The sequence below is a fragment of the Janthinobacterium sp. DSP2-3-3 genome, from assembly GCF_049897325.1.
Classification (GTDB): Bacteria; Pseudomonadota; Gammaproteobacteria; order Burkholderiales; family Burkholderiaceae_D; genus Janthinobacterium.
This window is the reverse complement of the sequence record NZ_JAFCWA010000003.1, coordinates 115,344-229,690: the sequence shown is the minus strand read 5'-3', so window position 1 is coordinate 229,690 and position 114,347 is coordinate 115,344. Positions and strand designations below refer to the sequence as shown.

At 62.1% G+C, this 114,347-nt stretch carries 102 protein-coding genes, 1 tRNA gene, 1 other RNA gene and 2 pseudogenes (2 of these 106 cut by a window edge); 44 read left to right on the top strand and 62 right to left on the bottom strand.

The annotated features are described in order from the left end of the window. The 6 genes from cysW to ACP7DE_RS07750 form a co-directional block, all read right to left on the bottom strand. Nucleotides 1-556, bottom strand: the 5' portion of a protein-coding gene (gene cysW / locus ACP7DE_RS07775; protein ID WP_426071558.1) for a sulfate ABC transporter permease subunit CysW. Its footprint begins 371 nt before the window's first position; the window shows 556 of its 927 coding nt (coding positions 1-556); its start codon is at nt 554-556; the stop codon falls past the left edge of the window. Next, nucleotides 553-1,362, bottom strand: a complete 810-nt coding sequence (gene cysT / locus ACP7DE_RS07770) for a sulfate ABC transporter permease subunit CysT (RefSeq protein WP_070224513.1) — start codon at nt 1,360-1,362, stop codon at nt 553-555. Before cysT ends, cysW begins: the two co-directional genes overlap by 4 nt. Nucleotides 1,363-1,592: 230 nt before the next feature. After that, nucleotides 1,593-2,231, bottom strand: a complete 639-nt coding sequence (locus tag ACP7DE_RS07765) for a peroxiredoxin (RefSeq protein ID WP_426071557.1) — start codon at nt 2,229-2,231, stop codon at nt 1,593-1,595. 44 nt (nt 2,232-2,275) lie between these two features. Beyond that, a complete protein-coding gene (locus ACP7DE_RS07760; RefSeq protein ID WP_426071556.1) occupies nt 2,276-2,842 on the bottom strand; it encodes an RBBP9/YdeN family alpha/beta hydrolase in 567 nt (188 codons plus the stop codon). Between the two features lie 53 nt (nt 2,843-2,895). Next, nucleotides 2,896-3,900, bottom strand: coding sequence for a sulfate ABC transporter substrate-binding protein (locus ACP7DE_RS07755; RefSeq protein ID WP_426071554.1), 1,005 nt, complete (start codon nt 3,898-3,900; stop codon nt 2,896-2,898). 130 nt (nt 3,901-4,030) lie between these two features. Continuing rightward, a complete protein-coding gene (locus ACP7DE_RS07750) occupies nt 4,031-4,414 on the bottom strand; it encodes a diacylglycerol kinase (protein ID WP_426071553.1) in 384 nt (127 codons plus the stop codon). 153 nt (nt 4,415-4,567) lie between these two features. Here ACP7DE_RS07750 and ACP7DE_RS07745 point away from each other — a divergent pair, with 153 nt between their 5' ends. After that, the gene (locus ACP7DE_RS07745; protein ID WP_099378009.1) at nt 4,568-5,347 is read left to right on the top strand and encodes an IclR family transcriptional regulator; all 780 of its coding nucleotides are present in this window, start codon (nt 4,568-4,570) and stop codon (nt 5,345-5,347) included. Nucleotides 5,348-5,380: 33 nt separating this feature from the next. On the opposite strand, the gene ACP7DE_RS07740 is transcribed toward ACP7DE_RS07745, so the two are convergent. From ACP7DE_RS07740 to ACP7DE_RS07730, 3 genes are all read right to left on the bottom strand, one after another. Then, nucleotides 5,381-6,454 (bottom strand): serine hydrolase, encoded by a 1,074-nt coding sequence (locus ACP7DE_RS07740; RefSeq protein WP_426071552.1) that lies wholly within the window; start codon nt 6,452-6,454, stop codon nt 5,381-5,383. A gap of 176 nt (nt 6,455-6,630) precedes the next feature. Then, on the bottom strand, nt 6,631-7,350 hold the full coding sequence (locus ACP7DE_RS07735; RefSeq protein ID WP_426071551.1) for a nitroreductase: 720 nt from the start codon (nt 7,348-7,350) through the stop codon (nt 6,631-6,633). 68 nt (nt 7,351-7,418) lie between these two features. Then, a complete protein-coding gene (locus ACP7DE_RS07730; RefSeq protein ID WP_426071550.1) occupies nt 7,419-8,345 on the bottom strand; it encodes a DMT family transporter in 927 nt (308 codons plus the stop codon). Nucleotides 8,346-8,695: 350 nt separating this feature from the next. Between ACP7DE_RS07730 and ACP7DE_RS07725 the strand changes: the two genes are divergently transcribed. After that, nucleotides 8,696-9,259, top strand: coding sequence for a phasin family protein (locus ACP7DE_RS07725; RefSeq protein ID WP_426071549.1), 564 nt, complete (start codon nt 8,696-8,698; stop codon nt 9,257-9,259). 116 nt (nt 9,260-9,375) lie between these two features. On the opposite strand, the gene ACP7DE_RS07720 is transcribed toward ACP7DE_RS07725, so the two are convergent. The 8 genes from ACP7DE_RS07720 to ACP7DE_RS07685 all read right to left on the bottom strand — a co-directional run bounded on the left by ACP7DE_RS07720 (nt 9,376) and on the right by ACP7DE_RS07685 (nt 15,595). Beyond that, nucleotides 9,376-10,098 (bottom strand): ABC transporter ATP-binding protein, encoded by a 723-nt coding sequence (locus ACP7DE_RS07720; RefSeq protein ID WP_426071770.1) that lies wholly within the window; start codon nt 10,096-10,098, stop codon nt 9,376-9,378. 11 nt (nt 10,099-10,109) lie between these two features. Continuing rightward, nucleotides 10,110-10,883 carry an ABC transporter ATP-binding protein gene (locus ACP7DE_RS07715; RefSeq protein ID WP_131689619.1) on the bottom strand — a complete coding sequence of 258 codons (774 nt, stop codon included), beginning with the start codon at nt 10,881-10,883 and terminating at the stop codon, nt 10,110-10,112. A 12-nt stretch (nt 10,884-10,895) separates the two neighbouring features. Then, a complete protein-coding gene (locus ACP7DE_RS07710; protein ID WP_426071546.1) occupies nt 10,896-12,113 on the bottom strand; it encodes an ABC transporter permease subunit in 1,218 nt (405 codons plus the stop codon). Nucleotides 12,114-12,135: 22 nt separating this feature from the next. Then, nucleotides 12,136-13,065 (bottom strand): branched-chain amino acid ABC transporter permease, encoded by a 930-nt coding sequence (locus ACP7DE_RS07705; protein ID WP_131689621.1) that lies wholly within the window; start codon nt 13,063-13,065, stop codon nt 12,136-12,138. Nucleotides 13,066-13,365: 300 nt separating this feature from the next. Next, on the bottom strand, nt 13,366-14,313 hold the full coding sequence (gene ispH / locus ACP7DE_RS07700) for a 4-hydroxy-3-methylbut-2-enyl diphosphate reductase (protein WP_426071545.1): 948 nt from the start codon (nt 14,311-14,313) through the stop codon (nt 13,366-13,368). Nucleotides 14,314-14,323: 10 nt separating this feature from the next. After that, complete coding sequence (locus ACP7DE_RS07695; RefSeq protein WP_426071544.1) at nt 14,324-14,779, bottom strand: FKBP-type peptidyl-prolyl cis-trans isomerase; 456 nt, start codon at nt 14,777-14,779, stop codon at nt 14,324-14,326. 127 nt (nt 14,780-14,906) lie between these two features. Further along, nucleotides 14,907-15,176 carry a hypothetical protein gene (locus tag ACP7DE_RS07690; protein WP_426071543.1) on the bottom strand — a complete coding sequence of 90 codons (270 nt, stop codon included), beginning with the start codon at nt 15,174-15,176 and terminating at the stop codon, nt 14,907-14,909. A 17-nt stretch (nt 15,177-15,193) separates the two neighbouring features. Next, the gene (locus tag ACP7DE_RS07685) at nt 15,194-15,595 is read right to left on the bottom strand and encodes a hypothetical protein (protein ID WP_426071542.1); all 402 of its coding nucleotides are present in this window, start codon (nt 15,593-15,595) and stop codon (nt 15,194-15,196) included. Between the two features lie 339 nt (nt 15,596-15,934). On the opposite strand from ACP7DE_RS07685, the gene radC reads away from it, so the two are divergent. From radC to rpmG, 3 genes are all read left to right on the top strand, one after another. After that, nucleotides 15,935-16,609, top strand: coding sequence for a RadC family protein (gene radC / locus ACP7DE_RS07680; protein ID WP_426071769.1), 675 nt, complete (start codon nt 15,935-15,937; stop codon nt 16,607-16,609). Nucleotides 16,610-16,865: 256 nt separating this feature from the next. After that, on the top strand, nt 16,866-17,102 hold the full coding sequence (gene rpmB, locus ACP7DE_RS07675) for a 50S ribosomal protein L28 (protein WP_010400928.1): 237 nt from the start codon (nt 16,866-16,868) through the stop codon (nt 17,100-17,102). Nucleotides 17,103-17,124: 22 nt separating this feature from the next. Continuing rightward, nucleotides 17,125-17,292 carry a 50S ribosomal protein L33 gene (rpmG, locus tag ACP7DE_RS07670; protein ID WP_010400929.1) on the top strand — a complete coding sequence of 56 codons (168 nt, stop codon included), beginning with the start codon at nt 17,125-17,127 and terminating at the stop codon, nt 17,290-17,292. A gap of 139 nt (nt 17,293-17,431) precedes the next feature. Here rpmG and ACP7DE_RS07665 read toward each other — a convergent pair whose 3' ends face one another. The 5 genes from ACP7DE_RS07665 to ACP7DE_RS07645 all read right to left on the bottom strand — a co-directional run bounded on the left by ACP7DE_RS07665 (nt 17,432) and on the right by ACP7DE_RS07645 (nt 22,748). Continuing rightward, nucleotides 17,432-18,601 (bottom strand): DesA family fatty acid desaturase, encoded by a 1,170-nt coding sequence (locus tag ACP7DE_RS07665; RefSeq protein WP_426071541.1) that lies wholly within the window; start codon nt 18,599-18,601, stop codon nt 17,432-17,434. A 172-nt stretch (nt 18,602-18,773) separates the two neighbouring features. Then, entirely contained in the window at nt 18,774-20,132 is a 1,359-nt protein-coding gene (locus tag ACP7DE_RS07660) for a mechanosensitive ion channel family protein (protein WP_426071540.1), read from the bottom strand. A 111-nt stretch (nt 20,133-20,243) separates the two neighbouring features. Then, complete coding sequence (locus tag ACP7DE_RS07655; RefSeq protein WP_426071539.1) at nt 20,244-21,563, bottom strand: RsmB/NOP family class I SAM-dependent RNA methyltransferase; 1,320 nt, start codon at nt 21,561-21,563, stop codon at nt 20,244-20,246. Nucleotides 21,564-21,584: 21 nt separating this feature from the next. After that, nucleotides 21,585-22,193, bottom strand: coding sequence for a phosphoribosylglycinamide formyltransferase (gene purN / locus ACP7DE_RS07650; protein WP_426071538.1), 609 nt, complete (start codon nt 22,191-22,193; stop codon nt 21,585-21,587). Between the two features lie 156 nt (nt 22,194-22,349). Then, entirely contained in the window at nt 22,350-22,748 is a 399-nt protein-coding gene (locus ACP7DE_RS07645; protein ID WP_071075771.1) for a barstar family protein, read from the bottom strand. 400 nt (nt 22,749-23,148) lie between these two features. Here ACP7DE_RS07645 and ACP7DE_RS07640 point away from each other — a divergent pair, with 400 nt between their 5' ends. The 5 genes from ACP7DE_RS07640 (at nt 23,149) to ACP7DE_RS07620 (ending at nt 27,115) form a co-directional block, all read left to right on the top strand. Further along, nucleotides 23,149-23,661: a glycine zipper 2TM domain-containing protein gene (locus tag ACP7DE_RS07640; RefSeq protein WP_034785134.1), complete on the top strand. Its 513-nt coding sequence runs from the start codon at nt 23,149-23,151 to the stop codon at nt 23,659-23,661. Between the two features lie 201 nt (nt 23,662-23,862). Beyond that, nucleotides 23,863-24,651 (top strand): spermidine synthase, encoded by a 789-nt coding sequence (locus ACP7DE_RS07635; RefSeq protein WP_426071537.1) that lies wholly within the window; start codon nt 23,863-23,865, stop codon nt 24,649-24,651. Nucleotides 24,652-24,698: 47 nt separating this feature from the next. After that, nucleotides 24,699-26,456 (top strand): GspE/PulE family protein, encoded by a 1,758-nt coding sequence (locus ACP7DE_RS07630; protein ID WP_426071536.1) that lies wholly within the window; start codon nt 24,699-24,701, stop codon nt 26,454-26,456. Nucleotides 26,457-26,524: 68 nt separating this feature from the next. Further along, nucleotides 26,525-26,600 (top strand) — tRNA-Lys (locus ACP7DE_RS07625). A gap of 104 nt (nt 26,601-26,704) precedes the next feature. Continuing rightward, entirely contained in the window at nt 26,705-27,115 is a 411-nt protein-coding gene (locus ACP7DE_RS07620) for a hypothetical protein (RefSeq protein WP_426071535.1), read from the top strand. A 3-nt stretch (nt 27,116-27,118) separates the two neighbouring features. Here the strand turns inward: ACP7DE_RS07620 and ACP7DE_RS07615 are convergent, their stop codons facing one another. Together ACP7DE_RS07615 and ACP7DE_RS07610 are read right to left on the bottom strand one after the other, a co-directional pair. Next, nucleotides 27,119-27,622, bottom strand: coding sequence for a hypothetical protein (locus ACP7DE_RS07615; RefSeq protein WP_426071534.1), 504 nt, complete (start codon nt 27,620-27,622; stop codon nt 27,119-27,121). Between the two features lie 3 nt (nt 27,623-27,625). Further along, on the bottom strand, nt 27,626-28,672 hold the full coding sequence (locus ACP7DE_RS07610; RefSeq protein ID WP_426071533.1) for a lysozyme inhibitor LprI family protein: 1,047 nt from the start codon (nt 28,670-28,672) through the stop codon (nt 27,626-27,628). Between the two features lie 173 nt (nt 28,673-28,845). On the opposite strand from ACP7DE_RS07610, the gene ACP7DE_RS07605 reads away from it, so the two are divergent. Beyond that, complete coding sequence (locus tag ACP7DE_RS07605; protein ID WP_426071532.1) at nt 28,846-31,014, top strand: prolyl oligopeptidase family serine peptidase; 2,169 nt, start codon at nt 28,846-28,848, stop codon at nt 31,012-31,014. 187 nt (nt 31,015-31,201) lie between these two features. Here ACP7DE_RS07605 and ACP7DE_RS07600 read toward each other — a convergent pair. From ACP7DE_RS07600 to ACP7DE_RS07580, 5 genes and pseudogenes are all read right to left on the bottom strand, one after another. Continuing rightward, a pseudogene (locus tag ACP7DE_RS07600) lies at nt 31,202-31,500 on the bottom strand (MFS transporter); the annotation flags it as partial. 155 nt (nt 31,501-31,655) lie between these two features. After that, nucleotides 31,656-32,387 (bottom strand): BON domain-containing protein, encoded by a 732-nt coding sequence (locus ACP7DE_RS07595; RefSeq protein WP_426071531.1) that lies wholly within the window; start codon nt 32,385-32,387, stop codon nt 31,656-31,658. Nucleotides 32,388-32,491: 104 nt separating this feature from the next. After that, nucleotides 32,492-33,184, bottom strand: coding sequence for a hypothetical protein (locus ACP7DE_RS07590; RefSeq protein ID WP_426071530.1), 693 nt, complete (start codon nt 33,182-33,184; stop codon nt 32,492-32,494). A 147-nt stretch (nt 33,185-33,331) separates the two neighbouring features. Next, nucleotides 33,332-35,074 (bottom strand): dipeptidyl-peptidase 3 family protein, encoded by a 1,743-nt coding sequence (locus tag ACP7DE_RS07585; protein WP_426071529.1) that lies wholly within the window; start codon nt 35,072-35,074, stop codon nt 33,332-33,334. Between the two features lie 109 nt (nt 35,075-35,183). After that, the gene (locus ACP7DE_RS07580; RefSeq protein WP_426071528.1) at nt 35,184-35,783 is read right to left on the bottom strand and encodes a short chain dehydrogenase; all 600 of its coding nucleotides are present in this window, start codon (nt 35,781-35,783) and stop codon (nt 35,184-35,186) included. A gap of 114 nt (nt 35,784-35,897) precedes the next feature. Between ACP7DE_RS07580 and ACP7DE_RS07575 the strand changes: the two genes are divergently transcribed. After that, nucleotides 35,898-36,815, top strand: a complete 918-nt coding sequence (locus ACP7DE_RS07575; RefSeq protein ID WP_426071527.1) for a LysR family transcriptional regulator — start codon at nt 35,898-35,900, stop codon at nt 36,813-36,815. A gap of 25 nt (nt 36,816-36,840) precedes the next feature. On the opposite strand, the gene ACP7DE_RS07570 is transcribed toward ACP7DE_RS07575, so the two are convergent. From ACP7DE_RS07570 to ACP7DE_RS07560, 3 genes are read right to left on the bottom strand one after another with little or no spacing between them, the layout of a single operon-like run. Beyond that, nucleotides 36,841-38,304, bottom strand: coding sequence for an efflux transporter outer membrane subunit (locus ACP7DE_RS07570; protein ID WP_426071526.1), 1,464 nt, complete (start codon nt 38,302-38,304; stop codon nt 36,841-36,843). A gap of 50 nt (nt 38,305-38,354) precedes the next feature. Further along, on the bottom strand, nt 38,355-39,953 hold the full coding sequence (locus ACP7DE_RS07565) for a DHA2 family efflux MFS transporter permease subunit (RefSeq protein ID WP_426071525.1): 1,599 nt from the start codon (nt 39,951-39,953) through the stop codon (nt 38,355-38,357). A gap of 6 nt (nt 39,954-39,959) precedes the next feature. Beyond that, the gene (locus ACP7DE_RS07560) at nt 39,960-41,177 is read right to left on the bottom strand and encodes an HlyD family secretion protein (protein WP_426071524.1); all 1,218 of its coding nucleotides are present in this window, start codon (nt 41,175-41,177) and stop codon (nt 39,960-39,962) included. Nucleotides 41,178-41,321: 144 nt separating this feature from the next. Here ACP7DE_RS07560 and ACP7DE_RS07555 point away from each other — a divergent pair, with 144 nt between their 5' ends. Further along, nucleotides 41,322-42,041: a TetR/AcrR family transcriptional regulator gene (locus ACP7DE_RS07555; RefSeq protein ID WP_426071523.1), complete on the top strand. Its 720-nt coding sequence runs from the start codon at nt 41,322-41,324 to the stop codon at nt 42,039-42,041. A 23-nt stretch (nt 42,042-42,064) separates the two neighbouring features. Here ACP7DE_RS07555 and ACP7DE_RS07550 read toward each other — a convergent pair whose 3' ends face one another. The 4 genes from ACP7DE_RS07550 to aceE all read right to left on the bottom strand — a co-directional run bounded on the left by ACP7DE_RS07550 (nt 42,065) and on the right by aceE (nt 49,738). Continuing rightward, a complete protein-coding gene (locus tag ACP7DE_RS07550) occupies nt 42,065-43,234 on the bottom strand; it encodes a hypothetical protein (protein WP_426071522.1) in 1,170 nt (389 codons plus the stop codon). 256 nt (nt 43,235-43,490) lie between these two features. Next, on the bottom strand, nt 43,491-45,266 hold the full coding sequence (gene lpdA, locus ACP7DE_RS07545; protein ID WP_426071521.1) for a dihydrolipoyl dehydrogenase: 1,776 nt from the start codon (nt 45,264-45,266) through the stop codon (nt 43,491-43,493). Nucleotides 45,267-45,276: 10 nt separating this feature from the next. Continuing rightward, nucleotides 45,277-46,947 carry a dihydrolipoyllysine-residue acetyltransferase gene (aceF, locus tag ACP7DE_RS07540; RefSeq protein ID WP_426071520.1) on the bottom strand — a complete coding sequence of 557 codons (1,671 nt, stop codon included), beginning with the start codon at nt 46,945-46,947 and terminating at the stop codon, nt 45,277-45,279. A gap of 94 nt (nt 46,948-47,041) precedes the next feature. Continuing rightward, a complete protein-coding gene (gene aceE / locus ACP7DE_RS07535) occupies nt 47,042-49,738 on the bottom strand; it encodes a pyruvate dehydrogenase (acetyl-transferring), homodimeric type (protein WP_426071519.1) in 2,697 nt (898 codons plus the stop codon). Nucleotides 49,739-50,210: 472 nt separating this feature from the next. Here aceE and folD point away from each other — a divergent pair, with 472 nt between their 5' ends. From folD to ACP7DE_RS07510, 5 genes are all read left to right on the top strand, one after another. Next, a complete protein-coding gene (gene folD, locus ACP7DE_RS07530; RefSeq protein ID WP_426071518.1) occupies nt 50,211-51,056 on the top strand; it encodes a bifunctional methylenetetrahydrofolate dehydrogenase/methenyltetrahydrofolate cyclohydrolase FolD in 846 nt (281 codons plus the stop codon). Nucleotides 51,057-51,219: 163 nt separating this feature from the next. Then, on the top strand, nt 51,220-53,289 hold the full coding sequence (locus ACP7DE_RS07525) for a M3 family metallopeptidase (protein WP_426071517.1): 2,070 nt from the start codon (nt 51,220-51,222) through the stop codon (nt 53,287-53,289). 8 nt (nt 53,290-53,297) lie between these two features. Further along, nucleotides 53,298-53,735 (top strand): DNA polymerase III subunit chi, encoded by a 438-nt coding sequence (locus tag ACP7DE_RS07520; protein WP_426071516.1) that lies wholly within the window; start codon nt 53,298-53,300, stop codon nt 53,733-53,735. Further along, complete coding sequence (locus ACP7DE_RS07515) at nt 53,732-54,085, top strand: hypothetical protein (protein WP_426071515.1); 354 nt, start codon at nt 53,732-53,734, stop codon at nt 54,083-54,085. The genes ACP7DE_RS07520 and ACP7DE_RS07515 overlap by 4 nt, the downstream gene beginning before the upstream one ends. 368 nt (nt 54,086-54,453) lie before the next feature. Beyond that, nucleotides 54,454-55,596 (top strand): branched-chain amino acid ABC transporter substrate-binding protein, encoded by a 1,143-nt coding sequence (locus ACP7DE_RS07510; protein ID WP_426071514.1) that lies wholly within the window; start codon nt 54,454-54,456, stop codon nt 55,594-55,596. Nucleotides 55,597-55,816: 220 nt separating this feature from the next. On the opposite strand, the gene ACP7DE_RS07505 is transcribed toward ACP7DE_RS07510, so the two are convergent. Both ACP7DE_RS07505 and ilvD read right to left on the bottom strand, forming a co-directional pair. Then, entirely contained in the window at nt 55,817-56,128 is a 312-nt protein-coding gene (locus ACP7DE_RS07505; protein ID WP_099762392.1) for a c-type cytochrome, read from the bottom strand. 223 nt (nt 56,129-56,351) lie between these two features. Next, nucleotides 56,352-58,223, bottom strand: a complete 1,872-nt coding sequence (gene ilvD, locus ACP7DE_RS07500; protein WP_426071513.1) for a dihydroxy-acid dehydratase — start codon at nt 58,221-58,223, stop codon at nt 56,352-56,354. 186 nt (nt 58,224-58,409) lie between these two features. On the opposite strand from ilvD, the gene ACP7DE_RS07495 reads away from it, so the two are divergent. Together ACP7DE_RS07495 and lgt are read left to right on the top strand one after the other, a co-directional pair. Then, complete coding sequence (locus ACP7DE_RS07495; RefSeq protein ID WP_426071512.1) at nt 58,410-59,321, top strand: LysR family transcriptional regulator; 912 nt, start codon at nt 58,410-58,412, stop codon at nt 59,319-59,321. Between the two features lie 79 nt (nt 59,322-59,400). Then, nucleotides 59,401-60,231: a prolipoprotein diacylglyceryl transferase gene (gene lgt, locus ACP7DE_RS07490; protein ID WP_426071511.1), complete on the top strand. Its 831-nt coding sequence runs from the start codon at nt 59,401-59,403 to the stop codon at nt 60,229-60,231. Between the two features lie 9 nt (nt 60,232-60,240). Here lgt and ACP7DE_RS07485 read toward each other — a convergent pair whose 3' ends face one another. The 5 genes from ACP7DE_RS07485 to ACP7DE_RS07465 all read right to left on the bottom strand — a co-directional run bounded on the left by ACP7DE_RS07485 (nt 60,241) and on the right by ACP7DE_RS07465 (nt 62,505). Further along, nucleotides 60,241-60,705, bottom strand: a complete 465-nt coding sequence (locus ACP7DE_RS07485) for an EVE domain-containing protein (protein ID WP_426071510.1) — start codon at nt 60,703-60,705, stop codon at nt 60,241-60,243. 90 nt (nt 60,706-60,795) lie between these two features. Continuing rightward, nucleotides 60,796-60,973: non-coding RNA, 6S RNA (ssrS, locus tag ACP7DE_RS07480), on the bottom strand. A 54-nt stretch (nt 60,974-61,027) separates the two neighbouring features. Beyond that, the gene (locus ACP7DE_RS07475) at nt 61,028-61,339 is read right to left on the bottom strand and encodes a cell division protein ZapA (protein WP_034747344.1); all 312 of its coding nucleotides are present in this window, start codon (nt 61,337-61,339) and stop codon (nt 61,028-61,030) included. After that, nucleotides 61,339-61,602, bottom strand: coding sequence for a DUF904 domain-containing protein (locus ACP7DE_RS07470; protein WP_099378049.1), 264 nt, complete (start codon nt 61,600-61,602; stop codon nt 61,339-61,341). Before ACP7DE_RS07470 ends, ACP7DE_RS07475 begins: the two co-directional genes overlap by 1 nt. A 156-nt stretch (nt 61,603-61,758) precedes the next feature. After that, nucleotides 61,759-62,505: a hypothetical protein gene (locus ACP7DE_RS07465; RefSeq protein ID WP_426071509.1), complete on the bottom strand. Its 747-nt coding sequence runs from the start codon at nt 62,503-62,505 to the stop codon at nt 61,759-61,761. 535 nt (nt 62,506-63,040) lie between these two features. Here ACP7DE_RS07465 and groES point away from each other — a divergent pair. The 3 genes from groES to ACP7DE_RS07450 all read left to right on the top strand — a co-directional run bounded on the left by groES (nt 63,041) and on the right by ACP7DE_RS07450 (nt 65,751). Next, nucleotides 63,041-63,331 carry a co-chaperone GroES gene (gene groES / locus ACP7DE_RS07460; RefSeq protein ID WP_010400979.1) on the top strand — a complete coding sequence of 97 codons (291 nt, stop codon included), beginning with the start codon at nt 63,041-63,043 and terminating at the stop codon, nt 63,329-63,331. Nucleotides 63,332-63,381: 50 nt separating this feature from the next. Continuing rightward, a complete protein-coding gene (gene groL / locus ACP7DE_RS07455) occupies nt 63,382-65,031 on the top strand; it encodes a chaperonin GroEL (RefSeq protein WP_010400981.1) in 1,650 nt (549 codons plus the stop codon). Between the two features lie 207 nt (nt 65,032-65,238). Then, nucleotides 65,239-65,751 (top strand): hypothetical protein, encoded by a 513-nt coding sequence (locus ACP7DE_RS07450; protein ID WP_426071508.1) that lies wholly within the window; start codon nt 65,239-65,241, stop codon nt 65,749-65,751. Nucleotides 65,752-65,757: 6 nt separating this feature from the next. On the opposite strand, the gene ACP7DE_RS07445 is transcribed toward ACP7DE_RS07450, so the two are convergent. Continuing rightward, the gene (locus ACP7DE_RS07445; RefSeq protein WP_426071507.1) at nt 65,758-67,008 is read right to left on the bottom strand and encodes an MFS transporter; all 1,251 of its coding nucleotides are present in this window, start codon (nt 67,006-67,008) and stop codon (nt 65,758-65,760) included. After that, on the bottom strand, nt 67,005-67,559 hold the full coding sequence (locus tag ACP7DE_RS07440; protein ID WP_426071506.1) for a PadR family transcriptional regulator: 555 nt from the start codon (nt 67,557-67,559) through the stop codon (nt 67,005-67,007). Before ACP7DE_RS07440 ends, ACP7DE_RS07445 begins: the two co-directional genes overlap by 4 nt. A 99-nt stretch (nt 67,560-67,658) precedes the next feature. Here ACP7DE_RS07440 and ACP7DE_RS07435 point away from each other — a divergent pair, with 99 nt between their 5' ends. Beyond that, on the top strand, nt 67,659-68,228 hold the full coding sequence (locus ACP7DE_RS07435) for a GNAT family N-acetyltransferase (protein WP_426071505.1): 570 nt from the start codon (nt 67,659-67,661) through the stop codon (nt 68,226-68,228). Nucleotides 68,229-68,309: 81 nt separating this feature from the next. After that, nucleotides 68,310-69,884 carry an oligopeptide:H+ symporter gene (locus tag ACP7DE_RS07430; protein WP_426071504.1) on the top strand — a complete coding sequence of 525 codons (1,575 nt, stop codon included), beginning with the start codon at nt 68,310-68,312 and terminating at the stop codon, nt 69,882-69,884. 68 nt (nt 69,885-69,952) lie between these two features. Here ACP7DE_RS07430 and ACP7DE_RS07425 read toward each other — a convergent pair whose 3' ends face one another. Beyond that, nucleotides 69,953-71,596 carry an alpha-D-glucose phosphate-specific phosphoglucomutase gene (locus ACP7DE_RS07425; RefSeq protein ID WP_426071503.1) on the bottom strand — a complete coding sequence of 548 codons (1,644 nt, stop codon included), beginning with the start codon at nt 71,594-71,596 and terminating at the stop codon, nt 69,953-69,955. 167 nt (nt 71,597-71,763) lie between these two features. On the opposite strand from ACP7DE_RS07425, the gene ACP7DE_RS07420 reads away from it, so the two are divergent. From ACP7DE_RS07420 to ACP7DE_RS07370, 11 genes are all read left to right on the top strand, one after another. Beyond that, entirely contained in the window at nt 71,764-72,249 is a 486-nt protein-coding gene (locus ACP7DE_RS07420) for a sigma-70 family RNA polymerase sigma factor (protein ID WP_426071502.1), read from the top strand. An 8-nt stretch (nt 72,250-72,257) separates the two neighbouring features. Further along, nucleotides 72,258-73,355 carry a FecR family protein gene (locus ACP7DE_RS07415; protein WP_426071501.1) on the top strand — a complete coding sequence of 366 codons (1,098 nt, stop codon included), beginning with the start codon at nt 72,258-72,260 and terminating at the stop codon, nt 73,353-73,355. A 91-nt stretch (nt 73,356-73,446) separates the two neighbouring features. Next, a complete protein-coding gene (locus tag ACP7DE_RS07410; RefSeq protein WP_426071500.1) occupies nt 73,447-75,843 on the top strand; it encodes a TonB-dependent siderophore receptor in 2,397 nt (798 codons plus the stop codon). A 270-nt stretch (nt 75,844-76,113) separates the two neighbouring features. Further along, entirely contained in the window at nt 76,114-78,375 is a 2,262-nt protein-coding gene (locus tag ACP7DE_RS07405) for a TonB-dependent siderophore receptor (protein WP_426071499.1), read from the top strand. 62 nt (nt 78,376-78,437) lie between these two features. Further along, nucleotides 78,438-79,184, top strand: coding sequence for a DUF4198 domain-containing protein (locus ACP7DE_RS07400; protein WP_426071498.1), 747 nt, complete (start codon nt 78,438-78,440; stop codon nt 79,182-79,184). A gap of 2 nt (nt 79,185-79,186) precedes the next feature. Continuing rightward, a complete protein-coding gene (locus ACP7DE_RS07395) occupies nt 79,187-79,543 on the top strand; it encodes a DUF3649 domain-containing protein (protein ID WP_426071497.1) in 357 nt (118 codons plus the stop codon). Continuing rightward, nucleotides 79,540-81,177, top strand: a complete 1,638-nt coding sequence (locus ACP7DE_RS07390; protein ID WP_426071496.1) for a PepSY-associated TM helix domain-containing protein — start codon at nt 79,540-79,542, stop codon at nt 81,175-81,177. The genes ACP7DE_RS07395 and ACP7DE_RS07390 overlap by 4 nt, the downstream gene beginning before the upstream one ends. After that, the gene (locus ACP7DE_RS07385) at nt 81,177-81,530 is read left to right on the top strand and encodes a DUF3325 domain-containing protein (protein WP_426071768.1); all 354 of its coding nucleotides are present in this window, start codon (nt 81,177-81,179) and stop codon (nt 81,528-81,530) included. The genes ACP7DE_RS07390 and ACP7DE_RS07385 overlap by 1 nt, the downstream gene beginning before the upstream one ends. Before the next feature lie 11 nt (nt 81,531-81,541). Beyond that, on the top strand, nt 81,542-82,084 hold the full coding sequence (locus tag ACP7DE_RS07380; RefSeq protein ID WP_426071495.1) for a sigma-70 family RNA polymerase sigma factor: 543 nt from the start codon (nt 81,542-81,544) through the stop codon (nt 82,082-82,084). After that, nucleotides 82,081-83,034 (top strand): FecR domain-containing protein, encoded by a 954-nt coding sequence (locus ACP7DE_RS07375; protein ID WP_426071493.1) that lies wholly within the window; start codon nt 82,081-82,083, stop codon nt 83,032-83,034. The genes ACP7DE_RS07380 and ACP7DE_RS07375 overlap by 4 nt, the downstream gene beginning before the upstream one ends. Nucleotides 83,035-83,176: 142 nt before the next feature. Beyond that, a complete protein-coding gene (locus ACP7DE_RS07370; protein ID WP_426071492.1) occupies nt 83,177-85,627 on the top strand; it encodes a TonB-dependent siderophore receptor in 2,451 nt (816 codons plus the stop codon). On the opposite strand, the gene ACP7DE_RS07365 is transcribed toward ACP7DE_RS07370, so the two are convergent. From ACP7DE_RS07365 to ACP7DE_RS07310, 12 genes and pseudogenes are all read right to left on the bottom strand, one after another. Further along, entirely contained in the window at nt 85,618-87,432 is a 1,815-nt protein-coding gene (locus ACP7DE_RS07365; protein WP_426071491.1) for a putative bifunctional diguanylate cyclase/phosphodiesterase, read from the bottom strand. The genes ACP7DE_RS07370 and ACP7DE_RS07365 overlap by 10 nt on opposite strands. A gap of 168 nt (nt 87,433-87,600) precedes the next feature. Beyond that, nucleotides 87,601-89,214: a methyl-accepting chemotaxis protein gene (locus tag ACP7DE_RS07360; protein WP_426071490.1), complete on the bottom strand. Its 1,614-nt coding sequence runs from the start codon at nt 89,212-89,214 to the stop codon at nt 87,601-87,603. A gap of 226 nt (nt 89,215-89,440) precedes the next feature. Continuing rightward, nucleotides 89,441-90,916 (bottom strand): xylulokinase, encoded by a 1,476-nt coding sequence (xylB, locus tag ACP7DE_RS07355; RefSeq protein ID WP_426071489.1) that lies wholly within the window; start codon nt 90,914-90,916, stop codon nt 89,441-89,443. A gap of 36 nt (nt 90,917-90,952) precedes the next feature. After that, nucleotides 90,953-91,831 (bottom strand): AraC family transcriptional regulator, encoded by an 879-nt coding sequence (locus ACP7DE_RS07350; RefSeq protein WP_426071488.1) that lies wholly within the window; start codon nt 91,829-91,831, stop codon nt 90,953-90,955. Nucleotides 91,832-91,897: 66 nt separating this feature from the next. After that, nucleotides 91,898-92,995: pseudogene (locus ACP7DE_RS07345) on the bottom strand (ABC transporter ATP-binding protein); the annotation flags it as partial. 2 nt (nt 92,996-92,997) lie between these two features. Continuing rightward, the gene (locus ACP7DE_RS07340) at nt 92,998-94,038 is read right to left on the bottom strand and encodes an NAD(P)-dependent alcohol dehydrogenase (protein WP_426071487.1); all 1,041 of its coding nucleotides are present in this window, start codon (nt 94,036-94,038) and stop codon (nt 92,998-93,000) included. Nucleotides 94,039-94,051: 13 nt separating this feature from the next. Beyond that, nucleotides 94,052-94,879: a carbohydrate ABC transporter permease gene (locus ACP7DE_RS07335; RefSeq protein ID WP_426071486.1), complete on the bottom strand. Its 828-nt coding sequence runs from the start codon at nt 94,877-94,879 to the stop codon at nt 94,052-94,054. Beyond that, complete coding sequence (locus ACP7DE_RS07330) at nt 94,867-95,757, bottom strand: carbohydrate ABC transporter permease (protein ID WP_426071485.1); 891 nt, start codon at nt 95,755-95,757, stop codon at nt 94,867-94,869. Before ACP7DE_RS07330 ends, ACP7DE_RS07335 begins: the two co-directional genes overlap by 13 nt. An 82-nt stretch (nt 95,758-95,839) precedes the next feature. Further along, nucleotides 95,840-97,120: an ABC transporter substrate-binding protein gene (locus ACP7DE_RS07325; protein WP_426071484.1), complete on the bottom strand. Its 1,281-nt coding sequence runs from the start codon at nt 97,118-97,120 to the stop codon at nt 95,840-95,842. A 136-nt stretch (nt 97,121-97,256) separates the two neighbouring features. After that, nucleotides 97,257-97,787 carry a GNAT family N-acetyltransferase gene (locus ACP7DE_RS07320; RefSeq protein WP_426071483.1) on the bottom strand — a complete coding sequence of 177 codons (531 nt, stop codon included), beginning with the start codon at nt 97,785-97,787 and terminating at the stop codon, nt 97,257-97,259. A gap of 8 nt (nt 97,788-97,795) precedes the next feature. Continuing rightward, the gene (locus ACP7DE_RS07315) at nt 97,796-98,314 is read right to left on the bottom strand and encodes a GNAT family N-acetyltransferase (RefSeq protein ID WP_426071482.1); all 519 of its coding nucleotides are present in this window, start codon (nt 98,312-98,314) and stop codon (nt 97,796-97,798) included. An 87-nt stretch (nt 98,315-98,401) separates the two neighbouring features. Further along, complete coding sequence (locus ACP7DE_RS07310; RefSeq protein ID WP_426071481.1) at nt 98,402-99,676, bottom strand: amidohydrolase family protein; 1,275 nt, start codon at nt 99,674-99,676, stop codon at nt 98,402-98,404. Nucleotides 99,677-100,057: 381 nt separating this feature from the next. Here ACP7DE_RS07310 and ACP7DE_RS07305 point away from each other — a divergent pair, with 381 nt between their 5' ends. The 5 genes from ACP7DE_RS07305 to ACP7DE_RS07285 all read left to right on the top strand — a co-directional run bounded on the left by ACP7DE_RS07305 (nt 100,058) and on the right by ACP7DE_RS07285 (nt 107,662). Next, nucleotides 100,058-100,969, top strand: coding sequence for a phasin family protein (locus ACP7DE_RS07305; RefSeq protein WP_426071480.1), 912 nt, complete (start codon nt 100,058-100,060; stop codon nt 100,967-100,969). A 166-nt stretch (nt 100,970-101,135) separates the two neighbouring features. Then, complete coding sequence (locus ACP7DE_RS07300) at nt 101,136-102,887, top strand: ATP-binding cassette domain-containing protein (protein WP_426071479.1); 1,752 nt, start codon at nt 101,136-101,138, stop codon at nt 102,885-102,887. Further along, nucleotides 102,877-104,694 (top strand): ABC transporter ATP-binding protein, encoded by a 1,818-nt coding sequence (locus ACP7DE_RS07295; RefSeq protein ID WP_426071478.1) that lies wholly within the window; start codon nt 102,877-102,879, stop codon nt 104,692-104,694. The genes ACP7DE_RS07300 and ACP7DE_RS07295 overlap by 11 nt, the downstream gene beginning before the upstream one ends. Nucleotides 104,695-104,976: 282 nt before the next feature. After that, nucleotides 104,977-105,420 (top strand): methyl-accepting chemotaxis protein, encoded by a 444-nt coding sequence (locus tag ACP7DE_RS07290; RefSeq protein ID WP_426071477.1) that lies wholly within the window; start codon nt 104,977-104,979, stop codon nt 105,418-105,420. A 217-nt stretch (nt 105,421-105,637) separates the two neighbouring features. Beyond that, the gene (locus tag ACP7DE_RS07285) at nt 105,638-107,662 is read left to right on the top strand and encodes a diguanylate cyclase (protein ID WP_426071476.1); all 2,025 of its coding nucleotides are present in this window, start codon (nt 105,638-105,640) and stop codon (nt 107,660-107,662) included. A 57-nt stretch (nt 107,663-107,719) separates the two neighbouring features. Here ACP7DE_RS07285 and ACP7DE_RS07280 read toward each other — a convergent pair whose 3' ends face one another. Both ACP7DE_RS07280 and ACP7DE_RS07275 read right to left on the bottom strand, forming a co-directional pair. After that, nucleotides 107,720-108,049: a hypothetical protein gene (locus ACP7DE_RS07280; protein ID WP_426071475.1), complete on the bottom strand. Its 330-nt coding sequence runs from the start codon at nt 108,047-108,049 to the stop codon at nt 107,720-107,722. A 137-nt stretch (nt 108,050-108,186) separates the two neighbouring features. Further along, nucleotides 108,187-109,473, bottom strand: coding sequence for a cytochrome-c peroxidase (locus ACP7DE_RS07275; protein WP_426071767.1), 1,287 nt, complete (start codon nt 109,471-109,473; stop codon nt 108,187-108,189). A gap of 166 nt (nt 109,474-109,639) precedes the next feature. Between ACP7DE_RS07275 and acpA the strand changes: the two genes are divergently transcribed. Continuing rightward, complete coding sequence (gene acpA, locus ACP7DE_RS07270) at nt 109,640-111,772, top strand: acid phosphatase (protein ID WP_426071474.1); 2,133 nt, start codon at nt 109,640-109,642, stop codon at nt 111,770-111,772. Nucleotides 111,773-111,844: 72 nt separating this feature from the next. Here acpA and ACP7DE_RS07265 read toward each other — a convergent pair whose 3' ends face one another. Further along, nucleotides 111,845-112,606, bottom strand: a complete 762-nt coding sequence (locus ACP7DE_RS07265; protein WP_426071473.1) for a hypothetical protein — start codon at nt 112,604-112,606, stop codon at nt 111,845-111,847. A 235-nt stretch (nt 112,607-112,841) separates the two neighbouring features. Between ACP7DE_RS07265 and ACP7DE_RS07260 the strand changes: the two genes are divergently transcribed. Next, complete coding sequence (locus tag ACP7DE_RS07260) at nt 112,842-113,009, top strand: hypothetical protein (protein ID WP_426071472.1); 168 nt, start codon at nt 112,842-112,844, stop codon at nt 113,007-113,009. Nucleotides 113,010-113,138: 129 nt separating this feature from the next. Here ACP7DE_RS07260 and ACP7DE_RS07255 read toward each other — a convergent pair whose 3' ends face one another. Then, a complete protein-coding gene (locus tag ACP7DE_RS07255; RefSeq protein WP_426071471.1) occupies nt 113,139-113,585 on the bottom strand; it encodes a hypothetical protein in 447 nt (148 codons plus the stop codon). A 290-nt stretch (nt 113,586-113,875) separates the two neighbouring features. Between ACP7DE_RS07255 and ACP7DE_RS07250 the strand changes: the two genes are divergently transcribed. Then, a protein-coding gene (locus tag ACP7DE_RS07250; RefSeq protein ID WP_426071470.1) for a hypothetical protein crosses the window boundary here: on the top strand, nt 113,876-114,347 show its 5' end (the start). 599 nt of this gene lie beyond the right edge of the window; only the first 472 of its 1,071 coding nucleotides appear in the window; its start codon is at nt 113,876-113,878; its stop codon lies beyond the right edge, outside the window.

Genomic DNA, 114,347 nt, shown 5'->3' with positions numbered 1-114,347 from the left:
TCAGCGGGATCAGTTCGCGCGCCACGAAGGGGAAGGTGATGAAGATGGTGGCCAGCACGATGCCGGGCACGGCAAACAAAATCTTGATGTCGTGCGCCTGCAGCCACGGGCCGAACCAGCCCTGGGCGCCAAACATCAGCACGTAGATCAAGCCGGAAATCACGGGCGAGACGGAAAACGGCAAGTCGATCAGGGTCAGCAAAATGCTCTTGCCACGGAATTCGAACTTGGCGATGCACCAGGAAGCGGCCACGCCGAAGACCAGGTTCAACGGCACGGCGATGGCCGCCGTGATCAGGGTCAGCTTGATGGCGGAAATCGCGTCCGGATCGATGATGGCGGCGATATACGCTTCCCAGCCCTTCTTGAACGCTTCGGCAAACACGGCCACCAGGGGCACGATCAGGAAGGTCGTCAGGAACAGCAAGGCGATGCTGATCAATACCGTGCGCACCCACAAGGGTTCCAGCACGACGGGACCGACGTTCGGTTCGAAGCGGCGCGCTTTTGGCAGCGCATCTTCCACATTCGCAACCGCAGAGACATTGGTACTCATGATTTCTTCGCCTTTCCGCGCGTCCATGCTTGCAGCAGGTTAATCGTCAACAACAGCAGGAAAGACACCACCAGCATCACCACGGCGATGGCCGTGGCGCCTGCGTAATCGTATTGCTCCAGCTTGGTAATAATGAACAGTGGCGTGATTTCCGACACCATCGGCATGTTGCCGGCGATGAAGATCACGGAACCGTATTCGCCCGTGGCGCGGGCAAAGGCCAGCGCAAAGCCCGTCAGCAAGGACGGCAAAATCGTGGGGAAGATGACGCGGATAAACGTTTGCAGCGAATTGGCGCCCAGGCTGGCGGCCGCCTCTTCCAGTTCTTTTTCCGCGTCTTCCAGCACCGGTTGCACGGTGCGCACGACGAAAGGCAAGCCGATGAAAGTCAGCGCCACCACCACGCCCAGCGGCGTGAACGCCACCTTGATGCCCAGCACGCCTTCGATGAACTGGCCGAACCAGCCGTTCGACGAATACAGGGCCGTCAGGGTGATGCCAGCGACGGCCGTTGGCAAGGCGAACGGCAAGTCGACCAGCGCATCGATGATGCGCTTGCCAGGAAATTTATAACGCACCAGCACCCAGGCCAGGATGCCGCCAAACACCACGTTCAGCAAGGCGGCGATCAGCGAGGCGCCAAACGTCAGCCGGTACGACGCCATCACGCGCTCGGATGTAACTGCGCTGAAGAAGGCGTCCCAGGTCATGGTGAAGGTTTTCAGGAACACCGACGAGAGCGGAATGAGGACGATCAAGGCCAAGTAAAAGAGCGTGAAGCCCAGTGACAGCTTAAACCCCGGCATGACCCGAAACGGCGCTCCGCGCGCCTTGAGCGGTGCTGCTGATGCTGCAGACATAGAAACCCCTTCTTATTACATTTTTGAGTTACAAGGCGCAATAATCACATGCAATCGTTATAAAAAGAACTAACCATTTCTCATTTGCTTAGATGGATTTTGCATACTTGTCCACCGAATCGTTGGGCGAAAAAAAACGCACCAGCGAGGTGCGTTTTTTGTTGGAGTGGCAATTTTTATTTATTGGGTTGTGGTGTCAGGCGGAGATATGGCTTGGTGGCCGTAAAGCCCTTCGGATACTTCTGCTTGATCACGTCCGGGTCTTGCACGGTCAAGGGAATGATGACGTCGTCGCCATCTTTCCAGTTGCCGGGCGTGGCCACCGTGTAGCCGTCCGTCAGTTGCAGGGCGTCGAGGACGCGCAGGATTTCATTGAAGTTGCGGCCCGTGCTCAGCGGATACGTGAGGATCAGCCGTACTTTCTTGTTCGGGTCAATGATGAAGACGGAGCGCACGGTGGCCGTGACGGATTGCTCCGGGTGGATCATGTCGTACAGCACCGACACTTTCTTGTCGACGTCGGCGATGATGGGGAAGCCCACCACCGTGTTTTGCGTCTCTTCGATATCCTTGATCCAGCTCTTGTGCGACTCGGCCGCGTCCACCGACAGGGCGATGGCCTTCACGTTGCGCTTGTCGAATTCCGGCTTGAGCTTGGCCGTCAGGCCCAGTTCCGTCGTGCACACGGGCGTAAAGTCGGCCGGGTGGGAAAACAGCACCACCCAGGAGTCGCCAGCCCACTCATGGAACTTGAGCGTGCCGATCGAGCTGTCTTGTTCAAAATCAGGGGCGACATCGCCCAGGCGTAAAGTCATCGTGATCTCCTTGTGAAGTTGTGTGGCTATGGATATTCGTCGAATCAGGCTGCCTGACGGTGGCGTTTGTGGCTTTGCGCCAGATCAAACAGTGTTTGCAGTTGCGCCTGGCCATAGACCCAGTCACCAAGGCGCGACTCGGCGTTGATATGGCCCAGCGCACCGCCATCAATATACTTGCAATTCCAGCGCCGTGCCCACTGCGCCGCGTGCTCGGCCGTCATCCACGGGTCCGTCTGACTGGCGATCAATATGCCGGGACACGGCAAGCGCTTTTGCGGCAAGGCTTGCGCCACGCCAAACTTGTCCGGATCGGCCGGCCCCACCAGCAGCACGCCGGCCACGCCGTGCGGGTCGCGGGCCAGGCTGTGCGCCGTCGTCAAACAGCCAAAGCTGTGGGCAACGATCAGGGTCGGGCGCGCATCTTGCCGCCGCACCTGGTCCAGGCGCGCCGACCAGGTGGCCAGGTCAGGTGCGTTCCAGTCGTCCTGCTCGACCCGTTCGAATTGCGGATACAGGCGCTGCCAGCGACTCTGCCAATGCTCGGGACCGCTGTTATGCAAGCCCGGCACGATCAGTACCCGGTAATCGGAAAAGCTGCGCAGCGCCATGATGGATCCCTTTTAGTAGCAGTCTGGCAACCGTTCCCGATTGCCATCCGATATTATTTAGGCTGGTAGATCTGGTCGAAAATGCCGCCGTCGGCAAAGTGTGCCTTTTGCGCCGTCGTCCAGCCACCGGCCACTTGCTCGATGGTGAACAGCTTGACCTTGGCGAACTGCGACGCGTATTTCTTCGCCGCCTTGTCCGTGGCCGGACGGTAGTAATTCTTGGCGATGATATCTTGCGCTTCGTCCGTGTACAGGTAGTTCAGGTAAGCCTCGGCTACCTTGCGCGTACCGTGCTTGTCGGCAAACTTGTCCACAACGGCGACGGGTGGCTCAGCCAGGATGCTGACGGAAGGCGTGATGATGTCGAACTTGGTCGGGCCCAGTTCCTTGACGGCCAAGTAAGCCTCATTTTCCCAGGCGATCAGCACGTCGCCGATGCCACGTTCGACGAAGGTGGTGGTGGCGCCGCGCGCGCCGGAATCGAGCACGGGCACGTTTTTATACAGCTTGCCGAGGAAATCCTTGGCCTTGGCTTCGTTGCCGCCCGGCTGGCGCAAGGCATAGCCCCAGGCTGCCAAATGATTCCAGCGGGCGCCGCCCGAGGTTTTCGGATTCGGCGTGATGACGGAGACGCCCGGCTTGATCAAGTCATTCCAATCCTTGATGCCTTTCGGATTGCCCTTGCGCACGAGAAACACGATGGTCGAGGTGTAAGGCGAGCTGTTGTGCGTCAAGCGTTTTTGCCAGTCGGCGGCCAGCAATTTGTGCTCGGCCAGCGCATCGATGTCGTAGGCCAGGGCCAGGGTCACCACGTCCGCTTCCAGGCCGTCGATGACGGCGCGCGCCTGTTTGCCGGAACCGCCATGCGATTGCTTGATCTTGACGTTGTCACCCGTCTTGCCTTTCCACTCCTTGGCAAATGCCGTGTTCACATCCTGGTACAGCTCACGCGTCGGGTCATACGACACGTTGAGCAGGGTGATATCGGCAGCCTGCGCCGTTTGCAGAATGGCAAACGCGCTGACGGCGGCGGCAATGATGATTTTTTTCGACAGCATCTAAGATCCCCGTGTGGTTGAACTTTCAGAGCCACCAGATTACGGCGCTATGGCCGCAAAGAGAACGAAGCGTTTCGCCGTTTGATATGCGTTTTTCGCATATGGACGGCGAACAACGGGGATTTAGCGGTTAATAAAAGCGGTTGAACAGCACCACGGACCACGTGGCGAAGGCCAGGATGCAAGTCAGCAACACGGCGGCGCTGCCGAAATCCTTGGCGTTTTTCGACAGCGGATGGCGCTCGAGCGAAATACGGTCGACCACGGCTTCCAACGCGGAATTGATCAATTCGACGATCAATACCAGCAGCAGCACGCCGATCAACAGCAGTTTTTCAAAGGCGGAGATGCGCAGCAGCAAGGCGATCAGCGTGCCGACGAAGAACAGGCCCAGTTCCTGGCGAAACGCGTGTTCATGACGCCAGGCCGCCTTCAAGCCGTCGAGCGAGTAGAAAAAGGCGGAAAAAATCCGTTTCAAGCCACTTTTGCTCTTGAATTCATTGACAGGTTGCATAGTTTTCCATGGTTCAAAGTACGTCCAGCCGCCAATTATGAGGGCCAACATGAGAATTGTGACAATTTATTCGCTGAATATCTCGGAACATTTCACTATTTTTTCACATCATGGTATAAAGAAGCATGAATACTGCATTGCACCAAATCCATCATGAAAATTGAACCGGTCGCTGCCCCGAAGACGACGATCCAGGTGATCGAACGCATGGTCGCCCTGCTCGATGCCCTGGCCAAATATTCCGACCCGGTCAGCCTGAAGGAATTGTCCAAGGTATCCGGCTTGCACCCCTCGACGGCGCACCGCATCCTCAACGACATGGTGCTGACGCGCTTTGTCGACCGCATCGAACCGGGTACGTACCGCCTGGGCATGCGCCTGCTGGAACTGGGCAATGTGGTGAAAAGCCGCCTCAGCGTACGCGAAGCGGCGCTGGACTTCATGCGCCAGTTGCACAAGAAAACCCAGCAAACCATCAACCTGTCCGTGCGCCAGGGCGACGAGATCGTCTACATCGACCGCGCCTTTTCCGAGCGCTCGGGCATGCAAGTGGTGCGCGCAATCGGTGGCCGCGGCCCGCTGCACCTGACCTCGACAGGCAAACTGTTCCTCTCCGTCGACGAGCCGAAAGCCATCCGCGCGTATGCCACGCGCACGGGCTTGGCCGGACACAACAAGAATTCCATCACGGATCTGCAAAAGCTCGAACGCGAGCTGAGCCTGGTGCGCGAGCGCGGCTATGCGCGCGACAATGAAGAGCTGGAATTGGGCGTGCGCTGTATGGCCGCCGGCATCCGCGACGATACAGGCAAGCTGATTGCCGGCCTGTCGATTTCCGCGCCGGCCGACCGCCTGCAAGATGAGTGGCTGGTCGACTTGGTCGAGACGGCGAACCAGATTTCCGTCACCTTGGGATTTATACCCCAAGAGTAAAAATACAGGGCAGCAATGCCGCCCGGTACATTCTTAACCGCCAGGCAGGCTCATGTTGGCAGGCTTGAGAGCCTCCAGCCACTTGCGCATGCGCCCCGCATCGGCCGTGCGCGACTGTTTCCCCTTGGAATCGAGGAAGACCATGATCACGGCCCGTCCTTCGATGACGGCCTGCATCATCAAGCAGCGGCCCGCCTCGTTGATGAAGCCCGTCTTTTGCAAGCCGATTTCCCAGCCCGGGTTGGCCACCAGGTGATTCGTATTGCCAAACTGCATGGGCTGGCCGCTGGCTTCGACGATGGCTTTCGGGTCCGTCGAGTACTCGCGCAGCAGCGGATGGCGAAAGGCGGCCATGGCCAGCTTGCCCAGGTCGCGCGCGCTGGCCACATTCATTTTCGACAAACCGCTGGAATCGACGTAATGCGTATCGAGCATGCCCAGCTGGCGCGCCTTGCTGTTCATGGCGTCGACAAACGATGGCAAGCCGCCCGGATAATTGCGGCCCAGCGCCGAGGCGGCGCGGTTTTCCGAGCTCATCAAGGCGATATGCAACATATTCGCGCGCGTCAATTGTGAGCCCACTTTCAGGCGGGAGCTGCTGAACTTGGCGCGGTCGACGTCCTCGTCCATGATCGTCAGCACTTCATCCATGTCCTGGCGCGCTTCGACCACCACCAGACCCGTCATCATCTTGGTGATGGAGGCGATGGGCAAGGCGACATTGGAATTCTTTTCAAACAGCACCTCCGAATTGGCCTGGTCCAGCACCAGCGCCACGCTCGATTTGAGGTCGAGCGGATCGCGCGTGAGGTTCAGGCCAGCCAGGTCGCCCATGGTGGGCATCGGTGCGGCCATGGGCACGGCCACGCTGCTGACTTTCTGATAGATGACTTTGCGTTTGCCGCGCACCATGACGACCCGGCGCACGCTCTTGTCGCGCGGCGCGGCCGTCGCGCCCTTGCGCAACACCACTTTGACTTTCTTGGTATTGTATTTCTTGGAGGCTGAGGATTTGCCGTTCGCTTCCTTGGCGTGCACGGCCGCAGCCGGCGCCAACGCAAACAGCAGGGAAGCCAGGATACCCAGCGCAAGTTTAAACTTAGCCATTCGATAATTCCCCGTGAAGCTGTTGCCTTATTGCAGTGTAGCGAAATGCAGAGTAATCGCAAGCCAATTTAACAGTTAGGACAGTATTTATTGCAGCAACGAAATACAAATCGTTAGCGATCAGAAAACAATCTCATCCTTAACCGGCTGTTTGCCTGTGCAGATCGCTGGCGTGTCTATTTGTCCATGAATTTAACAAAGCCGGCCAGCGGCTCGCGTTCCGTGCTCAAGCGGTTCTCGATCTTATCCGGGTCGGCATAGCCGAGCGCCATGCCGCACACTACCATTTCACTGGCCGGCACGCCCAGTTCCTCGCGGATGATGTCATGGTAATGGATGAAGGCCGCTTGCGGGCAGGTATCGAGTCCCCGCGCTCGCGCCGCCAGCATGATGTTTTGCAAGAACATGCCGTAGTCGAGCCAGGAACCCTGTTCCAGTACCCGCTCGATGGTAAAGATCAGGCCGACGGGCGCATCGAAAAACTGGAAATTGCGTCCATGCTGGGCCGCCATGCCGGCCGTGTCGCCCCGCTCCAGGCCCAGCAGCTGATACAGGTCCAGGCCGATCTTGCGGCGGCGCTCGATGAACGGCGCCGTCCACTGGCGCGGGTAATAGATATACGACGCCATGCGCGCAGGCGCATCGGGCGCTTTCGGCGCGGCATAGGCGTCGAGGATGCGGCGCGACAGGCGCAGGCGCGCCTCGCCCGACAGCACATACACTTTCCACGGCTGCATGTTGGCGCCCGAGGGTGCGCGCGCTGCCACTTCCAGGATGCGCGCGATATCGTCCTGCGCCACCGGCGTGGGCAGGAAGGCGCGGATCGAACGGCGCGACACGATGACGGCGTCCACGGCTTGCTGCGTCGACTGTGTTTCAGATGCTTGCTTGCTCACTGCCCTGCTCTCCCGCTTGTTATCTGCTTGTTCTCTGCTTGTTCTCTGCTTGTTCTCTACCTGATGCGCTATTTCTTGACCACAAACACCACGCCGACCACGGCCACCAGCATGCCGGCGATACCCAGCATATTAAATGCTTCGCCAAACATCAGCCAGGCCATCACGGCCGTCGTGGGCGGCGTCAGGTACAGCAAGCCCGTCACTTTCGTGGCATCGCTGCGGCGGATCAGGGCGAACAGCAGGAAGATGGCGCCGATGGATAACACAAGTACCGACCACAGCAAGGCGCCAATAAAATTCGCCGTCCATTGCACACTGCTGAAATGCCAATCCAGTCCTTCGTAATACAGGGCAAACGGCAACACCACCACGATAGAGGCGGCAAACTGCACTACCGTGCCGGTGCGCAAGTCGAATTGGGGACAGTGGCGTTTTTGATACATGGTGCCGGCCGTCATCGACAGCAAGGCAAACACGCACAGCAGCACGCTTTCCACGGTCAGGCCCACGAGGTTGATCTTGGCATACACGACCAAGGCCACGCCCAGCAAGCCAAAGAATAGGCCCAGCCACTGGCGCGGACGCACGGATTCGCCGATCAGGGGCGCGGCGCACGCCGTCAGCACGGGCTGCATGCCCACGATCAACGCGCTCAAACCGGCTGGCATGCCCAGTTTGATGGCACACCATACGCCAGCCAGATAGCCAGCCTGCATCAGGATGCCGGCCACGGCGATCTGGCGGAACTGTCCCACGGGCCATGGCGCGCGCAACAGCAACACCAGCGGCAGCAGGATCAGCAGCACGCCCAGAAAGCGCAGCAACAGGAAGGTCAGCGGCGGCGCGTACGGCAGGCCGAACTTGGCGACAATAAAACCTGTGCTCCATAACAACACGAAGAAGCCGGGCAAGGCCATCGGCGCCAGCGTCGTCAAGAAAGGGGCTTTGGGGGCTTTACCGCTGGTGCCAGCCGCGGCGGGAAGATTGGACATGGTATCAACTCGGGAAACGGGGTCGGCACCGGGACACGACGCCAGTGCGGGAGCCAAGTCTAGCATGCTGCGCCGCGATCGCCCCTGCCGCCCCTGGAAACAGCAGTTTTCGCGCAAACCATTAACACACAGAAATCAAATATTTCTCTTTAGAAACAATGGCTTTTGATGCAAATCTATTCAATTGTTGCATCGCACAAGAATCGCTTGACTTCGTTTTTTTTCACCGTAGAATAGGGTTTGTTGCGTTGCACAATTCTTGTTCAGCTTGAAAAATTTAGATTCACCTGCTTTCCCAAACGGTACACGCAGCATCAAATTAACCAGATTTCGATTTTTTGGAGATTTATATGTTTTCAATTCCTGAGCAATTTTCGTCCGCTACCAAAGCCAACCTGGAAGCCCAATTCGCCTTGTTCTCGTCGCTGACGGGCAAAGCCTTCGAAGGCATCGAAAAGATCGTCGAACTGAACCTGACCGCTGCCAAGGCGACCCTGGAAGAATCGACTGCCGCCGCCAAGCAATTGCTGTCGGCAAAAGATCCACAAGAATTCTTTTCGCTGAGCGCTGCTCAAGCCCAACCTAGCGCCGAAAAAGCCATCGCTTACGGCCGTCACCTGGCTGCCATCACGTCCGGCACGCAAGCCGAGTTCAGCAAAGCTGCTGAATCGCAAATCGCTGAAACTAACCGCAAAGTGCTGTCCCTGGTGGAAGAAGTCACCAAGAACGCGCCAGCCGGTTCGGAAAACGCCGTCGCCATCCTGAAAAGCGCCATCGGCAATGCCAATGCAGGCTACGAGCAATTCTCGAAAACCAGCAAGCAAGCCGTCGAAGCCATCGAGGCGAACCTGACATCGGCAGTGAACCAGTTCACGCAAGCGGCTGAAAAAGTCGTGCCGCGCACTGCCAAGTAATTCTTGCGCGACCGCTCCGGCGGTCCGTTGTTACCAGCTCCTCCAGGCATCCATCCCGCACTTCTCCGACGGATGCCATTATGCCCCAGCCCAGCTGGGGCATTTTTTATGCGCTATTACTCCCCCAGATACGCTGCCTTCACGCGCGGGTCATCGAGCATGGCGGCCGCGTTGCCGCCCATGGTGACCAGCCCGGAATCCATCACATAGCCGCGGTGCGCCGCTTGCAGGGCCAGGCGGGCATTTTGTTCGACCAGCAAAATCGTGATGCCTTCGGACGAGACCTTGCGGATCACCTCGAAGATTTTCTCGACCATGATGGGCGACAAGCCCATCGATGGCTCATCGAGCAGCAGCAGTTTCGGATGGCTCATCAGCGCGCGCGCCATGGCCAACATCTGCTGCTCGCCGCCCGACAGGGTGCCGGCCATCTGCGCCGCCCGCTCCTTCAGGCGCGGAAACACGTCGAACCATTTCTCGATATCGGCCTCGACACCCACCTTGTCCGTACGCGTGTAAGCGCCCATCATGAGGTTTTCGCGGATCGACATACGGGTAAACACGCCGCGCCCTTCCGGTACCATGGCCAGTCTCCTTTCCACCAAATGAAACGATTTCGTGCCCTTGAGCGATTCGCCCAGGTAGCTGATCGTGCCTTCGACCTTGCAGGCCGGCAACGTGCCCGTGATGGCTTTCAAGGTCGTCGTCTTGCCGGCGCCGTTCGCGCCGATCAGGGCGATCAGCTCGCCCTGGTTGACTTCCAGGTCGATGCCTTTCACCGCCTTGATGCCGCCGTAAGCCACGTGCAGGCCCGCGACCTTGAGTACGTTGTTGTTCAAGCCATTGTTAGTCATGCGTGCGATCCCCCCAGGTAAGCCTCGATGACGGCCGGGTTTTGTTGTATTTCGGCTGGCAATCCTTCGGCGATGCGCTTGCCATATTCGAGCACCGTGATGCGGTCGCACAGTCCCATCATCAGCTTCACGTCATGCTCGATCAACAGCACGGTCTTGCCTTCGGCCTTGATTTTTACCAGCAACTCGCGCAGGGCCAGCTTTTCCGTCGCATTCATGCCGGCCGCCGGCTCATCGAGGGCCAGCAGGGTCGGGTCGGTGGCCAGCGCGCGGGCGATTTCCAGGCGCCGCTGGTCACCATATGATAAAAAGCGCGCCGTCCGGTTGGCGAACTGGGCGATGCCGACGAAATCGAGCAGCTCCATGGCCCGCCGGCGGATGGACGCTTCTTCCTCGCGCGCCGCCTTATGGCGGAAGATGGCGCCGAACACACCCTGGTGCGAGCGCACATGGCGCCCCACCATGACGTTTTCCAGCGCCGTCATGTCGCCAAACAGGCGGATATTCTGGAAGGTACGGGCGATGCCCGCCTTGGCCACCTTGTGCGGCGCCGACGGCGAATACGGTTTGCCGGCCAGCTCGAAGGTGCCCGTGTCGGGCTGGTACAGACCGGTGATGACGTTGAAGAAAGTGGTCTTGCCGGCACCGTTCGGGCCGATCAAGCCGTAGATCTGCCCTTGCCGGATGGTAATGCCCACGTCGGTCAGCGCCTGCAGGCCGCCGAAACGTTTATTCACGCCGGCAATATTGAGAATGATCTGTTCGCTCATGCTATCCCTCCCTTAAGCGGACACGACGCCGGTTGATTTATTCGGCTGGTCCACATCGTGGTCGGGCCGGTCTTCGTGCTTCGGCGATGGCCACAGGCCGGCAGGACGGTTGAGCATGATCAAGACCATGGCCAGGCCGTACAGCAACTGGCGCAGCACTTCCGCTTCGATCACCACGTGACCGAAGAGCGCCTGCTGGGCCGGCTCCACCACGTGGCGCAGCACTTCCGGTATCGAAGCGAGGATCACGCCGCCGAGGATCACGCCGGGGATATGCCCGATGCCGCCCAGCACCACCATGGCCAACACGGCGATCGATTCCGTCAGTGAAAACGATTCGGGCGAAACAAAGCCCTGGAACGAGGCAAACATGGCGCCAGCCACGCCACCGAACGAGGCGCCCATGGAGAAGGCCAGCAATTTCACGTTGCGCGTATTGATGCCCATGGCTTTCGCGGCGATCTCGTCTTCGCGGATGGCCACCCAGGCGCGGCCCAGGCGCGAATGCTGGAGCCGCTTGGTGACGAACACCACGGCGATGCACAGGAAGAGGAACAAAAAGTAATAGGCGTTCACGGACGGCATGGAAAAGCCGCCGACCACGACGGTACTGTTGGTGCCCGCCTCACCCGCCAGGTTGACGCCGAAGATGCGGATCGGGTCGATCAGATTGATGCCTTGCGGCCCATTCGTGAAATTAATCGGGTCGTTCAAATTGTTCATGAAGATACGGATGATCTCGCCAAAGCCCAGGGTCACGATGGCCAGATAGTCACCGCGCAGTTTCAGCGTCGGCGCGCCCAGCAAGGCGCCGAACAGGCCGGCAACAAAGGCGGCCAGCGGCACGATGATCCAGATCGACAGATGGATACCGTTTTCGCGGATTTCCGGCCCCATCAGCTGCACCAGGGTTTCGCCCAGCACGGGATACTGATTCACCACCGATTCGAGCAGGATGGCGAACTGCGGCGACGCCAGCAAGGCCGTCAGGTAGGCGCCCACGGCATAGAAGGCGATGTAGCCGAGGTCGAGCAGGCCGGCAAAGCCGACGACGATGTTCAGGCCCAGGGCCAGCATGATGTACAGCAAGGCCATGTCGATGATGCGCACCCACGAGTTGCCGAACTGCGCGGCAAAAAAAGGGAACACCATCAGCAGCACGGCCAGGCCCAGCATGCCGGCGTAGGCCTTGGCGGGATTCTTTTTTGCGTCGAAATCGAGTAATGCCATGATTTAATCTCCCAGTTTCACGTCAGGCGCGGTCGGCAACGCGTTCGCCCATGATGCCGGACGGGCGCAGGGTCAGCACGATGATCAGCACGACGAAGGCAAAGATATCCTGGTAGTGGCTGCCCAGGAAGCCGCCCGTGATGTCGCCGATATAGCCAGCGCCCAGGCTCTCGATAATGCCCAGCAAGATACCGCCCAGCATGGCGCCATAAATATTGCCGATGCCGCCCAGCACGGCTGCGCAAAAGGCTTTCAAACCGGGGATGGCGCCCATGGAAAACTGGATGGACGCATAATTGGCGCCCCACATCACGCCCGCCACGGCCGCCAGCGCGGCGCCGATGGCAAAGGTGGCGACGATGACCTTGTCAGAATCGACGCCCATGAGACCGGCCACGCGGGGGTTTTCCGCCGTGGCGCGCATGGCGCGGCCCATTTTCGTTTTTTCCACCAGCAACACCAAACCACCCATCGACAGGGCAGCCAGGGCCAGCAGCAGCACTTGCGTTTGCGAAATCACGGCGCCGCCTATGTTGATGGGGTCGGTCGACAGCAATTGGGGAAAGGGCAAGGGATTGCGCGTCCAGATCATCATGGCAAAGGTTTGCAGCAGGATCGAGACGCCGATGGCGGTAATCAGGGGGGCGAGGCGGGGGGCGTTGCGCAGGCGGCGGTAGGCGACCCGCTCGATGATGATGTTGACCAGAATACAGATGGGTATGGCGCCGAGGATGGCGGTGGCCAGTTTCAGGTAGCCGGGCCAGTCCGGCACATAAATGCCCAGCAGCTTGAGGATGCTCAAGCCCACCATGGCACCGATCATGAGCACATCGCCGTGGGCGAAGTTAATCAGGTTCAAGACGCCGTACACCATCGTGTAACCGAGGGCGACTAAGGCGTACATGCTGCCCAGCACCAAGCCGTTAATGATCTGCTGGATGAATGTATCCATGATTGCCCGCCCTATCAAATATGCATTTTTCGGGAACAACTTCCGCCAGAATATGGGTCGCTGATACAAAAACGGCACCGGAGGAAGAATTCCTGCAGTGCCATCCCTGGACCGTTCTCACCAGCATGGTGCACGCACTGAAAACGGGCGTGGCCTTGCTTAGTCATAACGACAACATATTCAAGCTTGAGGCAATCATAACGATCTTTTGCAAAAACTAAGCTTGGAATAAATCGATCATTTCCGAATTAAATTCGGTTTTGAGGTAAATATTTCATCGATACGCAATATCCAACAGACTCAGGCGACGTCGCGCTTGAGGCCATCGAGACCTTTCGGCATCGGAAACGTCACGGCTTCCTGCACGCCATCGAGCGGGCGCACGCTCTTCACGCCGCACTCTTTCAAGCGGTCGATGACGGCTTGCACCAGCACCTCGGGCGCCGAGGCGCCAGCCGTCACACCCACGCGCAGCTTGCCTTCCAGCCAGGCGGGGTCGATCTGCGAGGCATTATCGACCATGTAGGCAGGCGTGCCCATCTTCTCGGCTACTTCGCGCAAGCGGTTCGAATTCGAGCTGTTCGGGCTGCCCACGACGATCACCACTTCCACTTGCGGCGCCATGAATTTCACGGCTTCCTGGCGGTTGGTGGTGGCGTAGCAGATGTCACCTTTTTTCGGTTCAGCGATGTTCGGATATTTCAGCTTCAACGCCTCAATAATGTCGCGAGTGTCGTCAACTGACAACGTTGTTTGCGAAACATAGGCCAGGCTTTCCGGATTGGCAACCTGCAATGCCGCCACATCGTCGAGCGTTTCCACCAGATGCATGCCCCTATCGGCCTGGCCCATCGTGCCTTCCACCTCTGGGTGACCATCGTGGCCGATCATAATGATCTCGCGACCCTCACGGCGCATCTTGCCCACTTCCATGTGTACCTTGGTGACCAGCGGGCAAGTTGCATCAAAAATGTTGAGGCCGCGCGATTCCGCCTCTGCGCGCACGGCTTTCGACACGCCATGCGCGGAAAACACGAGCGTATTGCCAGCAGGCACGTCATCGAGGTCGTCGATGAAGATAGCGCCCTTGTTGCGCAAGTCGGCCACCACATAGGCGTTGTGGACGATTTCATGGCGCACATAGATCGGTGCGCCAAATTGTTGCAAGGCGCGCTCGACAATTTCAATCGCCCGGTCGACGCCAGCGCAGAAACCGCGGGGCTGGGCCAGTAACAGTTCTTTATCCATCGCTATTCCTTCACAGCACCGAAATGAGCTTGACTTCAAAGCGCAGCGGCTGGCCGGCCAGCGGATGATTGAAGTCGAACAGAGCCGAGTCGTCGCGCAATTCGCGCAGCACGCCGGCAAAGCGGCCACCGCCCGGTGCCGCGAAGTCGACCAGGTCACCGATCTTGTAGTCGGCGCCCGGCACCGAGTTCTCGTCCAAGGTCGCGCGCGAAACCGACTGCACCAGCTCGGGATTGCGCTCGCCAAAGCCTTCGCCAGCAGCCAGCCCGAACGTCTGGTGCGTGCCTTCAGGCAAGCCCAGCAGTCGCTGCTCGAGGAATGGCGCCAACTGGCCCTGTCCCAGCATCAAGGTTGCGGGATTGCCGCTGAAGGTCGTGACAATATCAGTACCGTCAACAGTAGCAAGACGATAATGCAAGGTGAGGTAAGCCGCTTCGGTGACGACTGCTGGTTGCTCGTTGGACATAGTAGTTTTCAAGTAACTGGTGCAAAACGATATTGTAAGCCACCCTGAGCCAGCGCGCCCCATGCCATCTCGGCGCGGCCATGCTTTTGTCAAAAAACATGGCCGCGCCCGCATCACCTGCCATCTATCAGACGTTGACGTACGTCAACCCGCCAGACGTGCTGGCGTGATTGCCGAAGCCCGAGCTGTCTTTCAGGTTGCCGTCAAGCTTCCAGCGTCCCACGGCCCGGTTCACGATGCCGTACTGGCCATAGTCATACACTTCCTTGGGCGTCAGCACGCGGTCATACGGGATGACGTCCGACAACTGCCAGGCCGGCGTGCCTTGCTCCAGCGCATCCACAGTGCGGCCGATCACCAAAGGCGTGCCGATGGAGTGCACGAATGGCTTTGCCATCTTGTTTCCCTGGTACATCAAGAAAGCGTCAACGTACAGGCTGATGGAGCCGTCATGCTTGACGGTATAGGTGCAGCGGAACCAGCGGTTGGCGATAGCAAGGTTTTCATCACGCCGAAGCACGGCTTGGGCGGCGACGGGCGGTTGCCGTCGTCACCGCGCAAGGCATTCCAGACCGCCTCGCGTTGATTATTGCGCGCCGGCGCCTGCAACAGGTTCCAGCCCTGCTTTTCCATATCTCCAGCCGTATTCCAGCACCAGAAACTGGCCAACTGCACGCCTGCGCGTCGGATGGCGCTCAGCATGGCGTGCAGATTATCTTGCCGTACAGCATCTTGCAGAGCCAGTTCCTGGCTCCTGGCCACACCGAAGCTGCCGATGTAATACGGTTTGCCCAGGGCCTTGGCAGCACGCTGCATCACTTGCAGATAAGCCAGCGAAGACGAGACGAAGTCCGCTGGCAGATCCGCGCTGCTGTCCAGGCGGCGATGCCGGCGTGGTTGCTGTAACGCTGCGCAAAAGCCTGGGCAAAGGCTCGCATGTAGCGACGTGTTTTCGACTGTGGATTGCTCAGTGCAGCGCGCGCGGCAGCGGCCTGCTCGTCTTTTGTAGCGTCAAAATACCCCGCCAGGACATCTTGGCTTGTGTTTTTTTAATAGGATTCGCCATAAAGAAGAGCTAGCGCAGCATGGCCATGTCGGGAAGACGCCACAATTCTCGGCAGGCGCCGCCATTACCTGAGCGGCAGGGGAGGCATGATGGGCATCAAGGATTGGCCGGCCCGCGAACGGCCACGCGAACGTTTGATCGCGGATGGCGCGCACTCGCTGTCGGATGCGGAATTGCTGGCCGTCTTCCTGCGCACTGGCGTGCGCGGCAAGAGCGCGGTGGAACTGGCGCGCGACACGGTGGAACACTTCGGTTCGCTGCGGGGATTGTTCGGCGCCAGCCTCGAGAGTTTTTCCGCCGTGCATGGCATGGGCAGTGCCAAGTTTGCCCAACTGCAAGCCGTGCTGGAATTGGCGCGGCGCGCCATCATCGAGGACTTGCAGGCGGGCCTGGCCCTCAGTTCGCCGCATGCCGTCAAAGACTATTTGCGCCTGACCCTGGGCAACCTACCGCATGAAGCATTTCACGTGTTGTTTTTGGACGTCAAGAACCGCCTGATCACGACCCAGGAAATGTTTCGCGGCACCCTCACCCACACCAGCGTGTATCCGCGCGAAGTGGTCAAGCAGGCGCTGCTGCACAACGCGGCCAGCGTCATGCTGGCCCACAATCACCCGTCCGGTACGCCCGAACCCAGCGAATCGGATTTATTGTTGACGCGCGCGCTGGTCCAGGCCTTGTCGCTGGTGGACGTACGCATCCTTGACCATTTCGTCGTAGCCGGGCGGCAAGTGCATTCGTTTGCCGAGCACGGCCAGATCTAGCGCAGATGCGCGATGGCGACGGCCAATTGCCAGTTAACCATTGTAAACAAGGACATACGTAAAAACGCCAGGCTGCTTATCTAGCAGTAAACACACTGGTTTACAAGCGCTCGCCCCATGAAAAAACGTCAAAGTCAAATTGTTAAATTATTTCAATACAACATGACACAATTGTTTTTCGCAAGTCATTGATAAATCTGCTTATTTTGGATATACTCTCGTTTTTCCAATTTGGAATATCTTTAAGGAGTGCGCCATGGCACGTGTTTGCCAAGTCACTGGGAAGAAGCCGATGGTCGGCAACAATGTTTCCCATGCAAACAACAAAACCAAACGTCGTTTTTTGCCTAACTTGCAGAATCGTCGTATTTTTGTTGAATCTGAAAACCGCTGGGTCTCCCTGCGTTTGTCCAACGCCGGTCTGCGCGTCATCGATAAAGTCGGCATCGACGCCGTATTGGTCGATATGCGCGCTCGTGGCGAAAAAGTCTAATTAGCAGAATAAGGGAGCTATCATGGCAAAATCAGGCCGCGACAAAATCAAGTTAGAATCGACCGCCGGTACGGGTCACTTCTACACGACTACCAAAAACAAGCGTACGACGCCTGCGAAAATGGAGATCATGAAATTTGATCCTAAAGCACGCAAGCACGTAACGTACAAAGAAACCAAAATCAAGTAATTGATATTGTGTTCTGTAAAAAGAGCCGCTCCGATGAGCGGTTTTTTTTCGCCCTGATTTTCAGCCGGTTCCCTCCCACTTTGCCTGGACGAAAAAAAGGCCCTGGAAACCAGGGCCTTGATATACAGCAGCAGCTTACTTATGCATAACTACGCAGGCGCAAGGAAAAATCCTGCAGCGACTGGATGCCCGACGCTTCAGCGCGCGCGCACCAGTCTTGCAGCTTCTGCAGCAATTGCTCGCGCGTAAAGTGGGAACGCTCCCAGATGGCGTCCAGTTCCACGCGCATGTGGTGCATGGTTTCCAGCGCCTTGCTGTGCTGGAACAATTCCGACAACTGCTTGTGATGCGCATCGGCCAGCTTGCCCGGCTCGCGCTGCATCAACTTGCGCGACGATTTCAGGAAACGCTTTTCCAGTTCCGCCTTGTGCTTCAGGTGTTCCAGCTCTTCCTTCCAGGCATGCTTGATCGATTTCGCGTACTTGGCCATCACGTCATAGCGGTTGGCGATGACCGATTGCAAGGTCTCGAAGTCCGCTTCCAGCTTGCCGTGCGAGAACTTCGGTTCTGGCGCCAGCTTTTTCACCTTGGCCAGGCCCAGCATTTCCAGCGCGCGGATGTACGCCCAGCCGATATCGATTTCATACCATTTCGACGACAGCTTGGCCGACGTCGCATATGTATGGTGATTGTTGTGCAACTCTTCGCCGCCGATCAGGATGCCGAACGGAATGATGTTGGTGGCCGCATCGGCGCAATCATAGTTGCGGTAACCCCAGTAGTGGCCGATGCCGTTGATGATGCCAGCTGCCGTGATGGGTATCCACATCATTTGCACGGCCCACACGGATATGCCGATCACGCCGAACAAAACGAAATTGATGACGAACAGCGACACCACGCCCAGCCAGCTGTATTTGGTATACAGATTGCGTTCGATCCAGTCCGTCGGCGTGCCGTGGCCGTACTTGGCCATGGTTTCCATGTTCTTCGATTCAGCGCGGTACAGCTCGGCACCTTCCCAGAAGACTTTTTTGATGCCGCGCGTCACGGGGCTGTGCGGATCTTCTTCCGTATCGCACTTGGCGTGGTGTTTGCGGTGGATGGCCGCCCATTCCTTGGTGACCTGGCCCGTCGTCAGCCACAGCCAGAAACGGAAGAAATGGCTGGGAATGGCGTGCAATTCCAGCGCCCGGTGGGCCTGGTGGCGGTGTAGGTAAATCGTGACGCTGGCAATCGTGATATGCGTGACCACCATGGTGTACAGGAAAATTTGCCATGCGGACAGATCGGTAATGCCAGTTGCCATGAACTGCAAAACGTCGTGTAAAACAGAACTCAATGTCATTACTACTACTCCAAGTGGTCAGGGCATGGGCACGGTCGCTCCAGTGACTCTGGAGGTCCGGCAGAGTTAATTTTAGGCGTGATTGTACGCCCTAATGGGTGTTATCAGGCAAAATCGGAAGCAGGCAGCGAGGTTAAGGCTGGGTGCCGGATGGCGCGGACTCACCCTCTGCCGCGCCCGCGAGCGGGGCAGGAGGCGTACCAACAATACGTAATTCGCGTTGCGGAAACGGTACAGTGACTTTATGTTCCTGCAAGGTGCGCCAGATGGCGCGGTTCACATTCGACTTCACACCGCCGGTGCCGTTTTCCGGGTCCGCGATCCAGAAGCCGATCTGCACGTCGAGCCCGTCGGCGCCGAAACGCACGAGTGTGGCCGATGGCGGATTGCTTTGCGACACACGCGGCACCTTGGCAGTCGCCGCTTCCAGCAAGGGGAAGATGACATCGATATCCGTTTCATAGCCCACCGATACGGCCGTCGACAGCCAAACCATGCGGTTACTCAGCGACATGTTCTGCACGCCGCCTGAAATCAGCATTTCATTCGGCACGATGGATTCAACGCCATCGCCACCCAATAACACAGTATAGCGCGTATTGATTTGCGTGACTTTTCCCGTGAACTGGCCGACAGTGATCATGTCGCCGATGGTCAGGCTACGATCGAGCAGGATGATAAAGCCGGACACAAAGTTCGCGGCGATCTTTTGCAAGCCAAAGCCCAGCGCCACGCCAAAGGCGCCGCCAAACACGGACAGCACCGTCAGGTCGATGCCCACCAGCGACAGGCTGACCAGCACCGAAACGAGGATCAGCACGGCGCGCCCCATGCGCGACAGCACCACGCGCAAGGAGGTGTGCAGACCCTGCATTTTCATCAGGCGCTCGTCGAGCGAGGTGCCGGCCCACATGGCCAGCACCAGCAGCACGGCCACCGACATAGCGGCTTGCAAGATGGCAGCCACGGAGACCTTGTTGCGTCCCAGCGGCACGACGATGCTTTCCAGGAAGGCATGCAGTTCCGGCCACAGGCCCGTGATATACAAGGCCATGCCAGCCCACACCACGACCGTGAAAATCTTTTCCAGCAGCAACATGGTCGGGCTGATGTCGCCATGGCGGGCAAAAATGCGGCGCAGCACATAAAAACCGAAGCGTACCAGCGCCATCGAGGTGCACAGGGGGATGGCAATACTGAGCAGATTCACCGACTGGAACTTGGCCAGGAAATGTTGCGCAATGCCCAGCAGCATGGCCGCCAGCACGGGCGTCAGGATGCGGATGAAACTGTCCGTGCGCTGCAAGGTTTCCGGCGTAGCCGGGACCGCAGCCGCTTCCGCCCGCTGGTGCAGGAATTCGCGCAACTGCCGCACCAGCAACCAGCTCAGGGCCAGGCAAGCGACGATGACCAGCGCCTGCCACAGGATGGCCGGTTGACGGAAATCATTGACAAAATCGGTGATCAGGTTGAGCAGCGGGGTTTGGTTCATGGCAGATGGGGGCTGGAAGGTGGGACGGACGGGCGGTGTGCCCATGCCGCCAGGCGGGCTGGCGGCATTGAAAGCCGCCACTGCAAGGTGCAGCGGCGACCCGTGACAGGCTTACTCGGCTTGTTCAGCGTCAACGTCGTCGGCCGGTTTCTCATCGGCGTAGACTTTTTTCGGCATGATCTTGCGCTCGAACACAGCGGCAAAAAAGCCGTCGGTATGGTGCAGGTGTGGCAACAATTTCAGGTAATCGCCCATTTCCAGCTCGATCTTCTGTTCGGCCAGCACCTTGTTCATCGGCACCAGGGTGAAGTCCGGATGCGCCGCCAGGAATTGCTCGGCGATAAAATCGTTTTCTTCGTTCAGGAGGCTGCAGGTGGCGTACACCAGACGGCCGCCGCCCTTGACCAGGCGCGCCGCGCCGGCCAGGATGGCTGCCTGCTTGGCTTGCAGCTCGACGATGGAGTTCGGCTGCTGGCGCCATTTCACATCCGGATTGCGGCGCAGGGTGCCCAGGCCGCTGCACGGGGCATCGACCAGCACGCGGTCGATCTTGCCGGCCAGACGCTTGATCTTGGCATCGCGCTCATGCGCGATCTGCACCGGATGCACGTTCGACAGGCCGCTGCGGGCCATGCGCGGCTTCAGCTTGGCCAAACGCTTTTCCGACACGTCAAACGCATACAAACGGCCCGTGTTGCGCATCAGCGCACCCAGCGCCAGGGTCTTGCCGCCCGCGCCGGCACAGAAATCGACCACCATCTCGCCGCGCTTGGCGCCGACGATCTGCGACAGGATCTGGCTGCCTTCATCTTGCACTTCGATGGCGCCACTCTGGAACAAAGGCATGTTTTGCAGCGAAGGCTTCTTGATCACGCGCAAACCCAGCGGCGCATATGGCGTCGGGGTGCTGAGGATCGGTGCTTCGGCCAGGGCCAGCATCACGTCTTCACGCGTGGCCTTGAGCGAATTGACGCGCAAGTCCAGCGGCGCCGGCGCGTTCAGCGCATCGGCCAGCTTCATGGTTTCCGCTTCGCCGAACTGGGCGATCAGCTTGTCGAACAGCCATGTCGGCATGTTGGCGCGCATGTTCGCCGGCATCAGGCTGCGGTCGATCTGCGTGATGCGTTCCAGCCATTCGACTTCTTCTTCCGTCAAGCCGCCCAGGGAGTCGGCACCGACCGCTTCGGCCAGGCCGAGGATGGTCAGGCGGCGCATGGTGGGGCCACTGCCCGCTTCGGCGAAATCGGTAAAGAACGATTTGTTGCGCAGCACGGCATAAATGCCTTCGGCGATGGCGCCGCGTTCGCGCGAACCGAGACGCGGATGGTCGCGGAAATAGCGCGACAGGGTGGTGTCGGCCGGGGCCGTGAAACGTAAAATTTCGCGCAATACTTCTTCAGCATTGGCAAGTATCGCTGGTGGCAATCTCATTGTTATTCTTCCTGTAATATTTTATTGAGGGTCCACGCGGACCTGGCCATGCTCGACTGACAGTTTATCGTCAATGAACAGGCGGATGGCGCGCGGGTAAAGCAGATGTTCCTGTACCAGCACGCGCGCCGATAAGCTCTCTTCTGTGTCGCCTGGCAAGACGGGGACCTTCGCGCTCGCCACGGCCGGGCCATGATCGAGCTCGGCAGTCACGAAATGCACGGTCGCGCCGTGTTCCGTCACACCAGCATCGAGCGCCTGGCGGTGCGTCGCCATGCCCGGGAACAGCGGCAGCAGCGACGGGTGGATATTGAGCATGCGCCCCGCGTAATGCTCGACGAAGGGTGGCGTCAGGATGCGCATGAAACCGGCCAGCACGACCAGGTCGGGGGCGTAGCCGTCGATCACGGCTTGCAGCGCCGCATCAAACTGCTCGCGGCTGGCATAATCCTTGTTGGCAACGACTGCCGTCGCTATCCCATGTTTCGCGGCAAAAACCAATCCCTGGGCGTCGGCCCGGTTACTGATGACGGCGGCAATACGGGCTGGCCATTGCTCGGCTTGCGCCGCGCGTACGACCGCTTCCATGTTGCTGCCGCGTCCGGAAATGAGGATAACGATATTTTTCATAGCGCGCATTGTACCCGCTATGGCGATGCGAATCTAGAAATGCCGGCATTATTGTTGCGGCGCAACATAGACGCAAGCGCACCGCAGCCGCCCGGCGATGCTGATTGCCATCTGTAGGGAAGGCCAGTTTTACAGCGCCGCGGCAAGAGTAAGTATTTACTCGAACGAATAGAAGACGCGGAACGGCACTTTCTTCTCGGCCCAGTAGTCGGCCGCATCGCGGAACACGTCGAGCAGGATCTCGCGCGCTTCCTTGTCGAATTTTTGCGTATTTGGCAATTGCTCGAGCACCACCAGGAAGCCCGTTTGCGTGCCGGCCTTGTGCATGGTGTCCGTCAGGCATAGGCGCAAAGCATCAAAATTCTTCGCCAGGTTTTTCGGAAACAGGAATGCTTCTGCAATAATGCCGATGACTTGTTGTTTGGTCTGTCCAGCGTTGCAATGCGCATATAAAAAGTGCTGCCCGAGACGAATCGCCTCGTCTTGTAACTCGGTCACGCGAAAGGCACGGATGGACTGGACAAGGTTGGGCGGCACGGTTAGTAACAAACTCATTTTTCCCTCAAATCGACCTGTTATGTATGGATTTGTTCTAGCTGCTCTTCTTATTGCATCCCCGCACGCGGGTCAATGCGCACGCGGTGATTCGATCTGTATCCACTTTTACGCGATTCAGTGCGATTTTATATAAGCCATACGCGTATTAGGGTAACGTGTTGTCCTGTATGAATCAACCCGAATATGATGTCAAACGCAAGATTTGTTACAAACCGCTGGTTTCAAGTCATCCAACATCTTGTATCGATTGAAAGTGCATGTTACAGACTGTGGGGCAAGGGGCTTAGGCTGTTACATTTTGTTGCCATGCGAAACACTTGCCCCGGTCTGGCGGGCTTACTATAGTCCCAAGTTGTAAAAAATACCCTGAAAGATTCTCTACATAATGAGGTTACAAATGAACTTGCAAGCCAAATTGATGATGTCAGCCCTTTGTATCGGCGCATTGCCACTCGCCCAGGCCGCCGACTTTGAAGATTTCGGCAAGGTCGTGCGCGTCGTGCCGCAAGTGGAACAGATCAATCGTCCACGCCAGGAATGCCGTACGGAATACGTGCAAGTACAGGCACCGCCGCAGCAGCGTAGCGCTGGCGGCTCCATCGTCGGCGGTATCGCCGGCGCCCTGCTCGGTAGCCAAGTCGGTGGCGGCAATGGCCGCACGGCAGCAGCAGCCGCCGGCGCGATTGCCGGCGCCGTCGTCGGCGACCGCGTCGACAACCAGAACAATTACCAGGGCGGCATGCAGGAACAAGCTGTCAAGCAATGCCGCCAGGTCGACCACTGGGAATCGCGCAACAATGGCTACCAAGTCACCTACGACTACCGCGGCCGCAACTACACGAGCATCATGTCCTACGATCCGGGCGAACGCATCCGTCTGCGCGTATCGATCGAACCCGCTCAGCAGTAACACCTGACATAAGCTGCTGCGCGTCGGCATAGGCGGCCTGCGATGCTCACCGTACCAGAGTACGGTTGCGCTTCTCGGCCACCTCTTCCTTCCGCTCGCAACGCTTCTGTCAGGCGTTGTAACTCAGCATAAAAATGCCGGTCCCTCGGGGTCGGCATTTTTTATGGCACGCTATAATGCGGCACACTCTCAGGCCGCCTTATGCTTATCAAACGAAAATCCATCGAACAAGTCGAATCCTCGCGCCCTGCGCGCAAGCCCCGCTATGCCCCTGTCACCCTGTCCGAAATGGATGGCGTGCGCTATTTGCATTTCGGCACGGAATGGGTGCAGGGCGCCATGCGCATCCGCAAGCCGGACTGGCCGGAGCTCGAATACGCACAGCAGATGATGGCGTGGATGATGTGGATCGAGCAACCGCAGCGCCTGACCCAGCTGGGCCTGGGTACGGCCGCGCTGACCAAGTTCTGCTACCGCCAATTCCCGCAAGCGCAAGTGGAAGCCATCGAACTGAACCCGTCCGTCATCACCATCTGCGCCTCGATGTTCAAGCTGCCGCCCAACGACGAGCGCCTGCACGTGCGCGAGATGGATGCGCTCGACTACGTCAACGACGACGCCAACCACGGCACCCTGGACGCCCTGCAGGTGGACCTGTACGACGCCACGGCGCGCGGTCCCGTGCTCGATAGCGCGGATTTTTATACCGCCTGCTGCGCCTGCCTGGCACCGCACGGCATCATGACGGTCAACCTGTTTGGCGACCACCCCAGCTACGCGAAGAACATCAAGGCGATGAAGTTTGCGTTTGAACAGGTGATCTGCCTGCCGGAAGTCCATGATGGGAACGTGGTGGCGATCGCTTTCAAGACGAAAGTGGCACTCGGTGCCGAAGCACAAGCGGCCTTGCTGGAACGGGCCAAGCAGATCGTCGCCGAAACCAAGCTGCCCGCCAAGACCTGGGTCAAGGGCATCGTCAGCACCCTGTAAGCGCCGGTACACCCACGCAAGGCCGGCAGCACTGAAAGGCACCGGCCATGCCCGCTTCCCCTCCTCCTTCTCGCAATACGCCGCTGGAACTACCGCAACTGCTGGCCTGGCTGCAGGAAGACGGCTTGCTCGACGCGGCACAAGCGGCCGCCATCGTCGGCCAGGCCGCCGTGCTGCCGGCGCCTCCCTTGCATCCGCTGTGCAACATCGCCCACGGCGCGCTGACGCTCGACACCCTGTGCGCGTGGCTGGCGCGAAAAGCCAGCCTGCCGTATCTGCGCATCGATCCCTTGCATATCGATTTCAGCCAGGTGGCCGACGTGATGACGGCCGGCTATGCGGCCCGCTTCAACATACTGCCCGTGGAAAGCACTGCAGAACGTATCGTCGTCGCCACGGCCCAGCCCTACGCGCTGGCTTGGCAGGCGCAGTTGGGAAACCTGGCGCCACGCAAGCTGAGCCTGGTCATCGCCAATCCGCTGCACATCGCCGACGCCATCGCGCAATTTTTCAGCCTGGCCAGTTCCGTCAAGGTGGCCCGGCAAGCGTCCACGCAAGACCTAGCGCTGCGTCACAATTTCGAACAGCTGGTGGAACTGGGACGCAACAAGACCAGCCTCGACGCCAACGACCAGCACGTGGTGCACATCGTCGACTGGCTGTGGCAATACGCGTTTGCCGAGCGCGCGTCCGACATCCATCTGGAACCGAAGCGCGACGCGGGCCTCGTGCGCCTGCGCATCGATGGCCGGCTGCACCAGGCCTATCAATTGCCGCCCGTGGTGCTATTGGCCATGACGGCGCGCATCAAGTTGCTCGGGCGCATGGACGTGGTGGAAAAGCGCCGCCCCCAGGACGGCCGCATCAAGACGCGCAATGCGCAGGGCCAGGAAATCGAGCTGCGCCTGTCGACCTTGCCCACGGCCTTCGGCGAAAAACTCGTCATGCGCATCTTCGCCCCGGAAATCGCCATCAAGAGCCTGTTTGATCTGGGCTTTCCGCCCGCAGACGCCGAACGCTGGCGCCAACTGACGGCGCGCACGCACGGCATCGTGCTGGTGACGGGCCCCACCGGTTCAGGTAAGACCAGTACCCTGTACAGCACCTTGAAGGCGCTGGCCAGCAGTGAAGTCAATGTGTGCACAGTGGAAGACCCGATTGAAATGGTCGAACCGGCCTTCAACCAGATGCAGGTGCAAACCCAGGCCGGCATCGAACTGTCGTTTGCCGATGGCGTGCGGGCGCTGATGCGGCAAGATCCCGACATCATCATGGTGGGAGAAATCCGCGACCTGGCCACGGCAGAAATGGCCATCCAGGCGGCCCTGACGGGCCATTTGGTGCTGTCGACCCTGCACACCAACGACGCGCCCTCGGCCGTCATGCGCCTGCTGGAACTGGGCTTGCCCGCCTATCTGCTGGAGGCATGCCTGATCGGCGTGCTGGCGCAGCGCCTGCTGCGCTGCCTGTGCCCGGGCTGCAAGCAGCTGGATGCCGCCACGGGCGCGGCTGCATGGCAGCGTCTGACGGGCGGCCAGCTGGAACGGCCGCAGGCCACGTACCGCCCGGTTGGCTGCGCCCAGTGCCGGCACAGCGGCTACCTGGGGCGTGCGGGCATTTATGAACTGCTGAGCGTGACGGAAACGTTCGGCCAGCTGGTCAAGGCGGGCGCCGACCTGCATGCGCTGCGCTGCCAGAGCATCCTCGACGGCATGACGCCGCTGCGCATCGCCGGCGCGCGCAAGATCATCGACGGCACGACCAGCATCGACGAAGTGCTGAAGATCACGGCAGCCCTGCATTAGCTGGCCAGCACTTTCTCGTAGGAATGCTTTGCATTCTTTTTCAACTGATATATAATGCGGCCTCTTTCGGGTCGTTAGCTCAGCTGGTAGAGCAGCGGACTTTTAATCCGTTGGTCGCAGGTTCGAATCCCGCACGGCCTACCACGAATGCGCAGTACTAAAAAGCTCATCCTCACGGATGGGCTTTTTTCATTTCAGGCTCCCAGGGTTATACTGGTTCTCCGTCTTGCCAGCCCTGAAAGAAATGCATGAAACTTGCCTCCACCCTCCTCCTGGCCACCGCCTGCCTATCCACGCAGGCACATGCACAAATACAGCCGCCCATCGTGCTCGACGGCCAGTACAGCGCGCGCACGGACGAGATGAGCTTGCAGATCATCGGCAACCGCGTCTGCTTCGCGCCCGACAAGGCGCAATGGGGCCGCCTGCCCCGCCCCGCAGCGACACACGATGCGTGGTTCTGCTTTTCCAACGATGGCGAGGCGCGCCGGCTGCTGCGCGTGCCCGCGCGCCAGGCCGACAATTGCGGCTGGCAAGCGCGTGCCCGCATCGTCATCGATACCTACCAAGCGTATGTCGAGCAAGGCGACGGCAACGACATGGCGCGCCTGGCGTCGGTCATCAAGGTGGCGCAACCAAATGCCATCGCCTGCGAATAAACGCTAGTCGAGTTCGTATTCCTGCAAATAACGTGCAAACAAGTCGCCATCGGCCAGCGGACACGCAAACCCTGCGCCCCAGTCGGCCAGCAGCAACTGCTCTTTCAAGGGCAGCAGCAACAGCTCAGGCATACCATTGCTGCACCACAGGTCGCACACGATGCCCTTGTCATCCAGGCCGGCAAACAAGGTCTCCGTCTTGTCGCCGCCAAAGGCCAACACGTTCTTGCATTCCACGCGATAAGTGCTGTAGCCCGTGTAGACGGCGTCATACGGCGGCATGGAGTCCGCCAGCGCCTGCCGCAGCTGCTCGGCCGTGATACCCAGCGTGCGCAGTGCCGACGGCGGCGCCTCGGGCACGTACATCTGCGTCCAGCCGGCGCCACTGCGGTGCGCATCGGCGAACGCCTGCTGCTCGCCCATCTGCGTCAAACAGTGCTGCAAATTATCCAGCGGCAACAGTTCGATCATGCAAAAGTCGTCTTCGTGATAATACGCTTCCCGCATGGCTTAATTCTCCAGCAACTCTTGCAGTTGCACATTGCGCCGTGACGTCAGCCGGCCGGCCCAGGTGTCGCTGGTGACGGACGGATAGCGCACGGCACCAAAGTTCATCCAGGCATCGCGGTACGCCAGCCACAGGCGCTGGGTGGCGCGGATGCCATCCTTGCCCACGGCGCCCGCATAGGTTTCCACCGGCTTTTTCATCAGCTTGCCGTAGATGGCGTTGAGTTCCTTGTCGAGCGCCGCCACTTGCGCCTTCGACATGCTGGCAGGCAGCTTGCCCGCTTCGTATTCACGCAGATCGTGCGCCAGTAAATCAAGCTCGGCCGTACGGGCCGCGATGCTCAGGGCAGCGCGCGCCGTGCCGCTCAAATCCGTTTCATTGGCGGCGCGCGCATCGGCAAACTTGCTTGCCGCCGCCTGCAGTTTTTGCAACGAGGCTTGCGCCACGGCCGGCATACTTTCACTGACTTTGCCTGTCGCCTGCGCGCGCACGCGCTGCTTTTGCCGCGCATCGATGGCGCTGCACACGCCCATCATGTAGCCGCTGGTGATGTCGTCGCACCAGTCGATCATGCCGCGCCCGCTGGCATTGATCTGCTGCAAGTGTTCGATGCGGCCCTGCATCTCGGCCGGCGCCGCATCGATGCTGCACGCATACTTAAGCGCCAGCAACGGGTCTTTCTGCACGCCCTGTCCATTCTGGTACAACATCATCAGCACGGCGCTGTTGTGCGTGGCCATGGCGCAATGGCGCGCGGGACGCCAGTCGGCAGGCTTGGGCGAGGACATACTCTTGGTATCGTAATACAGGTCGCTTGCCTGGCACTGCTGCAAGGCAGCCACGACGGATGGGGCCGGCTGGTCGGCCGGTGGTGGCGCCGCATCCTTGACCTTCAGGCAGCCCGCATACCAGGCAGTGCTTTCCGCGTGACCCACGCCCATGGCGCTGGTATTCGGGTACGGTGCAGCGGCAGCGGCAAAGCCCGGACTGGCAAGCAGCGCGCCCGCGCCCAGCAATAGCGTTTTCAATAAGGATAGATAAATTTTCATGTTCAAGCAGCGCCAGCGTGAGTAAAGCGGCAAGTTTAACTGATCGGATACGCCAGGGCTGTCCGTCACGCGTGCGCCAGCCTGGTAAGTAACGGTACTCAGCCTTGGCAGTGCAGGAATCGATGGGCAATAATGTTGCCCGCTGTACTTTTTTCACTTCCCGGACCATGCCCATGACCTCACCCCGTCTTCGCCGTTCCCTCGGCTCCCTGCTGATCACAGCAGCCTGTGCCTCGCTGGCAACGACCGTCCACGCCGCCGATACCACGGCGGCTATACCGGTTGCCACCACGCAAACGCAAGCCAAACACGCCATCACGCATGAAGACGTATGGCTGATGAAACGCGTGGGCGCACCCGTCGCCAGCCCGGATGGAAAGTGGGCCGTTTTTTCCGTGGTCGACAGCGCCTACGATAGCAAGGAACAATGGTCGGACCTGTGGATCAAATCGCTGCTTGACGACAGCCCCGCGCGCCGCCTGACTTACTCCAAGAGCGGCGAAAGCGCTGTGGCCTGGTCGCCGGACAGCCGCCAGCTGGTGTTTGTCTCCAAGCGCGATGGCGATGAAGCGGGACAGATTTACCGCCTCGACGTGGCCGCTGGCGGCGAAGCGCAACGGCTAACGAGCTTGACCATGGGTGCGCGCATGCCGAAATGGAGTCCGGACGGCAAGCAATTGCTGTTCATCAGCGACATCTATCCAGGCAACAAGACGGAAAGCGAGGTCAAGCAAAGTGCTAAAGAGCGCAAGGAACGCAAGGTCAGCGCCCGTTCGTATGAAACGACGGCGCCCCGCTATTTCGACAAATGGCTGACCGACAAGCAAGTGCGGTTGTTCATCGTCGATGCGCAGCCTGAGGCGAAAGGTGAAAACACACCGCGCGACATCCTGTCGGGCACGCAACTGGTCACCCTGCCGGGCTTTGGCGGCGGCCAGGGCGACGAAGGCCAATCCCTGGACGCCGTCTGGGCGCCCGATGGCAAGGCCGTCGTCTTCAATGCGGCCACCAACCACGATGCGGCCCAGCGCGAAGCCGTCTATTCCCAGCTGTACTGGCTGCCCGTGGCAGGCGGCGAAGCGCAGCGTTTGACGCAAGACAAACACAGCTACGGTTCCCTGAAATTTTCTGCCGACGGCAAGACCCTGTTCGCCTTGAGCGACGCGCAAACGCCGGGCAAGGTGTATGACGTGAAACGCCTGGCCAGTTTTGCCTGGCCAATGAGCAACCCTGCGCCAACGATATTAACAGCCAAGCTGGATCGGTCGATTTCGCGCTTCGTGCTGCCAGAAGGCGGCAAGCGCGTCCTCTTCAGCTACGAACATGCGGGCCTGGAAAAGCTGTACTCGATCGATGCCAGGGGTGGCGAGGTGCGCGAGGAGCCATCCTTGCCGACGGGCACCATCAACTCGCTGAGCAGCGGCGGCAAGGCCCTGGTCGGCGTGTGGGAGTCAAGCATCAATCCGCCGGAAATCTATGCCTTCAACGGCAGGCAGCCGAAGCGCCTGACGGCCTTCAACACGGACAAGGCAAATAAAATCGACTGGCAGGCGCCCGAGCATTTCTGGTTCACCACGGTTGACGGCCGTCAGATCCACAATATGCTCATCAAGCCCGCCAACTTTGACCCAAACAAGAAGTACCCGCTGTTTACCGTCATCCATGGCGGCGCGGCCAGCATGTGGCGCGACCAGTTCGTGCTGCGCTGGAACTATCATTTGCTGGCCAAGCCCGGCTACGTTGTCTTGCTGACCGACTACAAGGGCTCCACCGGCTATGGCGAGGAATTCTCGCGGGCTATCCAGTTCGACCCATTGAAGGGTCCGGGCGACGAAGTCAACCAGGGCGTCGATGAAGCCATCAAGAAATATCCCTTCATCGACGGCACGCAGCTGGCCGCCGGCGGCGCCAGCTATGGTGGCCACCTGGCCAACTGGCTGCAAGCGACCACCACGCGCTACAAGGCCATCGTCTCGCACGCGGGCGAAATGGACTTGATCATGCAGTGGGGTACCAGCGATGGCGGCTTCGGCCGTGAAACGAATGCGGGCGGCCCCGTCTGGTCGAACTTGCCCGTGTGGCGCGACCAAAGCCCGGTCATGCAAGCGGGCAACCATGAAAAAGGCACGGGGTTTACCACCCCCATCCTGATCACCGTGGGCGAACTCGATTACCGCGTGCCGGCCAACAATGCCTTGATGAACTTTGCTGTGCAACAACGCCTGAATGTGCCGGCAAAATTGCTGGTGTTCCCGGATGAAAATCACTGGATTCTGAAGGGCGAGAACAGCCGCTTCTTCTATAGCGAAGTCGAGGGCTGGTTAGCAAAATACTTGAAATAAGGCTGCTGCACGCTTCTTGAAAAGCCAGGCTCCGCGCATGCGGGCCTGGCTTTTTTCATGCGGGCTGGGCGGGGCCACGGAAGCGCCCAGCTGGTGGCCGGCGAAGATCCAGCCAAGCACCATGCCCGCCCGCTCCCGGCCAAACGTGGCGCCGACCAGCTTCACCGTGAGCGGCACGGTGGCGGCTGGCAGCGATCAAGCCCAGGGCCACGCAGATGACATTGCGCAAGCTGAAGCGCTCCATCAGGATGGCGGCAAACGGCCCCATCAGGCAAAACAGCACGAAGCACACGGCCAGGGCCGAGGAAATCTGCTCGGCATCCCAGCCGAATTCGCGGTTCAAGGGCTGCATCAGCGCCCCCGGCAAGCCCAGCGCGGCAGACGAGGTCAAGGCGGTGAGGAAAGTAATGGCGGTAATGGCGACGATGCCCAGGCGAAGTGGAGGCCGCACCGCTCCAGCCATAGCGAAAAAAGATAAGAAAGCATGCCGCCCTCATGAGAAAAAGTGGATACCGATCCACACCAGCCGGTGGGATTTTTCTCATGCTGCATTATGATCGTCATTTATACAGTCGAAAAACTGGAACGACACTGCTGCGTGCCGCTCCAGTCCTGGCTGCAAGTTTTATGAAAAATGCCGCTTACTTCACCTTCAAGCCATTTTTCACATCCGTCACGCCGTCCACGCCACGGGCCAGGTCGGCGGCTTTTTTCACTTGCGCCTGGGAGGGTACGAAGCCGCTGAGCATGACGACACCATTCACTGTTTCCACGTGCACATCGAGCGCTTTCAAGTCATTGTCCTTGACGAGGTCTGCCTTGATCTTGGTGGTGATGACGGAGTCGGCTACGGCCATCTTGGTGCTGCCCGCTACATTGCGCGTCACGCAGGCGGCCTTGGCCGTCGCATCCATGGCGTCGCAATTTTCCTTCGTGGTGGCAGGCGGATTTTGCGCGACGTTGGTACCGGCCCTGGCGCCCGTGTTGGCGTCAGCCAGCGCGGCCGTTTTCGCCGCCTTGGCATCGTTCATGCACGTGGTTTTGTCGGCGCCCGAGCGGTCGCCGCACTTGGCCTTGGCCATGTCATACTCGGCATTGGCGACGTCCTTGCGGGCCTTGCCCAGTTCGCGCGGGGTGTTGCGGTATTGCGCCACGGCATCCGAATCGGCCTTGGCGCGCGCCGCCTTGGCTTCTTCAACGCAGACTTTTTTCGCGTTGCCGCTGTGGCCATCGCAAGCGGCCTTGGCCTGCTTGTAGTCGGCCGCTGCCTTGTCCGTCAAGCTCTTGTACGAGGCATCCTGCGCATACGCGGGCGCGGCGGCAAGCAGGGCGCTGGCACTGGCGGCCAGCATGAGTGCGATCATTTTGTTCATGATAGTTCCTCTCTGGTTAGTTGATGCTCAGATTAGACCCCTGCCGCACGCAAAGCTCCGTGCGACAGCACACGCTGACAGGCCATGCGCGTAATAATCAGCGTTTATTTGTCGCCGCTCAAACCCTTACGCCACAATACTTGCGCCTGTTCAAATGGTGAAGCGGACTCATCAAATGCGCCTTCGCCATCCGCCAGCGCCAGCCATGCCTGGGTAGCATGCGAACCGCCCGCGCTATCGCCGCCGGCGCGCACGCCGCGCATCCAGGCCAGCACATCACGGTATTGCCCAGGGTGGCGTCCGTGCATCCAGGCCAAGGCCACCAGGTCCGCATAGGCCTCTTCGCGGCGCGTCTCGCGCAGCTCCTGCGCCAGCGGTGTCAACTTGCCGCGTTGCATGCTGGTTGGTTCGATAAAGCCGCGCGGCAAGGCATGCCAGTCGCCCTGCACATAGCGCTGACAATGGCCGATTTCATGCGCCGTCATCGCTTCGATCATCATGCCTTGGCGCGCGGGCAGTACATCTTGCAAGACACTGTCCGCTTGCGCATTGCCGCGCAGCGACAGCACCAGCTTGCAGCGCCCCGCTTCGTAGCCCAGCGCCAGCGGCACGGCACCGGGCGCATCCTGGGGTTGCACGATGATATCGATGGGTAAACCTTGCGCGCGCGCAAACGCGATGACGGGCTGGCCCGCCTGCAGCCAGCGGCTTTCCAGATCGGTGAGCTGGGCGGCAGCCACGGCGGGCACAGGGGACAAAGCGATGAGCAAGCTCATCAGCAAGAGCGGATTTGGCATGGGATCGATGGGGAAAAGGATTTACCACTGCAGAGTAAGCGGTAAAAATATTTCCACAAGGAAATACTGGCAACTTTTCAGAAAAAAGGCGAAAAAAAACCGGCGCAGATGCACCGGCTTTTCATTCTGATAATAGTCAAGGTCGGGTTATTTCTTCGTCGCTTTATCCAGGGCGCGGGCCGTGACGAATTCCGGGCGGATATCGTTGGGCACGGCCTTCATCTTGTCGAGCGCCACCTGCACTTCCGGGCGGATCACCACGTACTTGCTCATCAATTCTTTCGCGCGCGCATAATCGCCCGTCGCCTCGATGGTCAAAAATTCACGGTCCAGGTCGATCACTGCTTGCTTGATCTTGCCAAAATCGACGCCGAACTTGCCGTCACCCAGGGACACAAAGCCGCCCTTGTCGAGGATGTAATTCATCTGGATGGCCATGCCGCGCGCGTGCGAATCGGTCAGGCCGAAATGCAGGGTGCGGAAACCCGAGGCGAGGAAAGTGTTGTACAGCTTGCGCTCGGCCACGTCGCCCTGGCCCAGGGTATCGTTGAGTTGCCCTTTGTCCATCATGTAGCGCAGCGCGTACAGGCCCGTGATGTCGGCCTTGGCTTCTTCGATGGTGGAATACGCTTCCTTCAAGTCCTGGCGCGGCGTGGATGGCTTGCCATCGACGACGGTGGCATGCGGGCCCAGGCCGTGCATGATTTCATGCGCGAGGATGTGCGTGAAGAAGGAATTGAAATCCACGTCCTGCTGCGCTTCGGGCGTCAATACCAGCTTGGAAATCGGCGTCAAGGTGGCCTTGAACTTGGCTTCCTGCACGTTTTTCAGCATCACACGCTTGGAACCGCGCGCGCTGATGATGCGCTCGTCGTTGGGCAGGTTGTAGGCGGCTGTCTGCACGGCCATGTTGCCGTCGCCGGCGCCATACACCTGGTTGACCACCACCATCGGCGCCAGCGCGCCCACTTTCGGGTTGCGGTATTGCGCGTCGAGCGGCAGGTTGTCTTCCAGCTCCTGCATGTGCTTGGCGAAGAAATCGAGCTTTTGCGTTTCCGCCTGGTCGCGGATGTTCACATAAGCCTCGAACGCGGCCTTGTAGCCGAATAACTCGTCGTTATACGTTTCATACGGGCCGATGGTGATGTCGACGGGCGAATCGAGGTCCATCCAAGCGAAGTCGGACGGCAGGTAATCGTTGTCGAGGAAAGCCTTGGCACGCAGGGTCAAAAATTTCTTCAACGATGCGTTGTCCGTGGCGGCCGCCGCCTCGTCGAGCAGCTTGGCCAGCTGTTTCAGCTCCACCTTGTACTCGTCCGCATACTTGACGGTCTGATATATATCACCTTTGCCATCCTTGCCCGTGCGGATGGTGGTGAAGAACCATTGCGCCTGCTGTTTGTCGTCCGGCGACAAGCCGTTCATCCACGTTTCCAGGCTGGCTTTGGTGGCGCCTTGCGGATAGAAATTGCCCGCTTCCGGCTTGTGCGCGGGAATGGCGATGCCGGCGTAGCTGGCCGGCATGAACGAGGCGTGTGCGTCGAGCACCGACCATGGCCCCTTGTTGATCCAGAAATAATTCAGACGGGCCTGGCCCAGCGCCGACTTGTCTTTCTTGAGGGCCGCCCACAGCGCTTCATTGCCGGACCAGCGCTGGCGCAGTTGCAGCACGTCGACCAGCTTGGCCGCTTCGACCAGCTTGGCGATGGCTTGGCGGTCGCCCGCGGACAGGTGCGTGACATCGGCGCTCAGCGCGACGGGCGCGTAGCGGGCACCCATGGTGGTCAGTTGCGCGGCGGTGGCCGGGGTGGCCGGGGCGGCCGCTGGCGTTGCGGCGCAGGCGCTGCCGACGGCGGCAGCCATCAGCAGGGGAATCAAGAATTTTTTCATCGAGGTCTCGGTTGGATTTTTCTCAGGCGCGGCTGGCGCGGATGGCGCGCTGCCGCTTTCTTGCTCAGCCTGCGATTGTCCCACCTGCCCCCATGGCATGGCAAGCGGCTTACCAGACCTTGTACACCTGCCCCGTCTGCGCCCCTTCCACGCTGCGGCTGTAAGCCAGGGCCACGCGGCTGGCGGCGGCCGGCTCGAAGCCGTAGAAGAACGGGCCATACGCTTCCAGCGATTCGGCCAGGACCGTGGGGCTGACGGCATTGATGCGCACGCCGCGCGCCAGTTCGATGGCGGCGCCCCGCACGAAGCCTTCCACGGCCGCATTCGTCATGCTGGCGGCCGCGCCGAAGCGGATCGGCTGCTCGGCCACGATGCCGCTGGTGAGGGTGATCGAACCGCCGTCGTTCAGGTATTCCTGCGCCACCAGCGCCACGTTGACCTGGCCCATCAGCTTGCTGTCCAGACCCAGCTGGAATTGCTCAGGCGTAAATTCGGCCAGGGGGCCGAAATGCAGCTTGCCGGCCGTGACGACGACGGCATCGACCTTGCCGATGCGCTTGAACAGGGCGCGCACCTGCGCGATGTCGCCCATGTCGGCCTGGTGCGTGCCACTGCGGCTGCCCACTTCGATGATTTCATGGCGTTGCGCCAGTTGTGCTGCGACGGCCGTGCCGATGGTGCCGCTGGCGCCGATGATGACGATTTTCATACCGCTTCCTTGTCTGGCGTTGAACGATGGAGCCAGTATGCGCCGCTTCCAAAAAGGAATAAATACGCTAGAATTTACAAGATTACTAACCTACAATTTGCAATCAAGGTGCCCATGGATAAATTGCGCAGCATGGAAATTTTTGTCTCCGTCGTCGACCAGGGCAGTTTTACGGCGACCGCCGACATCTTCCGCATCTCGCCCGTGATGGTGGGCAAGCACATCAAACAGCTGGAAGAACGGCTGGGCACGCGCTTGCTGGCGCGCACCACGCGCCGGCAAAGCCTGACGGAAATCGGCCAGCAATATGTGGAACAATGCCGGCAGATTCTGGCGCAGATCGCCGCAGCCGAAACGGGCGCGGAAGCCATGCGGGCCACACCGCGCGGCAAGCTGAAAATCACGGCGCCCGTGTCATTCGGCAGCGAACGCATCGCGCCGCTGCTGGCCGAGTATCTGACGGCCTACCCGGACGTGAGCCTGGAGCTCAATTTGAATGACAGGATGGTCGACCTGGTGGAGGAAGGTTTTGATGCGGCCATCCGCATCGGCGCACTGCAGGATTCCGGCATGGTGGCGCGGCCCTTGCGGCACTACGCGATGGTCATCTGCGCCTCGCCCGGCTACCTGGCCAAGCACGGCACGCCGCGCACGCCGGACGACCTGGCGCAGCACGAGTGCGTGGATTTCATGCAATGGTCGCGCCACATGCGCTGGCGCTTGAGCGGTAAGGAAACGCGCCGCGACGGTGCTGCGACCGAGAGCCGCTTCCGCTCGAACAATGGCCAGGCGCTGCGCATGGCAGCCCTGCACGGCTTCGGCATCGTCATGCAGGCGGAAATTCTACTGGCCGACGATATCGCGGCGGGCCGTTTGGTGCCGCTGCTGGCTGACTACGTACCGGCGCCGCGCCTGATGCACCTGCTGTATCCGCGCGACCGCCAGCCCACGCCGAAGCTGACGACTTTCATCGATTTTCTGCTGGAACGCTACGGGCCGGCGGCGCCACCGCCGCCGGCCACGCTCACGTAACCGTCGTATCTAGTTCACCTCGTACTTAGTTGGCCTGCGCCAGCTTCGCCAGCTCGCCGTCCGGTTGCCAGCCGGCACCTAAAGAGCGGGCCACGGCGACGGTTGCCAGCAAACGCTGGGTCTTGATCTGCGCGGCAGCGCGGTCCGCTGTCAGCGAGCTACGCTGGGCATCGGTGACGTCCAGGTAGGTCGAAATACCGCGCTCGTAGCGCGTGCGCGCCACCAGGTAGGCGCGCGCCGCCGCGGCCTGCGACAACGCCTGGGCGTCGCCCTGCAACTGGCGCTGCTCCACGTCGGACAAGGCGTCTTCCACTTCGCGCAAGGCCGTCAGCAGCTTGGTTTCGTGATTCGCCACGGCTTCCGCATAGCGCGCCTTGGACAGGTCCAGGTTAGCCTGGTTGCGGCCACCGTCGAAGATCGGCAGGGACAGGGCCAGCGGACCAACACTGAACTGGCGCGAACCGCCTTGCGCCAGGTCGCGCAGCTTTTCGGAGGCGTAACCGAAATTGCCCGTCAATTGCAACGACGGGTAAAACGCGCCTTCGGCCACGCCCACTTGCGCGTTCGCCGCGCGCAGGCCCGCCACGCTGGAAACGAGGTCCGGGCGGTGCGCCAGCAGGCTGGCAGGCAGGCCGACGGGGATACTTGGCGGCAGCGGCAAGCTGGAAGGCTCGGCGGCCACCGGCAATTGCAGCGCCGACGGCGGCTTGCCCGTCAGGGTGGCCAGGCTGTTTTCCAGCTGATTGCGCTGGCGCTTGACTTCATGCAGGTCGGCCTGGGCGTTCGACAGTTCGACCTTCGCGCGCGCCAGGTCCAGCTCATTCGTCAGTCCCGCATTGAAACGCGCCTCGACCAGCTGCGCCGATTCGCGGCGCGTGCCCAACGCGCCATTCAAGATGGCCATTTCCGCGTCCAGCCCGCGCAGCTGCCAGTAATTGCTGGCCACTTGCGCCGACAGCATCAGCAGCACGCCGTCGCGGTCGGCCTGCGCCGCCAGCGCCTGCGAGTCAGCCGCTTCGACCATGCGTTTGACACGGCCCAGCAAGTCGATTTCGTACGACAGCGAACCGCCCACGGAGAAGTTATTGCCGCGGATCGAACGATTGCCCAGGGCCAGGCCCTGCGAGGTATTGGCCGAGGTGCGCGAGTTCGACATACCCGTGCTGACATTCACGCTCGGGCCCTGGTTGGCGCGCGCCGTACCGCTTTGCGCCAGCGCCTGCAGCAGGCGCTCGCCGGCCGCTTTCACTCCGGGATTGTCCTGCAGCGCACTGTGCTCGAGGCGGTCCAGGGTGGCGTCGCCATAGATGCTCCACCATTCCTTGGGCAGCTGCGCGGCATCCGCTGCGGCAGCGCCGTGGCGGAAAACGCCGCTGTCGATGCCGGCCACATTCGCCGGGGCGGTGAAATCCTGGCCCACGGTGCCGCAGGCGGAGAGCGCCACGGCAAGGGAAGCGGCCAACGCGATTTTCGTCAATACTGTTTGCATGATGTGTACCTTCTTGTTCTTGAGGTGCTGCACGTGCGGGCTGTGCGCGGTCAATGACCGCCGCCACCGCCACCGGGAGCTTTAAGTTTATCGGCCAGCCACAGGGGCACGATACAGGCCAGCAGGATGGCGCCGATCAGGAAGAAGCCATCGTTGTAAGCCATCACATACGCTTCGCGGCGCACGATGCCGTCGATCGCCTGCAAGGCCTGGTTGCCTGCCGTGACGGCGTCATAGCCCTTGGCCATGAACGACGACGTCAGTTGCTCAATGCGCAGCTGCGTGGCGCTGGAATACGCATTGATCGCTTCACCCAGGCGCTGCGAGTGGAAGTGCTCGCGGGTGCTCAAGGCCGTGGCCAGCAGGGCGATGCCGATCGAACCGCCCAGGTTGCGCGTCATGTTGAACAGGCTGGAAGCGGACGGCATGTCCTTCGGCGCGATGCCCTTCATGGCGAAGTTCGACAAGGTCAGCATGACGAAGGGCTGGCCCAGCGCGCGCACCACCTGCGACCACAGCAGCTGGTCGTAGCCGGTGGAAGCGTCCATGTAGGCATTCATCATGCACGAACCGCCAAACAGCAAGAGGCCGAATGAACACAAGATGCGGTTATCCACCACCGACGACAGCTTGGCGACGAAGGGCATGATGAACAACTGCGGCAAGCCCACCCACATGATGACTTCACCGATCTGCATCGGCGAATAACCGGCGATCTGGCCCAGGAACAGGGGCAGCAAAAAGGCGGAGCCATACAGGCCCATGCCCGTCACGGCCGACAGCACGGTGGCCACCAGAAAATTGCGCTGGCCGTACAAGGCCAGGTTGACGAACGGTTCGGCGCGCGTGGCGCTGGTGACGACCCAGCCCAGGATGCCCGTCAGGGCCAGCGCGGCAAAGGCGATGATGAAACCGGAGTCGAACCAGTCCTTCGAATTGCCCTCTTCCAGGAAGATGGTCAGGCAGCCCAGGCCCAGGGCCATGAAGAAGATGCCCAGCCAGTCGGCTTTCCAGAACATCGCCAGCTTCATCGGCTCTTTGTCCAGGCCATAGATCATGCCGGCGATCAGCAGCACGCCCGGCACCCAGTTGATGTAGAAGATCGAAGGCCAGCCATACAGCTCGGAGAGATAGCCGCCCAGGGTCGGGCCCATGGCCGGCGCCAGGGTGGCCGTCAAACCGAAAATGGCCATGCCGACGGCGCGCTTCGACGGCGGCAGCTTGAGCATCACCAGAGTGAACGCCATCGGAATCAGCGCGCCTCCCGTAAAACCCTGCAGCATGCGGAAGACGATCATGCTTTCCAGGTTCCAGGCCGCCCCGCAAAGAGTGGAGAACAGCAGGAAGAAAGCGGTGGTGCCGATCATGTAGGTGCGCAGTCCGAACACGCGCGCCAGCAGGGCGGTGAGGGGAATGACGATGATTTCCGCCACCAGGTAAGCCGTGGAAATCCACGAGCCCTCTTCCTGGGTGGCCGACAGCGAGCCAAGGATATCCTTGAGCGAGGAGTTCGTGATCTGGATGTCGAGCACCGCCATGAAGGCGCCCAGCATGCCGGCGGCGACCGCCAGCCAGGTGCGCCCGGAGACTTTCTCATCGATCACGGGAAACGCCGACGGCTTCGCCAGCGTGGTGGAGGGGCTGCTCATGGAAGCTTAGCGGGTGGTGGTCTGTGCGGCAGGAGCGGCTGGAGCGGCGGCGTGGCGCGGGGCCTTGTCCTGGGCCGGCTCAGGCTGGTTCACTTCCACTTCGGCGATCACCGACATGCCCGGCACCAATCGGCCATTCATGGCCTTGATATCTTCCGGCTGGAAGACGATTTTTACCGGCACGCGCTGGACGATCTTGGTGAAGTTGCCGGTCGCGTTATCGGCCGGCAGCAGCGCGAATTGCGCGCCCGAGGCAGGCGCGAAGCTGTCCACGGTACCCACCAGTTTCTTGCCCGGCATGGCATCGATCGTCACGTGCACGCTCTGGCCGCGATGCAGGTCGGCCAATTGGGTTTCCTTGAAGTTGGCGGTGACCCAGACATTGTCCTGCACGATGGCCGTCAATTGCTGGCCAGGCTGCACGCGCATGCCCGTTTCCACATTGCGCTTGCCGATGCGGCCGGCGACGGGGGCCAGGACGCGGTTGTATTGCAGTTGCTGTTCCGCGTCCTTCAATTGCACGCGCAGCACGGCCACCTGGGCTTTGGCCACGTCGCGCGCAGCTTGCGCCGCACCAATCTGCGCCTTGGCGGCGGAAGCGCTATCGCGGCGGGCGGCCAGGTCGGCCACGGCGCCGGAACGGGCCGCGTTAGCGGCGTCCAGTTCCGCTTTCGAGACGGCTTTCATCTGGCTCGTGTACAGTTGGCCATAACGCTCCGCATCCTGTTTCGCGCGCAGCAGTTGCGCATCAGCCTGCGCCACTTGCGCCAGGGCGGCACTGGCCTGCGCCTGCACTTGGGCGATTTGCGCGTCGGCTTGCAGCACTTGCTGTTCGGCGCTGGCAATCTGCGCGGCGATCTGCTCGGTTTTCACGCGCTGGTCGAACGGGTCGAGTTCGGCGATCACGTCGCCCTCTTTCACGATCTGATTGTCGTCGATGAAAACCTTGGTGACGACGCCGGAAATGCGCGCCGAGACGGGATGCACGTGGCCGGACACATAGGCGTTTTCCGTTTCCACAAAATAGTGGCTGCGGTACCACATGCGCGCGCCAGCGCCCAGCGCGACGAGAACAATCAGGCCGGCGATGATTTTCACGCGCTTATTCGGTGCTACGGAGCTGGCGGAAGCGGAAGGTGCGGAAGGTGCGGAAGGTGCGGCCGAGGCCGCGGGTGGGACGGCGCTCAGCACCTTGTGCTCTGCTTGGCCTGGCTGGTTGGACATACTCGCTCCGGAAATGAAATGATATAGGTTCATTATTGGACAAAGAAAAGCGCTTGTCAAGAAATGAAACGATTGCATTTCATTTTAATTTGCACTACAGTGTGAGCCATCACTTACCTTCCAACTTATAAAGAGACCCAGACCATGTCCGATCCCGGCCTCAGCGATACAGTGCCCACCGATATAGAATCCGATGCCGCCGCCCAAGAGCTTTCCTGCTGCGGCAAACCTGCCGGCCGACCGCGCGCGGCCGACATGGAAGCGCGCATGGAAAACCTGCTGCACACGGCGGGCTGCCTGTTTCTGGAAAAAGGGTATGGAAAGGTGAGCCTGGAAATGATCGCCCGCGAAGCCCATGTGGCCGTGCGCACGATTTATGTGAAATTTGGCGGCAAGTCGGGCTTGTTCAATGCCGTGGTGGAACTGCGCCGCGCCGCCTATTTCTCGACCATGCCGGCGCTGGAAACCGATATGCGGCCCCTGCCCGCCATCCTGGGCGAATTCGGCCTGCTGTTCGTGCAACTGGTCACCATGCCGGCTGCCATCCGCCTGAATCGCATGGTGGTGGCCGAAGCGGCCACCCACCCGGAACTGGCGGAAACGTTTTACAAGGTGGGACCGGGGCAGACGCGTGAGATGCTGACCAAGTTTTTCAGCCGTCCCGACATCGCGCCGCTGTTTCGCGCGGAGTTGACGCCCTCCATCCTGGCGCTACACCTGCTCAATTGCCTGCTGGGAGATCAGATGTCGCGCCTGCTGTTTCCACCGCAAGCCCAACCGGACGTGGCGCAATTGCGGGCCAAGGTAGCGCTCAGCCTGGACCTGTTCCTGCGCGGCACCTTGCGCCAGCCGCTCGCGGCCTGACGCAGGGCGGATTGACGGGGAAGTCAGCCAGGGCGGCTACAATCTTCCGGCACCGCCGCTGCAGCGTGTTCCTCGTTCAAGCCCAGCGCACGCAGGAAAGGCTGGGCCGCCGACGCGTCGCCAAGACCAAGTGAAGACTCACTTCCATCATGGCGTTGCGGGCCATAGCGCATCAGGTCGAACGAAGTTTCAAAGCGCTGCGCCAGGAAGTAGGTACGGAAGTAATCGAAGGAAAACGCCACCTGGCCATCGGCCAGCAGCAGCAAGCCATGCGCATACAGTGGCGTCAGCCAGTCCCTTGCCGCCATGTTCCAGCCCTTCACGCCACAATAGTCGCTGGCAAAACGCTGCAGTTCGGCTTCGCCAAGGAACAGGGTCTTGCCTTCAAACATCACGAACGCCAGCTCGATCAGGAATTCACGCACATCGGCAGCCACCCCAGCGTCCTCACATTGCTGCGCGCCGGCCTTGCCCAGCAAGCCATCGAAATAGGCGCGTTCGCCTGCCAGCTGCGGCAGCAAGGTGGCAAACACATATTCGGCGTCCATCTGCCCCGTTTCCTGGCCATTCGGCGTGTACAGCACAGACAGGGCGAAATTCTTGCTCACTTCGTCGAACTCGTGCAGGGAGACCTTCCACTGCGTGCCTGGCGCGTCGCCATCGGCCCCGCCCGCGCCGAACTCGAGCACGGAAAACGCCGCCATCTGGCCAGGCGCACCGTACAGGCTGCCGGGATTGCTCTTGAACAGGATGCCTAGCGACTTCATCAGCGAACTGGCGTCACCCGTATGCTGGTGGCCGTGGAACACGGCGTGGATATTCTTGTAGTGCGCGCGCTGCTCGGCACTGGCGTGCTCATCGGCGGAGAAAAAACTGAAGCCGGCATTGCCCAGTGCCGCAGCCGCGACACCCTGCACGCGGCTGCCCGGCACCAGGTAGAAACGCGCACCGGGCAAGCTGGCCGCCTGGAGCAAGGGGCGCAGGAAATATTCGTAGACATACAGGGGCGTCGTGCCGGCACAGGCGTCCAGCGCCACCAGCTGGCCCGTGAAGAAAATCGCATCGATCTGATTGCCCGCCGCCAGAATATCAGCCACATCCTGGTACAAGGCATGCAGCATCACGGCTTGCTCTTGCTCATCAGCCCGACGCAAACGAACATCGGCAATATGAAGGGCGGTAAATTTTTTCATTGTTGCAAAACTTTCTCAGTACAGCGGAATTTGACCATATCCCACGCTGGCAACATTCCTGGAAAAATCACACGCTTCCGTTGAAGCAAAAGAAAAACATGGTTACAGACCTCCATTCTGCCACTTTTTCCACACGGCAATACTCACCAATTTTCACAAGACACCGCTGCGCCACGTTTTACTATGCCGCAGGTCAAGGGAAATAAAAAAACCGGGAACATGTCCCGGCTTTTTTATACTGAAAGTTAACTCTTTATCAGCGCTTGCGCGGTGGCGGCAAGTCGGTGCACACGCCTTCGTACACTTCGGCCGCCATACCGATCGACTCGCCCAACGTCGGGTGCGGGTGGATGGTCTTGCCGATGTCGGTGCCGTCGCAGCCCATTTCAATGGCCAGTGCTATCTCGCCGATCATGTCGCCCGCATGCGTGCCGACGATGGTGCCGCCGATGATGCGGTGCGTTTCCGCGTCGAAGAGCAGTTTGGTGAAGCCTTCGGCGCGGCCATTGGCCACAGCGCGGCCGGAAGCTGCCCAAGGAAAGTGACCCTTCTCGACCTTGATGCCCTTGGCTTTAGCTTCGTCTTCCGTGATGCCGGCCCATGCCACTTCCGGGTCCGTGTAGGCAACCGATGGAATCACCTTGACGTCGAAGTGCGACTTCTGGCCGGCTGCAGCTTCCGCTGCCACGTGGGCTTCATGCACGGCCTTGTGCGCCAGCATCGGCTGGCCCACCAGGTCGCCGATGGCGAAGATGTTCGGCACATTGGTGCGCATCTGGCTGTCGACTTCGATGAAGCCGCGGTCCGTGACGCTCACGCCGGCCTTGTCGGCGGCGATCTTCTTGCCGTTCGGGCTGCGGCCCACGGCGACAAGCACCAGGTCATAGACTTGCGGTGCTGGCGCCGTGGCGCCCGCTTCAGCCGCTTCGAACGTGACCTTGATGCCTTCCGGCAACGCCTCGACGGCCACCGTCTTGGTCTTGGTCATGATGTTGTCGAAGCGCTTCTCGTTGAACTTCTGCCACACCTTGACGGCGTCGCGGTCGGCGCCCTGCATCAGGCCATCCATCATTTCAACCACGTCGATGCGCGCGCCGAAGGTGGAATACACGGTGGCCATTTCCAGGCCGATGATGCCGCCGCCGATGACCAGCATGCGTTTCGGGATCTGGCGCAATTCCAGCGCGCCCGTCGAATCGACGATGCGCGGGTCTTCCGGCACGAACGGCAGTTTCACCACGGACGAACCGGCGGCGATGATGGCTTGCTTGAACTGCACGACTTTTTTGGAGCCGTCAGCTGCCGTCACTTCGATGTGGTTCGCGCTGAGGAACTGGCCCACGCCGGTGACGACTTGCGTCTTGCGCGCCTTGGCCATGCCGGCCAGGCCGCCCGTCATGTTCGAGATGACGCCTTCCTTGTACTTGCGCACCTGGTCGATGTCGATGCTCGGCTTGGCAAACGTCACGCCCGTGTTGGACATGTGCGCCGTTTCATCGATGACGGAAGCGACGTGCAGCAGCGCCTTCGACGGGATGCAGCCCACGTTCAGGCACACGCCGCCCAGGGTGGCGTAGCGCTCGACGATCACGGTGCTCAGGCCCAGATCGGCCGCGCGGAACGCCGCCGAATAACCGCCAGGACCGCCGCCCAGCACCATCATGTCGACATCGATGTCAACCTGGCCGCTGTAATTGCCGGCCGGGATGGCGGCGACAGGTGCCGCCGGTGCTGCAGCGACTGCGGCTACCGGAGCGGCCGCCGCAGGTGCTGGCACGGCAGCTGCCGCGCCTTCAGTCGCTTCCACCACCAGCAGCGCGCTGCCTTCGGCGATCTTGTCGCCAACCTTGACCTTGATTTCCTTGACGACGCCCGCGTGGGTCGAAGGAATCTCCATGCTGGCCTTGTCCGATTCGACCGTGATCAGCGACTGGTCCACCTTGATGGTGTCGCCCACCTTGACCATCAATTCGATGACTTCGACTTCCTTGAAATCGCCGATATTCGGTACTTTTACCTCTACTGTGCTCATCAATCGCTCCTTACAGCAGAATTTTGCGCATGTCGGCCAGGACTTCGCCGAGGTACACGGAGAATCGCGCGCCCATCGCGCCATCGACCACGCGGTGGTCGTAGGACAGCGAGGTGCCCATCATCAAGCGTGGCTGGAAGGCCTTGCCATCCCATACCGGCTTGATCGAGGCTTTCGACAGACCCAGAATGGCCACTTCCGGCGCATTCACGATAGGCGTGAAGTGCGTGCCGCCGATGCCGCCCAGGGACGAAATCGTGAAGCTGGCGCCCTGCATGTCGGCCGGTTTCAGCTTGCCTTCGCGCGCCTGCAGCGACAGCTCCGTCATTTCGCGGGCGATCTGCGAGACCGACTTCTGGTCCGCACCCTTGATCACCGGTACTACCAGGCCATTCGGCGTGTCGGCGGCGAAGCCGATGTTGTAGTACTGCTTGAGGATCAGGTTTTCACCCTTGGCGTCGAGCGACGCGTTAAACGCGGGGAATTTCTTCAGCGCGGCGACGGAGGCCTTGATGACGAAGGCCAGCATGGTCAGCTTGGCCGCATCCTTGTTCTTCGCATTGGCCGCGTTGGTGTCGACGCGGAACGCTTCCAGGTCCGTCACGTCCGCTTCGTCGAACTGCGTGACGTGCGGGATCATGACCCAGTTGCGGTGCAAATTGGGGCCCGAGATTTTCTTGATGCGCGACAGCGGCAGCAATTCGGTCGTGCCGAATTTGCTGAAGTCCAGCGACGGCCATGGCAGCAAGTCCAGGCCCACGCCGGAACCGGCCTTGGCGACAGGGGCCGCATTGGCAGCACCTGGTGCGGCAACGGCGCCCGACATCACGCCCTTGACGAAGTTCTGCACGTCTTCCTGGGTAATGCGGCCCTTCGGACCGGAACCGCCCACGCGGGTCAGGTCCACGCCCAATTCGCGCGCGAACTTGCGGATCGATGGCGACGCGTGCGCCAGCTTGCCATTTGCGGCAGGTGCGGCGGCAGGGGCAGCAGCGGCGACCGGTGCCGAAGCGACGGCGGCGCTTGGCGCGGCAGCGGCTTGCGCGGCCGGTGCAGGAGCGGCGGCAGGGGCAGCAACAGGAGCGGCAGCGCCACCGGTCGTTTCCACGACCAGCACCAGCGAACCCTTGGCAACCTTGTCGCCAACCTTGACTTTCAATTCCTTGACGATACCGGCGTGGCTCGATGGAATTTCCATGCTGGCCTTGTCCGATTCAACTGTCAGCAGCGACTGGTCGACCTTGATCGCGTCGCCGACCTTGACCATCAGTTCGATGACTTCGACTTCCTTGAAGTCGCCGATATCGGGCACGGTCACTTCGACCAGACCGCCAGCGGCAGCGGGTGCGGCGGCAGGTGCTGGCGCAGCAGCGGGGGCGGCTTCAGCTGCAGGTGCTGCCGCCGGGGCAGCAGCGGCGGCAGGCGTAGGCGCCGAGGCGTCGTCCGCCACTTCCAGCAGCAGGACCAGCGAACCTTCGGCGATCTTGTCGCCCACGTTGACTTTCAATTCCTTGACGACACCGGCGTGGCTCGATGGAATTTCCATGCTGGCTTTGTCCGATTCGACCGTGATCAGGGACTGGTCGACCTTGACCGTGTCGCCTGGCTTGACCATCAGTTCAATGATCTCGACTTCCTTGAAATCGCCGATATCCGGGACTTTGACTTCCACAATGCTCATAGCTTGCTCCGTTATTTTATTTGTCAGATGGACCCGCACACACGCCAGGGCGGCACTTTCGCACCGCCCTGGCATCATCGGGTCCGCACAACGATTACTGGGTCACCGGATTCGGTTTGTTCGCGTCGATGCCATACTTGGCGATCGCCTGCTCCACCACCGACACGTCGATCTTGCCTTCGTCAGCCAGCGATTTGAGCGCGGCCACGGTGACATAATAACGGTTCACTTCGAAGAACTCGCGCAGCTTGGCGCGGCTGTCCGAGCGGCCAAAGCCATCGGTGCCCAGCACTTTATAAGTGCGGCCCTTCGGCATGAAGGCGCGGATCTGTTCTGCAAACGCGCGCATGTAGTCGGTCGTGGCGACGATCGGGCCGTCCGTGTCCTGCAACAGCGACGTCACGTACGGCACGCGCTGCTGTTTCGACGGGTTGACCATATTCCAGCGCTCGGCATCCTGGCCATCGCGGGCCACCAGGGTCAGCGACGGCGCCGACCACACGTCCGCAGCCACACCCCAGTCGTTGGCAAGCAATTCAGCGGCGAAGATCGATTCGCGCAGGATGGTGCCGCAGCCGATCAGTTGTACGCGCAGCTTGGCGTCAGCCTGGCCTTCCTGCAGCTTGTACATGCCTTTCAGGATGCCTTCTTCCTGGCCTGGCTTGATGCCTGGCTGGGCGTAGTTCTCGTTCATGATCGTGATGTAGTAGAACACATCTTCCTGGTTGGCGATCATGCGGCGCAGGCCGTCCTGGATGATGACGGCGACTTCATGGCTGAAGGTCGGGTCGTACGGCATGCAGGTCGGGATGGTCGCGGCGAAGATATGGCTGTGGCCATCTTCGTGCTGCAAGCCTTCGCCGTTCAGGGTCGTACGGCCAGCCGTGCCGCCCATCAGGAAGCCACGGGCGCGCATGTCGGCCGAAGCCCATACCTGGTCGCCGATGCGCTGGAAGCCGAACATCGAGTAGAAGGTGTAGAACGGGATCATGATGCGGTCGTTGGTCGAATACGACGTCGCCGCGGCGATCCACGAGCTCATGCCGCCCGCTTCATTGATGCCCTCTTGCAGGATCTGGCCAGCCTTGTCTTCACGGTAGTACATGACCTGGTCTTTGTCGACCGGTTCGTACAACTGGCCTTTCGGATTGTAGATGCCGATCTGGCGGAACAGGCCTTCCATGCCGAAGGTACGCGATTCATCGACCAGGATAGGCACCACGCGCTGGCCGAGGTTCGGGTCTTTCAGCAGAGTCGAAATGACGCGCACGAACGCTTGCGTGGTCGAGATTTCACGGCCTTCAGGCGTCGCTTCCAGCACGTTCTTGAACGCATCCAGGCCAGGCACAGGCAAGGTTTCTTCCGACTTCTGGCGGCGCTGCGGCAAGTAACCACCCAGGGCCTTGCGGCGCTCGTGCAGGTAGACCATTTCCGGCGCGTCGTCTGCAGGCTTGAAGAACGGGATGTCGGCCAGCTTGTCGTCAGGGATAGGCAGCGAGAAGCGGTCGCGCATTTCACGAATCGCTTCGTCATCCAGTTTTTTCGTCTGGTGCGCCGTGTTGCGCGCTTCGCCCGACTTGCCCATGCCGTAGCCCTTGATGGTTTTCACCAGCAGGACGGTCGGTTGGCCCTTGTGTTCCTGGGCAATCTTGAAGGCCGCGTAGATCTTGTGCGGATCGTGGCCGCCACGGGTCAGGCGCCAGATGTCGTCGTCGGTCATGTTGGCAACCATTTCCAGCAACTTCGGATGCTTGCCGAAGAAGTGCTTGCGCACGTAGGCGCCATCCTTGGCCTTGTAGTTCTGGTACTCGCCGTCGACGGTTTCCATCATCACGCGCTGCAGGATGCCTTCCTTGTCTTGCGCCAGCAGCGCGTCCCAGCCCGGACCCCAGATGACTTTGACGACATTCCAGCCAGCGCCACGGAATTCGCCTTCCAGTTCCTGGATGATCTTGGTGTTGCCGCGCACCGGGCCGTCCAGGCGCTGCAGGTTGCAGTTGACCACGATGACCAGGTTGTCGAGCATGTCGCGCGCGGCCAGGCCGATCGCGCCCAGGGACTCCGGCTCGTCCATCTCGCCGTCGCCGCAGAAAGCCCATACCTTGCGGTTGTCGGTCTTGGCGATGCCGCGTGCGTGCAGGTATTTCAGGAAACGCGCCTGGTAGATCGCCATGTGCGGACCCAGGCCCATCGACACGGTCGGGAACTGCCAGAAGTCAGGCATCAATTTAGGATGGGGGTACGAGGACAGGCCCTTGCCATCGACTTCCTTGCGGAAGTTCAGCATTTGCTCTTCCGTCAAACGGCCTTCGAGGAAGGCGCGCGCGTAGACGCCGGGCGAAGAGTGGCCCTGGATGTACAGCAGGTCGCCGCCGTGGTCGGCCGTTGGCGCGTGCCAGAAATGATTAAAACCGATGCCCAGCATGTTCGCCAGCGAGGCAAACGAAGACAAGTGGCCGCCCAGGTCGCCGTCGGCGCGGTTGGCCTTGACCACCATGGCCATGGCGTTCCAGCGCATCCACGAGCGCAGGCGCTCTTCGTATTCCAGGTTGCCGGGACAGTGTGCTTCTTGTTTGGTGGGGATGGTATTGACGTAGGCGGTGGTGCTGGAGAACGGGATCTGGGCGCCGCGGCGGCGAGCCAGGTCGACCATGCGCTCCATCAGGTAATGCGCGCGTTCCGGACCTTCATTTTCCAGCACGGCTTCAAGCGCGTCCAGCCACTCCTTGGTTTCCTGCATATCCGGGTCGGTGCCGATCTGTGTCGTTACCTGGTTCAGTTGAGCTGACATCTGTTGAGTCTCCTTTGTGAACGCCCCACCCCGATTTTCCGGATCGCTGTCGGACGGTATTTCGCTGATTATTTACTATTAAGTCGGTTTAGTGTGGGGATTCTAACAGCGTATTTAGTATTTTTCAAATTACGATATAGCATTTCGCATTGTGAAAACACTCTATGAAGTTTATGCTGCACTGCCGCAAATTCTGCCCGGAAACTATGATGTGCGCACCAGCAAAACGAATTAACACCCCGGTCGCCCGCACAGGCATACCGGGCCAAGCGGGCCTGAAAAATGTCGAGGGCAAGGCGCGGCGACGCAGACAGTACGCCAGTACGGCAAGGAGCTGCAACGCCGCCATCGGCATTTTCTCAGGCCCGCGTCTCTGGCCCGCTTTTTAACATAACGGCTTGGCGCCAAAACCGCCCCTTTGCGCCGCCCGGCTTTATAATCTGTCTTTTCCCTCCCACACAGCCTCCCTACTATGCCAGCACAACTGATCGACGGAATCGCCCTCTCCCAAAAACTGCGCAGCGAGATCGCCACCCGCGCCGCCGCCCTCACGGCCAAGGGCACCCGGCCCGGTTTGGCCGTGATCCTCGTCGGCGAAGACCCGGCCAGCCAGGTGTATGTCCGCAACAAGGTCAAGGCGTGCGGCGACGTGGGTTTTCACTCGGTGCTGGAGAAATATGCAGCGGACCTGCCGGAAGCGGACTTGCTGGCACGCATCGCCAGCCTGAACGCCGACCCAGCCATCCACGGCATCCTCGTGCAAATGCCCTTGCCCAAGCACATCAACCCGCACAAGGTCATCGAAGCCATCGCCACGACGAAAGACGTGGATGGCTATTCCGTCCTGAGCGCCGGCGAACTGATGACGGGCTTGCCCGGCTTCCGTCCCTGCACGCCGTACGGCTGCATGAAACTGATCGAAAGCACGGGCGTGGACTTGCGCGGCAAGCACGCCGTTGTCATCGGCCGCAGCAACACCGTCGGCAAGCCGATGGCACTGCTGCTCTTGCAAGCGAACGCTACCGTCACCATCTGTCATAGTGCGACACCGGATTTGGGCTTGTACACGCGCCAGGCGGACGTGGTCGTGGCCGCCGTCGGCCGCCGCAACACCTTGACGGCCGACATGGTCAAGCCGGGCGCCATTGTCATCGACGTGGGCATGAACCGCGACGATGACGGCAAGCTGTGCGGTGACGTGGATTTTGCCGGAGTGAAAGACGTCGCCTCCCACATCACGCCCGTGCCCGGTGGCGTGGGTCCGATGACCATCACGATGTTATTGATGAATACGGTCGAAGCCGCAGAACGTATTTAAAAGAGGAGCACCTGAGAAAATGCCCCTGGCGACGTTGCAGTGCCTCGCCGTACTATTCGTACTGTCTTCGGCACCGCGCCTTGCCAGGAACGTTTTTCAGGCGCTCTAGTATGCAGGCGGCGTTGCCGCCTGAAGATATAAAGACAGAATGGACGAACCGACGATGAATACCAATCCCCTGCTTGATTTTTCCGGACTGCCACGCTTCGACGCGATCACGCACGAGCATGTCACGCCTGCCATCGACACCCTTTTGGCCCAGGCGCGCGCCACGGTGGCGCGGCTGGAAGCGCCCATGCAAGAAGTAAGCTGGGAAAACTTCGTCGCGCCGCAGGACCAGATCGCCGAAACCCTGGGCCGCGCCTGGAGCATCGTCAACCATCTCAATAGCGTGATCGATACGCCGGAACTGCGTGCCGCCTACAATGCCAACCAACCCAAGGTGACGGAATTCTTGACCGAGCTGGGCCAGAACGAAATCCTCTTCGGCAAATACAAGCAATTGCAAGCCCGCGCCGATTTCGCCAGCCTGTCGCCGGCGCGCCGCCGCATCGTCGACAATGCCGTGCGCGACTTCCGCCTGGGCGGCGCCGAGTTGCCCGAGGACAAGAAAGAGCGCTTTGGCGCCATCCAGGAAGAACACGCGGCCGTCTCCACGCGCTTTTCCGAAAACGTGCTCGATGCCACCAATGACTACAAGTTGCTGGTCGAAAACGAAGCCGAGCTGGCCGGTCTGCCCGACGATGTAAAGGCCGCCGCGCGCGCCGCCGCCGAGAAAGCTGGCAAAGCGGGCTATGAATTTTCGCTGCACTTCCCGTCCTATTACCCGATCCTGCAGTTTGCCGACAATCGCGCGTTGCGCGAAACCGTCTACCGCGCCAACGCCACCAAGGCATCGGACCAGGGAGCGGTCTTCAGCAAGAAAGACGAGTGGGACAACACGCACAACATCGTCACCCTGTTGCGGTTGCGCAACGAAGAGGCACAGCTGCTCGGCTACGGCAATTTCGCCGAAGTGTCGCTGGTCTCCAAAATGGCCACCTCGCCCGCGCAAGTCATTGCTTTCCTGGAAGACCTAGCCAAACGCGCGCGCCCGTTCGCCGAGAAGGACCTGGCAGAACTGAAACAATTCTCCCGGGAAGAACTGGGCATCGCCGAGCTGCAAGCCTGGGACGTGCCGTACGCCTCCGAAAAGCTGCAGGAACGCCGCTATGCGTTTTCGGCCCAGGAAGTGAAGCAATATTTCCCTGAGCATAAGGTGATCGATGGCTTGTTCCGCCAGATCCAGAACTTGTTTGCGGTCGAGATCAAGCTGGATACGGCACCCGTCTGGCACCCTGACGTGCGCTTTTACCGCATCGAACGCGAGGGCAAGCTGGTCGGCCAGTTCTATCTGGACCTGTATGCGCGCGCGGGCAAGAGCGGCGGCGCCTGGATGGACGACGCGCGCGGCCGCCGCGCCGATGCGCAACACGTGCAAACGCCGATCGCCTACCTGACCTGCAATTTCACGCAACCGGCCGTGGTCGACGGCAAGGTTCAGCCGGCGCTGTTTACCCACGACGAAGTCATCACCCTGTTCCACGAATTCGGCCACGGCCTGCACCATATGTTGACAGCCGTCGACGAACTGGGCGTGTCGGGCATTGCCGGCGTCGAATGGGATGCAGTGGAACTGCCATCGCAATTCATGGAAAACTTCTGCTGGGAATGGGAAGTACTTGAGCACATGACGGCGCATGCCATCACGGGCGAGCCGCTGCCGCGCGCGCTGTACGACAAGATGCTGGCGGCCAAAAATTTCCAGTCCGGCTTGCAAACCCTGCGTCAGGTGGAATTTTCCTTGCTCGACATGCATTTGCACTATGACTACGATGCCAGCACGGGCCAGAGCGTGCAGCAGCTGATCGACGGCGTACGCGCCAAGTTCGCGCTGCTCATCCCGCCCCCGTTCAACCGCTTCCAGAATGCCTTCGGGCATATTTTCTCCGGCGGCTACGCGGCCGGCTACTACAGCTACAAATGGGCCGAGGTGTTGTCCGCCGATGCCTATGCGGCGTTTGAAGAGGCAAAGGCGCTGGGGCCGGCCGCTACCACGGCAGCGGGCAAGCGCTACCTGCAGGAAATCCTGTCCGTCGGCGGCTCGCGCCCCGCGCTGGAGTCGTTTACGGCCTTCCGTGGCCGCGAGCCGTCCATCGACGCCCTGCTGCGCCATAGCGGCATGGCAGCCTGAGCCCCGCCATGAGCCGCGTCGATTTTCACAGCAACGTGCCGGACAAGCTGGCGTATGCCTGCCGCCTGGCGCGCAAGGCGTATATGGCGGGCAACAAGGTCGTCGTGCTGACGGCCGACAGCGCCCAACTCGACGCCTTGAACAGCGCCATGTGGACCATTTCCGCCACGGATTTCCTGCCGCACGTGTTGGCCGGCGACCCGCTGGCGGCGCAAACGCCCATCATCCTGACCGATGACGAAGCGGCCGAGCTGCCGCACCACGACATCCTCGTCAACCTGTCGCAGTTGCCGCCCGCCAACTACGCGCAGTTCCAGCGCGTCTTCGAGATCGTATCCATGGAGGAGCAAGATGCGCAGGCGGGCCGCCAGCGCTTCCTGCACTACCGCCAGCAAGACGTGCAACCGACGCACTTTGTGGCGGGCAACTCAGCGGGCAAACCATGAGCCAGCAGCCATTCGACCAGGGCATCCCGCTGCTGACGGAGGTGCTGCTGGGGCCGGAAGTGGCTCCCATCATGGCAGTCGAACCTGCTGTCGAGGCAACGCCGGCGTTGCCGCCAACGGTGGCGCAGCCCGACTGGGACGCCATCGAACAGCGGCTGACGCAGCGCATCCTGCACCAGGTGCAAGGCAAGATCGACCATCTGCTGGAAGAGCGCATCTCCCATATCTTACAGACGGCCCTGCAAAACGCCCTGATCGGCATGCGCGGCGCCCTGCGCGAAGATTTGCAGCAGTCGCTGGAACAGATCGTGGCCCACGCGGTCAGCCATGAACTGGGACATTTGCAGTGACACCTGTCAAAACCTACTGCGCGTCGGTTTAGGCGGCCTGCGATGCTCACCGTACTAAAGTACGGTTGCGCTTCTTAGCCACCTCTCCCTTCCGCTCGCTACGGTTTTGTCAGGTGTTGTCAGTTTCAGGACCTTTGAGGTCCGACTTCTCCTACACCTGTATTCTCTACAACGCCATTCTTTGGTGCGCTCGCGCCTGCGAAATCGGTGCATCGCGCCTTACTTTGGTGATTGTTGCGACAAAATGTAAAAAGCCCGAAATGCGGCTTTGCGCCGCCTGTTTTTTGTTGTACCTTTCTTCACACGTACCGCCTGTCGTAGCGGTTTTCACGAGACGCCGCCGTATCTTTATCCATTGGAGAATGTTTATGCTGCTCAAGACCAAAGTCCTTCCTCTCGCCCTCGCCCTCGCTTTTGCCGGCCATGCGGGAGCGCAGGAAATCATCAAGATAGGCCACGTCGCCCCGGTCTCTGGCGCCAGCTCCCACCTGGGCAAGGATAACGAGAACGCGGCCAAGATGGCGATCGAGGACTTGAACGCCAAAGGCTTCAAGATCGACGGCAAAGCCGTGAAATTCGTGCTGGTGCCCGAAGATGACGCGGCCGATCCCAAGCAGGGCACGGCCGTGGCGCAAAAGCTGGTCGACGCCAAGGTCAACGGCGTGGTCGGCCACCTGAACTCGGGCACGACGATTCCCGCCTCGCGCATTTACTTCAATGCCGGCATTCCGCAGATTTCGCCGGCCGCCACCAACCCGACATATACCCAGCAGAAGTTCAACACGGCCTTCCGCGTGGTGGCCAATGACAACAAGCTGGGGGGCACTTTGGGCGCGTATGCCGTGGGCAAGCTGCAAGCGAAGAAAATCGCCGTCATCGATGACCGCACGGCGTACGGCCAGGGCGTGGCGGAACAGTTCGTCAAGGGCGCCAAGAAGGCTGCGCCAGGCGTGCAAATCGTCGGCAAGGAATTTACCAATGCCAACGCCACCGACTTCAATGCCATCCTGACCAGCATCAAGTCGAAAAATCCCGACCTGATCTTCTTTGGCGGCATGGATTCCGTGGGCGGCCCCATGCTGCGTCAGATGAAGGCGCTGGGCATCAAGGCCAAGTTCATGGGCGGCGATGGCTTGTGCACGGAACCGCTGGGCAAGCTGGCGGGCGACGCCGTGGGTGAAGACATGGTCACCTGCGCGGAAGCGGGCGGCGTGACGGGCGCACAGCAAAAAGGCATGGACGATTTCCGCGCCCGCTACAAGCAGAAATACAATATGGAAGTGCAGCTGTACGCGCCCTACGTCTACGACGCCGTGATGACCATGGCCACCGCCATGGCCGACGCGAAATCGTCGAAACCATCCGTCTACCTGCCGTTCCTGGCGAAGGTGCAGTACCAGGGCGTGACGGGGCCGATCTCGTTCGACGCCAATGGCGACATCAAGGATGGCGCGCTGACCTTGTTCACCTACCGGGATGGCAAGAAAACCAAGATGGAAGTGATCAAGTAAGCGGCTGCTCAGCCACGTAAGCCTTCGACCAACGCGTCGAAGGTGGCGCGGCAGCGCAGGCTGCCCGCTGCAGGGCCGGTCCGATATCGCCCACCTTGCGCGCCACCAGTTACTTCTGGCGCGCGCGCAGCATCCCTGGAAGGTATGGGCAACTTGCGGGCGCAGCAAAAAAAACGCGCCGGGTTTGCCGGCGCGTTGATTGCAGGTACTGCGGCACAGATTATTTCTGTGCCAGTACCCATTTGACCAGGGTGCGGGCTTCCGCATCGCTCACTTGCGGATTGGCTGGCATCGGGATCGCGCCCCAGGTGCCGGAACCGCCCTTCATGACTTTCGCCACGAGCTTGGCTTCCGCGTCTTTTTGGCCGGCATACTTCGCCGCCACGTCTTTATACGCAGGACCCACCAGTTTCGTGCTCACCGCGTGGCAAGCCATGCAGTTTTTTGCTTTCGCCAGGTCCGGATTGGCCAACGCTGCTTGCGATGCCAGAGCCGATACGGTCAATACACTCACCAACATAAAACGTTTCATTGTCTTTTCTCCAAAGTTACTTCCTGCGGCATTTTACTGTGTTTCCGCAGATGCACCACGAGCCCAGATCAAGCGTTTCAATGTAGTAACGCAATGTAGTAACGATTAGGCATTCATATTCTGCCCCATCTGCGCGCGCATGACCATGTTGTTTGTAAGGCGATGTAACGACATGCGGCCCCGCATCGTCAAACGGGGCCGGCCGTCGCACTTATGCAACAAATCAGCGTTTCTGCTTCTTCAGCTGGGAGAGATCACGCACGGCACCCCGGTCAGCCGACGTCGTCAGGGCCGCATACGCCTGCAGCGCCTGCGACACGTAGCGCTCGCGGTTGACCGGCAGCCAGGCGCAATCGCCCTTCGCTTCCATGGCGACGCGGCGCGCGGCCAGCTGCGCATCCGTCACGCGCAGCTTGATGCTGCGCTCGGGGATATCGATGTCGATGAAGTCGCCCTCTTCCACCAGGCCGATGGCCCCCCCTTCGGCCGCTTCCGGCGACGCGTGGCCAATCACCAGGCCTGAAGAACCGCCCGAGAAGCGCCCGTCCGTGAACAGCGCGCACGCCTTGCCCAGGCCCTTCGACTTGATGTACGACGTCGGATACAGCATTTCCTGCATGCCGGGGCCGCCTTTCGGACCTTCATAGCGGATGATGACGACGTCCCCTTCATGCACCGTATCAGCCAAAATCGCTTCAACAGCGGTATCCTGGCTTTCAAACACGCGCGCCTTGCCCGAGAATTTCAAAATGCTTTCATCGACGCCCGCCGTCTTGACGATGCAACCCTTTTCGGCCAGGTTGCCGTACAAGACGGCCAGGCCGCCATCCTGCGAATAGGCGTGGGCCTTGTCGCGGATGCAGCCCGTGCTGCGGTCCATGTCGACGGCAGCGAAGCGCTCCGATTGCGAGAACGCCGTCTGCGTCGGCACGCCGCCAGGTGCGGCGCGGAACAGTTCATGCACGGCAGGGTTGTCGGTGCACATGATGTCGTTTTGCGCGATGGCGTCGGCCAGGGTAGGCGCGTGGATGGTCGGCAGGGTCGTATTGAGCAGGCCGGCACGCGCCAGTTCGCCCAAAATCCCCATGATGCCGCCCGCGCGGTGCACGTCTTCGATGTGGTATTTGTCCGTCATCGGCGCCACCTTGCACAGGCACGGTACCTTGCGCGAAATGCGGTCGATGTCGGCCATGGTGAATTCCACTTCCGCCTCATGCGCGGCGGCCAGCAAGTGCAGCACAGTATTCGTCGAGCCGCCCATGGAGACGTCGAGCGCCATGGCATTCTCGAACGCGGCCTTGGTGGCGATGGAACGTGGCAGCACCGAGTAATCGTCCTGCTCGTAGTGGCGCTTGGCCAGTTCGACGATCAATCGGCCCGCGCGCAGGAACAACTGCTGGCGGTCCGAGTGCGTAGCCAGGACGGTGCCGTTGCCAGGCAGGGCCAGACCCAGCGCCTCGGTCAGGCAATTCATCGAGTTGGCCGTAAACATGCCGGAGCAGGAACCGCAGGTAGGACAGGCCGAACGCTCGATTTCCGCCACGTCGGCGTCGGACACGCTGCTGTCGCCCGCCTTGATCATGGCGTCGACCAGGTCCAGCTTGATGATCTTCTGCGTGCCGTTGACAACCTTGATGACCTTACCCGCTTCCATCGGCCCGCCGGAAATAAACACGACGGGGATATTGATGCGCATGGCGGCCATCAGCATGCCCGGCGTGATCTTGTCGCAGTTCGAAATGCAGACCATGGCGTCGGCGCAGTGGGCGTTGACCATGTATTCGACGGAGTCTGCGATGAGGTCGCGCGAGGGCAGCGAATACAGCATGCCGCCGTGGCCCATGGCGATGCCGTCATCGACGGCGATGGTGTTGAATTCCTTGGCCACGCCGCCGGCCGCCTCGATTTCGCGCGCCACCATCTGTCCCAGGTCTTTCAAATGCACGTGACCTGGCACGAACTGCGTGAACGAGTTGACGACGGCGATGATCGGTTTGTCGAAGTCGCCGTCCTTCATGCCGGTGGCGCGCCACAGGGCGCGGGCGCCAGCCATGTTGCGGCCGTGGGTGGTGGTGCGGGAGCGGTATTGCGGCATGATGGGGACCTTCCGAGAAATGAATAATGCCTGAAGCACGGATTTCAACAAAACCCTGCATGCAGTGGGGGTACGCCAGATTGCCTTGCGCGCGCGCCACTGTCAAATATATGATACACGTGTCTGTGAGTCGATTTATATATCACAGCAATCAAACCGCATGGAAATACATATGAAACGTCCAGCATGAACCTTGAGCTGCGCCAGCTGCGCTACTTTGTCACCGTCGCCGAAGAATTGCACTTCGGCCGCGCCGCCGCGCGCCTGCACATGACGCAACCGCCCCTGTCGCAAACCATCATGGCCCTGGAAGAGTTGCTGGGCGCGCCCCTGTTCGTGCGCACGCGCCGCGAGGTGCAACTCACGCCGGCAGGCAGCGCCCTGCTGCCCGAGGCACGCCGGCTGCTGGCGCAGGCGCTCGATCTGCCCGCGCTGGTACAAAGGGCCGCGCAGGGCGAGGCGGGGCGTTTGAGCCTGGCGTTTGTCTCCTCGGCCGACTACAGCGTGCTGCCGCCATTGCTGCGCGCTTATCAGACAGCCTATCCGCAAGTGCAGATCCAGTTGCAGGAAGCCACGTCCGACCTGCAACTGGACGAATTGCTGGCCGGGCGCACGGATGCGGGCCTGTTGATCCCGCCCCTGCCCGAGAAGGCGAAAGGGGCGCTCGATTACCTGCCCGTGCTGGCCGAACCGCTGGTGCTGGCCGCGCCGTCCGGCCTCGACATCTTGAACACGCCGGGACCCGTGCGCCTGCGCGACCTGCCACCCCTGCCTTTGATCATCTTCCCGCGCGCGATATCGCCCGCCCTGCACGACGCGATACTGGGCGTGTTCCGCGCTGCCGGCATCACGCCACAGATCGGCCAGGAAGCGATCCAGATGCAAACCATCGTCAGCCTCGTCTCGGCTGGCATGGGTATCGCGCTTGTGCCACAATCGGTATCGAATCTGATGCGCCCGGGCGTAGAATACAGGCCGCTGCAGGACGCCACGCCGCTGGTGGAAACGGGCCTGGCCTGGCGCCGCGACAATCCATCCGCCGTGCTGCAGGGTTTCCTGGCGCTGTTGCGCAAGCAGATCGGCGCCACCACCCCTTAAATTAAGTGGCCGCTAAGGCAAAAAACCGCCGGCGCCGCCATACTACGCAACCTTAGCTTTAAACAAAGAAAGAAACCCCATGCTGAACCACCCGATGCCCGACCCGATAGCTATCCAGATCGGCCCGCTCGCCGTGCACTGGTACGGCCTGATGTATGTGCTGGCCTTCGCCCTGTTCATTATCCTGGGCCGCGTGCGCATCAAGCAGCCGCATATCGCCGTGCTGGGCTGGAAGAAGGAAGACCTTGATGACATGCTGTTCTACGGCATGCTGGGCGTGGTGATCGGCGGGCGCCTGGGCGAAGTGCTGTTCTACCGCCCCGCATACTTCCTGCACAATCCGCTGGAAATCTTCATGGTCTGGCATGGCGGCATGTCCTTCCATGGCGGCTTCCTCGGCGTCATCCTGGCCATGTATCTGTGGAGCCGCAAGGCGGGCCGCAACCTGTTCGACGTGCTCGACTTCATCGCTCCGCTGGTGCCGCTCGGTTATGCCGCCGGCCGCCTGGGCAACTTCATCAATGCCGAACTGCCGGGCCGCATTGCGCCGGAAACGCTGCCGTGGGCCATGCAGTGGCCGGGAATTCCGTATCCCGTGCACCCGTCGCCCCTCTACCAGATGCTGATCGACGGCATTCTCGTGTTCATCATCCTGTGGCTGTATGCGCGCAAGCAACGTCCGCGCATGGCCGTCGGTGCCATGTTTACCCTGCTGTACGGCTGCGCGCGTTTCTTCACGGAATACTTCCGCACGCCGGACTGGGAAGTAGTGTGGCTGGGCGTGCCGATCACCTCGGGCCAGATGCTGTCGCTGCCGATGATCGTCGGCGCCATTGCGCTGCTGGTGTGGGCGTACAAAAGCCAGGTAATGGGGACGCCGCCCACCAAGGCCCGCCCGGCGGACGCCTGATCGGCCTCCCTATGCCTGCAAGCTGTTGGTGATCACGGTCCATTGCGCCGGCGTCACGGGCGTGATGGACAAACGACTGCCCTTCTTCAACAGCAGCATGTCTTCCAGTTCCGGCATCTGGCGCATCTCGGACAGAGGCAGCAACGCCGTCTTCTTCACGCCCCGCACGTCGATGCTGATCCAGCGCGGCTGCTCAGGCGTGGCCTTGGCATCGAAATATTTGCCACCTTCTTCAAACTGGCTGTGATCGGGATACGCGCCGCTGGCCACTTCGGCCACGCCCGCCACGCCAGGCTGCGCGCAGCTGGAGTGATAAAACAGCACGCCATCGCCCGGCCGCATGCCATCACGCATGAAGTTGCGCGCCTGGTAGTTACGCACGCCGAACCAGGGCATGGTGTGCTGCGGCGCCGCCATCAAGTCGTCGATGCTCACTTCATCGGGTTCGGATTTCATCAGCCAATATTGTTTCATCTAGACTCCGTGTGAAAGCGGCAGACGTAAAAAAACGGTTGCGCATGATGCGGCAACCGTTTTCAGTTGTACTTACAAATGCAATGCAAATTGGGCCCCGCCTGTGCCGCTATGCCGGCATCCCGAACCAAACGGTTCAAGGTGGTCACGTTAGTTCAATTTCGGGTTCGTCGAACGAGCGACGCTCACTCCCATCAAACAAAATTCGCAACCGATGCGCATAAATGGTTCAAGGAATATATGGCAATCGCGAACACCGCAGGGTAGACCCAAGTTTACTCCTTTGATCGCGCATCGCAAAGAAAAATCGTAGCGTACGCGCTTAAAAAAGATTTTCCTGGGGCGTCAGCGCGCTATCCAATACTGTGTGCATGGCCGAGATTTTCTGTTTCACTTCGAGTATCGTCAATTCCGACAGCGGACCTTGTGGCGACTTCACGGAGAGGAATTCTGCAGCCACGCCCAAGGCGGCCAGCACGGCGATGCGGTCATTGCCCTTGACCTTGCCCGCGTCGCGGATGGCTTTCATTTTGCTATCGAGATAGATCGCCGCTTCGCGCAGCGCGCGCTCTTCGCCGTCGCGGCACACCATGCTATAGGACTGGCCCATGATATTGACATCGACACGCGGCATTACGCTTCCTTCTCGTTCTCGGCAATGTAGGCGCCCGCTTCCGAAGCAGCTTGCTCCAGGCCAGCTTGCACCAGTTCGGGAATTTTTTCCAGCAACGCTTCCACCCGCTCCTGCGCCTCGCGCATGCGTTGCACATACTGCGCGTTGTCGGCGGCCAGCGCGGCATTGTCCTTGCGCAATTGCGCGTTTTCACGGCGCAGCGCATGGGTCATTTCGGCCAGCAGGCCTATTTTGTCGGATAATTCGTTGAATTCGGAAATCATCCCGCCACTATAGGGCGGACGCTCCATGGGCGTCAATCGAATCACGCCGCTGTCACACATATTTACATCAATGCAGGACAGTTGGCGGACAATACACGATTTTTCCGGCGCTTTTCGCCAAGTGCGCGCATCTGCCCGCGCCGCGATGGCAGCGTTTTACTCGTCGACGTAATCGGCTTCGATATCGAGTCCGCCGTAGCGGTTTTCGCAAGAGCGGCGCGTCAGCGTCTGTTGTCCGCCCTTGCCGTCAAGCACCATCGTCAAGTCGCGGCAAGTACGGCGGTAGCTGCCAGGTTTGGCGTCCGTCCCCGAGGGCGTCAGGCGCACTGCCAGCGGCGCCGCATTGCCCAAGCCCTTGTTGCTCCATTGGCGCGTCTTGCCATCCTCTTCATCTTTCAAAGTGCGCACGGCGGCCGTCAGCAGGGCTTTCTGTTCCTTGGCATTCAGCTTGGCGATGGTGACGTCGGACAGGAAAGGAGGATACACGACGGGCGCCGGATCCTTGCCCTGCACATCCCAGTTGCCCCTGTTCTGCGAGCAGGTGCGGCGACTCAAGTCCTGCGACTTGCCGCGCGCCGTAACGACGAATTTCAGGTCGCGGCAGACGTGTGCCTTCAGGCTGTGCTCCGTCATGCCGGAATTGCTGAAGTTATACGTCACTTTCACCAGCACGCCACTGTCGCCGCCGTTGTCCCATACGTGCGCTTCCTGGTCGTCGTCATCCTTGTTGAGGTCGTTGAACAGGTCATTGAGCAGCATCTTCTTTTCCAGCGGCGTCAAGGTCGCCACGGTGATTTCATCGACGATGGTGGGTGTTTGCGCGGCGGCATTGCCCAGGCAGGCGAGACCGATGACGGTGGCGCCCAGCAGGCGCAGGGCGGGACGGGAAACAGGAAATGGCATGGTGTTCTTTCTGGCGCAAGTGGCGATATGTGGCGATATTAATATGCAATTGCAATCATCTTATCAAATTCCATAGTAAAACTCTGTTTCCTGCGCGTACAGGAACGCCCCCCATCCCGGCGGCATGCTAGAGTCGCTGCTGTTGCTGACGCCCGGGAAGTTGGCTTGCGCCAGCGCAAACCCTGTGTAAATGCAGGCTGCGCAGAACGTCTATGCTTATCTTTCCGGAGAATAAGCCCTTGAATAAGCCCCTTACCGTCCCTATAATTAGCACTCGTTAGTAGAGAGTGCTAACAAACTCTTTCGTAGCAATCCTCAGGAAATGATGGTGCTTGCCAGGTAACTGCAGGGAACGCTACGCGGCGGGCGACGCCGCGATGCACCACTGCCGGAGACAGGCAAGGACAGGATGACATGGGGTTTGCTTGACCGTTGCGGGCTGCTTTCAACGGCGGTCACTGAAAGCACGTCTGGCGCTGTGCCAGGCATGTATTCATTTAGCAACACTTATCCATTGAACTTTAAGGAGTTTTGTATGAATCTGCGCCCATTGAACGATCGCGTCATCGTCAAACGCCTCGACCAGGAAACCAAAACTGCGTCCGGCCTCATCATTCCTGATGCAGCTGCTGAAAAACCGGATCAAGGCGAAGTCCTTGCCGTAGGCAATGGCAAGATTCTCGACGACGGCAAAGTCCGTCCTCTGGATGTCAAAGTGGGCGACCGCGTCCTGTTCGGCAAGTACGCCGGCCAAACCGTCAAAGTTGACGGCGATGAGCTGCTGGTCATGCGCGAAGAAGACATCATGGCGATCGTCGTCAAGTAATTGTTTCCACGTTGTAGACAGATACATCCCGAAACTCAGGAGAATTGAACATGGCAGCTAAAGAAGTAGTATTCGGCGACGCAGCGCGCGCCAAGATGGTCGAAGGCGTCAATATCCTCGCCAACGCAGTCAAAGTAACGCTGGGCCCGAAAGGCCGCAACGTGGTCCTGGAGCGCTCGTTCGGCGCCCCTACCGTCACCAAGGATGGTGTATCGGTAGCGAAAGAAGTTGAACTCAAAGACAAGCTCATGAACATGGGCGCGCAAATGGTCAAGGAAGTTGCTTCCCGTACCAGCGACAACGCCGGCGACGGCACCACCACCGCCACCGTGCTGGCACAAGCCATCGTGCGCGAAGGCATGAAGTTCGTTGCCGCCGGCATGAACCCGATGGACCTGAAGCGCGGTATCGACAAAGCGGTTGCAGCGACCGTCGAAGAACTGGCGAAAATCGCCCGTCCTTGCACCACGACCAAAGAAATCGCCCAAGTTGGCGCGATCTCGGCGAACTCGGACTACTCGATCGGCGAGCGTATCGCTGAAGCGATGGAAAAAGTCGGCAAAGAAGGCGTCATCACCGTGGAAGACGGCAAGTCGCTGAACGACGAGCTGGACATCGTTGAAGGCATGCAGTTTGACCGCGGCTACCTGTCGCCATACTTCATCAACAACCCAGAGAAACAAGTTGCCGTACTGGACAGCCCATTCGTCCTGCTGTGCGACAAGAAAATCTCGAACATCCGTGACCTGCTGCCGGTACTGGAACAAGTCGCAAAAGCTGGCCGTCCACTGCTGATCATCGCAGAAGACATCGAAGGCGAAGCGCTGGCCACCCTGGTTGTCAACAACATCCGCGGCATCCTGAAAACCTGCGCAGTGAAAGCACCTGGCTTCGGCGACCGCCGCAAAGCCATGCTGGAAGACATCGCTGTCCTGACGGGCGGCCAGGTCATCGCTGAAGAAGTCGGCCTGACCCTGGAAAAAGTGACCCTGGCCGAACTGGGCCAAGCGAAACGCATCGAAGTGGGCAAGGAAAACACCATCGTTATCGATGGCGCCGGCGAAGCTGCCTCGATCGAAGCACGCGTGAAACAAGTGCGTGTACAGATCGAAGAAGCGACCTCGGACTACGACCGTGAAAAACTGCAAGAGCGCGTAGCCAAACTGGCTGGCGGCGTTGCCGTGATCAAGGTTGGCGCAGCCACCGAAGTCGAAATGAAAGAAAAGAAAGCTCGCGTTGAAGATGCACTGCACGCCACCCGCGCTGCCGTGGAAGAAGGCATCGTGCCTGGCGGCGGCGTAGCCCTGCTGCGCGCACGCGCCAACATCACGGTCAAGGGCGACAATCCTGATCAAGATGCTGGTATCAAGATCGTCCTGCGCGCAATGGAAGAGCCACTGCGCATGATCGTGCAAAACGCTGGCGAAGAAGCTTCGGTCGTCGTGGCAGCCGTATTGGCTGGCACGGGCAACTACGGCTACAACGCTGCCAACGGCACGTATGGCGACATGGTGGAAATGGGCGTTCTGGACCCAGCCAAAGTGACCCGTTCGGCGCTGCAAAACGCCGCTTCGATCGCTTCGCTGATGCTGACAACCGACTGCATGGTCTGCGAAATCGCTGACGACAAAGCAGGCGGCGGCATGGGCGGCGGCATGGGTGGTATGGGCGGCATGGGCGGCATGGACGGCATGATGTAATGCCCTGCATCCCCGCGCCGACGGCGCGCGGGATGCCTATGCAGGGCCAGGACAGGCAGAGCAAAAGCTGCGTGCGCCTGCCCGGCAGCCCCAAAAAGCTATCTTCTACGGAAGGTAGCTTTTTTTTCGCCGATTGATTGGACAAGTCCGTTTAACAAACCCGTTTGGCCAGCCTGGCGATTGCCCACCTGCACGTTTTGCTTTAGCATGGCCGCCATCGTCCTTCTTTATCATGCCACCATCATGCCGCCACGCGCCTCTTCTTCCAAAACCACCATCATCGCCGGCATCCTGGCCGGCTTGCTGGCCGCCGGGCTCGGCGCTTTTTACCTGCACCAGCAGTCCGCGCCGCACAGTGACAATGCCCCGGCCGCGAGCAGCCAGACGGCGGCGCAAGAGCAGAACGCGCGCGCCGTCGATGCGCTGATGGCTTTGCCGGAAATAAAGGCGTGGTCGGCGCATATCGAAAAGGCTAGCGGCGGCCGCGCGCATGGTGCCGTGATGGAAACGTCGCCGGAAACGCGCCTGGTCGATGGCGTCGCCTGCTATCAGCTGAGCTTTTTCGAAAGCACGCCGGACGCGGCCCACCGCTGGGAAAGCTTTGTCGTGTCGCCCGACGGCAAGCGCATCCTCGTCGAGGATATCGTCAACGGCGGCCTGCTGAGCCTGGAACAATGGCGCAAGGACAACGCGCCCATGCAGCGCATCGCCACGCAATAAACCCGCCTACGCCGGCGCCCCCTGCGGCGCGGCGCCGCGCACGCGCGCCACCCACCACACCGTCCACAGCGACAAACCCGCCGCCAGCCAGCCATTGATGCCATAGCCACTGATGTGGCCGACCGCGTCCGTCTGCAGGGTCAGGCCGCCCAGCCAGGCACCCAGGCCGCTGCCCAGGCTTTGCAGAGCCGAATTGGCGCTGAGGAAGGCGCCGCGCTTGTGCGGCTCCGGAATCGTCGTCAGCAATGCCTGCAACGGTATCGTGCGCCCGGAGACGAGGGCCATAAAAAACGGAAACACCAACATCAGCGCCAGCAGCGGCAACTGGGGCAAGTGCGTCATGAACAGCAGCGGCGCGATCGACAACAGGGCTACCCAGCGGTACACCTGTTGCTTGCCGGCCCGGTCCGCCCAGCGGCCGATCACGCGCGCCGTGAAGATCGTGGCACAGCCGCCCGCAAGATACACCCAGGTGACGTCGGCCGGCGCCAGCCCCATATTGCCCACCAGCACGGGCGAAATGAAGGGGATCACCAGCATGCCCGCCGTCATGTTGACAATGGACAAGGCAAACGCTTCCATGTGGCGCCTTTCCCGCAACAGCGCCCCCAGCTTCGGCAGCACCTGGCGCACAGGCGTGGGAACCGCGCCCATGTGCGCCGTCAGCGAGGGCAGCACGCGCGCCGCGCCCAGCCAGATCAGCAGCGACAGCACGACCAGCAGGAAGAAGGGGGACGCCCAGCCAAAGTGCGCGGCCAGCACCACGCCGATGGGCACGCCGCCCACGGCCGCCATGGCAAATGAAGTCATGACGATGCCCGTGGCCGCGCCACGCCGCTCGGAAGGGATCACGTCGCCGATGATGGCCATGACGATGGCGCCCAGCACGCCGCCCGTCAGCCCGGCAAATGCGCGCGACCACAGCAGCACATGGAAGTTCGGCGCCAGCGCGCAAGCCAGGTTCGACACGGTAAACAGGCAAAACATGGTCAACAGCAGCTTCTTGCGGTCAAAGCGGTCGATATACGTGGCCGCCAGCAAGCCGGACAGGCCCGCGCACCAGGCGTAGGCCGAGACGGCGCCCGAGACGGCAGCCGGGCCGATGCCGAACGCCTGCATCAACTGGGGCGCCAGCGGCATCATCACCATGAAATCCATGATGACAGTAAATTGCGTCAGCGCAAGCAGCCACAGCATCGCGCGTTCGCGCGCCGGCGTCAGCATGGGAACCGGCGCGACCTTCGATGCGGCCATCATGCCAGCGCCTCGATATCGGTGCGGGCCTGACGCAGGATGGCGCGGATGGCGTCGAGGCGGCGGGCATCCACATCGCCCGTGCGCCCGCGCGCCAGCACCGCCGCCTTCAATTCGTGCATCAGGTGGCGCAGATCGTCGTCCGCGCCGGCCGGCGTATCGACCCTGGCGGCAATCGCGTCGACATACGCGCGGTTCGCTGCCAGGAAGGCCAGCCCTTCCGGCGTAATGCTGTGCAGTTTCTTGTTGCCATCGAGGCTGACGGCCACGTAACCGTGTCCCACCAAGCCATGCATGAGCGGATAGATGGCGCCGGGACTCGGGGCATAGGCGCCGCCGGCGCGCTGGGCGATGGCCTTGATGATGTCGTAGCCGTGGCGCGGCTTGTCGGCGATCAATTGCAGCACCAGGTAACGCAAGGTGCCCGCGTCAAACATTTTCGGCCCGCGCGCGGCGGGGACAGGGTTAGCAACGCTGGCAGCGGCGCCCGACGCGTCGCCCTGGCTGTGGGCTGCCACGCGCAGCGGGTGCGCGCCACAAAGAAAGAGGGACATGGCACTCCTTAAGATATATCGCAATAAGATATATCTTATGTTTGAAGCCGTCGCAATGCAAGGTTTACTTTCCGGCATCGAAGCCCGATACTCGTTCACATGCCCGCCACCACTGTCCGCCCCCTCACGCCAGACGACGCCAGCGCCTACCGCGCGCTGCGCCTGGCCGGCATCGCCGAACTGCCGGCCGCTTTCTCTACCACGCATGCGGCAGAAAGCGGCTTGCCGCTGGCACAGATAGCGCAGCGCTTGCGCGCCACCTTCCACCAAATAATATTTGGCGTTTTCAACGAGAAACAATTGATCGCCATTGCCGGCCTGCGCCGCGAACCGATCGCCGTCGTGCATGACAAGGCCAGCCTGTGGGGCGTGTATGTGGCGCCGCAGGCACGTGGACGCGGTGCGGGACGGCAGCTGGTGCAGGCGGCCATCACACACGCCTGCGCCATTCCCGAGCTGGGCCGCGTGCGCCTGGCCGTGGCGCAGGACAACCACGCGGCGTTGAGCCTGTACCTAAGCTGCGGCTTTGTCCTGGCGGACAGCTGCGCATCGGATGGCATGCTGCAACTGCAGCTGTTGCTGCCCCGTCCGGCGCGTGCAAGTGCAAGCGCAAGTGCCGATAGTAATGTCTTTATGAAAATCAATACCTTACAAATCCCTGCGAAATAGCGGACAGGCCGTTTTTTCTGTTGCAAGCAAACGCGGCAGGCCTTAGCATCGCGGCTTACAAAAAAAACTTGGGGAGAGCCAATGTCATCGGCCGAGACACAAACCGCCACGGGCAAGATGCCCCGGCAAATACCGTACATCATCGCCAACGAAGGCTGCGAACGCTTCAGCTTTTATGGCATGCGCAACATCCTGACGCCATTCCTCATCAGCACCTTGCTGCTGATGATCCCGATTGACCAGCGCACGGGCGAAGCCAAGCACGTGTTCCACACCTTCGTCATCGGCGTATATTTCTTCCCGCTGCTGGGCGGCTGGCTGGCCGACCGCTTCTTCGGCAAGTACAACACCATCTTCTGGCTCAGCCTCGTGTATTGCGCCGGCCATGCCTGCCTGGCCCTGTTTGAAAACAGCGTCAACGGCTTCTATTTCGGCCTGTTCCTGATCGCCTTCGGTTCCGGCGGCATCAAGCCGCTGGTGGCCTCGTTTGTCGGCGACCAGTTCGACCAGACTAACAAGCACAAGGCCAAGCTGGTGTTCGACCTGTTCTACTGGATCATCAACTTCGGCTCCTTCTTCGCATCGCTGCTGATGCCGATGTTCCTGCGCGACTTCGGCCCATCGATCGCCTTCGGCATCCCGGGCCTGATGATGCTGGCCGCCACCCTCGTCTTCTGGATGGGCGCCAAGAAGTACGTGCACGTGCCGCCAGCGCCGCCGAACCCCGATTCGTTCACCCGCGTGGCCCGCACGGCCCTGCTGGCGCGCGTCGATGGCGGTTCGCGTCCCGGCCTGTATGTGGCCTACGTCGGCGTGATCGGCGCCCTGTATGCGTTCTACAGCATTCCCGAATGGGGCTTCGTGATTTCAGCGTGTACCGCGCTGGTATTGCTGCTGGCCTTCGGCAGCATCGGCACGGCCATGCAGCTGGAGCGCGCGCGCGGCATCCACCCCGACGAAGCCGTCGAAGGCGTGCGTGCCGTCCTGCGCATCCTCGTCATCTTTGCCCTCGTCACGCCGTTCTTCTCGCTGTTCGACCAGAAGGCTTCGACGTGGATCGTGCAAGCGAACACCATGGAAAAACCAAGCTGGTTCCTGCCGGCGCAGATGCAGGCGCTGAACCCGATGCTGGTGATGCTGCTGATCCCGTTCAACAACTTGGTGCTGTACCCGATGCTGAACCGCTTCGGCTGGGAAGCGACGGCCCTGCGCCGCATGACGGCCGGCATCGGCTTTTCCTCGCTGGCGTGGATCGTCATCGGCTTGCTGCAACTGGCCCTCGACAGCGGCAACGCCGTTTCCATCATGTGGCAGATCCTGCCCTACGCGCTGCTGACGTTCGGCGAAGTGCTGGTCTCGGCCACGGGATTGGAATTTGCCTACAGCCAGGCGCCCGTCTCCATGAAGGGCGCCATCATGAGCTTCTGGAATCTGTCGACCACGGTCGGCAACTTGTGGGTGCTGATCGTCAACCGCAGCGTCATGAACGAGGGCGTGATCGGCAAGATCGCCGAGAGCGGCATTAGCGTGACGGCCTTCCAGATGTTCTTCTTCGCCGCCTTTGCCGCCGTCGCCATGCTGGCCTTCGGCCTGTACGCAAGGCGCTACAAGATGGTCGACAACTACCGCCAGGCCGTGGTGCCGGGCAAGGCATGATCTACAAGTAAGCTAAAATGAAGAGCGCCCACAGAACATCGTGGGCGCTTTTTTTTTGCCTGTCCTTGTCAGGTCGTCACTGTCGGCGCGTCGCGCCCCGTGCGTGCGCGGATCTGCGCCAGTTGCTCGGCCACGGCGATCAGTCCCGCCAGCGCTTGCTGCGCGGGGATGGCATGCTGCGCGGGATCGGCTTCGTAGCGCTCCAGGTACAGGCGCAGGGTGGCGCCTTCGGTGCCCGTGCCGGACAGGCGCAGCACGATGCGCGCACCGTCCCTCATGATGATGCGGATGCCCTGCTGCGTCGCCACGGAACCGTCGACGGGGTCCGTGTAGCTGAAATCGTCGGCCAGCGCCACCGTATAGCCATTGACCACCTGGCCCGGCAAGGCGGCCAGTTGGCCGCGCACGGCCTCCATCAGCTGCGCCGCAGCGGCGCTGTCGATGTCTTCGTAATCGTGGCGCGAATAATAATGGCGGCCATAGGTGGCCCAGTGCGCGCGCACGATCTCTTCCACCGATTGTTTTTTCTCTGCCAGCAGGTTGAGCCAGAACAGCACGGCCCACAGGCCATCCTTTTCGCGCACGTGGTTCGAACCGGTGCCGTAGCTTTCTTCGCCGCACAAGGTGGCCATGCCGGCATCGAGCAGGGTGCCAAAGAACTTCCAGCCCGTCGGCGTCTCGTAGCACGGGATGCCCAGCGCGCTAGCGACCCGGTCGGCGGCGCCCGACGTCGGCATGGAGCGGGCGATGCCCTTCAAGCCGGCGCGGTAGCCGGGCGCCACGGTGGCGTTGGCGGCCAAAATCGCCAGGCTGTCCGACGGCGTCACGTCGAAGCGCCGGCCGACGATCATGTTGCGGTCGCCGTCGCCGTCCGAGGCGGCGCCAAAGTCCGGTGCATCATTGTCACCATCTCCGGCCGCCATGATGGAAATCAATTCCTGCGCGTTGACGGGATTCGGGTCCGGGTGGCCGCCGCCGAAGTCTTCCAACGGCACGCCGTTGATGACGCTGCCCTTCGGTGCGCCCAGCATGCCTTCCAGGATGGCCGTCGCATACGGGCCGGAGACGGCGTGCATGCCATCAAAGCAGATGCGCAGGCCGCCCGCGAACAGGGCGCGAATGGCGTCGAAGTCGAACAGCTGCTGCATCAGTTCAGCGTAGTCAAGAACCGGATCGATCACCTCGACCGTCATCCGCTCGATGCGCACCGAGCCCAGTTTATCGAGGTCGATGTCGGCCGCGTCGCTGATGCGGTATTCGACGATGCCTTGCGTGCAGGCGTAGATGGCCTCGGTGACCTTTTCAGGCGCCGGGCCGCCAGTGGCGATGTTGTACTTGATGCCGAAATCGCCATCGGCGCCACCGGGATTATGGCTGGCCGACAGGATGATGCCGCCGCTGGCGCCATGCTTGCGGATCACGCAGCTGACGGCTGGCGTCGACAGGATGCCGCCCTGCCCCAGCAGCACGCGCGCGTAGCCATGCGCGGCGGCCATGCGAAGCACCGTCTGGATGGCCGCGCGGTTGTAAAAGCGGCCGTCGCCGCCCAGCACCAGGGTCTGGCCACGGCAGTCGCCGAGCGTGTCAAAAACGCTCTGCACGAAGTTTTCCAGATATTGCGGTGCACTGAAGACAGCCACCTTCTTGCGCAAGCCTGAAGTGCCGGGCCGCTGGCCTGCCATCGGCGCCGTATTGATAATTTGAATAGCCATGTTGCCTCCATATTAACTCCGATGGTAACGCATGCCAGGCGAGTGGCAAAGCGTTGTACGTCTGCCACGGTGCACCAAGCCACTTAGCGCTACCTCCCGGCATGCCATATAATGAGAATCATTCTCATATGCGGCATTCCTGGCTGCGGACTCATACATCGGACGCCGTGGTTGCACGCTATTACCAAGAACTGTTGAACTTTTGCTGGCGCAGCTTGCGCAACCGCGAGGCCGCTGCCGACCTGGTGCAGGAAAGCTATGCGCGCGTGCTGGCCGAAGCGGCCGTGCGCGAACCGCGCGCGCTGCTGTACCGCACGGCGCGCAATCTGCTGATCGACCAGCACCGGCGCGCGGCCCTGCGCCAGCACGAGGCGCTCGATGCCTTGCCGGAAGCCGCGCATCCGGCCGCGCCGCGCCATTTGCAGCCGGAGCAGGCGCTGGAAAGCAGCCAGGACTGGCAAGCCTGCGTGGCCGCCATCGACGCCTTGCCGCCCCGCTGCCGCGACGCCTTCGTGCTGCACGTCTTCGAGGAATTGCCGCACGCGCAGATTGCCGCGCGCATGGGCATTTCCATCAGCATGGTGGAAAAACATATCGCGCGCGGCATGCTCAGTTGCCAGGCGCAGTTGCATTCTTTGCGGGAAGCCACATAATGGCGCCCATGACCGCCCTCCCTCCCCGTCACGCTTTCGGCCCCTCCGCCCAGGACGAGGCGGACTTGCGCGAGCATGCCAACTTTGCCGCCACGCAAGCTCCGGTGGCGCTGGCGGCGGCCACCTGGTTCAGCCGGCGCGGCAACCTTGATGCGCAGCAACAGGCCGAATTTGCCGCCTGGCTGGCGGCCGATGCGCAGCACGCGCAAGCGTATGCGCAGCTAAAGGATACGCACCGCGTGGCGCGCCGGATTCCAGCACAGGTGGCCGCCCGCTGGGAAGTGCCCCGGGCAGCGCCAGCGCCAGCTCCCCGCCGCCCGCTTCTGCGCTCCCTGCGCGGGCTGCCATATGCGGCCGCCGCCATACTGCTGCTGAGCGTGGGCGCGGGCGGCTACCAGTGGTGGCAGCAGCAAGCCGTGTTCAGCCAGTCGTATGCCACCATGCGCGGCCAGCGCCTGGCCGTCGCCCTGCCCGACGGCAGCAAGGTGCAGCTCGATACAGCCACGCAATTGCACGTCACGCTATACCGCCAGCGCCGCGAAGTGCGCCTGGCGCACGGCGAAGCGCTGTTCCAGGTGCAAGCGAAGCAGGGCCAGCCTTTCGTTGTGCTGAGCGGCCCTGTGACGGTAACGGTGGTGGGCACGCAGTTTTCCGTGCGCAATACCCTCAAGCACGACGGCAAGCTGCGCGTGGCCGTACAACATGGCCATGTGCGCGTGACGGGCGCAGGACAAGACCAGGTCGACCTGCGGGCCGGCCAGGGCGTCAGCAGCGATGCCGGCGGCCGCCTGTCCGACGTCGCCAGCCTGGCACCGGACAGCGTGGCGCCCTGGCGCACAGGCAGGGTCACCTTCGACAATGTGCCGCTGGGTGCGGCGCTGGCCGAATTCGAACGCTATGGCGACACGGGCTTCGTCGTGCGCGATCCCGCCGTCGCGCAGCTGCGCATTGGCGGCAGCTTCAGCCTGACCCAGCTCGGCCGCTTTGCCGCCGCCCTGCCCCAGCTGCTACCCGTGCAGATCGTGCGCAGCGGCGGCGCCAACGAGATCCGCATGGCGGCAAAAATGCCTGCACAAGCCCCTGCGATGCGGCGGCCTGAAAAATAAATGCAAATAGTTCGCATTCGCAGGTGAGGATTATGTCCACTGCCGCGTCTACCAAGTTAATCGACAACACATTAACCTGGAGAAATGCAACATGTGGTCCCCCCGCCTCAATCTGACACCCGCCCCCTTCGCCCTGGCCGCCATGCTGGCCCTGGGCAGCATTTCCCTGGCACAGGCGCAAACGGCGCCCACCGTCAAACTGGCCATCGCCACCCAGCCGCTGGGGCAAGCCCTGAATGAGCTGGCGCGGCAAGCCAATTTGCAACTGCTGTTCGCACCCGAACTCGTGGCCGGCAAGACGGCACCGGCCGTCAGCGGCACGCTGAGCGTGGCCGACAGCCTGGAACGCCTGCTGGCCGGCAGCGGCCTGGCAGCTGCCATCGACGGCAACAGCGTCATCATCCGCCCCGCGCCCGCCGCCACGGGCAAGGTGGCGACCCTGGCGGAAATCACCGTCAGCGCGCGCCAGGAGGCGACGCTCGATACTGAGCTGACCAAGTCGTATGCGGCGCAAGCGGTGAGCATCGGCAAGGGCCGGCAAAGCCTGCGCGAAATTCCCCAGTCCGTCTCCGTGCTGACGCGCCAGCAATTGAACGACCAGAATTTGCTGAGCCTGGACGACGCCATGCGCGGCGTGACGGGCATCACCGTCGAAGCGAGCAGCACGGGCGGCAACCACGGTAACTTTTATTCGCGCGGCTATGCGCTCGATGCGGTGCAGGTCGATGGCGTGATGACGCCCGCCAGCACGGGCAACGACCTGTCGGCCGGCTTCGGCCTGGCCATCTATGACCGGGTGGAAGTGCTGCGCGGACCAGCCGGCCTGTTCCAGGGCGCGGGCGACCCGGGCGGCACCATCAACCTGGTGCGCAAGCGCGCACGCGACACTTTCGCCGCCAGCGGCGTGCTCAGCGCCGGTTCTTGGGACCGCTACTATGCGGAAGCGGACGTCACGGGTCCTCTGAGCGTGGACGGCAAGGTGCGCGGCCGCCTGGTGGCCGCCTACGAACACCGGCGCTCCTTCGTCGACCACGTGTATGCGGAAAAGCCCTTGCTGTACGGCACCGTCGCCGTCGACGTGGCACCGGGCACCGTGCTGACGGGCGGCGTCACCTACCAGCAATACAAGGGCCGTCCCGCCTTCGGCTTGCCCGCGTATGAAGACGGGCGCCTGCTCGACGTGCCCCGCTCCACCTACCTCGACCCGGCCTGGAACCACATCACGGAAAAGATCACGGAATACTTTGCCGAGCTCGACCATAAACTGGACAACGGCGGCCAGTTCAAGGTAACTGCCCTGTACCGCGAGCAGGACGAACCGTCGCGCAATTTCGGCTGGTCCGACTGCTCGGCCGATCCCGTCACGGGCGACAGCTGCCTGATCAGCTGGAACTACCGCAGCCACTGGAAGACGCAGGGACTGGATACCTACCTGGCCACGCCCTACCAGGCGTTTGGCCGCAGCCACGACCTGATCGTGGGCGCCGACTACCGCCAGGTGCACAAGAATTTCCAGTATGGCGGCGGCGACGGCGCGCCGATCAATATCTTTCACCCGGACAACAATATCGCCCAGCCCAGCGACACTTTTTCCAATGGCAATGACAACCGCAGCAAGCAGTTCGGCCTGTACGCGCGCACCCGCCTGCAGGCGACGGAGCGGCTGGCCGTCAACCTGGGTGGACGCCTGACGCACTGGGATAACCATACCGTCAACCGCAACGCGTACTTCAAGCAGTTCACCGATATCAGCAACACCATCAAGGCCAAGTTCACGCCGTACGCGGGCCTGGTCTACGAGCTCGACAAGCAAGTATCGGCCTACGCCAGCTACACGCGCATCTTCTCGCCCCAGACCACCACGGACGCGGCAGGACAAACCCTGAAACCGCGCACGGGCCAGCAATTCGAACTGGGCCTGAAGGCGGAGCTGTTCGACAAGAACGTCAACGCGCATGCGGCCCTGTTCCGCATGGAAGATGAAAACCGCGTCATGCCCGATCCGGCCAACCCGCTGTTTTCCATCGGTGCGGGCAAGATGCGCAGCCAGGGCATGGAAGCCGAGCTGAGCGGCAGCCCCCTGCCGGGCTGGAACATCATGAGCGGCTATTCCTACACCAGCACGCGCACCCTGGAAGGCAGCGACGACCAGAAGGCGCAGCTGTACTCCTTCATCGCGCCACGCCATAACTTCAACCTGTGGACCAATTACCGGCTGGCCGGCGCGCTCGATAAGATCAGCGTGGGCGGCGGCTTGCGCAGCGTCAGCAGCATGTACCGCTTGAACGGCCCCGTGAAATTCGAGCAGGGCCCCGTCACCACGGTGGGCTTGCAGGCCGGCTACCGCCTCAGTCCCAAGCTGGAGCTGTCGCTGACGGTGAACAATCTGTTCGACAAAAAATACTACACGCGCGTGTGGGCCGCCTATGGCTCGAACTTCTATGGCGAACCACGCAACGCCATGCTGACCCTGCGCGGCCAGCTGTAAACGCCCGCGCTTGCGCGCTTGCACGGCCGCCGCGACAGTACGGTGGCCGTGCTCGTTTACAACATCGCACTCTTGCATGTCTCGCAACCCCGCACTATAATAAGAATAGTTCTCATTCACATTTAAACTCCCACCAGAGTCCGCACGCAGTCGCCTGACGGATGCGCGGCTGGATGACACGCTGCGCCAGCCAGGCATCCCCGCCAAGCAAGCCTTCCATACCAAAACGCCAGCCGCTCGACGGTGGGCACACGAGAAGAAGGATGTTTCATGGCGCGAGTACGTTCGCTGGCTGGCATGGTTGCCGGCCCGTTTACCCCACCGGTTTCCCACCTTGCCCTGCGTCCGCTGGCCATCGCCGTGCATTCGGCATTGCTGGCGGCAACACTGGGGAGCAGCGTGGCTGTGGCTGCCGATACGCCGGCCACGCCCGCTGAAACCACCTTGAGCGAGATCAAGGTGCTGGGCCAGCAAGACAAGGCGGCGACGGAAAACACGGGTTCCTACACGACAAAACAGATGGCCACGGCCACGCGCCTGGGCCTGTCGATCCGCGACACGCCGCAATCGATTTCCGTAGTGACGCGCCAGCGCATGGATGACATGGGCCTGAACAGCCTGGCCGACGTGCTGGTGCAGTCGACGGGCGTGACGGTGCAGGAACTCGATAGCGAACGCATCAGTATTTCAGCGCGCGGCTTTTCCATCGGCAATTACCAGATCGATGGCGTGGCCGTCAATTCAGGCGCCAACGGACTGTTCGACACGGCCGTGTATGACCGCATCGAAATCGTGCGCGGCGCCACGGGCCTGGTCAGCGGCAATGGCGACCCGTCGGCCACTGTCAATATGCTGCACAAGCGCCCCGGCAAGGCATTGGCCGCCTCTGCCGGACTGACGGTGGGTTCATGGAACAAATATCGGCTGGAAGGCGACATCAGCGGACCGTTGAACGCGGACGGCAGCATCCGCGGGCGCGCCGTGCTGGTGGGACAGAACCGCCATTCCTATCTTGACGTCTACAAGGAGCGCAAGGTGGTCGCCTCCATGCTGCTGGAGGCGGACTTGACGGCTGATACCATGCTGACGGCCGGCATCGACTATCAAAAAAACACGCCGAAAGGCACGAGCTGGGGCACCACGCCCCTGTTCTTCAGCGATGGCACGCCGGCCAACATGCCGCGCTCGTTCAACATGGCGGCCAAGTGGAGCAGCTGGGAGCGCGAATTCCAGAACAGCTATGTCTACCTCGACCACCGCTTCGCCAACGACTGGAAGATCCGGGCCGCCTACGGACGCCTCGACAGCTCCTGGGACGGCAAGCTGTATTTCGGTGGCGCGGAATATCCGCGTCGCGACGGCTCCGGATTGAAGGTCTGGAGCGGCGCCTTCCCCTACGAAGAAAAACAGGACAATCTGGATATTTCCGCCAACGGCACCTTTCCCCTCTTCGGCCGCCAGCATGACCTGGTGCTGGGTATCAATGGCTGGAAACGCACTGGCACGACGAAAGCGGCAGCACTGCGCAAGCCGCTACCGTTCTCGGAAGAGATCGCCGACTACCGCAACTGGACGGGCAACGTGCCTGAGCCCGATGTCATGTACACGGGCGCGCGCGGCGTCGTCACCACGCAGCAGACGGGTGCCTTCATCGCCACCCGCATCAATGTCACGGACAGCTTCAAGGTGCTGGGTGGCGCCCGCGTGAGCAAATGGAAGACCTACAAGGAAAACTACGATACCGGCAATGCCTACACGGGACGCACTGCCGCGTATGACACCAAGGACGTCGTCACGCCGTACGCGGGCGTGGTGCTCGACGTCAGCAAGAGCACCTCGCTGTACGCCAGCTATACAGACCTGTTCAAGCCGCAAAACCTGAAGGACAAGAACAACGCCTTCCTTGACCCGATCACGGGCAGCAACGTGGAAGCGGGCGTGAAGAGCGAATTCTTCGACGGCGCCGTGAACGCCTCGTTCGCCGTGTATGAAGCCAAGCAGGACAACCTGGGTGAAGAAGATGCGTCCGTGCCGCTGAACGTCTTGCTGCCGGACGGCAGCCGGCCCTATGTCTCAACGGGCAAGGGCACGAAGAGCCGCGGCTATGAGGCGGAAGTGTCGGGCAGCCCGATGACCGGCTGGCAGCTGTTCGCCGGCTACACGCACAACCGCTCGAAGGATGCCAAGGGCGTGCTGACCAACACCATCCAGCCGACCAATATGCTGCGCGTCTCGACCACCTACCGCCTGCCGGGCGAGCTGCAGAACCTGACCATCGGCGGCGGCTTGAACTGGCAGAACGAGATCTACACGACGGCCACCCTGCCAAACAAGACGAAGACGCGGGTCAGCCAGGGCAGCTACGCGCTGGCCAACCTGATGGCGCGCTACCAGATCAGCCCGAAACTGTCGGCCAGCCTGAATGTCAACAACCTGTTCGACAAGACGTATTTCCGCCGCGTGGGTTTCTATAACGGCGGCTACTACGGCGAACCGCGCAACGTGGCGCTGAACCTGCGTTACCAGTACTGACGCACGCAGTCCTTGGGAACCCGGCCGATTTTCCATTCACATAACAAGATAAGGGATACACCATGCACCTCACTTCCATCGCGCGCCTCGGCGCCCTCGCCACCGCCCTGCTGGGCGCGGCCATCGCTTCTGGCACGGCCAGCGCGCACCAGATCTGGCTGCAGCAGGACGGCAAGGCAGCCAGCGTGTACTTCGGCGAATTCGGCGACAACCTGCGCGAAGCCTCGCCTGGCCTGCTGGACAAGTTCAGCATCAAGAACGTGACATGGATATCGGCCAAGGGAGCGCAGGCGCTGCAGGCGAGCAAGACGGCCGGCGCCTTCATCCTGAATGGCAAGGTGGGCGCCGGCGAAAGCATCATCGTCGAGGAAGACAACTATCCGTCTTGGGAAGAAAAAAAGGATGGCAAGACCACGCGCACCGTGTGGGTGCCGGCCGCGCGCCTGGTCGCCGACGGCAAGGCGCAGGCGCCGGCGCTGACGCTGGACCTCGTGCCGACCGGCAAACCAGGCCAGTTCCAGGTCAGCTACCTGGGCAAGCCGCTGGCGCAAGCCAAAGTCAACGCCGTGGTGCAATCGGGCTGGGGCAAGGAAGCGTGGAGCGATGCGCAAGGCCTGGTCAGCTTCCCGCTACCATGGAAGGGAGCCTATGTACTGGAAGTGCAGCACACGGACAAGACGGCCGGCCAGCGCGGTGCGCAAGCCTATGACAAGGCCATGTTCGTGACCACCCTGAGCCTGCTGCAGCCGCAAGGCGTGACGCCGCTGCCGGCCGGCCCGGCCCTGCCACCGAGCAAGGATCACGACTGACCATGCAAGCCCCAGCCAATACCAAATCCACCAGCGCGGCTGAAAAAATCGCGCGCCTGCGGCTCTCCGCCGGTGCGGCCTATCGCCTCGGCGTGGCTTCGCGCAGCGTGGCCGCCATCGTTGGCGGCTACGTGCTGGCAGCGCTGGTCACCATGCTGCTGTCGGTGAGCCTGCCCATGGCCCGTTCCGAAGCCGTCATGACGGCCACCCTGCTGTCGTTTGCCATCTATACCTGCGCCGTGATATGGGTCTTCGCCACGCGCAGCGCCCTGCGCGCCTGGCTGGGCCTCACGATCCCCGCCGCCGTCATCGCCGCCATCCTGCAGTCGATGGATGCACTATCCTGGAGTCTCGCATGAAAGAAGGTTTCCGCCAGTCGATGGCATGGCTGCACACCTGGTCCGGCCTGCTCGTCTGCTGGATCTTGCTGCTGGTGTTTTGCGCCGGCACGGCCAGCTACTACCGCAATGAAATCACCGTGTGGATGCAGCCCGAGCTGCACGGCGCCGCCGCCAGCCAGGTGAGCACCGAGGAAGCGGCCAGCGTCGCGCAAAAAGCGATGGAAGAGCGGGCCACGGGCGCCACGCGCTGGTTCATCAGCCTGCCCGGCGAGCGCAATCCCGCCACGCAGCTGGGCTGGAGCAAGCCATCGCAACCCGGTGAAAAGAAACGCGGACGGCGCGGCAATTTTCATAGCGAAAAAGCCGACCCGGCCACGGGCGAGGTGCTGTCGAAGCCGCGCGAAACGCGGGGCGGCGAATTCCTCTACCGCCTGCATTTCGACCTGCACTACATTTCCGCCATCTGGGGCCGCTGGATCGTGGGTTTCTGCGCCATGTTCATGTTCGTCTCCATCATCAGCGGCATCGTCACGCACAAGCGCATCTTCAAGGACCTGTTTACCTTCCGGCCGAAAAAGGGCCAGCGCTCGTGGCTCGACGCGCACAATGTGACGGCCGTGCTGGCCCTGCCCTACCACATCATGATCACCTACACGGGACTGGTCACCTTGATGTTCCTGTACATGCCGTCCGGCGCCACGGCCGCCTACAAGGGCGACCAGGATGCCTTCTTCGCCGAAGCCTTCCCCGGCCGCTCGGGCGACAGCAAGCCGGCCGGCGTGGCCGCGCCGCTGACGCCACTGGCGCCCCTCGTGCGCCAGGCGGAACAGCACTGGGGTGGCGGCAAGGTCGAACGCATCTCCGTGAATCACCCGGGCGACGCCAACGCCACCATTTCGCTGACGCGTGCTGGCGGACGCGACATGTCGTCGAAACAGCCGTCGTTGGAATTCGATGGCGTCACCGGCAAGCTGCTGTCGACCGGTGGCGACGCGCTGCCCGGCGCGGCCGCCACGCAGGGCGTGATGGTCGGCCTGCACGTCGCGCATTTCGGCGGACCGCTGCTGCGCGCGCTGTTCTTCCTTTCCGGCCTGGCCGGCTGCGCCATGGTCGCCACGGGCGCCCTGCTGTGGGCCGTCAAGACGCGCCAGAAGCAGGCCAAGGCGCTGGCCGCCGGCAAGCGCGCCAGCTTCGGCCTGCGCCTGGTCGAAGCACTCAACATCGGCGCTATCGCCGGCATCCCGATCGCCTTCGGCGCCTACTTCTGGGCCAACCGCCTGCTGCCGGTCGGCATGGAAGAGCGCCCGCAAGAGGAAATCGCCTGCTTCTTCGGCGCCTGGGCCCTGGCCGCCCTCATCGCCCAGCTGCGTCCCTCGCGCGCGATGTGGCGCATGCAGCTGGCCGTGGGCGCCTTCCTGCTGGCATCGCTACCCGTGCTGAACGTCTTCACCACCGAGTCGCACCTGGGCGTGACCCTGTTCCTGGGCCGCGGCCCCGTGGCGGTGGCCTCCTTCGACCTGGTGGTGCTGATGCTGGGCCTGGGCCTCGCGTATGCGGCGTTCAAATTGAAACCGCTGCCCGTGAAGGCATCGAAAGCGCAAAAAACAAGGGACGCGGCCAAGCCGGCGACGACAACGATGGAGGCTGCGTGATGGAGCTGCTGTCGAACTTCCTCGTCTTCGCGCTGTGCTATGCGGGCCTGTCGTCGCTGTGCCTGGCGATGGATCGCCACTACGCGGACCTGCACGGACGCGGCGCCGAACCACCCGCACCACTGCGCCGCCGTTTGCAGTGGGCGGGCGCGCTGGCGCTGGCGGCCGCCCTGGCCTGGGCCATGTACATCGCCGGCGGCGGCTATGGCCTGGTCTACTGGGTCGGCAGCCTGACGGGCTGCGGCTTGCTGCTGATCTGGCTGCTGCCCTATGCGCCGCAACAGGCCATGCGCCTGGCGCGCGTGATCGGCGGCGCGGCCGTGCTGGCCGTCATCGCGCTGGCAGTGCTGTAGTTATCGTGGCCATGCCAGGCAGTCCGTTCGCGCCCTCTCCCCTGCTGCCCACGCTGCTGGAAAGCCATTACCGCGAACACCACGGCTGGCTGGCACACTGGCTGCAGCGGCGCCTGGGCAATGCTGCCGAGGCGGCCGATTTGATGCAGGATACCTTCGCGCGCCTGCTGGCCGGCGCGCCATTGCAGCCGCAAACGCCGGCCCTGCGCACACCGAAAGCCTACCTGGCGACAGTCGCCAAACATCTGCTGATCAACCACTTGCGCCGCCAGTCGCTGGAACGCGCGTGGCAAGACGCGCTCGCTGCCCTGCCCGAACAGCATATGCCATCGACCGAGCAGCGCGCACAAATCCTGCAGGCGCTGCAAGCGGTCGATGCCATGCTCGATGGCTTGAAACCGAAGGTGCGCGCCGTCTTCATCCTGGCGCAGATCGAAGGCCATGCGTATGCGGACATCGCCGCGCAACTGGGCATCGGCGAGCGCTCCGTGAAGCGCTACATGGCCGAGGCGCTGACCGAATGCGTGCTGCTGGCGCCGGACCTGCTGCCATGAGCGCGGCCGCTCCACCATCTCCTCTGCTGTCGCGCAAGGTGGCGCGCCAGGCTGTCGAATGGTATTTGCTGGAGCAGTCGGGCCAGGCCACGCCGGATGACCTGGCGGCGGCGGCCCGATGGCGCGCACTCGACCCGGAACATGCGCGCGCCTGGCACAGGGTGCAGCAGGTGAGCCAGACGGCAGGCCTGCTGCCGCCCTCGCTGGCCGTGCCCGTACTGCGCCGGCAGCAGCGCCGCGTGGCCATGCAGGTGCTGCTGGCATTGATGGCGGCGCCCGCCGCCTGGCTGCTGGTGCGCCATGAGATGCTGGCCGACTACCGCAGCGGCGTGGGCGAGCGGCGCGAAGTGTCCTTGCCCGATGGCGGCACCTTGGTACTCAACACGGACAGTGCCGTCGATGTGGCGTATGGCGCCGATGAACGTTTGCTGACGCTGCGCCGCGGCGAAGTACTGATACAGACGCGCCCCGACCACGCGGGCAGCCGCCCTTTCATCGTCACCACCTGCCACGGCCGCATCCGCGCGCTGGGCACGCGCTTCACCGTGCGCGTCGACGACGCTGGCAGCCGCGTGACGGTACTCGAACACGCCGTGGAAATTACGCCGCGCGCGCCCTCGGCCACCGTGCGCACGGTCATGACGGGCCAGCAAAGCCGCTTCGACGCCAGCCACGCCAACCTGCCCGCGCCGGCGCCGCTGCAGGCCGATGCGTGGGCGCGCGGCATGCTGACGGCACAGGACATGCGCCTCGATGCCTTCGCTGCCGAATTGTCACGCTACCGCCCCGGCCTGCTGCGCGTGGAGCCGCAAGTGGCGGGCTTGCGCCTATCAGGCGCCTTCCAGTTCGACGACACTAACGCCGTGCTGGAAAACCTCGCGCGCATCCTGCCCGTCGACGTGCTGTACCGCACCCCGTACTGGGTCACCCTCACGGCCCGCAAAAAATAATTGTGAAAAGTTGGCCCTTTTTTTCACCATGGTCTGTCCTGTGAGTATTGCAAAGACATTTTGCAAAGACATTTTGCAAAGACATTTGCAACGACATTTGCAACGACATTTTGCAACGACACTCCACGAAAAAGGCCAGACCATGCACCCACCCCGTTTGACTCCCCTCGCGCGCGCCATCGGCAGCGCTTTGATCCTGCTGGCGCTGGTGCAGGCGCCGGCCATGACGGCAGAACTGCCCACCGCGCCGGCCGCCGCACAAACGGCCTTTAACCTTCCGGCTGGCGAGCTGTCTGCCGCCATTGCCAGTTTTGCCATCGAGGCGAAGGTGAGCGTGGGCGCGGCGGCCGAACTGCTGCAGGGCGTGCGCACGCCGGGCCTGAACGGCAGTTACACGGTGCCGCAGGCACTGGCCCGCCTGCTGGCCGGCACGGGCCTCGATGCACTGCCCATCGGGGAACGTAGCTACGTGCTGCGCAAGTCGGGCGCTGCATCGCCCGCCGCGCCGATAGCCGCCACCCTGGACGAAGTGGCCGTCAGCTCCAGCGCCCTGCGCGACGGCACCACGGAAGGCAGGCGGAGCTACGCGGGCCTGACCAGCGCCACGCGTTTGAACCTGTCGCTGCGCGAAACGCCGCAAGCCGTCAGCGTCATCACGCGCCAGCAGATCGACGACCAGGGCTTGCGCACATTGCAGGATGTGCTGCTGCAGGCGCCCGGCATCACGGTCGACCATTCCTCGAGCACGCGCGAATACGACCAGGTGTTTTCACGCGGCTTCGAAGTGACCTCATATATGTTCGACGGCATCCCGACCAGCAAGAACCTGGAAGCGCGCACCTACGACATGGCCCTCTACGACCGCGTCGAAATCATCCGCGGCGCCACGGGCCTGATCAGCGGCACGGGCAGCCCGTCGGCAGCCATCAATCTGGTGCGCAAGCGCCCGGGCCGCAGCTTTGCCGCCACGGCCGGCGCGCAGCTGGGATCGTGGGACCGCTACCGCATCGAAGGCGATGTCTCGACGCCCTTGACGGCGGACGGCAAGGTACGCGCGCGCCTCGTCGCCGCGCATGAAGAGCAGCGCTCTTTCATCGACCGCTACCAGCAGAAAAAGGATGTGCTGTATGCGATCGTCGAAGCGGACCTGTCGCCCTCCACGGTGCTCAGCGCCGGCATCAACTACCAGAAGGAAAAGCTGAAAGGCGCAGGGCGCGACTTTCCCATGTTCTATGCCGACGGCTCGCAGACCCGCTTCCCCCGTTCGATGAACGGCACGGCTGCGTGGAGCACGTATGACCGCGAACAGAGCATGCTGTTCGCCACCCTCGATCATTATTTCGACAACGACTGGATGGCCAAAGTGGCCGTGAGCCGCAGCAGCAACCAGTACGACGCCTTGCAAGGCTTTTCCGGCAACGGCTACCCGGACCGCGTGACGGGCGGCGGCATGCAGCTGTGGCTGGCCAACTGGCACAGCAAGCCGCAACAGACCTCGCTCGACGCCTATGTCAGCGGCCCGTTCCAGGCCTTCGGCCGCAAGCACGAATTGGTGCTAGGCGTGAGCGCCTCGGAACTCAAGACGAATAGCCCCATCTATCCGGGCTGGCGCCTCGAAGGCTATGCCTATACGGTGCCCGATATCCACGCTTGGAATGGCGCCATGCCGGTACCCGACTACAGCGGCACGCGCCGGGGCAGCTCGTACGACAAGGAACAGGAAAGCGGCCTGTATTCGACCCTGCGCCTGCGCCCGACGGACGCGCTGTCGGTGATCCTCGGCGCGCGCCTGTCGTACTGGAAGCGCGACATCCGCAGCGATTATGTCAACGACACGGACCTGCACGACGCCATGCGCGAAAACGGCAAGATCACGCCGTATGCGGGTCTCGTCTACGACCTGGGCCGGCACTGGTCGGCCTACGCCAGCTATACCAGCATCTTCACGCCGCAAAGCCAGCGCGACGTCAACAGCCGCTTCCTGGCGCCGCTGGAAGGCAAGAATTACGAAGTGGGCGCGAAAGGTGAATTCTTCAGCGGCAAGCTCACCACCAGCGCCGCCGTCTTCCAGCTGAAGCAAGAAAACCTGGCCGAAGCCGATCCGGGCAATGTCTGGATCATCGGCACGGGCGGCGGCTCCTACGCCTACCACACGGTCAAGGGCGCCACCACGCGCGGCGTCGAGGCGGAAGTATCGGGCCAGCTGCGTCCAGACTGGCAACTGACGGCCAGCTATGCCTATAGCCGCATCCGCAATGCCGCCGGCGCGCGCATCCAGACCAGCCAGCCGCAGGGCATGGCCAAGCTGTGGACCACGTACCGCCTGGCGCAAGGCCTGCCTGGCCTGGTGCTGGGCGGCGGCGTGAACTGGCAAAGCGATATCTACATGGATGACCGCGGACCGAATGGCGAACGCTTCACGCAAAAGGCGTATGCTGTGGCGGGAATGATGGCGCAGTACCAGGTCAGTGCGCAGCTGGTGGCGACCTTGAACGTGAATAACGTCTTCGACAAAAAGTATTACTCGACGGGCATGGGCGGCTATTACGGCGACCCGCGCAACGCCATGCTGTCGCTGCGCTATCAGTTCTGAATGACTTCACTACTTTTGAGCACCATCTCGATGCCCTCGGGCGCCGTGGCGCGGCCCAGGTAGTAGCCAAACGCCTCGTCGCAGCCCATCTCGGCCAGCAGTTCCAGCTGCTCGCCGCTTTCCACGCCGCTGGCGATGGTGCGCAGTCCGAGCGTGCGCGCCATCGCCACGATGGCGCGCACCATGGCGCTGTCGCCACCGGGCTTGCCCAGGTCGTCAACGAAGCACTTTTCGATCTTCACGGCATCCGTGGGAAAGCGTTTCAGGTAATTGAGCGAAGCATCGCCCGTGCCGAAATCGCTGATGGCAATCGCCATGCCCAGCTGGCGGAACTGGCGCAGTATCAGTTCGCAGTTCTGGTTGCGCTCGATCAGGATGCCGGCGGCGATTTCCAGCTCGATGCAATGCCCCGGTACGCCGGCCGCCTCCAGCGCGGCGGCGAAATTGCGCGCGATATCGCGCTGGTAGAACTGGCGCGCCGACAGGCTGACGGACACCGTCAGCATCTGCCCCTGCGCGATCCAGCTGCGCGCCTGTTCCACCGCCGTGGCCAGCACCCAGGCGCCCACCGGCAGGATCAACGCACTTTCTTCCAGCACCGGCAAAAAATCGAGCGGCATCATCAATCCCAGTTCCGGATGCTTCCAGCGCAGCAGCGCCTTCACGCCCGTAATCCTGCGCGTCTTCAGGTCCATACGCGGTTGGTAGAACAGGGCGAATTCGTTGCGTTCGAGCGCATGGCGCAGGGCCGTCTCAAGGATGGTGCGCGAATACGACTGCGTCTGCATGCGCGCGGCATAGCGCAAACAAGTGCCCGGCGCGTGGCGCTTGGCCGCATACATGGCCAGGTCGGCCTTTTCGATCAGCGCATTGACATCGTCGTCATCGTCCGGGTACAGGGCCACGCCCACGCTGGCCGCCACCGACAAGCTGTATTCGCCGATGACGAAGGGGGCGGCGATGGCGGCGACGATTTTTTCGGCCACCCGCTCGGCATCGTGCGCCGTGCGCAATTCCGTCAGCAGGATAATGAATTCATCGCCGCCCTGGCGCGCCACCGTATCGACCTTGCGCACGCACTGCTGCACCCGGCGCGCGAACTCCGTCAGCACCTGATCGCCCACGTCGTGCCCCAGGCTGTCGTTGATGGATTTAAAGCGGTCGATGTCGACGAACAGCACGGCCAACAAGCCCTGGTGGCGGCGCGCGTAGGCGATGCCGTGCTCGAAGCGGATCTGGAAATGCAGCCGGTTCGGCAAACCCGTCAGACCATCGTGGTGGGCGATGAATTCCAGCTGCTGCTCGGCGCGCCGGCGGGCCGAGACATCGTGCAGCAGCAGCACCGCACCGCCCTGCGCCAGCGGCGCGCAGCTGTACTGCACGTCGATGCGCTTACCGTCGAGATGACGCAGCATCACGGCGCCGCGCGCCACCTCCAGCACTTCCTGCCGCGCCACGCAGTCGCGCACCTGGCGCGCTGCATCGACGGGCGTGCCGTCATGGAACAGCGGTAGCAACTGCGTCACGGGCTGGCCCAGACCATCGTCACCCAGCAAGCCACCCATGGCGCTGGCGCGGGGATTCAGGTACCGCACCACGCCATCGCGGTCGGTGCCGATGACGGCCGCCGGCAGCGCGTGCAGCAGCGCCAGCGCATCTGCCATCTGCTGCGCTAGCGCCGCCTGCAGCACCACTCCCGTCGCATGGTGCAAGCGCCACGTGCGCGCCGCCTGCCACTGGCAGGCCAGCAGCACGCTCAGCATCACGGCCAGGCCCAGGCACAGCGCCAGCAGCAGCGCCGTCATGCGTCACCCGGCAAGCGGGAAGTAAAGAACATGGTTTTCCTTTGCAACGCGCGCCATGCGGCCGGGCGCAGATCCATGCGGAAAGGAAATAGTATAAGAATTTCGCCGGACTTTTTGCCTGATCGGGCGCCGTTTGACTGGCATCAAGCGGCGCGGCGCGGACTCGCATCAGGTCAGCGACAGTCTCCGGGTTGGCGCGGCCACGCCGGGAACGGCATGCAGTTTGAAGATGCTGACGGCGTCGGCCAGGCTGGCAGCCTGTTGCTGCAGCGCGTCCGCGGCGGCAGCGGCCTGCTCCACCAGCGCCGCATTCTGCTGCGTCACGCCATCCATCTGGCTGATGGCGATGCTGATCTGCTCGATGCCGTCGCGCTGTTCCACGCTGGCCACGGCGATCTCGCCGATGATGGCGTTCACGCGCTGCACGCTGCTGACCACGTCATCCATCGTGCGCCCCGCCTGGCCGGCCAGCACGCTGCCCTCTTCCACCGTGCGCACGGATTCGCCGATCAGCTGCTTGATTTCCATGGCCGCCGCGGCCGACCTGTGCGCCAGGCTGCGCACTTCGGTGGCCACGACGGCAAAGCCGCGTCCCTGCTCGCCCGCGCGCGCCGCTTCCACGGCCGCATTCAGCGCCAGGATATTTGTCTGGAAGGCAATGCCGTCGATGACGGCGATAATATCGACGATACGCTTTGACGACGCATTGATATGGCTCATGGTCCGCACCACCTGCGCCACGGCCTCGCCACCCCGCTGCGCCACGTCGGACGCACCGCCGGCCAGCTGGCGCGCCTGGTCCGCGTTGTCGTTATTCTGGCGCACGGTGGAAGTCATCTCGATCATCGAGGCGGCCGTTTCTTCCAGCGAGCTGGCCTGCTCCTCCGTGCGCGAAGACAGGTCCATGTTACCGCTGGCAATTTCACCCGACGCCGTGGCGATGGCGTCCGTGCCGGCCCGCACCCGTCCCACGATGTCGGCCAGATTGCCGCTCATCGCCTTCAAGGCACGCAGCAGGTCGCCGATTTCATCGCGGCCGCTGTCGGCCACTACGGCGCGCAAATCGCCGGCCGCCACTTGCTGGGCGATGCCGACGGCTGCACCCAGCGGCACCGTGATGCTGCGGATCAGCCACCATACGGTGGCAGTACCGACAACCAGGGTCACCAGCACGGTGGCAAGCATGGCGATGCTGGCGCTGCGGTGCGCGGCGGCGTCCTGTTCCTTCATCTGCGCCATCAGGCCGTGCGACTGTTTGCCGATGGCCGCGACGATAGCATCGATCTGGCGCGTCGGTTCACGATCGATCCCCTTGACCAGCGCATCGACGGCCTGCGCGCTGTCGGCGCGCGCGCCGTCATATTTTTGCAGCGCCGCCAGGTAGCTCACGCCCAGCGCATCGTGCGCCTGCATGGCTTGCGCCACGGGCGCCGTATCGAGTTTCAACGCGGCCATCATGGCTTGCAGGCCGGCCAGTTCCTTGCGCGTCTGCGCACCGCTGGCGACAAACGCTTCGCGGTAGCGCTGGAAGGCGGCCGCATCGCCGCCGCGCAGCAGGATGTTTTTCCATTCCTGCACCTGGATCTTGAATTCCACTTGCGCGCTGCGCGCCGCGTCGACCGCTTCCGTCAGGGCCACGGAGCGTTGCATGGCGTCCGCGCTGCGCGCACTGGCGGCGTCGAGCGCGCTCCAGCCGCGCGCGCCAACGAATACCAACGCTAGAAAGAAAAAGGCGCCCAACAGACCCAGGCGGACGGAGATTTTCAGATTCGCAAGTTGCATGTATTTCTCCCGGCGGCAAGAACAGGATGGCAACAACAGCGCCGCCAAAAACTATCCAATTCTCACCAATTGAGAGAATCATGCAGCGTGCTCCGTGAAAAACCAAGTGACGCTTTCGCTAGAGAAACACTTTCAGCATAGAAACAACAAATTACATATGAAAGTTGACTGTCTGGCCATATTGCCGGGCTCACAGCATGGTCGGGCCGGCAATCTTGCCGGCCCATCAGCGCGCAGCTGCAGCCGCTCCCGCAAACTCTTCGCGCAGCAGCGGATACAAACGCCGGTAGCGCGCCAGGCGCTCATCGAGCACGCCAGAGTCCTGCGGCACCACCGTTTCCTGCACGGGCGGACGCGTGCACACCTGCGCAGGCGGCAAGCCCGTCACCGCCATCTGCGCCAGGCGCGCCGCGCCCAGGGTGCCGCCAGCCACGCCGTGGTCGTGGCGCAACACGTTCAAGCCCGAGGCATTCGCGCACAGCTGGGCCCAGAAGCGGCTGCGCGAACCGCCGCCCACGAACGACGCTTCCGTCAAGCGCGTGCCGGCGCTGCGCAGGGCCGCATTGCCGTCTGCCATGGCAAAGGCCACGCCTTCCATCACGCTGTAGGCCAGTTCCGCGCGCCCGTGTTCCGTCGACAAACCGAAAAACACGCCGCGCGCGGTGGCGTCGTTATGCGGCGTGCGCTCGCCGCTCAGATATGGCAGGAACAATGGCGCCTTGCGCGCCTCCACGCCTTCGGCCAGCGCCACCAGGGCACCAATATCGTGGGACTGCGTCAACTGCGCCACCCAGCTCAGGCTGGACGCGGCACTGAGGATCACGCTCATCTGGTGCCAGCGTTCGGGCAGGCAATGGCAGAACGCGTGCACGCCCTGGCCCGGATTAGGCGCATAGCCATCGCTGCCGGCGAACAGCACGCCCGACGTGCCCAGCGACAGCAGGCCGGCGCCCGGTTCCACCACGCCCAGGCCCACGGCGGCGGCGGCATTATCGCCCGCGCCACCGGCCAGTAGCACCGCGTGCGCGATGCCCCATTCCTGACACAGGGCCGGGCGTATCTGCGCGGCGGCGTGGCTGCCCTCCACCAGGCGCGGCATGTGTTCGCGCCCCAGGCCGGTCGCCGCCAACATGCGCTCGGACCAGTCGCGTTTGGCCACGTCCAGCCACAGGGTGCCGGAAGCGTCGGACATGTCGGAGACGCAGTCGCCCGTCAGGCGCAGCGCCACGTAATCCTTGGGCAGCAGGACCGTGGCCGTGGCGCGGAACAGCGACGCTTCGTATTTTTGCAACCACAGCAGCTTGGGCGCCGTGAAGCCGGGCATGGCCTGGTTGCCCGTAATAGCGCGCGACTCGGGCACCAGCGCTTCCAGTTCCACGCATTCGGCAAAGGCGCGTGTATCGTTCCACAAAATGGCCGCGCGCAGCACGTGCTGCTGCTTGTCGAGCAGCGTGGCGCCGTGCATCTGGCCCGACAGCGCGATGCCGCGCAAGCCGGAAAACGCCACCGGCTGGGCGCTGCGGATGGCCGCGATCACGTCCAGCGTGGCGTGCCACCAGTCTTCCGGATTTTGCTCCGACCAGCCGGGATGGGGGCTGGACACGCGCAGGGTCACGCCGCTGCTGGCCAGGATAGTTTGCGCGTCGTCGGTCAGGATGGCCTTGACTTCGGAGGTGCCGATATCGATACCGAGATATGTCACGATGGTTCCATGTATAAAAGTGGGTAAAGCCGGACGTCAGGGGAACGACTCGGGCATGTTCATGTGCAGGCAGGAGCGGAATTTCGACGGCGACATCTGCTTGTGGGCCAGGAACTGGCGGTTGAAATTGGACAGATTGTTAAACCCCGTGCGGTAGCAGATATCGGTGACCTTCATGTCGGTATTCATCAGCAGTTCGCAGGCCAGCGCGATGCGCTCCTGGTTTACGTAATGGATGAAGGAGGTGCCCGTATGCTTGCGGAAGAAACGCGTGAACTTGAGCGTGTTCATCTCCGCCACGTCGGCCACGTCCTGCTCACAAAAATCGAGCGTGATGTTTTGCTTGATATACGCCAGCACCAGGTTGATGGTCGACGACATGTAGCGCCCCGCCTGCGCCAGATAGGTGACGCTGGCCAGCGGACGCCGTTCGCGGCAGTCGCACAGGTCGCCGAACAGGCGCGCGAACAATTCCACCCTGCGCGGGCCCTGCGCCGTCGTCAGTTCCGCCATTAGCGGCGCCAGGCGCAAGCCCAACGCGTCGGGAAACTGCAAGCCCCTGCCCGCCTCGCCCAGCAGGGTTTTCAGGGGCGCCATTTCCGGAAACAGCAGCGCGCAGCGTTCAATGAAGTCGCTGGAAAACTGCAGCACAAGGTCGCGCGCGGGCAGGCTCACGCCTTCAGCCAACTCGCTGACCCAGTTGTGCGGCAGGTTCGGTCCCGTCAGCACCAGATTGCCCGGCGCGTAGCTGCCGATATGGTCGCCGACAAAGAACTTGCCGGTCGAGGTGGTAATAATATGCAGCTCGTACTCGGGATGGAAATGCCATTTCGCCACCACGTGCGGATAGCCGTGCGCCCACGCGCGAAACGATTCGTGTATCGGTTTGTGGATCAGTTCCAGGTCAGGCGTCACGGCAGTTCCCTTGCACAGTCTCGGTCACCTATTCTAACGACTTCAGTCGAGGGCCAGTGCCAGTTCAGTTTCGGCGTCGAACAGATGGATGTGTTCTTCGTCGAAGGCCAGCGCCAGCATCTGCCCCACCTGCGCCCCGCTGTTGGCGGCATTCGCCGGCAGCAGGGCCGACAGGGTCAGTGCGCCGCACTGAAAGCTGATCAGCGCTTCCGCGCCCAGCAATTCCACCAGGTCGATCACGCACGCCAGGCCATGCACTCCGCCGCTGCCGGGCTGCTGATCCTGCGGCGTGGCGGCACGCAAATGATTCGGCCGCAAGCCGAACACCACCCGCGTGCCCGGCTTGAGCGCCGCGAAGCGGGGCGAGGTCAATGGCCAGCGGTAGCTGGAGCAAATGAGCAGGGTGCGCTCGCCATCCTTCTCGATCACGCCGTCGATGAAGTTCATCGCCGGCGTGCCGATGAAGCCAGCCGCGAACAGGGTGCGCGGATGGTTGTACAACTGGGCCGGCGTGCCGATCTGCTCGATATGCCCGCCCTTCATCAGCACCACGCGGTCGGCCAGAGTCATCGCTTCAAGCTGGTCGTGCGTCACGTACAGGGTGGTGGTGCGCAGGCGGCGGTGCAATCGCTTGATGTCGGCGCGCAGCTGCGCGCGCAACTTGGCGTCCAGATTCGACAGCGGTTCATCGAACAGGAATACCTGCGGCGTCTTGATCATGGCGCGCGCAATCGCCGTGCGCTGCTGCTGGCCGCCCGACATGGCGCGCGGCTTGCGGTCGAGCAGGCTGTCCAGGCTGAGGATGGCCGCCACTTCGCGCACGCGGCGCTCGATCTCGTCGGCCGGCACCTTCAGGCGGCGCAGGCCGAAGGCGATATTGTCGTACACCGTCATATGCGGATACAGCGCGTAGTTCTGGAACACCATCGCCACATTGCGTTCGCGCGGCGGCAAGTCATTGACGACGACGCCGCCGATCAGCAGCTCGCCGCCGCTGATGTCTTCCAATCCCGCGATCATGCGCAGCAAGGTGGATTTGCCGCAGCCCGATGGCCCCAGCAGGACGATGAATTCGCCGTCATCGATTTCCAGATCGAACGGCTGCAGCACGGCCGTCTTCTCGTCATACGTCTTGTGCAACTGCCTGCAAGCGATATTTGCCATGATTAGTCTCCTGCCATTTCAATTTGTATCTTGACATCGCGCGGGTGGCCCTTGGCCGCTTCCTCGAACGCCTGCACGCCGTCGGCAAAGCCGAAGGTGCGCGAAATGAAGGGCTTCACGTCGATCTTGCCCGAGGCCAGCAGCGCGATGGCGCGCGGGAAGATATTCGCGTAGCGGAACACCGACTCGATGCGCACCTCCTTGGCCTGGATGGCAACGATATCGAAAGGGACGTTCTCGGGCGGCATGCCGACCAGCACCAGGCAGCCGTTGGGACACAGCAGGTCAACGATGTTGTCATAGGCGCGCATGCTGCCGCTGGCCTCGAAAACGATGTCGGCGCCCCAGCCATCGGTGGCCTCGCGCACCGTGTCGGCCAGGCTGGCATGGCGCACGTCGACCGTGGTCACGGCGGGATTACCGGCGAACAGGGCCAGTTTTTCCGGCACCAGGTCGGCCAGGATCACGCGCGAACAGCCGCCCGCCAGCGCCGCCAGGGCATTCATCGCGCCAATGGTGCCGGCGCCGATCACCACGGCCACGTCGCCCGGCTTGATGGCCGCCTTCTTGGCCGCCTGCAGGCCGATGGCCAGCGGCTCGACAATGGCGCCTTCGCCGAAACTGACGTTGTCGGGCAGCTTGAAGGTAAACGAAGCGGGGTGCACCACGTATGGCGTGAGGCAGCCATGGATGGGCGGCGTGGCCCAAAAGCGCACAGCCGGGTCCAGGTTGTAGAGGCCGCGCATGGTGGCCGGCGAATCGAACTGCGGCACGCCCGGTTCCATGCAGACGCGGTCGCCCACTTTCAGATGTGTGACTTCCGCGCCCACTTCGGCCACCACGCCCGACGCCTCGTGGCCCAGCACCATCGGCGCTTCGACCAGGAAGGGGCCGATCTTGCCGTGCTTGAAGTAGTGCACGTCGCTACCACAGATGCCCACCGTGTGCACCTTGATCTTGACGTCGCGCGCGCCGACGATGAGCGGCATGTCGATGTCGCGCAAGGTGATTTTTTCAGCCTGTTCCAAAACGAGTGCTTGCATGATGATGTCCTTTTTATTTGTGTTTGAGCATGGAGTTGAGCAGCCGTCCCAGGATGCCGACGAACAGCAGCGGCGGTAGCGCCAGCAGCACGGTGGACGCGTTCACCACGCCCCACGGCACTTCCTGCCCCATCGAGGTAAAGGCCGACGCCACCACCGGCAGGGTCATGCTTTTCGACGAGGTGAGCGCCAGCGCGATCATCAGTTCATTCCAGACCAGCACGAAGCTGAAAACGATGCCGCCCATCAGGGTCTTCGAGGCCACCGGCAGGGCCACGTACCAGAACACCTGGTAAGGGCCGTAGCCATCCAGGGCCGCCGCTTCCTCGATCTCTTTCGGGATGCGGGCAAAGGCGGGAATCGACAGCCAGATGATGGTTGACAGGGTCACCAGCAGATACGTCACCACCATCGACAGGCGCGAGTCGTACAGGCCCAGGTCGATCCAGATCGAGATCAGCGGAATGGCCACGGCCACTGGCGGCAGGAAGCGCAAGGAGAGCAGGAAGAACTGGATATCCTTCTTGGCCGGGATCGGATAACGGGCGATCGCGTACGCGGCCGGCACGCCCAGCACAGCGCCGGCAAGCACGGCCAAGCCAACGATGGCCACGCTGTTGCCCAGGCCCGTCAGCACCTCGGGACTGGCCAGCACCTGCTTGTAATTGGCGAGTGTCGGGCTGAAGAAAAAGCGCGGCACGGGCGTGACGATATCCATCAACTCCTTGAAGGAATTGAGCACGGCCCACAGGATGGGAAACAGCGCCACCAGCACAATCAGCGTGGTGACGGCGGTGGTGGTGACGGCGCCAAGGCTGCGCGCGATAGTCAGTTTTCCCATTTGGCGACTCGCTTCCAGAGTAAGGTGAAGATGACTGTCGTGGCCAGCATCATCAGCACGGCCATGCTGGACGCATACGAGACCTTGCCCATCAGGCCGATGCCTTGCGCATATGCATACATGTCCAGCGTTTCGGTGGCGATGCCGGGGCCGCCCTTGGTCATCACGTAGATCAGGTCAAATGAGCGCAGCGATTCCACCATCTTGATGAACACCAGGCTCATGATGGGCACCTTCAGCATCGGCAGCGCGATATACGCATACACTTGCAGGGTGCCGGCGTAATCTAGGCGGGCCGCTTCCAGCGGCTCGGTGGGCAGGGTCTCCAGCAGCTTCAGGATGACGGCGCCGAAAAACAGGCCCCATTGCCAGATGTCGACCAGCGCCACCGCATACAGTGCCGTGGCGGGATCGGACAGCAGCGCGCTGCCGCCCAGCCCCACGATCTCCAGCAGCCAGTTGAGGATGCCCATCAGAGGCGAATACATGAACTTCCAGATGAAGGCGGCCGACACGCGCGGCAGCAGCACCGGCACGATCAGCAGCAGCGCGAGAAGATCGCGGGTGCGGCCCTTGACCTTCTCGAACAGGAACACGGCCAGCAGCACGCCGACGATCAGCGAGCCGGCCACGGTGACGACTTCCCAGATGGCCGACACCTGCACGGCATTGAGAAAGCGGCGGTCACCGAACAGGCGCAGAAAATTGGCAAAGCCCACGTACTCGCTGTCGCTGTAGCGCAGCACGCGGTTTTGCAGGGCCAGGTTGATGGCGGCGATACTGGGCACCATGCCCAGTATCAGCAGGACCAGCAGCGGCAGCGTCAGGAACACGGCCGGCAGCCATGTATGGCGTTTTTTACGGATGGTATGCGGCATAGAAGTAGACTCTCGCAACGAACTTTCAGACACAGGGAAGCTGGCCGCCGCCTTTACGGGCGGCGGCAAAACGGCATGCCGATTACTTTCTCTTTTGCGCGCGCTGCATCACTTCTGTGGCGTACTCGTTGGCTTCGTCGAGGGCGCTCTGCACGTCGCCGCGCGTGCCCGTAAACACTTCTTCCAGCACCACGCCCAGGTTGTCGCCGATGTCCGGCCACTCGGGGCTGGGCCAGATGGTGACGCGCGAGACGGGCGTGGTGTCCGTCAGGCCCGCCTGGATCTGCGGCTTGACGTGCTTGCGAAAGTACTCGCTGGCGATGGTGCTGCTGCGGTTGTAGTCGCTGAAGACATTGTCCTTCAAGCGCGCCTGCTCCTGCTCCTTGCCCGTGGCCCAGGCGATGAACTTGCCGGCCGCTTGGCGCGTGCATTCATCCTTCGCGCCCGTGGCGGAGATGGCCAGGCCGTGGCCGTAGGCGGCCGATGGCAGCGGCGATGGCGGACGCACATAGCCCACCTTGTCCACCACCGAGGATTTTTTCGGGTCTTCCATCCAGTCGGCGAACGGCGTCGATTCGATCATGAAGGCCACCTTGCCGGACCTGAACGCTTCGAGCGCATTGCTCCAGTCGTAGGTGGCGCCGCCCGGCGGCGAATACTTGAACAGTTCGCGGTACAAGGTAGTCGCCTTGACGGCCTGCGGCGAATTGAAGGTGGGCACGCCATCCTTTTCCCACTTGCCGCCGGCGGCCAGCATAAACGGCGCCCAGCGCCAGACATTCATGCCCGAGCCGCGCTGACCGCGCGCCGCCCAGCCGTAGACATGCGGCGGATTATTCAGTTTCTTCACGGCGGCGACAAGTTCGTCGAGCGTCTTCGGCACGGCGATGCCGGCCTTTTCCAGCAAGTCGCGTCGATAGAACAGGAAATCGCTGCCGCCGATCAGGGGCGCGAAATAGGCCACGCCCTTGTACGAAGCGACTGCGCGGCGGCCCGGCAGGAAGTCCTCGTAGTCGGCCTCCTTGGGCAGGTATTTGAGCAGTGGGACGACCCAGCCGGCCGTGGCGAATTCGGCCACGTTGGCTTCGTCGATGTAATAGATCTGGTAGGAGCCGGCCCTGGTGGAAGCATCGAGCCTGGCCTTGGAGCGGCGGTCGTTTTCGCCGAAATAACTGATCTGGACCTTGGTGCCGCTTTTCTTTTCATACTCGGCCAGGGTCTTTTCCATCACCGTCAAACCCAGGCTTTTTTGCGCCAGCACCTTGAGCACGGGCACCGAGCAATTTTGCGCCGATGCCGACGGCATCGACAGGCAGGCGGCGGACATGACGCCGCCCCATGCAATAGCAGTAACGATTTTCATCACGAGTCTCCATTTTTATAGTCCGGCGTTCTGCCACCGGTAGTCCAACTATAAAAACAAAGCCGCCGCGTCACCACTACAAAAGACACGGCTTTCTAAATACTTTTTTTCATTTTTTCAATACGGATTTGCCGTTTCAGTGCTGGCGAAAATCCTTGCGATAGATATTCGTCTCCTTGCCCGCCGGCGGCAGCCGCGAGAAGCGCTCGAAGCGCAAGCCGAGTTTATTGAGCAAATTGATCGACGCCTGGTTCTGCGGCGAGGTGATGCCGTACAGGGTAGGGATACCCAGTACGTGCCGGGCATGCTGCACCACGGCGGCGGCGGCCTCGTAGGCATAGCCCTGGCCCCAGTATGCGGGCAGCATGGCGTAGCCGATGTCGGGGCCGGGCAGGCTGTCGCGGCGTATCATGCCGCCCATGCCCATGCCGGCGCCGTCGCTGCGGCGTTCGATGATGTAAAAGGAATAGCCATGCTCGCGCTGCTGCGCCATTGGACCGGCTTCCAGCGCCGCGCGCGCCGATTCCAGGGTATGGATGTTGCGGTCGCCGATGTTGGCGATCCATGACGGTTCATTCACCAGTGCCAGGTAGAACGGTGCATCGTCCAAGGTGGCGGTGCGCAGGCGCAAGCGGGGCGTCTCGATGACAATCATCGACTCTGTCATGGCAGCGCTCATGCCGGCCACTGCATCGGATCGGTCAGCAGCTGGTACATCACGTAGGCATCGACGTAGCCCAGGTGCGCGTGGCGGTACGCCAGCGGCAGGGTGCCGATGATGGAAAAGCCCAGCTTTTTCCACAGGGTGACGGCGGCCAGGTTGGTGCTGACGACGAAGTTGAACTGCATCGCCAGAAAGCCGGCGCGGCGCGCCTCTTCCATGCAGTGCACGCCAAGCAGGCGGCCCACGCCCACGCCCTGCGCGGCCGGATCGACCATGAACGAGGCATTGGCCACGTGCGCGCCATGGCCCGGCTGGTTCGCGATCAGCTTGTACATGCCCAGCAGGCGCTCATTGCCCATCGTCGCCACGCAACTGCGCACGCCGGGACCGAACCAGTAAGCGTGGCAGTCTTCGCGCGTGGTCGCGGCAGGCAAGGTGTAGGTGTCGCCGCTGGCGACGAGCACCTGGAAAATCTGCCACATGTCTTCGAAGTCGGATTCCTGGGCGGGGCGGATGTCAATTTCTTTCAAGGGCAACTCCGGCTGAAATGAGTAAATGGCAAAATCCGATTGTCGGGGATTTGCACAAGGGCGTCCAGTGGCGCGCGCGCCGCGCCGTCAGCGCCCCAGGCGGAAATCGACGCTCTCGGGACGGCCCGGCAGCGACAGACGGGCGCTGGCGCGCGGCGCTACACTGACCACCTTCCCGCGCCGCAGCACCAGGCGCCGCGCCGCGCGCAGTCGTAGCGCCTCCACCGTGGAAGCGCAATCGAGGATCAGCAAGTCCGCATGGCAACCGGGCGCGATGCCATAGCCGTCCAGGCCCAAGATGCGCGCCGGCGTTTCCGTCACGGCCAGGAAGCAGTCGTGCATGGCTTGCTGGCCCGTCATCTGCGCCACGTGCAAACCCATGTGCGCCACTTCCAGCATGTCGCCTGAACCGAGGCTGTACCACGGGTCCATCACGCAGTCGTGGCCAAAGGCGACGGGAATGCCGGCGGCCAGCATCTCGGGCACGCGCGTCATGCCGCGCCGCTTCGGATACGTATCGTGGCGCGCCTGCAGGGTGATGTTGATGAGGGGGTTGGCAATCGCCGCCACGCCCGCTTCGCGCATCAGGGGCAAGAGCTTGCTCACATAATAATTGTCCATCGAATGCATGGACGTCAGGTGCGAGCCCGTCACCCGGCCCTGCATGCCAAGACGCTGGCTGTGGAAGGCCAGGGTTTCGATGTGGCGCGACAGCGGGTCATCCGATTCGTCGCAATGCATGTCCACCATCAGGCCACGCTCGCAGGCGAATTCACACAGCAGGCGCACGGATTCGGCGCCGTCGGCCATGGTGCGTTCAAAATGCGGGATGCCGCCCACCACGTCCACGCCCATGGCAATCGCCCGCTTCAGGTTATCGAAGGCACCGGGACTGCGCAGGATGCCGTCCTGCGGAAAGGCCACCAGCTGCAAATCGAGGTAGGGCGCCACCTGGCGCTTGACGTCGAGCAGCGCTTCCACGGCCAGCAGGCGCGGGTCGCAGATATCCACATGCGAGCGGATGGCCAGCAGTCCCCGCGCCACGGCCCAGTCGCAATACTGCAGGGCGCGTCGCACCAGGGCGTCCTGCGTCAGCTGCGGCTTCAGCTCGCCCCACAAGGCGATACCTTCCAGCAAAGTGCCGGAGGCGTTCATGCGCGGCAAGCCATAGCTGAGCGTGGCGTCCATGTGGAAGTGCGCATCGACAAACGGCGGCGTGACGAGGTCGCCTGCGGCATCGATCTCCTGCGCGCCCTGCACGGGCAAGGCGGGGCCGACGGCGGCAATCCGGCCGTCCTCGATGGCGATGTCGATGGCACGGCGCCCATCGGGCAGGCTGGCATTGCGGATGACAAGGTCCATGCGGACGCTCCTTCGGTTGACTACGGCGCCTGATGCGTCCAGTTAATTGCCACTTTTTACACTTTTCGGGATGCTGCAGTGCACGAATGCAGTCACTGGCAAAAGCATAGCCATAGATTCGTTGACAACACCTTGCGCGTGCGCAAACTTCCCCCAAATGCTGCCGGGCGCATGAATAGGGCAAGCATGCGCCGTACGGGCTGAATAAAATAACTTTCAACTAACTCGAATCACCGCTAGAATATTCATATTGCGTTGCATCATAATCAGGCTCTGATCAGTTACTCAGCACGCTACCCACTTTACAAAACGCGGCCAACTCTGGTTTTCGGGATTTTGCAGAGCGTTTTGCCAGCATTTTAATCCGTACAAGGAGTAAATATGTTTCCGATTCCCGAACAAATTTCCAGCGCCGCCAAATCGCAACTGGAAAGCCAGCTGCAAATCTTCAGCACCCTGACCAGCAAAGTCTTCGAAAGCGCCGAAAAAATCATCGCCCTGAACCTGAACGCAGGCAAGGCTGCCCTGTCGCACACGGCGGAAACGGCACAGCACCTGCTGGCAACGCAGGATCCGCGCGACTTCTTCAGCTACAGCACCAGCCAGGCGCAGCCGAATATCGAAAGCCTGCTGGCGTACAGCCGCCAGCTGTTCGGCATCGCCTCGATCACCCAGGCTGAATTGCTGGCCTCGGCCAAGGCCCGCGTCGATGCCGCCGCACCTGCTGCCGTCCCCGCCCCGGCAGCGGCCAAGCCGGCGCTGGCCGTCGTCGCGCCTGCACCCAAGCCGGCCGCCGCACCGGCACCGTCGCCAGTGGCAGCAGCACCTGTGCCCGCCGCCAAGCCTGCGCCAGCCAACCCGGTCGAAGTGGCCAAGCCTGCCGCCAAAGCCCCACCCGCGCCCGCCACTGTTGCTGCGCCAGCAGCCAAGCTAGCGGCAGCGCCCGCCAAGGTTGCCGATAAGATTGCCGACAAGGTTGCCGACAAGCCCGCCGTGAAAGCAGTCGAAGCCAAGCCAGCGGCCAAGCCTGAAGCGGTCAAGCCAGCACCTGCCACCGCCGCTGCTCCAGCGAAAGCCGCCGCACCAGCACCCGTCAAGCCTGCCGCCAAGCCATTTCCTTCCAGCAAGCCAGTCGCCAAACCGGCCGGCGCCGCCGGCAAGACCGTGGCCAAGGTTGCCGTGAAGCACACCCCTGCGCCAGCCGCCAAGCCGGCAGCCAAAGTGGCGCCCAAGGGCACGCCATCGAAACAGCTCGACATGCTGGGTGGCGGCAAAGGCAGCGGCCGCAAGTAAGCATCGCGCAGCAAGCTGGCGCAGCAACACAACGGGCTACGGCCCGTTTTTTTGCGTCCCCCTCCACAGCGCAGTTTTCCGCCTTGTTGTATCCTACGCGTACTTTCCGTCCGCGTGCCCGTCCTTCCGCCCCGCGACACCCCAATACTAAAAACAAAAGGTAACCATGAGTTTATCGAGGCTCATCGCCGGCTTCGTGCGTCAGCATAGTCCGGCGTATGCCGCTGCCGCCGTCATGCTGACAGGCGTGGCAGCACTGACCGTCTGGATCCCGCGCCGCGTGGGCGCCATCATCGACGCGCTGGCAGCGCACCGCATGACGGCTGCCGAACTGTGGCTTGAGCTGCTGACCCTGCTCGCCGTCGGCGTCGTCATCTACTTCCTGCGCGTGGGCTGGCGCATCACCTTGTTCAAGGCCGCTTACCAGTTGGGCGTGATGCTGCGCACGCGCTTCTACACGCGCATGTCGCAGCAGGGCGCCGCGTTTTACCAGAACCAGCGCACGGGCGACCTGATGGCGCTGGCAACGAACGACATCGACGCCATCGAAATGGCCGCCGGCGAAGCCATGCTGGCCGGCTTCGACGGCACCTTGACCTTGCTGATGGTGCTGGGCATCATGCTGCTGGGCGTGGATTGGCGCCTGGCTTGCATCGCCCTCTTGCCCTTCCCGCTGATGGGACTGGCCTTTTGGCGCATTTCCAGCCATATCCATACGGCGTCGACGGATTCATTGAATCGCTTTTCCGCGCTGAACGACCATGTACAGGAATCGCTGTCGGGCGTGCGCACCCTGCGCGCGTTGGGCTTGGAAGAGCGCAGCAGCGCCCAGTTTTCCACCCTGGCCGGCCATGCGGCTAACGCCAGCCTGACGGCGCAGCGCTGGGAAGCGGCGTATGAACCGGCCGTCGGCCTGACCCTGACGGCCGCCACGGCGCTGACCCTGGGCCTGGGTGGCTACCTGGTGTGGCACGATCAATTGACCATCGGCGCGCTGACGAGCTTTTCCATGTACCTGGGCCAGCTGATCTGGCCCATGTTCGCCGCCGGCTGGGTACTCTCGCTGATCGAACGGGGCCGCGCCGCCTGGCAGCGCTTGCAGCCGATGCTGGACGCGCCGCTGGCCATCGACGACCATGGCAGCATCGCCACGCTCACGCCCGGCCCCCTGCAATTGCAGGATATCGGCTTTGCCTACGCGGGCCAGACGGCGCCCGCCTTGTCGCATATTTCGCTGCGCTTGCAGCCGGGCCAGACCCTGGGCCTGGTCGGCCCCACGGGCAGCGGCAAGTCGACCCTGCTGCGCGTGCTGCTGCGCCAGGTCACGCCGCAAGCGGGCACGGCCACGTGGAATGGCCACGCGCTCGACGCCTACACCCTGCATGCGCTGCGCGCGGCCATCAGCTGGGTGCCGCAGGAATCGTTCCTGTTCTCCGCCACCATTGCCGACAATATCGCCCTTGCCCGTCCCGGCGCCACGCGCGAGGAAGTGGAACGGGCGGCGCAGCTGGCCGACATCCACGCCGATATCTTGCAATTCCCCGACGGCTATCAAACCCACGTGGGCGAAAAAGGCATTACCCTGTCGGGCGGCCAGCGCCAGCGCGTGGCGATTGCCCGGGCTCTCCTGGCCGACAACGGTTTGCTGCTGCTCGACGATGCCTTATCCGCCGTCGACACGGGCACGGAAACGCGCATCCTGCAGCACCTGGAAGAACTACGCCGCAAGCGTCCCGAGCGCAGCGCCATCATCGCCAGCCACCGTCTGAGCGCCGTCGTCAACGCGGACCTGATCCTGGTGCTGCGCGACGGCCACGTGAAAGAAACGGGCAACCACGACGCGCTGATGCAGCGCGACGGCTGGTACGCCAGCCAGTGGCGCTATCAACAACTGGAGGCCAGCCTCGATGCCATCTAAGACCATCCAAACGGACAGCGCCACGCCATCCGTGCGGCGCCAGGCCGCGCAAGCGATCGGCCTGCTGCGCCGCGCCGCCGCGCCCGACCTGCGCCATTTGTACTGGGCCACGTTCTGGCTGATCCTCGCCGCCGCCCTCGAAGTGACGGGCCCGATCCTGGGCAAGGCCCTGATCGACCAGCACCTGCTGCCGCGCCACCTGGACTGGACGCGCATGTCGCTGCTGCTGGGCGGCTGCCTGCTCACGGGCTGGGTCGCTTCCGGCCTGCGCTACCTGCAGCTGGTGCGTCTGTCCGGCCTGGCCATGCGCTCGGTGCAGCGCCTGCGCGAAACCGTCTACCAGCACGTGCTGCGCCTGCCCATGGCGTTCTTTGACCGCGCCATCACGGGGCAGTTGGTCAGCCGCGTCACCAATGACACGGAAGCGGTGAAATCCCTGTACGTGCAAGTGCTGTTCGTCATCCTCGACAGCTCCATCGTGCTGGTCGGCACCATGGCCGCCATGGCTTTCCTCGACTGGCGTTTGATGCTGATCGTGCTGGCCCTGCTGCCGGCCGTGCTGGTCATCGTCTTCCTATACCAGCGCTGGAGCGCGCCGGCCGTCACGCGCGCGCGTGCCCTGCGCAGCGAAATCAATGGGCAAATCGCCGAATCGATCGGCGGCATGAGCGTGCTGCAGGCGAATAACGCGGAAAAGCGCTTCGGCGCGCGCTTCACGGGCATCAACCAGGACCACTACACAGCGCGCATGCAGGAGTTGCGCGCCAACGCCTGGCTGCTGCGTCCCGCGCTCGACATGCTCAACATCGTGCTGCTGGCCGTCGTCATTTTCAGCTTCGGCCGGCGCGACATGGGCGCCGTGGAAGTGGGCGTGCTGTATGCGTTCATCAGCTACATCGCGCGCGTGATCGAGCCGCTGATCCAGATTACCATGCAATTCAGCCAGCTACAGCAGTCGGTGGTGGCGACGGCGCGCGTCTCGGCCCTGCTGGACGAAGCGCAGGCGCTGGAACACGCGCAGGGAAGGCAAACAAGGGCAACACCGGCCCTGCGGCATGCGCAAGCGGACATTGACCTGCCCGCCGTGGATATCAAGAACCTGACCTTCGCCTACGTGGAAAACCAGCCCGTGCTGCACGACCTGTCGCTGACCATCCCGCAAGGTGCCTTCTTTGGCATCGTCGGCCACACGGGCAGCGGCAAGTCGACTTTGCTCTCCTTGCTGCTGCGCTTTTATCCCGTCGAGCAGGGCAGCATCGCCATCAATGGCGTCGCCCTCGACAGCATCGACAACGAGCATTTCCGCGCCGACGTGGGCCTGGTGCCGCAAGATCCTTTTCTGCTGGCCGCCTCGGCGCGCGAAAACATCGACATGGGCCGCGGCTACACGCAGCAGCAGATCGAGACGGCAGCGCGCGCCGCGCATGCGCACGACTTCATCGCCGCGCTGGAACACGGCTACGACACGCCGCTGGGCGAAGGCGGCTCGCGCCTGTCGTCGGGACAAAAGCAGCTGATTGCGATTGCCCGCGCGCTGGCCGGCCAGCCGCGCATTTTGCTGCTCGACGAAGCGACCTCGCGCATCGATAGCCAGACGGAGCAGATCGTGCAGCTGGCCCTCAACGAATTGCGCGGCAAGGTCACCATCATCGCCATCGCCCACCGCCTGTCAACCATCCGCGATGCCGAGCGGATCATCGTGCTCAACCATGGCCGCATCACGGAGGCGGGACCGCACGAGGAACTGATGCAGATCGAGGGCGGTTTGTACCAGCGCCTGTACCTGCTGCAGCAATTGGCGGTGTAAGCCAGGCGGCGCCGTTGCGCATCCACTGGGACTGCGTGGCGGCGGGCATGCCCGTGCCGGCGGCGACAGACCCCGCCGTGTCGTTGACGGAACTGATGCGCAAAGCCGGCTTGAGCGAACATGAATTCGCCAAACTGCAAGAGGCCCAGGCCAATTCAGACGGACTGGTCAAGACTGAGGTGATCGAGATGCACGCCGTCAAAGGTTTGTTCGACGACGGCAGCGGCAGGTTTAGCAAGACGGGGCCGCCCGACCTGGAAATGGCCAGCAAGATCATGCACGATGCCGAATACCACCGCAACAAGGGCAAGATCAGGCAGCCGGTGGGAATTTCTCACGCTGCTCGATCAATGCACGAGCGCGGCCGTGCAGACGGCGAGGGAAATCAAGACCTTGGTCGGCGCATCGGTGGAGCGGGTCGACGCCGGCAGCAAGCTGGTCGACGAAGCCGGCCGCACCATGACGCTGGTGGTGGATTCGATCAAGAAAGTGGCTGCCATCATGGGCGAGATCACCAGCGCCAGCCACGAGCAAAGCGCCGGCATCAGCGAGGTCAACCAGGCCATCACGCAAATGGACGACATCACGCAACAGAACGCTGCCCTGGTGGAGCAGGCGGCGGCCGCCGAGAGCCTGCAAGAGCAGGCCCAGGCCTTGATCAAGGCTGTCGCCATCTTCTGTCTGAGGGATGCGCCATCGGACCGGACGGTCCTCGCCCTGCACTGAAGCGGCCTTTTCCGACACCTACGCGTCCACTTTCACAAAAATCTACGCGCGCCATGATATTTCTTGATTGCAACAGAATATAATCTTTGCAAATCAAGTCGGTCATTGCGGAGGCGGCACGTTGGCAGGTAAAGAGAAACTGGCATCACGGCGAGGGGCACACTGGCTGCTGGCTTTGGCCTGCCTGCTGCCCTTGCTCGCCTGCGCTCAGGATGACTTGGAGCAGCAACTCTTCGCCGTGCGCGAGGATGGCCGCTTCATGCCCGCGCGCGCGCTCGAGCGCCTGCAAGAGGTGGAAACGCGGGCGCGCAGCGCACCCCTGCCAGTGCGCGCGGAATTCCTTACCCAACTGAGCACCGTCCGCATGCGCCTGGGGCAGAACGATCTCGCCATGCAGCTGGCCGACGAATTGATCACTTACGCCCGCCTGCACAAGAGCGACGTGGCGTTGGCGAAAGGCATGCTCAGCAAGGCTTACATCACGTTTGCCAGGAACGAACGCCGCGCCTCGCACCTGCTGGCCTTCGAAGCGGAAAAGATCGCCAACCGCACGGACGACCTGCCCGTGCGCGTGCAGGCCACCATCAGCGCGGGACAGTCGTTGGCCGAGGAAGGCAATTTCCCGTTCGCGCTGGCCAAGCTGCAGGCGGCCGTGGATCTGGCGCGCCAGAGCAATTCCCCCTCCAGCCTGGCCGCCGCCCTGAATGCCCTCACCCTGCTGCACACGCAGATGCGCGAATACGACAAGGGCTTCGAAGTGCTCGATGAGCTGCTCGCCGTCTCGGCCACCCTGGCCTCACCGGGCCGCATGGCGCAGGCGAAGAATACGGAATACGGGCTGGCGCTCGACGCGCAACAGCCGCAGCGGGGCCAGCGCGCCCTGCTGGCCGCCCTGGCGCTGGAACGCCAGTTGGGCGCGCGCGGCATGGTGGCCGTTACGCTCGTCAATCTGTCGGACAGCTATCTGAAGGAAAACGACTATGCGCGTGCCTTGCGCTATGCGCATGAAGCCATCACGGCGGGGCGCCTGGTCAACAATGAACAGGTGGAGGCGACGGCGCGCCTGAACATCGGCCAGGCGCTGATCGGCCAGGGACATCTGCAGGAAGGCAAGCAAAGCGTGGCCACGGGCCTGGCCTACTACGAGCGCACGGCCAACCAGCCGGACATGCAGGCCGTGCTGCTGGAGTACGGCATGGCGCTGGAAAAGGCGGGGGACATGCGCGGCGCCGTCACGGCATACCACCGCGAGCGGGGCATTTCCAACCAGCTGTTCGAGAAGCAGCGGCAAAAGGCCGTGTATGAATTACAGGAGAAGTATGCGGCGGAGAAGAAGCAGCGCCAGATCGAGCTGCTGAGCCGCGAAAATCAGCTCAAGAGCACGGAAATCGACAACCGCCGCCTGCAGCAGCGCGTGTGGTGGTTGCTGGCGCTGGTGCTGGCCATGGCGTCCGTCATCGTCGGCTTGCTGTACCGCAAAGTGCACCACGCGAACGTGCAGCTGAAAGTCAAGAACCAGGAACTCAAGCGCCAGAGCTCGCGCGACCCGCTGACGGCCCTGTACAACCGCCGCCATTTCCAGGAATTCATGCGCAGCCATGCGGGCAAGCCGCTACCGGCCTACGCCGGCGCCGATGTCGTGGGCGCGCTGTTCCTGCTCGATGTCGACCATTTCAAGCACATCAACGACCGTTACGGCCATGCGGCGGGCGACCTGGTGCTGACGACGATCGCCGAAACGCTGCACGACGTGTTGCGCGAAACGGACATGATCGTGCGCTGGGGCGGCGAGGAATTCCTCGCCTTCCTGCCTGCCGTCGCGCGCGACGGACTCGACGATATCGCGCGGCGCATCCTCAACGGCATCGCCGCGCAAGACGTCCATTACCAGGGGCAAGCTATCCAGGTGCACGTTTCCGTGGGCTTTGCGCCCTATCCGCTGGCGCCGCAGGGACGGCCGCTCACGTGGGAACGCAGCGTCAACCTGATCGACATGGCGTTGTACCTAGCCAAGGCGCACGGGCGCAACCGGGCGTATGGCTTGCGCGGTTTTCAGCAGGTGGAAAGAACTACGCTGGAAGCGGTGGAGCAAGACCTGGAACGCGCATGGCGCGACGGCTTTGTCGATTTGAGCGTGGTGCTGGGGGGAACGAACGTTACTGACGGTGCGGATACAGCGAGTGCGGCGCATCGCAGGCAGGCTGACGCCAGCGATGGCGTCGCTGCAGCTGCCATCATTTGACGGCAGCTGCGGGCGCCGGGCCGACAGCGGTCGGCCCTGGCGCGCTTATTACGAGGATTACTTGTGCGCGGCGTCCTGCATCTTTTCGCCGGCTTTTTCCACTTTCTTGCCGACCGCATCGGCCGCTTCGCTCATTTTCTTGTCGGCGTCAGCGGCGACCTGGTCCATCTTGGCGCCCGTATCGGCAGCGGCCTGGCTCACGGCAGCGTCAGCTTTGCTAGCGGCGGCCTTGATGTCGGCTTCAGCCTTGGCAGCGGCCGCATCGATCTTCTGACCCGCTTGTTCCGCAGGACCGGCAGCAACATCGTCCTTCTTCTGGCAGGCAGCCAGTGCCACAACCATCATCCCGGCGGCGCACACGGTCATCCAATTTTTGCTTACTTTCATGATATTCCCTTTCATTATTATCAAAAGACACAAATCAGTTCGCAATATACACCTGCCTAAAATTTTCTAGCGTGCGCTAACGCACATAAAAACAGGCTTTTATGGCGTAGTTGTAAGCAATGGTATCTTGATATTTTTCAGCCATGTTTTCCCAGCGCGGTATGGGGGGCATGATAGCCATCCGTCAAGGTATGCAGGAAGGCAATCACGTCGGCGATTTCCCTTTCGTTCAGGGCGGGCGCCTGGCCCGGCTGGCGGTCGAACGGCGCCTCCTGGTTCACGTTGGCGTCCAGGCCGGGCGGCAGATCGTTGTATTTGTGCACCTTGCCACTCTTATCTTTCGGATACCATTTTTGTGGCGCCGTGTCGCGCTGTACGTAAAAACGCAACACCTGCTCCAGGCTGTCAAAGCTGCCGTTGTGGAAAAACACCTTGCGCAGGGCGACGTTGCGCAGGGACGGCGTCTTGAAACTGCCGCAGTATTCCTTGTGCTCCATCAAGTCGGTGCGATCCGGACCGCACAATCCCAGGTCAAAGAACGCCGGGTCGGCATTCGCCGGCAGTTTGGCATTGCGCGGCACGCCGATATTGATCAAGCCGTAGTCGGTAAATTGTGGAAAGGCGCCGCCGGGCGAGATCCGGCTGATATGGCAGGACGCGCAATTGCCCTTCGCTTCAGCGTTGAACAGGGCCAGGCCGCGCGCTTCCTGCGGCGTCAAGCTGGCCTGCTTGCGCAGGAAGGCGTCGTACTTGCTGGTGTACGGATAGAAGTCCAACGGACTTTCCTGGAACACTTCCAGCGACATCAGCGCCCAGCGCAACGCCTGGCCAGGCTGTTCGAAGATATCCGCGCCATACGTCTGGCGGAACTGCGCCGCCAGGGGGCCGGCCCGTAACTTGGCGACGACGGCGGCCGCGTCGCGGTTGCCCATCTCGCGCGGTGACAGCAAGGGCGCCAGCGCCTGTTCGTGGCCGGACTGGGCGCGGCCATCCCAGTTGTGCCCGCCCGTCGGACCCGCGTCGACGCTGTCGTCGCCATCGTCATCATGAAAATGTTCGGTAAATGCGGGCGCGTTCTGGAGGTAGCGCAGCGAGGGCGCGGCACGCGTGCCCGCGTCCTTCAACTCCGGGCCGCCCAGCTGCACCGCCAGCGCGTTCGGCGGACCATACGCGTGTTCCGGACTGTGGCAGCTGGCGCAGGCCAGCTTGCCCGACACGGACAGGCTGGGTTCAAAAAACATGGCGCGGCCCATGGCCGTCATTGCCGCCACCGAAGGCTGGCGTTTCAGGGTGGGCGTGTAGGCCCCGGCAAGGTAGGCGGGCGCGGACGCGGCCTGTTCGTCTTTCGGCGGCGCTGGCTGGCAGGCGGAAAGCACACAGGTCGCGCTTATTGCAGCCAGCAGCAGAGAGGGTATCGGTTTCATCATGGGCTGGCAGCGTAGCAACGGCATGTGACAACTGCGTGACAAGTCCCTGCAAAACCTAATGTATCAAGTCCGTACATTACGTCATGTAACAGGCGCTGACATGTCACAGAGCTGACATATTGCCTGCCTAGCATGCGACGTTTTCCATCCAGAAGGCACGAACATGAACTTGCACGCCAAAACCGCTTTACGCCCCTCTTTACGTCCCCTGCCCTTGCTGCTGTCGCTGGGCCTGGCCGCCTGCGGCAGCGACTACGCGATCACGCCCGGCACCACCGGCCAGGTGATCGGCAGCTACTATGAGAACGCCCAGGTGTGCCTGGAAAGCAGCATCGCCAAGCTGACCTGCGACAGCGGCTCGGCCGCCGTACGCACGGCGGCCGACGGCAGCTATACGCTCGATGGACAAGGCGCCGTGTTGGTGACCATCGGCACGGATGCCATCCGCCATGAAACCATCGGCGACGCAGGCAGCAAGGTCACGCAAAAACTGCTGCTGCGCGCACCCGCCGGGCACAGCGCCTTCGTCAGCGCCCTGTCGACGGAACTGGCGCAAATCATGGACGGCAACGGCAGCGACTTTACGGCCGCCAGCAGCAAGCTGGCCGCGCGCCTGGGCGTGTCCGAAGCGGGCCTGGCGTCCGACTTCAACAAGGCCAGCGGCGACGAACTGGCGAAACTGAAGGCGGAAAACGCCAGCGTGACGGCCTTGATCGCCAGCGCCAGCACACAGGCGGCGCCCGCCGACGCGCTGGCCGCCCTGAACGGCGCACTGGCGCTGAACAACATCCAGACCATCGTCGTCATCTACGCGGAAAACCGCGGTTTCGACAATCTGTACGGCCTGTTCCCGAGCGCCAACGGCGTGCCGGGCGTCAACCCCACCTCCAGCGCCGCCTACGTGCCGCAAAAAGACATCGACGGCAGCACCCTGCCCGTGCTGCCGCCGACCTGGGGCGGCATGACGGCGGCTGGCCAGAGCACCGTCATCACCCAGGCGCAATCGGCCAACCTGCCGAACAAACCATTCCAGATCGATGACGCCAGCAGCCCCCTGTACCTGCCGCAATCGGTGATCACGCGCGACCTGGTGCACCGTTTCTACAACAACCAGATGCAGATCAACGGTGGCGCCAACGACAAGTTCGCGGCCTATTCCGATGCGGGCGGCCTGTCCATGGGCTATTACGACGGCAGCAAGATGCAGCTGTGGGACATCGCCAAACAATATGCGCTGGCCGACAATCTGTTCATCGGCGCCTTCGGCGGCTCCTTCCTCACGCACCAGTACCTGATCTGCGCCTGCGCGCCCACCTATCCGAACGCCGACACCTCGGTAGCCAAGGGCTCGATTGCCAAGATCGACGTCGATGCCAACGGTAACTTCGTGCGCCTGACACCATCCGCCACGGCCCCCAACACGGTCCTGAACGGCGCGCCCGCCTATGCCAACGACGGCGCGCTGACGCCGGCCGACAGCACGGGCATGTTCTACGCCGTCAATACCATGCAGCCGCCGTTCCAGCCCAGCAGCAACGCCCCCGCGTCCGGCGACAGCAGCAAGCTGTATGCGGACACGGGCAAAGCCAACACCCTGCCGCAGCAGACGCAGACGAATATCGGCGACTTGCTCTCTGGCAAGAACATCGACTGGGCCTGGTATGCGGGCGCCTGGAAGGATACGACGGCCCTGGCCACGGCCAGCGCGCGCGCCGGCAGCTTCCCGAATCCGCCGAACTTCCAGTTCCATCACCAGCCGTTCAATTACTTTGCCAATATGGACCCGGTGAAGGCGCCCGCCTACCGCGCCGCCCACCTGCGCGACTTCGACAGCCAGTTCCTCAGCGACGCGGGCGCCGGCAAGCTGCCGCCCGTGGCCTTCTACAAGCCGCAGGGCAATTTGAACCAGCATGCGGGCTACGCCAGCGTGGCCGACGGCGACGCGCATATCGCCAGCGTCATCGCCCAGCTGAAAAAGAGTCCGCAGTGGAAAAACATGCTGGTCATCGTCACCTACGATGAAAACGGCGGCTTCTACGACCACGCCGCGCCGCCGAAGGGTGACCGCTGGGGTCCGGGCACGCGCGTGCCCGCCATCCTCGTCTCGCCGTACGTGAAAAAGGGCTTGGTTGACCATACGCAATACGATTCGGCCTCGATCCTGCGCGCCATCACGCACCGCTTTGCCCTGCCCGTGCTCGACGGTTTGACGCTACGCGACAAGGCACTGGTGGCCAACGGCGGCAAGCCGATGGGCGACTTCAGCGCGGCGCTTGCGCTGGTGCCGCAAGAGTAAGCGTCGGTTCAAACGGCAATACGACGCCCGCCCGGCTTGGCCGCGGCGGGTGCTTTAGCTGCTGGCGCCAGGTTATTGTCCCGGCGCCGCGTCCAGCAGCGAGCGCTCGAGCAGTTGCGACAAGGCCGTGCGCAGCGCCTGCGTGCGCGCTGCCAGTTCCGGCCGTTTGTAGCGCTCGGCGGCGATCAGGCTGCTTTCCAGGCAGGCGCGGTCCGACCTGGCCAGGCAAGTGTCGGCCACGTCGAGCTGGGCGCTGGCTTGCGCCACTTTCACCTTGGCGTCGAGTTCCAGGCTGTCGGGATCGTCGCCCCAACGTTTCACGTAGATGGCCAGGCGCGTGGCGGCCAGATCCGGCTTGCCCGCATCGAGCGCCTGCTTGACGCCGTCTTGCAGCGCCGTCCATGCCTGTGCCCGCTGCTGTTGCCGGTCGCACGCGGCGGCCGACTTGGTAATGGTCGCTTGCAAGCGCTTGAGGTGCGCGGCGGGCGCCTTGGCGCTTTTCAGCATGGCCAGCGTACTGCGCGCCCCGTCCAGGTCGCACTGCGCCGCCAGCGCAGTGGCGGCCTCGACCTGTTCCGCCACGCTGGCCGGCTTGTCGGCGGGCTTGTTGAAGAACCAGATACCGGTCAGTACCAAGGCCGCCGCGATCCAGGTGCGCAAGCGCACGGGCGGGCGCGGCGGCGGTACTGAACCCTTGGCGGCCGGTTTCGCGGGCGGCGCCTTGGCTGGCACGGAAACCGGCGGCGGAACGGGCTTGGGAGCGGGAGCAGACTGCGGCGCGGGCGGCGGCACAGGATCGGGCGGGACGACGGGAACCGGCGGCGGTGGTGGCATGCGCGGCACCGGCGGCGGCACTACTTTCTGCAAAACAATGGGTTCGGCCGCCTGGCGCGTGCCGCAAAATGGACAACAAGCCACGCGCAGCAGCAATTCCCGGCCGCAAGCGGCGTTAATACAACGTTCATTCACTTTTTCAAGCACATTCCAACCTTTTCCTGGGTGCGCCCCGTCGCCCTGCGCACGTCTTGCTGGTTCATATCGTCATTCCTCTTGGCGAGCGCAGCGGCCAATGCTGTCGCCAGATCCCGGCTGCGCCTTGTCGCAATATTACCTTACGCGACGGCAAAAACGGCACGACGACCTGGCGCTGGGAGGAGAGACCACGCCAGGCCGGCCGATCGCCGAAGGCAAGCGGCCCTGCCCGCTCCAGGCGCAGGCGAATATTATCGTGGTGTAGGGAGGGTACAGTCAGCCAGTACAGCAAGGCAAAGGCAAGGCAAAGGCAAAGGCAACAACAACGCCCTGGCCAATCGTCCGCATGCCATGAACGCCTGAAAAATGCCCAGGGCTGGGCGCCACGCCGAAATCAGACTTTGACGCTTTCGGCTTTGGCGATAACAGTGCGGGGAATAATCTCATTCTCGGGGCAAGTCTGCATCGCCTCCGAATACGTCAGCCAGCGTTTCAGGCTATCCATATGGCGGATGGTGATGCCCTTGCCATTGATATAGCCGATTTGCTCGAAATTGGCGGGGCTGGTGGTGAGCTTCGATACGGTGGGGGCATTATCGATCAGGCGATCATAGGCCTTGCGCGCCTTGTGTTCCCACTTCGCCAGCGCAGGATCGTCGAAACGGTTGCTTTCAAAATACACGGTGACGGTACGGTCGTGGTTGGCGAAGCCGACGATGGCCGCGCCCCTGCGTATCGTCAACAGCACATCTTCCTTGACGCTTGCGATGGGCACAAGCAGGGCCGCGCGGCCATCCGCATCGGGCCGTTCCATCGGAATATCTTGTCCAATCACACTCATCGCATCACACTCGTCGAAGTCTATTCATTGCACCATCCTTATCAGGAGGGTGTCGTCCCGCATCATATTGCAAAAACCGCCATGCGTACACGCCGCATGCCGCTCGTGTATCTGGCCTGTTTTACAAATAATACATTGCCATACAGCACTACACAAGATAATCGGCCTTCCCCGGTGGGGCTTGAGCATCCCTGCCACAGAAGCAAGCCTGAAACGGCGCAGTATCGACGACACGCCCGGCAATCGCCTTATAATGCCTGGTTTACTATACGCCAGACGAAATCCGCACCATGACGCTTCCCGAGAATGACACCAGCCGGCTCGATGCCATCAGCGCCGCCGCCACCGAAGTGGCCGCGCAAAACGTGGCCGACCTGCTGGCCATGGCCATCTGTCACCGCCCGGACGAACCGGCGCTGATCGTCTGCGACAAGCGCAGCTGGCTCAACGTCGTGTTGACGGAAGCCTATCGCCAGGCCTTGCCGGACGCGAGCTTCATCGATTTCGACGAGGTCACGCCCGACGCCGTGCTGGCCGCGTTTGCCGAACTGCCGGCCGGCAGCCTCGTCGTGCTGATCCAGTCGACCAGCTTCCGCCTGGAAGCGTTCCGCATCCGCATCGAGCTTTTCAAGCGGGGCTTGAAAGTGATCGAACACGTGCATTTGTCGCGCATGCCTGGCGTGCAGGGACTGCACTACATCGCTTCGCTGGCCTACGACCCGGCCTACTACCGGGGCGTGGGTCATGCGCTCAAGGCGCGCA

Bases quoted from the DNA above. Each gene is read 5' to 3' on its own strand.
- rpmB (WP_010400928.1), top strand. From the start codon at position 16,866: ATGGCACGTGTTTGCCAAGTCACTGGGAAGAAGCCGATGGTCGGCAAC.
- ACP7DE_RS07620 (WP_426071535.1), top strand. From the start codon at position 26,705: ATGAAACTTGCCTCCACCCTCCTCCTGGCCACCGCCTGCCTATCCACG.
- ACP7DE_RS07400 (WP_426071498.1), top strand. From the start codon at position 78,438: ATGCACCTCACTTCCATCGCGCGCCTCGGCGCCCTCGCCACCGCCCTG.
- ACP7DE_RS07265 (WP_426071473.1), bottom strand. From the start codon at position 112,606: ATGCCACCACCGCCGCCGGTTCCCGTCGTCCCGCCCGATCCTGTGCCG.
- ACP7DE_RS07740 (WP_426071552.1), bottom strand. From the start codon at position 6,454: ATGGCTAAGTTTAAACTTGCGCTGGGTATCCTGGCTTCCCTGCTGTTT.
- ACP7DE_RS07465 (WP_426071509.1), bottom strand. From the start codon at position 62,505: ATGCCATTTCCTGTTTCCCGTCCCGCCCTGCGCCTGCTGGGCGCCACC.
- ACP7DE_RS07405 (WP_426071499.1), top strand. From the start codon at position 76,114: ATGGCGCGAGTACGTTCGCTGGCTGGCATGGTTGCCGGCCCGTTTACC.
- ACP7DE_RS07665 (WP_426071541.1), bottom strand. From the start codon at position 18,601: ATGGCAACTGGCATTACCGATCTGTCCGCATGGCAAATTTTCCTGTAC.
- ACP7DE_RS07495 (WP_426071512.1), top strand. From the start codon at position 58,410: ATGAACCTTGAGCTGCGCCAGCTGCGCTACTTTGTCACCGTCGCCGAA.
- ACP7DE_RS07260 (WP_426071472.1), top strand. From the start codon at position 112,842: ATGCTGTCGCCAGATCCCGGCTGCGCCTTGTCGCAATATTACCTTACG.
- ACP7DE_RS07690 (WP_426071543.1), bottom strand. From the start codon at position 15,176: ATGGCAAAGCCATTCGTGCACTCCATCGGCACGCCTTTGGTGATCGGC.
- ACP7DE_RS07710 (WP_426071546.1), bottom strand. From the start codon at position 12,113: ATGGCATTACTCGATTTCGACGCAAAAAAGAATCCCGCCAAGGCCTAC.
- ACP7DE_RS07385 (WP_426071768.1), top strand. From the start codon at position 81,177: ATGGAGCTGCTGTCGAACTTCCTCGTCTTCGCGCTGTGCTATGCGGGC.
- ACP7DE_RS07640 (WP_034785134.1), top strand. From the start codon at position 23,149: ATGAACTTGCAAGCCAAATTGATGATGTCAGCCCTTTGTATCGGCGCA.
- folD (WP_426071518.1), top strand. From the start codon at position 50,211: ATGCCAGCACAACTGATCGACGGAATCGCCCTCTCCCAAAAACTGCGC.
- ACP7DE_RS07485 (WP_426071510.1), bottom strand. From the start codon at position 60,705: ATGAAACAATATTGGCTGATGAAATCCGAACCCGATGAAGTGAGCATC.
- ilvD (WP_426071513.1), bottom strand. From the start codon at position 58,223: ATGCCGCAATACCGCTCCCGCACCACCACCCACGGCCGCAACATGGCT.
- ACP7DE_RS07295 (WP_426071478.1), top strand. From the start codon at position 102,877: ATGCCATCTAAGACCATCCAAACGGACAGCGCCACGCCATCCGTGCGG.
- ACP7DE_RS07685 (WP_426071542.1), bottom strand. From the start codon at position 15,595: ATGCAGCGTGCTGCCAAGGCCCTGGGCAAACCGTATTACATCGGCAGC.
- ACP7DE_RS07635 (WP_426071537.1), top strand. From the start codon at position 23,863: ATGCTTATCAAACGAAAATCCATCGAACAAGTCGAATCCTCGCGCCCT.
- ACP7DE_RS07290 (WP_426071477.1), top strand. From the start codon at position 104,977: ATGCCGAATACCACCGCAACAAGGGCAAGATCAGGCAGCCGGTGGGAA.
- ACP7DE_RS07440 (WP_426071506.1), bottom strand. From the start codon at position 67,559: ATGTCCCTCTTTCTTTGTGGCGCGCACCCGCTGCGCGTGGCAGCCCAC.
- ACP7DE_RS07655 (WP_426071539.1), bottom strand. From the start codon at position 21,563: ATGAGATTGCCACCAGCGATACTTGCCAATGCTGAAGAAGTATTGCGC.
- ACP7DE_RS07745 (WP_099378009.1), top strand. From the start codon at position 4,568: ATGAAAATTGAACCGGTCGCTGCCCCGAAGACGACGATCCAGGTGATC.
- radC (WP_426071769.1), top strand. From the start codon at position 15,935: ATGGGCATCAAGGATTGGCCGGCCCGCGAACGGCCACGCGAACGTTTG.
- ACP7DE_RS07335 (WP_426071486.1), bottom strand. From the start codon at position 94,879: ATGGGAAAACTGACTATCGCGCGCAGCCTTGGCGCCGTCACCACCACC.
- ACP7DE_RS07300 (WP_426071479.1), top strand. From the start codon at position 101,136: ATGAGTTTATCGAGGCTCATCGCCGGCTTCGTGCGTCAGCATAGTCCG.
- ACP7DE_RS07760 (WP_426071556.1), bottom strand. From the start codon at position 2,842: ATGGCGCTGCGCAGCTTTTCCGATTACCGGGTACTGATCGTGCCGGGC.
- cysT (WP_070224513.1), bottom strand. From the start codon at position 1,362: ATGCCGGGGTTTAAGCTGTCACTGGGCTTCACGCTCTTTTACTTGGCC.
- ACP7DE_RS07430 (WP_426071504.1), top strand. From the start codon at position 68,310: ATGTCATCGGCCGAGACACAAACCGCCACGGGCAAGATGCCCCGGCAA.
- ACP7DE_RS07705 (WP_131689621.1), bottom strand. From the start codon at position 13,065: ATGGATACATTCATCCAGCAGATCATTAACGGCTTGGTGCTGGGCAGC.
- ACP7DE_RS07560 (WP_426071524.1), bottom strand. From the start codon at position 41,177: ATGTCCAACCAGCCAGGCCAAGCAGAGCACAAGGTGCTGAGCGCCGTC.
- ACP7DE_RS07570 (WP_426071526.1), bottom strand. From the start codon at position 38,304: ATGCAAACAGTATTGACGAAAATCGCGTTGGCCGCTTCCCTTGCCGTG.
- lpdA (WP_426071521.1), bottom strand. From the start codon at position 45,266: ATGAGCACAGTAGAGGTAAAAGTACCGAATATCGGCGATTTCAAGGAA.
- ACP7DE_RS07525 (WP_426071517.1), top strand. From the start codon at position 51,220: ATGAATACCAATCCCCTGCTTGATTTTTCCGGACTGCCACGCTTCGAC.
- ACP7DE_RS07615 (WP_426071534.1), bottom strand. From the start codon at position 27,622: ATGCGGGAAGCGTATTATCACGAAGACGACTTTTGCATGATCGAACTG.
- ACP7DE_RS07765 (WP_426071557.1), bottom strand. From the start codon at position 2,231: ATGACTTTACGCCTGGGCGATGTCGCCCCTGATTTTGAACAAGACAGC.
- ACP7DE_RS07580 (WP_426071528.1), bottom strand. From the start codon at position 35,783: ATGAAAATCGTCATCATCGGCGCCAGCGGCACCATCGGCACGGCCGTC.
- lgt (WP_426071511.1), top strand. From the start codon at position 59,401: ATGCTGAACCACCCGATGCCCGACCCGATAGCTATCCAGATCGGCCCG.
- ACP7DE_RS07750 (WP_426071553.1), bottom strand. From the start codon at position 4,414: ATGCAACCTGTCAATGAATTCAAGAGCAAAAGTGGCTTGAAACGGATT.
- ACP7DE_RS07555 (WP_426071523.1), top strand. From the start codon at position 41,322: ATGTCCGATCCCGGCCTCAGCGATACAGTGCCCACCGATATAGAATCC.
- ACP7DE_RS07305 (WP_426071480.1), top strand. From the start codon at position 100,058: ATGTTTCCGATTCCCGAACAAATTTCCAGCGCCGCCAAATCGCAACTG.
- ACP7DE_RS07330 (WP_426071485.1), bottom strand. From the start codon at position 95,757: ATGCCGCATACCATCCGTAAAAAACGCCATACATGGCTGCCGGCCGTG.
- ACP7DE_RS07320 (WP_426071483.1), bottom strand. From the start codon at position 97,787: ATGACAGAGTCGATGATTGTCATCGAGACGCCCCGCTTGCGCCTGCGC.
- ACP7DE_RS07660 (WP_426071540.1), bottom strand. From the start codon at position 20,132: ATGAACCAAACCCCGCTGCTCAACCTGATCACCGATTTTGTCAATGAT.
- ACP7DE_RS07510 (WP_426071514.1), top strand. From the start codon at position 54,454: ATGCTGCTCAAGACCAAAGTCCTTCCTCTCGCCCTCGCCCTCGCTTTT.
- ACP7DE_RS07360 (WP_426071490.1), bottom strand. From the start codon at position 89,214: ATGCAACTTGCGAATCTGAAAATCTCCGTCCGCCTGGGTCTGTTGGGC.
- rpmG (WP_010400929.1), top strand. From the start codon at position 17,125: ATGGCAAAATCAGGCCGCGACAAAATCAAGTTAGAATCGACCGCCGGT.
- ACP7DE_RS07605 (WP_426071532.1), top strand. From the start codon at position 28,846: ATGACCTCACCCCGTCTTCGCCGTTCCCTCGGCTCCCTGCTGATCACA.
- ACP7DE_RS07340 (WP_426071487.1), bottom strand. From the start codon at position 94,038: ATGCAAGCACTCGTTTTGGAACAGGCTGAAAAAATCACCTTGCGCGAC.
- ACP7DE_RS07410 (WP_426071500.1), top strand. From the start codon at position 73,447: ATGTGGTCCCCCCGCCTCAATCTGACACCCGCCCCCTTCGCCCTGGCC.
- ACP7DE_RS07590 (WP_426071530.1), bottom strand. From the start codon at position 33,184: ATGCCAAATCCGCTCTTGCTGATGAGCTTGCTCATCGCTTTGTCCCCT.
- ACP7DE_RS07310 (WP_426071481.1), bottom strand. From the start codon at position 99,676: ATGGACCTTGTCATCCGCAATGCCAGCCTGCCCGATGGGCGCCGTGCC.
- purN (WP_426071538.1), bottom strand. From the start codon at position 22,193: ATGAAAAATATCGTTATCCTCATTTCCGGACGCGGCAGCAACATGGAA.
- aceE (WP_426071519.1), bottom strand. From the start codon at position 49,738: ATGTCAGCTCAACTGAACCAGGTAACGACACAGATCGGCACCGACCCG.
- ACP7DE_RS07755 (WP_426071554.1), bottom strand. From the start codon at position 3,900: ATGCTGTCGAAAAAAATCATCATTGCCGCCGCCGTCAGCGCGTTTGCC.
- ACP7DE_RS07725 (WP_426071549.1), top strand. From the start codon at position 8,696: ATGTTTTCAATTCCTGAGCAATTTTCGTCCGCTACCAAAGCCAACCTG.
- ACP7DE_RS07645 (WP_071075771.1), bottom strand. From the start codon at position 22,748: ATGAGTTTGTTACTAACCGTGCCGCCCAACCTTGTCCAGTCCATCCGT.
- ACP7DE_RS07375 (WP_426071493.1), top strand. From the start codon at position 82,081: ATGAGCGCGGCCGCTCCACCATCTCCTCTGCTGTCGCGCAAGGTGGCG.
- ACP7DE_RS07365 (WP_426071491.1), bottom strand. From the start codon at position 87,432: ATGACGGCGCTGCTGCTGGCGCTGTGCCTGGGCCTGGCCGTGATGCTG.
- ACP7DE_RS07630 (WP_426071536.1), top strand. From the start codon at position 24,699: ATGCCCGCTTCCCCTCCTCCTTCTCGCAATACGCCGCTGGAACTACCG.
- groL (WP_010400981.1), top strand. From the start codon at position 63,382: ATGGCAGCTAAAGAAGTAGTATTCGGCGACGCAGCGCGCGCCAAGATG.
- ACP7DE_RS07415 (WP_426071501.1), top strand. From the start codon at position 72,258: ATGACCGCCCTCCCTCCCCGTCACGCTTTCGGCCCCTCCGCCCAGGAC.
- ACP7DE_RS07595 (WP_426071531.1), bottom strand. From the start codon at position 32,387: ATGAACAAAATGATCGCACTCATGCTGGCCGCCAGTGCCAGCGCCCTG.
- ACP7DE_RS07715 (WP_131689619.1), bottom strand. From the start codon at position 10,883: ATGAGCGAACAGATCATTCTCAATATTGCCGGCGTGAATAAACGTTTC.
- ACP7DE_RS07275 (WP_426071767.1), bottom strand. From the start codon at position 109,473: ATGAAACCGATACCCTCTCTGCTGCTGGCTGCAATAAGCGCGACCTGT.
- ACP7DE_RS07325 (WP_426071484.1), bottom strand. From the start codon at position 97,120: ATGAAAATCGTTACTGCTATTGCATGGGGCGGCGTCATGTCCGCCGCC.
- ACP7DE_RS07255 (WP_426071471.1), bottom strand. From the start codon at position 113,585: ATGAGTGTGATTGGACAAGATATTCCGATGGAACGGCCCGATGCGGAT.
- ACP7DE_RS07470 (WP_099378049.1), bottom strand. From the start codon at position 61,602: ATGATTTCCGAATTCAACGAATTATCCGACAAAATAGGCCTGCTGGCC.
- ACP7DE_RS07550 (WP_426071522.1), bottom strand. From the start codon at position 43,234: ATGAAAAAATTTACCGCCCTTCATATTGCCGATGTTCGTTTGCGTCGG.
- ispH (WP_426071545.1), bottom strand. From the start codon at position 14,313: ATGGATAAAGAACTGTTACTGGCCCAGCCCCGCGGTTTCTGCGCTGGC.
- ACP7DE_RS07565 (WP_426071525.1), bottom strand. From the start codon at position 39,953: ATGAGCAGCCCCTCCACCACGCTGGCGAAGCCGTCGGCGTTTCCCGTG.
- ACP7DE_RS07585 (WP_426071529.1), bottom strand. From the start codon at position 35,074: ATGAAAAAATTCTTGATTCCCCTGCTGATGGCTGCCGCCGTCGGCAGC.
- ACP7DE_RS07450 (WP_426071508.1), top strand. From the start codon at position 65,239: ATGGCCGCCATCGTCCTTCTTTATCATGCCACCATCATGCCGCCACGC.
- acpA (WP_426071474.1), top strand. From the start codon at position 109,640: ATGAACTTGCACGCCAAAACCGCTTTACGCCCCTCTTTACGTCCCCTG.
- ACP7DE_RS07475 (WP_034747344.1), bottom strand. From the start codon at position 61,339: ATGCCGCGTGTCGATGTCAATATCATGGGCCAGTCCTATAGCATGGTG.
- ACP7DE_RS07520 (WP_426071516.1), top strand. From the start codon at position 53,298: ATGAGCCGCGTCGATTTTCACAGCAACGTGCCGGACAAGCTGGCGTAT.
- ACP7DE_RS07380 (WP_426071495.1), top strand. From the start codon at position 81,542: ATGCCAGGCAGTCCGTTCGCGCCCTCTCCCCTGCTGCCCACGCTGCTG.
- ACP7DE_RS07280 (WP_426071475.1), bottom strand. From the start codon at position 108,049: ATGAAAGTAAGCAAAAATTGGATGACCGTGTGCGCCGCCGGGATGATG.
- ACP7DE_RS07515 (WP_426071515.1), top strand. From the start codon at position 53,732: ATGAGCCAGCAGCCATTCGACCAGGGCATCCCGCTGCTGACGGAGGTG.
- ACP7DE_RS07390 (WP_426071496.1), top strand. From the start codon at position 79,540: ATGAAAGAAGGTTTCCGCCAGTCGATGGCATGGCTGCACACCTGGTCC.
- ACP7DE_RS07695 (WP_426071544.1), bottom strand. From the start codon at position 14,779: ATGTCCAACGAGCAACCAGCAGTCGTCACCGAAGCGGCTTACCTCACC.
- ACP7DE_RS07370 (WP_426071492.1), top strand. From the start codon at position 83,177: ATGCACCCACCCCGTTTGACTCCCCTCGCGCGCGCCATCGGCAGCGCT.
- groES (WP_010400979.1), top strand. From the start codon at position 63,041: ATGAATCTGCGCCCATTGAACGATCGCGTCATCGTCAAACGCCTCGAC.
- ACP7DE_RS07395 (WP_426071497.1), top strand. From the start codon at position 79,187: ATGCAAGCCCCAGCCAATACCAAATCCACCAGCGCGGCTGAAAAAATC.
- aceF (WP_426071520.1), bottom strand. From the start codon at position 46,947: ATGAGCATTGTGGAAGTCAAAGTCCCGGATATCGGCGATTTCAAGGAA.
- ACP7DE_RS07575 (WP_426071527.1), top strand. From the start codon at position 35,898: ATGGATAAATTGCGCAGCATGGAAATTTTTGTCTCCGTCGTCGACCAG.
- ACP7DE_RS07425 (WP_426071503.1), bottom strand. From the start codon at position 71,596: ATGGCTATTCAAATTATCAATACGGCGCCGATGGCAGGCCAGCGGCCC.
- ACP7DE_RS07435 (WP_426071505.1), top strand. From the start codon at position 67,659: ATGCCCGCCACCACTGTCCGCCCCCTCACGCCAGACGACGCCAGCGCC.
- ACP7DE_RS07445 (WP_426071507.1), bottom strand. From the start codon at position 67,008: ATGATGGCCGCATCGAAGGTCGCGCCGGTTCCCATGCTGACGCCGGCG.
- ACP7DE_RS07730 (WP_426071550.1), bottom strand. From the start codon at position 8,345: ATGTCCAATCTTCCCGCCGCGGCTGGCACCAGCGGTAAAGCCCCCAAA.
- ACP7DE_RS07505 (WP_099762392.1), bottom strand. From the start codon at position 56,128: ATGAAACGTTTTATGTTGGTGAGTGTATTGACCGTATCGGCTCTGGCA.
- ACP7DE_RS07610 (WP_426071533.1), bottom strand. From the start codon at position 28,672: ATGAAAATTTATCTATCCTTATTGAAAACGCTATTGCTGGGCGCGGGC.